68 protein-coding genes (1 of these 68 running past the window's edge) are annotated in these 114,622 nt (G+C 63.0%); 28 read left to right on the top strand and 40 right to left on the bottom strand.

Translation table 11 applies throughout. The features are described from left to right. The 7 genes from ACYVHT_RS08050 to ACYVHT_RS08020 form a co-directional block, all read left to right on the top strand. Positions 1 to 456, top strand: a 456-nt coding sequence (locus tag ACYVHT_RS08050; RefSeq protein WP_460549847.1) for a MaoC family dehydratase, incomplete at its 5' end; no start/stop codon positions are given. Positions 457 to 658: 202 nt separating this feature from the next. Then, on the top strand, positions 659 to 1,963 hold the full coding sequence (gene fucP / locus ACYVHT_RS08045; protein WP_460549845.1) for a sugar MFS transporter: 1,305 nt from the start codon (positions 659 to 661) through the stop codon (positions 1,961 to 1,963). A gap of 141 nt (positions 1,964 to 2,104) precedes the next feature. Beyond that, positions 2,105 to 5,539 (top strand): glycosyl hydrolase family 2 protein, encoded by a 3,435-nt coding sequence (locus ACYVHT_RS08040; RefSeq protein WP_460549843.1) that lies wholly within the window; start codon positions 2,105 to 2,107, stop codon positions 5,537 to 5,539. Between the two features lie 150 nt (positions 5,540 to 5,689). Further along, positions 5,690 to 7,723 (top strand): glycoside hydrolase family 127 protein, encoded by a 2,034-nt coding sequence (locus ACYVHT_RS08035; protein WP_460549841.1) that lies wholly within the window; start codon positions 5,690 to 5,692, stop codon positions 7,721 to 7,723. A gap of 189 nt (positions 7,724 to 7,912) precedes the next feature. Continuing rightward, on the top strand, positions 7,913 to 9,340 hold the full coding sequence (locus ACYVHT_RS08030; protein WP_460549839.1) for a sialate O-acetylesterase family protein: 1,428 nt from the start codon (positions 7,913 to 7,915) through the stop codon (positions 9,338 to 9,340). A gap of 116 nt (positions 9,341 to 9,456) precedes the next feature. Beyond that, complete coding sequence (locus ACYVHT_RS08025; protein WP_460549836.1) at positions 9,457 to 11,817, top strand: DUF5703 domain-containing protein; 2,361 nt, start codon at positions 9,457 to 9,459, stop codon at positions 11,815 to 11,817. Between the two features lie 110 nt (positions 11,818 to 11,927). After that, positions 11,928 to 12,938, top strand: a complete 1,011-nt coding sequence (locus ACYVHT_RS08020) for a hypothetical protein (protein ID WP_460549834.1) — start codon at positions 11,928 to 11,930, stop codon at positions 12,936 to 12,938. A 15-nt stretch (positions 12,939 to 12,953) separates the two neighbouring features. Here ACYVHT_RS08020 and ACYVHT_RS08015 read toward each other — a convergent pair whose 3' ends face one another. From ACYVHT_RS08015 to ACYVHT_RS07925, 19 genes are all read right to left on the bottom strand, one after another. Then, the gene (locus ACYVHT_RS08015; RefSeq protein WP_460549832.1) at positions 12,954 to 14,543 is read right to left on the bottom strand and encodes an SLC5/6 family protein; all 1,590 of its coding nucleotides are present in this window, start codon (positions 14,541 to 14,543) and stop codon (positions 12,954 to 12,956) included. 180 nt (positions 14,544 to 14,723) lie between these two features. Then, complete coding sequence (locus ACYVHT_RS08010; protein ID WP_460549831.1) at positions 14,724 to 15,794, bottom strand: Gfo/Idh/MocA family protein; 1,071 nt, start codon at positions 15,792 to 15,794, stop codon at positions 14,724 to 14,726. A gap of 188 nt (positions 15,795 to 15,982) precedes the next feature. Further along, on the bottom strand, positions 15,983 to 16,651 hold the full coding sequence (locus ACYVHT_RS08005; RefSeq protein WP_460549874.1) for an L-rhamnose mutarotase: 669 nt from the start codon (positions 16,649 to 16,651) through the stop codon (positions 15,983 to 15,985). A gap of 149 nt (positions 16,652 to 16,800) precedes the next feature. Further along, positions 16,801 to 18,939 carry an alpha-L-rhamnosidase-related protein gene (locus ACYVHT_RS08000; protein WP_460549829.1) on the bottom strand — a complete coding sequence of 713 codons (2,139 nt, stop codon included), beginning with the start codon at positions 18,937 to 18,939 and terminating at the stop codon, positions 16,801 to 16,803. A gap of 184 nt (positions 18,940 to 19,123) precedes the next feature. Then, a complete protein-coding gene (locus ACYVHT_RS07995; RefSeq protein WP_460549827.1) occupies positions 19,124 to 20,992 on the bottom strand; it encodes a right-handed parallel beta-helix repeat-containing protein in 1,869 nt (622 codons plus the stop codon). Positions 20,993 to 21,139: 147 nt separating this feature from the next. Then, positions 21,140 to 22,540: an alpha/beta hydrolase family protein gene (locus ACYVHT_RS07990; RefSeq protein WP_460549825.1), complete on the bottom strand. Its 1,401-nt coding sequence runs from the start codon at positions 22,538 to 22,540 to the stop codon at positions 21,140 to 21,142. A 193-nt stretch (positions 22,541 to 22,733) separates the two neighbouring features. Then, complete coding sequence (locus tag ACYVHT_RS07985; protein ID WP_460549823.1) at positions 22,734 to 23,873, bottom strand: sialidase family protein; 1,140 nt, start codon at positions 23,871 to 23,873, stop codon at positions 22,734 to 22,736. A gap of 191 nt (positions 23,874 to 24,064) precedes the next feature. Continuing rightward, positions 24,065 to 26,830: an alpha-L-rhamnosidase gene (locus ACYVHT_RS07980; protein WP_460549821.1), complete on the bottom strand. Its 2,766-nt coding sequence runs from the start codon at positions 26,828 to 26,830 to the stop codon at positions 24,065 to 24,067. Between the two features lie 244 nt (positions 26,831 to 27,074). Further along, positions 27,075 to 28,106 (bottom strand): hypothetical protein, encoded by a 1,032-nt coding sequence (locus tag ACYVHT_RS07975; protein WP_460549819.1) that lies wholly within the window; start codon positions 28,104 to 28,106, stop codon positions 27,075 to 27,077. A 109-nt stretch (positions 28,107 to 28,215) separates the two neighbouring features. After that, positions 28,216 to 29,331, bottom strand: coding sequence for an acyltransferase family protein (locus tag ACYVHT_RS07970; protein WP_460549817.1), 1,116 nt, complete (start codon positions 29,329 to 29,331; stop codon positions 28,216 to 28,218). A gap of 51 nt (positions 29,332 to 29,382) precedes the next feature. Next, entirely contained in the window at positions 29,383 to 29,928 is a 546-nt protein-coding gene (locus ACYVHT_RS07965; protein ID WP_460549815.1) for a hypothetical protein, read from the bottom strand. Between the two features lie 31 nt (positions 29,929 to 29,959). Then, complete coding sequence (locus tag ACYVHT_RS07960) at positions 29,960 to 30,127, bottom strand: hypothetical protein (protein WP_460549813.1); 168 nt, start codon at positions 30,125 to 30,127, stop codon at positions 29,960 to 29,962. A gap of 83 nt (positions 30,128 to 30,210) precedes the next feature. Then, a complete protein-coding gene (locus ACYVHT_RS07955) occupies positions 30,211 to 30,432 on the bottom strand; it encodes a hypothetical protein (RefSeq protein ID WP_460549811.1) in 222 nt (73 codons plus the stop codon). A 157-nt stretch (positions 30,433 to 30,589) separates the two neighbouring features. Continuing rightward, positions 30,590 to 33,406 carry a glycoside hydrolase family 2 protein gene (locus ACYVHT_RS07950; protein ID WP_460549809.1) on the bottom strand — a complete coding sequence of 939 codons (2,817 nt, stop codon included), beginning with the start codon at positions 33,404 to 33,406 and terminating at the stop codon, positions 30,590 to 30,592. Positions 33,407 to 33,615: 209 nt separating this feature from the next. Next, positions 33,616 to 35,469 (bottom strand): sialidase family protein, encoded by a 1,854-nt coding sequence (locus ACYVHT_RS07945; protein WP_460549872.1) that lies wholly within the window; start codon positions 35,467 to 35,469, stop codon positions 33,616 to 33,618. Between the two features lie 128 nt (positions 35,470 to 35,597). Beyond that, complete coding sequence (locus tag ACYVHT_RS07940) at positions 35,598 to 36,566, bottom strand: glycoside hydrolase family 43 protein (protein ID WP_460549807.1); 969 nt, start codon at positions 36,564 to 36,566, stop codon at positions 35,598 to 35,600. A 139-nt stretch (positions 36,567 to 36,705) separates the two neighbouring features. Further along, on the bottom strand, positions 36,706 to 38,094 hold the full coding sequence (locus tag ACYVHT_RS07935; protein ID WP_460549805.1) for a glycoside hydrolase family 140 protein: 1,389 nt from the start codon (positions 38,092 to 38,094) through the stop codon (positions 36,706 to 36,708). Between the two features lie 76 nt (positions 38,095 to 38,170). After that, entirely contained in the window at positions 38,171 to 39,832 is a 1,662-nt protein-coding gene (locus ACYVHT_RS07930) for a pectate lyase family protein (protein WP_460549803.1), read from the bottom strand. Positions 39,833 to 39,926: 94 nt separating this feature from the next. Further along, positions 39,927 to 41,594, bottom strand: coding sequence for a fucose isomerase (locus ACYVHT_RS07925; RefSeq protein WP_460549801.1), 1,668 nt, complete (start codon positions 41,592 to 41,594; stop codon positions 39,927 to 39,929). A gap of 555 nt (positions 41,595 to 42,149) precedes the next feature. Between ACYVHT_RS07925 and ACYVHT_RS07920 the strand changes: the two genes are divergently transcribed. Further along, positions 42,150 to 43,046: an AraC family transcriptional regulator gene (locus ACYVHT_RS07920; RefSeq protein WP_460549799.1), complete on the top strand. Its 897-nt coding sequence runs from the start codon at positions 42,150 to 42,152 to the stop codon at positions 43,044 to 43,046. A 194-nt stretch (positions 43,047 to 43,240) separates the two neighbouring features. On the opposite strand, the gene ACYVHT_RS07915 is transcribed toward ACYVHT_RS07920, so the two are convergent. The 7 genes from ACYVHT_RS07915 to ACYVHT_RS07885 form a co-directional block, all read right to left on the bottom strand. Continuing rightward, positions 43,241 to 44,167, bottom strand: coding sequence for a dihydrodipicolinate synthase family protein (locus tag ACYVHT_RS07915; RefSeq protein ID WP_460549797.1), 927 nt, complete (start codon positions 44,165 to 44,167; stop codon positions 43,241 to 43,243). 51 nt (positions 44,168 to 44,218) lie between these two features. Continuing rightward, entirely contained in the window at positions 44,219 to 45,817 is a 1,599-nt protein-coding gene (locus ACYVHT_RS07910; protein ID WP_460549795.1) for a sodium:solute symporter family protein, read from the bottom strand. A 331-nt stretch (positions 45,818 to 46,148) separates the two neighbouring features. Beyond that, positions 46,149 to 49,685, bottom strand: coding sequence for a malectin domain-containing carbohydrate-binding protein (locus tag ACYVHT_RS07905; RefSeq protein WP_460549793.1), 3,537 nt, complete (start codon positions 49,683 to 49,685; stop codon positions 46,149 to 46,151). A gap of 156 nt (positions 49,686 to 49,841) precedes the next feature. Further along, complete coding sequence (locus ACYVHT_RS07900) at positions 49,842 to 52,640, bottom strand: glycoside hydrolase family 95 protein (RefSeq protein WP_460549791.1); 2,799 nt, start codon at positions 52,638 to 52,640, stop codon at positions 49,842 to 49,844. 212 nt (positions 52,641 to 52,852) lie between these two features. Further along, positions 52,853 to 54,406 carry a glycoside hydrolase family 28 protein gene (locus tag ACYVHT_RS07895; RefSeq protein WP_460549789.1) on the bottom strand — a complete coding sequence of 518 codons (1,554 nt, stop codon included), beginning with the start codon at positions 54,404 to 54,406 and terminating at the stop codon, positions 52,853 to 52,855. 120 nt (positions 54,407 to 54,526) lie between these two features. Next, the gene (locus ACYVHT_RS07890) at positions 54,527 to 56,062 is read right to left on the bottom strand and encodes a glucosidase family protein (protein WP_460549787.1); all 1,536 of its coding nucleotides are present in this window, start codon (positions 56,060 to 56,062) and stop codon (positions 54,527 to 54,529) included. Between the two features lie 121 nt (positions 56,063 to 56,183). Then, a complete protein-coding gene (locus ACYVHT_RS07885; protein WP_460549785.1) occupies positions 56,184 to 58,937 on the bottom strand; it encodes an alpha-d-galacturonidase in 2,754 nt (917 codons plus the stop codon). 532 nt (positions 58,938 to 59,469) lie between these two features. On the opposite strand from ACYVHT_RS07885, the gene ACYVHT_RS07880 reads away from it, so the two are divergent. From ACYVHT_RS07880 to ACYVHT_RS07805, 16 genes are all read left to right on the top strand, one after another. Next, positions 59,470 to 61,101, top strand: a complete 1,632-nt coding sequence (locus tag ACYVHT_RS07880; protein WP_460549783.1) for a pectate lyase family protein — start codon at positions 59,470 to 59,472, stop codon at positions 61,099 to 61,101. Between the two features lie 208 nt (positions 61,102 to 61,309). After that, on the top strand, positions 61,310 to 64,441 hold the full coding sequence (locus ACYVHT_RS07875; protein WP_460549781.1) for a DUF6298 domain-containing protein: 3,132 nt from the start codon (positions 61,310 to 61,312) through the stop codon (positions 64,439 to 64,441). A 131-nt stretch (positions 64,442 to 64,572) separates the two neighbouring features. After that, entirely contained in the window at positions 64,573 to 66,024 is a 1,452-nt protein-coding gene (locus ACYVHT_RS07870) for a sialate O-acetylesterase family protein (RefSeq protein WP_460549780.1), read from the top strand. Between the two features lie 135 nt (positions 66,025 to 66,159). Then, the gene (locus ACYVHT_RS07865) at positions 66,160 to 67,056 is read left to right on the top strand and encodes a sugar phosphate isomerase/epimerase family protein (RefSeq protein WP_460549778.1); all 897 of its coding nucleotides are present in this window, start codon (positions 66,160 to 66,162) and stop codon (positions 67,054 to 67,056) included. Positions 67,057 to 67,136: 80 nt separating this feature from the next. Then, the gene (locus tag ACYVHT_RS07860; protein WP_460549776.1) at positions 67,137 to 68,381 is read left to right on the top strand and encodes a ribulose-bisphosphate carboxylase large subunit family protein; all 1,245 of its coding nucleotides are present in this window, start codon (positions 67,137 to 67,139) and stop codon (positions 68,379 to 68,381) included. A 191-nt stretch (positions 68,382 to 68,572) separates the two neighbouring features. Beyond that, a complete protein-coding gene (locus ACYVHT_RS07855) occupies positions 68,573 to 69,958 on the top strand; it encodes a four-carbon acid sugar kinase family protein (protein WP_460549774.1) in 1,386 nt (461 codons plus the stop codon). Positions 69,959 to 70,072: 114 nt separating this feature from the next. After that, positions 70,073 to 70,735 carry an aspartate/glutamate racemase family protein gene (locus ACYVHT_RS07850; protein ID WP_460549772.1) on the top strand — a complete coding sequence of 221 codons (663 nt, stop codon included), beginning with the start codon at positions 70,073 to 70,075 and terminating at the stop codon, positions 70,733 to 70,735. A 102-nt stretch (positions 70,736 to 70,837) separates the two neighbouring features. After that, on the top strand, positions 70,838 to 72,163 hold the full coding sequence (locus ACYVHT_RS07845) for a bile acid:sodium symporter family protein (protein ID WP_460549770.1): 1,326 nt from the start codon (positions 70,838 to 70,840) through the stop codon (positions 72,161 to 72,163). 284 nt (positions 72,164 to 72,447) lie between these two features. Continuing rightward, on the top strand, positions 72,448 to 73,137 hold the full coding sequence (locus ACYVHT_RS07840) for a DUF3826 domain-containing protein (protein ID WP_460549768.1): 690 nt from the start codon (positions 72,448 to 72,450) through the stop codon (positions 73,135 to 73,137). 40 nt (positions 73,138 to 73,177) lie between these two features. After that, on the top strand, positions 73,178 to 76,429 hold the full coding sequence (locus tag ACYVHT_RS07835; protein WP_460549766.1) for a SusC/RagA family TonB-linked outer membrane protein: 3,252 nt from the start codon (positions 73,178 to 73,180) through the stop codon (positions 76,427 to 76,429). Positions 76,430 to 76,444: 15 nt separating this feature from the next. Continuing rightward, positions 76,445 to 78,319, top strand: coding sequence for a RagB/SusD family nutrient uptake outer membrane protein (locus ACYVHT_RS07830; protein ID WP_460549764.1), 1,875 nt, complete (start codon positions 76,445 to 76,447; stop codon positions 78,317 to 78,319). Between the two features lie 138 nt (positions 78,320 to 78,457). After that, positions 78,458 to 79,222, top strand: a complete 765-nt coding sequence (locus ACYVHT_RS07825) for an SDR family NAD(P)-dependent oxidoreductase (RefSeq protein ID WP_460549762.1) — start codon at positions 78,458 to 78,460, stop codon at positions 79,220 to 79,222. A gap of 168 nt (positions 79,223 to 79,390) precedes the next feature. Further along, entirely contained in the window at positions 79,391 to 80,248 is an 858-nt protein-coding gene (locus ACYVHT_RS07820) for a fumarylacetoacetate hydrolase family protein (RefSeq protein ID WP_460549760.1), read from the top strand. Then, positions 80,235 to 81,065, top strand: a complete 831-nt coding sequence (locus ACYVHT_RS07815; protein ID WP_460549758.1) for an amidohydrolase family protein — start codon at positions 80,235 to 80,237, stop codon at positions 81,063 to 81,065. Before ACYVHT_RS07820 ends, ACYVHT_RS07815 begins: the two co-directional genes overlap by 14 nt. A gap of 12 nt (positions 81,066 to 81,077) precedes the next feature. Further along, entirely contained in the window at positions 81,078 to 81,866 is a 789-nt protein-coding gene (locus ACYVHT_RS07810; RefSeq protein ID WP_460549757.1) for an SDR family oxidoreductase, read from the top strand. A gap of 113 nt (positions 81,867 to 81,979) precedes the next feature. Then, the gene (locus ACYVHT_RS07805; RefSeq protein WP_460549755.1) at positions 81,980 to 82,996 is read left to right on the top strand and encodes a zinc-binding alcohol dehydrogenase family protein; all 1,017 of its coding nucleotides are present in this window, start codon (positions 81,980 to 81,982) and stop codon (positions 82,994 to 82,996) included. Positions 82,997 to 83,007: 11 nt separating this feature from the next. Here ACYVHT_RS07805 and ACYVHT_RS07800 read toward each other — a convergent pair whose 3' ends face one another. The 13 genes from ACYVHT_RS07800 to uxuA all read right to left on the bottom strand — a co-directional run bounded on the left by ACYVHT_RS07800 (position 83,008) and on the right by uxuA (position 107,117). Next, the gene (locus ACYVHT_RS07800; protein WP_460549753.1) at positions 83,008 to 84,567 is read right to left on the bottom strand and encodes a GH39 family glycosyl hydrolase; all 1,560 of its coding nucleotides are present in this window, start codon (positions 84,565 to 84,567) and stop codon (positions 83,008 to 83,010) included. Between the two features lie 117 nt (positions 84,568 to 84,684). Further along, positions 84,685 to 87,225 carry a glycosyl hydrolase 115 family protein gene (locus ACYVHT_RS07795; RefSeq protein WP_460549751.1) on the bottom strand — a complete coding sequence of 847 codons (2,541 nt, stop codon included), beginning with the start codon at positions 87,223 to 87,225 and terminating at the stop codon, positions 84,685 to 84,687. A gap of 148 nt (positions 87,226 to 87,373) precedes the next feature. Next, positions 87,374 to 88,450, bottom strand: coding sequence for an endo-1,4-beta-xylanase (locus tag ACYVHT_RS07790; RefSeq protein WP_460549749.1), 1,077 nt, complete (start codon positions 88,448 to 88,450; stop codon positions 87,374 to 87,376). A gap of 396 nt (positions 88,451 to 88,846) precedes the next feature. Next, on the bottom strand, positions 88,847 to 90,178 hold the full coding sequence (gene xylA / locus ACYVHT_RS07785; RefSeq protein WP_460549747.1) for a xylose isomerase: 1,332 nt from the start codon (positions 90,176 to 90,178) through the stop codon (positions 88,847 to 88,849). Next, entirely contained in the window at positions 90,171 to 91,679 is a 1,509-nt protein-coding gene (locus ACYVHT_RS07780; RefSeq protein ID WP_460549745.1) for a xylulokinase, read from the bottom strand. Before ACYVHT_RS07780 ends, xylA begins: the two co-directional genes overlap by 8 nt. An 8-nt stretch (positions 91,680 to 91,687) precedes the next feature. Then, on the bottom strand, positions 91,688 to 93,862 hold the full coding sequence (locus ACYVHT_RS07775; RefSeq protein WP_460549743.1) for a beta-D-xylosidase: 2,175 nt from the start codon (positions 93,860 to 93,862) through the stop codon (positions 91,688 to 91,690). A 121-nt stretch (positions 93,863 to 93,983) separates the two neighbouring features. After that, positions 93,984 to 95,981, bottom strand: a complete 1,998-nt coding sequence (locus ACYVHT_RS07770) for a sialate O-acetylesterase (protein WP_460549741.1) — start codon at positions 95,979 to 95,981, stop codon at positions 93,984 to 93,986. Position 95,982: 1 nt separating this feature from the next. Then, on the bottom strand, positions 95,983 to 97,599 hold the full coding sequence (locus tag ACYVHT_RS07765; RefSeq protein WP_460549739.1) for a GH35 family beta-galactosidase: 1,617 nt from the start codon (positions 97,597 to 97,599) through the stop codon (positions 95,983 to 95,985). An 84-nt stretch (positions 97,600 to 97,683) separates the two neighbouring features. Next, complete coding sequence (locus ACYVHT_RS07760; protein WP_460549737.1) at positions 97,684 to 99,453, bottom strand: RagB/SusD family nutrient uptake outer membrane protein; 1,770 nt, start codon at positions 99,451 to 99,453, stop codon at positions 97,684 to 97,686. A gap of 133 nt (positions 99,454 to 99,586) precedes the next feature. Further along, positions 99,587 to 102,730 (bottom strand): SusC/RagA family TonB-linked outer membrane protein, encoded by a 3,144-nt coding sequence (locus tag ACYVHT_RS07755; RefSeq protein ID WP_460549735.1) that lies wholly within the window; start codon positions 102,728 to 102,730, stop codon positions 99,587 to 99,589. Between the two features lie 136 nt (positions 102,731 to 102,866). Continuing rightward, positions 102,867 to 103,697, bottom strand: coding sequence for an SDR family NAD(P)-dependent oxidoreductase (locus tag ACYVHT_RS07750; protein ID WP_460549733.1), 831 nt, complete (start codon positions 103,695 to 103,697; stop codon positions 102,867 to 102,869). A 27-nt stretch (positions 103,698 to 103,724) separates the two neighbouring features. After that, entirely contained in the window at positions 103,725 to 105,845 is a 2,121-nt protein-coding gene (locus ACYVHT_RS07745; RefSeq protein WP_460549731.1) for an alpha-glucuronidase family glycosyl hydrolase, read from the bottom strand. 30 nt (positions 105,846 to 105,875) lie between these two features. After that, positions 105,876 to 107,117 (bottom strand): mannonate dehydratase, encoded by a 1,242-nt coding sequence (gene uxuA, locus ACYVHT_RS07740; RefSeq protein WP_460549729.1) that lies wholly within the window; start codon positions 107,115 to 107,117, stop codon positions 105,876 to 105,878. A 324-nt stretch (positions 107,118 to 107,441) separates the two neighbouring features. Between uxuA and ACYVHT_RS07735 the strand changes: the two genes are divergently transcribed. Both ACYVHT_RS07735 and ACYVHT_RS07730 read left to right on the top strand, forming a co-directional pair. Continuing rightward, a complete protein-coding gene (locus ACYVHT_RS07735; RefSeq protein WP_460549727.1) occupies positions 107,442 to 108,620 on the top strand; it encodes a LacI family DNA-binding transcriptional regulator in 1,179 nt (392 codons plus the stop codon). A 199-nt stretch (positions 108,621 to 108,819) separates the two neighbouring features. After that, the gene (locus ACYVHT_RS07730) at positions 108,820 to 110,112 is read left to right on the top strand and encodes a voltage-gated chloride channel family protein (RefSeq protein WP_460549725.1); all 1,293 of its coding nucleotides are present in this window, start codon (positions 108,820 to 108,822) and stop codon (positions 110,110 to 110,112) included. Positions 110,113 to 110,160: 48 nt separating this feature from the next. Here ACYVHT_RS07730 and rhaT read toward each other — a convergent pair whose 3' ends face one another. Further along, entirely contained in the window at positions 110,161 to 111,249 is a 1,089-nt protein-coding gene (gene rhaT / locus ACYVHT_RS07725) for an L-rhamnose/proton symporter RhaT (protein ID WP_460549723.1), read from the bottom strand. A 287-nt stretch (positions 111,250 to 111,536) separates the two neighbouring features. Here rhaT and ACYVHT_RS07720 point away from each other — a divergent pair, with 287 nt between their 5' ends. Both ACYVHT_RS07720 and ACYVHT_RS07715 read left to right on the top strand, forming a co-directional pair. Beyond that, the gene (locus tag ACYVHT_RS07720) at positions 111,537 to 113,645 is read left to right on the top strand and encodes a bifunctional aldolase/short-chain dehydrogenase (RefSeq protein WP_460549721.1); all 2,109 of its coding nucleotides are present in this window, start codon (positions 111,537 to 111,539) and stop codon (positions 113,643 to 113,645) included. Positions 113,646 to 113,943: 298 nt separating this feature from the next. Then, positions 113,944 to 114,622, top strand: the 5' portion of a protein-coding gene (locus ACYVHT_RS07715; RefSeq protein ID WP_460549719.1) for a GntR family transcriptional regulator. 365 nt of this gene lie beyond the right edge of the window; 679 of the gene's 1,044 nt are visible here — the first part of the coding sequence; it begins with the start codon at positions 113,944 to 113,946; its stop codon lies off the right edge, out of view.

The raw sequence follows: 114,622 nt of genomic DNA, 5'->3' as shown, positions 1-114,622 counted from the left end.
AAGCTACTTCTTATGTACTTCAAATCCACCTTTTTCGAAGACTACACCCTCGGCGAAAAGCGCGTCACCCTCGGCCGCACCATCACCGAAACCGACTTTGTGGTGCACGCTGGGCACACGGGCGACTTCTTCCCCCACCACCTCGACGCGGATTGGTGCAAAACCCAGCCCTTCGGCCAGCGCATCGCGCACGGCACCATGATTTTCAGCATCGGCATCGGCCTCACCGCTTCCGAAATCAACCCCGAAGCCTTCTCCAAGGGCTACGACCGGCTGCGCTTCATCAAGCCCGTCTTCATCGGCAACACCATCCATTCCGAAGTCACGATTTCGGAGAAAGCCGGCCACAAAAACCCCGGCTACGGCACCGTAACGGAGCACGTGGAAGTATTCAACGAGCACGGCGAAGTGGTGCTGGCCTGCGACCACCTGCTGGTAGTGAAGCTGCGGGAGTGAGCGGACGCCGGAACCTCACCCCCGGCCCCTCTCCTTAGGGAGAGGGGAGCCTGACGAATCTGAACCACGCATAACCGGTGCCCCCTCTCCGCAGGAGAGGGGGTCAGGGGGTGAGGTTTCGTCAGGCGAAGCGGTAGAGATGCTTCGGCTGCGCTCAGCATGACGTTCTTATTCAGTTACAATCCTTTAAATATCCCACCCAATGGCCCTTGCCCCCAACCCCACCGCGCCCGCGCCCATTGCCGAAGGCAGCGGCGGCAGCCAGCGCTACCTGTTTCCGTTCATCCTGGTTACCTGCGTGTTCTTTCTGTGGGGCATGGCGCACAACCTGGATTCCATCCTGATTCCGCACCTCAAAAAGGCCTGCCAGCTCGATAACCGGCAGTCGACGCTGGTGGATACGGCCGTGTTTCTGGCGTACTTCCTGATGGCCATTCCGGCCGGGATGCTGCTCAAGCGGTTTGGGTATAAGAACAGCATCATCATTGGGTTGGTCACTTTTGCGGCGGGCGCGTTTCTGTTTGTGCCGGCCGCCGGGGCGCGGTCCTACGGGCTGTTTCTCACGGCCTTGTTCATCATCGGCTGTGGGCTGACGACGCTGGAAACGGCGGCCAACCCTTACGCCGCCGTGCTGGGGCCACCCGAGGGCGCCACGAGCCGGCTCAACCTGGCGGCTTCGTTCAATGGCCTGGCGGCGATGGTGGCGCCGGTGGTGGGCACCTGGTTTATTTTGTCGGGCAAGGAATACAGCCCCGCGCAGCTGGCGGCCATGTCGGAAGCCACGCGCGTGGCCTACCTCAACGGCGAGGCGGCGGCGGTGAAGCTGCCCTATATGGTGCTGGGCGGCGTGTTGCTGCTGGTGGCGGCGCTGTTTTACTTCGTGGCGCTGCCCGAAGTGCGCGCCGAGCAGGACGAGCCCAGCACGGGCGGCGGCTTCTTCTCGGTATTGCGGCACCGGCACCTGACCTGGGCCGTGATGGCCCAGTTTTTCTACGTGGGGGCGCAGGTATGCGTCACGAGCTTTTTCATTCGGGCGGCCAAGCAAGGCGGCGGCTTCGATGAGAAGACGGCCGGCTACTACCTGGGGCTGTACGGCTTGCTGTTCACGGTGGGGCGCTTCGTGGGCACGGCGCTGCTCAAGTACGTGCCTTCGCAGCGGCTGCTGAGCATTTACGCGGTTGCGGCCATCGCCTTGTGCGGCGTGGCCATGTTCGGCGACGGCGCATCGGTCATCTACGCGCTGGGGGGGCTGGGCTTCTTCATGTCGATTATGTTCCCCACGATTTTCGCGCTGGGCATCACTGGTCTGGGCGACGACACCAAGCCCGGCTCGTCGTGGCTGGTGATGTCGATTGTGGGCGGGGCCATCATGCCCTACCTCATGGGCACGGTCATCGACCTGCGCGGCGATGTCATTCAGGCCGGTTACGTGGTGCCGCTGGTATGCTTCGTGGTGGTGCTGGCCTTCGGGCTGTACGGGTACCGGGTGCGCGGGCGGCTGGTGTAGATACAGATTGCAAAACGTCATGCCGAGCGCAGCCGAGGCATCTCGCGTGCGGCGGTATCCAATGCCGTTGCAACGATGCGAGCGAGATGCCTCGACTGCGCTCAGCATGACGTTCTAAAAATTCACATTCAAAACCTGTCCATGAAAACCCGCTTGCTCCCTCAGTCGCTCCTGCTGCTTGCGCTGCCGCTTCTCGGCCTGCTGCCGGCCCCAGCGTGCGCCCAGCAAGCGGCCGATTTGGAGTCCGCCTTCAAGAACCCGCCCGAGGCGGCGCGGCCGTGGGTGTTCTGGTACTGGATGAACGGGGCCGTGACCCCGGAAGGCATCACCGCCGACTTGGCGGCCATGAAGGAAGCCGGCATCGGCGGGGCGTACCTGATGCCGATAAAGGACGTGGAGAACCCGCCGGCCATCTCGCCGCCGGCGCGGCAATTGTCGCCGCAGTGGTGGGCGATGGTGAAGCACGCCATGCAGGAAGCCGACCGGCTGGGGCTGAAGCTGGCCATGCACGTGAGCGACGGCTTCGCGCTGGCGGGCGGGCCGTGGATTACGCCCGAGCTGTCGATGCAGCACGTCGTATCGGCCCAAACGCTGGTGACGGGCGGCAAAAAGCTGAGTCTGACGCTGCCCCGGCCGCCGGCGGTGCAGGGCTACTACCGCGACATTGCCGTGTACGCCTACCCCACGCCCATCGGCAGCGGCGTTTCCACAGCTAGCAGCAAACCTCAGATAACCAGCAGCCTGACCGGCGAAAACCTCGACCTGCTAGCGACCCAGGGCAACCGAAAAGGCTTCAAAACCAGCGAGCCGGGCTGGATTCAATACGCGTTCGACCAGCCGTTTACCTGCCGCAGCCTCCGCATCCGCTCCAACGGCTATAACTACCAGGCCAACCGCCTGCTGGTATCCGTGAGCGACGACGGCCGCACCTTCCGGCCCCTCACGCGCCTGCAGCCGCCCCGCAGCGGCTGGCAGGACAGCAGCGCCGTGACCCACGCGCTGCCCGCCACCACGGCCCGGTTTTTCCGCTTCACCTACGACCCTGCCGGCTCGGAGCCGGGCGCGGAGGACTTGGATGCGGCCAAATGGAAGCAGAGCCTGAAAGTGTCGGAAATCCAGCTTTCCGGCGAGGCGCGCATTCACCAGTTCGAGGGCAAAAACGGCGACGTGTGGCGCGTGAGCGAGCGCACTACCACCACGCAACTACCCGACGCGCAATGCGTGCCGCTGGGCCGCGTCGTCAACCTCACCGACCAGCTCGACGGCACCGGCCGCCTGACCTGGACCGCGCCGCCCGGCCGCTGGACCATCCTGCGGATGGGCCACACCAGCACCGGCCAAATCAACACCACCGGCGGCGGCGGGCGCGGGCTGGAATGCGACAAGTTCAACCCCGAAGCCGTTGGCCTGCAATTCGATAAGTGGTTTGGCGAGGCCGTGCGGCAGGGCGGGCCGGAACTGGCGGCGCGGGTGCTCAAGGTGTTCCACGTCGATAGCTGGGAGTGCGGCTCGCAGAACTGGTCGGGGAATTTTGCTACTGAGTTTCGGGCACGGCGCGGCTACGATTTGCTGCCCTACCTGCCGGTGCTGGCGGGCGTGCCGCTGCAAAGCGCCGACGTATCAGAGCGCGTGTTATTCGATGTGCGCCAGACCATTGCGGAGCTGGTGAACGACAAATTCTACGTGACGCTGCGCGACCTGGCGCACGCCAAAGGCTGCACGTTTTCGGCCGAAGCCATTGCGCCCACCATGGTGAGCGACGGCCTGCTGCACTACCAAAACGCCGACGTGCCGATGGGTGAATTCTGGCTCCGCAGCCCCACCCACGACAAGCCCAACGACATGCTCGACGCCATTTCGGGCGCGCACATCTACGGCAAAAACATCGTGCAGGCCGAAGCCTTCACCGAGCTAAAACTGGCCTGGGACGAGCACCCCGGTATGCTCAAGGCCCTGCAGGACCGCAACTACGCGCTGGGCGTCAACCGCCTGGTATATCACGTATTCGTGCACAACCCCTGGCTCGACCGCCGGCCGGGCATGACGCTGAGCGGCATCGGCCTCTTCTTCCAGCGCGACCAAACCTGGTGGAAACCCGGCCGCGCCTGGGTCGATTACGCCCGCCGCTGCCAGGCGCTACTGCAGCTCGGCCGCCCCGTGGTAGATGTGGCGGTGTTCACCGGCGAGGAAACGCCGCGCCGCGCCATCCTGCCCAACCGGCTGGTGCACGACCTGCCCGGCATCGTCGGCCCGCAAGCCGTGGCCGCCGAGCAAAAACGCCTCGCCAACCTCGGCCTGCCCATGCGCGAGCAGCCGGAAAAGGTATCGGCCTCGGCCAACATGGAAACCGCCGATATGCTGGTAGACCCGCTGCACGGCTACCAGTACGACTCCTTCAACAAGGACGCGCTGCTGCGGCTGGCGAAGGTGGAAAACGGCCGCATCGTGCTGCCGGGCGGGGCCAGCTACGGCCTGCTAGTGGTGCCGGGGGCGCGCAAAATGAGCCCCGATAGCACCACGATGTCGCCCGAAGTAGCGCAGAAACTGCAAGAGTTGGCCGAAGATGGAGCCACCATAATTCTTGACCGTAAGCCAAACCGCTCGCCCTCTCTAAGTGGCTACCCAGCGGCAGATGAAGCGGCGCAGCACATGGTAAAATTGCTGTCTGATACAACGATTCTTCGAGAGCATGCGGTCCGACTTTTCTTTGGACCCTACCGCGCCACCACTTTCGCCCCCTTCGGCTTAGCACCGGATGTTTTAGCTAATAATCCCTCCAACGGCCAGCGCGCCAACGGCATTGCCTGGACGCACCGCGCTGATTCGCAGTTCGACATCTACTTCATTTCCAACCAGCTCGACAGCGCCCGCACCATCGACCTGAGCCTGCGCGTGGCCGGCCGCCAGCCGGAGCTGTGGGACGCCGTGACCGGCGAAACCCGCCCGGCCACCGATTGGAAAACCGAAAACGGCCGCACCATCTTGCCGCTTCACCTCGACCGCAACGGCTCCATTTTCGTGGTGTTTCGGCAGCCAACGGCGCAGCCCAGCGCCCACACTGGCCCGAACTGGCGGGAGGCAAAACCCGTGCAAACGCTTAGCGGCGCGTGGCAGGTGCGTTTTGATGAGAAAGCCGGTGGGCCGGCCCAGCCCGTCGATTTTCCGCAGCTGACCGATTGGAGCAAAAACGCTGACGCGGCCATCCGCCACTACTCCGGCACGGCCGAGTACAGCCAAACGTTCAACTGGAAGCCGACGAAGGGTAAGCCGCACCGCATCTACCTCGACCTCGGCCAAATCGCCAACCTGGCCGAAGTACAGCTCAACGGCCAGCCCGTCGGCATTGCCTGGACGGCCCCCTACCGCCTCGACGTCACCGATGCCCTGAAAAAAGGGGACAACCAGCTCCGCATCCGCGTTACCAACACCTGGGCCAACCGCCTCATCGGCGACCAGGCCCTGCCCGCCGACCAGCGCCGGACGTGGACCACCGCGCCGTCGCCTGCCGCTGGCAAGCCGTTGTTGCCGGCCGGCCTGTTGGGGCCGGTGGTTCTTTCTGTTTTATCTGAAAAGTAATTGATTATGAAAAACTTGTTTAGTTACCTGGCATTGGTCACCTCACCCCCCGGCCCCCTCTCCCGCGGAGAGGGGGAGCCTAACGTAAGGGGACGCAACCCGTCGTCTGGCTCCCCCCTCTCCGCGGGAGAGGGGGGCCGGGGGGGTGAGGTGACCCGCCTGGCCCGCGTCCTCACCGCCCTGGCCCTCACCATTGCCGCCCCCGCCTTCGCCCAGCAACGTGCCCTCGTCAACACCACCGCCAGCACCCACGCCAAGCTCAGCAGCGTGGACATGGGCAGCGTGCAATGGACCACCGGCTTCTGGGCCGAGCGGTTCGACGTGTGCCAGAAGTCGATGATTCCGACCATGTGGACGCTCTATCACTCTGACCGGAACCACGCGTACAAGAACTTCGAAATTGCGGCTGGGTTGGAAAAAGGCGAGCACAAGGGCCCGCCGTTTCACGATGGCGACTTTTTTAAGCTGCTGGAAGCGCTGTCAGCATCCTACGCCGTGACGCACGACCCCAAGCTGGATAAGCAGCTGGACGAGGCCATTGCGTTGATTGTAAAGGTGCAGCGACCCGATGGCTACCTCAGCACCCAGAGCACCATCGCGGAGCTGAATAACCCCGGCCAGAAGGCGGCTTTCAAGAATCGGCTGAATTTCGAGACGTATAATCTGGGGCATCTGATGACCGCCGGCTGCGTGCACTACCGCGCCACCGGCAAAACCACGCTGCTCAACGCGGCCAAAAAGGCCACCGATTACCTGTATAATTTCTACAAAACGGCCTCGCCCGAACTGGCGCGCAACGCCATTTGCCCCGCGCACTACATGGGCGTGGTGGAAATGTACCGCACCACCCGCGACCCGCGCTACCTGGAGCTGGCCGAAAGCCTCATCAACATCCGCGGGTTGGCCGCCGACATTGGCACCGACGACAACCAGGACCGGGTGCCGTTCCGCCAGATGCAGAAGGCCGGCGGCCACGCCGTGCGCGCCAACTACCTCTTCGCCGGCGCGGCCGACGTGTACGCCGAAACCGGCGATAAGACCCTGCTAACCACCTTGGACAAGATGTGGGACGACGTGACGCAGCACAAAATGTACGTGACCGGGGCCTGCGGAGCGCTGTACGATGGCGTGTCGCCCGACGGCACGGCCTACAAGCCCGACACGGTGCAGAAAATCCACCAGGCCTACGGCCGCGACTACCAGCTGCCCAACCTCACGGCCCACGGCGAAACCTGCGCCAACATCGGCAACGTGCTCTGGAACTGGCGCATGCTGCAAATAACGGGCGACGCCAAGTACGCCGACGTGATGGAAACCGCCCTCTACAACAGCGTATTATCCGGCATCAGCCTCGATGGGCAGCGCTTTCTGTACACCAATCCGCTGGCGTATTCCACGGCTTTGCCGTTCGCGCAGCGCTGGTCGAAGGAGCGGGTCGACTACATCAGCCTCTCCAACTGCTGCCCGCCCAATATGGTCCGCACCATTTCGGAGGTCAATAATTACTTGTATAATATTTCGGACAAAGGCCTGTGGCTGAACCTCTACGGCGGCAACAACCTCAATACGAAACTCAAAGACGGCTCGCCTCTCAAGCTCACCCAGGAAACCAACTATCCCTGGGATGGCAGCGTGAAAGTGACCCTGCAAACCGCCCCGAAAAAGCCCTTTTCGATGTTTTTCCGGGTGCCCGGCTGGAGCGCAGGCGCGACGCTGCTGGTGAACGGCCAGCCCGTGGCCGTCCCCCTCACGCCCGGCCAGTACGCCGAAATCAACCGCCGCTGGAAAGCCGGCGACAGAGTAGAGCTGCAGCTCCCGATGCCCGCGCAGCTCCTGGAAGCCAACGCCTTGGTGGAAGAAACCCGCAACCAGGTAGCCGTGCGGCGCGGCCCGGTGGTCTACTGCCTAGAAGCCAGCGACCTGCCTGCCGGCAAGCCCCTCACCGGCCTGATTCTGGATGCCAAAACCGTCCTCACGCCCCGCCACACCACCATCGCCGGCTCCGACGTGGTGTGGCTGGAAGGCCAGACCACCTTCGCCGACAATGCGGCCTACGCGGGCCAGCTCTACCACCCACTTTCCAAAGACCAGCCCGCCACCGTGCCCTTCAAGCTGGTGCCGTATTACGCCTGGGGCAACCGCGGCCTGCACGACATGGAAGTGTGGCTACCGGTAAAGAGGTAGGACCTCACCCCCGGCCCCTCTCCTCGGGGAGAGGGGAGCCTGACGAATTGTAGCGCGGACTTTTAGTCCGCGAGTAGTTATTTTTTGACCCATGCGCGGACTAAAAGTCCGCGCTACGCTCGCGCCACCGTAGCTCCCCTCTCCCCAAGGAGAGGGGCGGGGGGTGAGGTAAACCCGCCAGAACGACCAATGAATACGAAAGCCTTTCTTCTCTTCCTCCTCCTCCCCTTCCTCAGCCGCGCCCAGCTGCGCCTGGCCTCGCTGTTCACCGACAACCTGGTGCTGCAACAGCAGGCCGACTGCCCAGTGTGGGGCTGGGCCAAGGCGGGCAGCACCATCAGCGTCAGCCCGAGTTGGGGCAAGCAGAAATACACCGCCCAGGCCGACGCGGCCGGCAAGTGGAAGGTGAAGGTGAAGACGCCCGTCGCCAGCTACACGCCTTACACGCTGAGCATTAGCGGCGACGGCCCGGCCGTGCAGCTCAAAAATGTGCTGGTGGGCGAGGTCTGGCTCTGCGGCGGGCAGTCGAATATGGAGATGCCGATGAAGGGCTTCAAAGGCCAGCCGGTGCTGGGCTCGAACGAGGCTGTTCTGCACTCGAAAAACGACCAGCTGCGGCTCTATACCGTGCCCCGCTCGTCGGTTACGGAGGTGCAGGAGAACAGCAAGCCCTCGCCCTGGCGCGTGGCCGAGCCCGAGGCGGTGAGCAATTTCAGCGCCACGGCCTACTACTTCGGGCGGCTGTTGCAGGAGCAGCTGCAGGTGCCGGTGGGGCTGCTGCATTGCAGCTACAGCGGCTCGTTCATTGAGGCGTGGATGGATGCGGAAACGCTCCGGCAGTTTGCGGGCGTGAAGATTCCGGCCAAGGGCGACACCATCAAGCTGCAGAGCCGCACGGCTACTACGCTGTACAATGGCATGCTACATCCCATTGAGGGCTACGGCATTAAGGGAGCCATCTGGTACCAGGGCGAATCGAACTACGACCGGCCCGACGAGTACGAAAAGCTGTTTGCGGCCATGGTGAAGCAGTGGCGCATGCAGTGGGGCGAGGGCGACTTCCCGTTCTACTACGCCCAGATTGCGCCGTTCGACTACACCCGCACCTCCAAAAACAAGGGCGGCAAATACAATTCGGCCTTCATCCGTGACACCCAGCGCAAGCTGCAGGACCAAGTGCCCAACACCGCCATGGCCGTGCTGCTCGACGTGGGCGAGGAAACCAGCATCCACCCCATGCGCAAGGAGCCGGGCGGCCAGCGCCTGGCCCTGCTGGCCCTGGCCCAGACCTACGGCCGCAAAGGCTTCGGCGCGCTGAGCCCGACCTACGAGTCGTTGACGGTGAAGGACAACACGGCCACCGTGCGCTTCAAGAACAGCCCGATGGGCATGACCAGCTTCGGCCAGGAGCTGACCGGCTTCGAAATCGCTGGAGCCGACCAGAAGTGGTACCCGGCCAAAGCCACCATCGCGGGCAGCGTCATCAACGTCTCGGCCGAGGTGGTGAAGGTGCCGTTGGCGGTGCGCTACGCGTTTCAGGACTTCACGCGAGCCACGCTGTTCAGCAACGAAGGGCTGCCGGTATCGTCGTTCCGCACGGACGATTGGGCGCAATGAGCAGCCGTGGACCTCACGAGACCCCTCCGGGGCCGGCCCCCTCTCCCGCGGAGAGGGGGTGCGTTCAACGATTCCTGCGTCAGGCTCCCCCTCTCCGCGGGAGAGGGGGCCGGGGGGTGAGGTTAATCGTCTGGGCCGCCGCGTTTCTTCTGCCACTAACCAGCAAAGCCCAAACCGAACTCGCCACCAACAACATCACCTGGACCAGTCCCAGCCGCAACGCCGGCGAATCCATGCCCTGCGGCGGCGGCGACATCGGCCTGAACGTGTGGAGTGAAGGTGGCGACATCCTATTTTACATAGCCCGCAGCGGCACCTTTGATGAGAATAACTCCCTGCTAAAGCTGGGCCGCGTGCGCCTGCATCTCACGCCCAACCCGTTCGAGCACGGCACGTTCCAGCAGGAATTGACGCTACAAACCGGCGACGTGACGCTGACCGGCACCGTGGGCAAATCCACGGCCCAGGTGCACATCTGGGTCGAGGTGTTCAAGCCCAATATTCACGTGGAAATCTCAGGCAGCGAGAAGCTGAGCGCCGAGGCCACCTACGAAACCTGGCGCTTCGCCGACCACGCCACCAAGGGCAAGGAAAACAACCAGAACTCCTACAAATGGGCCCCGCAGGGCGACGTGGTTACCCGGCGCGACAGCATGGCTTTTCGTCAGGCTCCCCTCTCCGCGGGAGAGAGGCCGCCCCAAAGGAGTCCCGTGAGGTTTACGAGCGTGGAGTTTTACCACCAAAACCGGCCGCAAACCGTGTTCGACGTGGCGGTGCGGCAGCAGGGTTTGGAAGCGGTGAAAGCGCAGTTGTACAACCCGCTCAAGCAGCTGATTTTCGGCGGCGCGATGCAGGGCCGCAACATGCAGCCGGCCGGCACCACCACCGGCCGGTACCTCAACACGCCCTACCACGGCTGGAAGCTGAAAAGCCGCGCCCCGGCCCGCACGCACGCCCTCACCATAGCGCTGCACACGGCCACCACGCCCGTAGCGAGCCAGTGGCAGCAGCAGTTGCACCAGACGCTGGCCGCCGCGCAGCAAAGCCCCAAGGCTACCCGCCAGCGCACCCTGGCCTGGTGGCGCGACTACTGGCAGCGCAGCTTCATCCACATCCAGCCCGGCCAGGCAGCGGCTAATGCCCCGGAGTGGCAGGCGGGCCGCAACTACCAGATGATGCGCTACATGCTGGGCTGCAACGCTTTCGGCCAGTGGCCCACCAAGTTCAACGGCGGCCTCTTCACCTACGACCCGGTGCTGACGGACTCTACGCTCAAGTTCACGCCCGATTTCCGCAACTGGGGCGGCGGCACCCACACCGCCCAAAACCAGCGCCTCGTGTACTGGCCCATGCTGAAAAACGGCGACTTCGACCTGCTGAAACCGCAATTCGACTTCTACCTACGCCTGCTCAAAAACGCCGAGCTGCGCAGCCAGACCTACTGGCGGCACCCCGGCGCGAGCTTCACCGAGCAGCTCGAAAACTTCGGCCTGCCTAACCCCGCCGAGTATAACTGGAAGCGCCCCGCCGACTTCGACAAAGGCATGGAATACAATGCCTGGCTGGAATACGAGTGGGACACCGTGCTGGAATTCTGCCTGATGATGCTCGAAACTGAGCGCTACGCCGGCCACGACGTGGCCGCCTACCTGCCCTTCGTGGAAAGCTGCGTCGCCTTCTTCGACGAGCATTACCAGTACCTGGCCCGCCAGCGCGGCGCCAAAGCCCTCGACGGCGCCGGCCACCTCGTGCTCTACCCCGGCTCGGGGGCCGAGACGTACAAGATGGCCTACAATTCCACCGCCACCATCACCGGCCTGCGTACCGTGCTCACGCGCCTGCTGGCCCTGCCGCCGCCTTACGGTACCGCCGACCAGCGCCAGCACTGGGCCGCCCAGCTGGGCCGCCTGCCCGCCATCAGCTTCCACCAAAGCCAGGGCCGCCCCACCATCGCGCCCGCCCAAAGCTGGGAGCGCATCAACAACACCGAAAGCCCGCAGCTCTACCCGGTGTTCCCCTGGGGCCGCTACGGCGTGGGCAAACCCGGCCTCGACACCGCCCGCAACACGTATCGGTATGATGCTGACGTGCAGCGCTTCCGCAGCCACGTGGGCTGGAAGCAGCACAACATCTTCGCCGCCCGCCTCGGCCTCACCGACGAAGCCGCCGAGCTGACGGTGAAGAAACTCCAGGACTCCGGCCGCCGCTTCCCCGCCTTCTGGGGGCCGGGCTACGACTGGGCCCCCGACCACAACTGGGGCGGCTCCGGCATGCTGGGCCTCCAGGAAATGCTGCTGCAAACCGACGGCCACAAAATCATCCTACTCCCCGCCTGGCCGAAGCAGTGGGACGTACATTTCAAGCTTCACGCCCCCTACCAAACCACCGTGGAAGGCGTGGTAAAAAACGGAAAACTGGAGCTGCTAAAGGTGCTACCCGAGTCGCGCCGGGCCGATGTGGTAGTCAGCACGAATTAGATTTACTAGCACGCAACATCGGCAGTACGTCATTTCCCATCAATAAATACTGCTTGCGATTCACACATCAAGAGCCATATTTATCAGTCGATTTTATTTCAATTCGCAAAATGTCATCACGCTGCGAAGCTTGTCGAATCAAGCCAGTTGCTTTAGTGGAGCGGCTCAACGAATCGGTTATTCCCTACCGACTTTGCCACGCATGTTATCATCGTCTGCTTCACTATTCTTTACGGCCGTTGGAGTATTTCAATTTGGTGGCGCTACATGGCCATGAATACGAATTGCATGATGACTTTTATGACGACTGCGGAAAAGCCTATGCAGCACAAGAGCCTGTTGAAGAGGATGCAAAACTTGTTTTCCCAGCGCTTTCAACGCTCAGCAACAACGTTAATCGATTAGTTGATTATGCTTTGGTTAAATGGTGGTATCCTCCCTCGGTTACTCCTTACCTTCAATCATTTGAGCCTCTGACCGTACTTCAACAGCTTGATGCCAAAATTGCGCTTAATCCTTTTTTATTGCCGAAGTGCTTGGAAATAGCTGCACATTCCCTGGGACCTCATGCCTATGCCTGGGTTAAATTTCAATTGAATAATTATGAAGGTTTCAACGAGTTGCTTTTTGCCGAGGCGGTAGCTGCTTGCTTTCCTAATCAGGAAGCAGAAAGCTTTGTATTGGGTGCGCTCAATAAGCTTGATGAAAAAGCACTGGCTCAACAGATTACCTGCCTGTGCTATTTTAATGGCAATGGTCCATTGGATTGGATGGAAACCCATTGCCGTAACATCACGGTTGTTTCTTCAAACTACGGTTTTGCAAGCGCTGCCTTGGGCATTACGTGGGACCGTGCAAAACGCTGGCTAATGGCTAGGCGGCCGCTCAGCCTGATTGCGCTTGATGCGCTAGTGAACTGTGGCGCAACCGCCGAAACGGCAAATGCTCCGCTTTGGCTGCGGGAACACCCACCACACTTACACATGCCAGATACCATCGCGGCGATGGATGATATGTTAACTCAGTACCTCGCGCTTGACAGTGTACCACGGACTAAAAATGCGGTTCGTTTCATCAAGGAACATTGGCCCCAAATTCTAAAGCAACAGCAACCGAATTAGTATCAGTACGGCCTGCTAATGTCCATTGAACACCACGTACAGCCCCACCATTACCACGGCCAGCGTGGCCCACAGCAGCCGCACGCGCCGCGTGGGCCGGGCCAGCACGCCGTAATCCACGGCCTGCCGCCGCGCCTGGCCGGCCGGGTCGGTCAGTGAAATCAAAATGGCGGCTAGGAACAGCACTGCGAAAATGCAGAACGACAGCACAAGGTAGTGCGGCCAGAAGCTGTATTTCGCTGACGGCAGCACCCACAGATACACCACACCCACGCCCAAGCTGAAGGCCGAGCCCACAGACAAAATCGCATTGACGGCGCGCTGCGTGGTGCGCCGCCAGAACACCGAGAGCAGGAACACCACGGCCAGCGGCGGCGCGATGAACCCCAGCACCGCCTGGAAAATATCGAACAGATTCAGGCCCTTCACGCTGTCGATGGCCAGCGCCACCACGATGGCGAACCCGCAACCGACCAGGATGGACAGCCGCCCCACGGCCTTGATTTGCTGGTTGCTGGCGTTGGGGTTGATGTTGCGGGCGTACACGTCCATCGTGAACACGGTGCTCAGCGAGTTGAGCGAGGAGCTGATGGTGCCCACCAGCACCGCAATGAGCACCACGATAACCAGGCCCTTCATGCCTGCCGGAAACAGGCTGGTGACCATCGTCATGTAGGCCTCGCTGGGGTCTTTAAGGTGCGGAAACAGCTCGTAGCACAGGATGCCGGTGCCGATGAACAGCGGCAGCGACAGGATTTTGAGCCAGCCGATGAAATTGACGCCCAGCTGGCCCTGCTCCAGGTTGCGGGCCCCGAGCACGGACTGCACCATGGCCTGGTCGGTGCAGAAAAACGCCACCGCCGACACCGGGTAGCCCAGCAGAATGGCGTACCACGGGTACTTCGGGTCGGAGGCCGGGTGCAGCAGGTTCCAGTAGTGGCCGGGCACGCCGTGGTACACCGCGCTTAGCCCACCCACTTTCAGCACCCCAATCACGGTGAGCGTGAGCGACACGGCAATGAGCAGAATCATCTGGAAAACGTTGACCTTGGCAATGGCCTTGAGCCCGCCCGCGAAGGCGAAAAACCCCGCAAACAGCACCAACACAATCACCGACTGCCACATCGGAATCCCCAGAATCTGGCGCACCAGAAAGCCGCCCGCAAACAGGCCCAGCGACAGCCACGAAATCAGGATTTTAATCAGCGCATACCAGGCCAGAATATTCTGCGTCGAGTCGCCGTACTGCCGCCCCATGAAGCCCGGCATGGTGCTCACGTTGGCCGCCAAATAGCGCGGCGCAAACACCACCGCCAGCAAAAACAAAAACACGAAGGCATACCACTCAAAATTCACCGCCACAATGCCCGTGCTGTACCCGATGCTCGCAAACGCCAGCAGCATCGACGGCCCCACGTTGGTGCCCCACATGTTGAACCCGATGCTGGCCCAGCCCAACGACTTGTTGGCCAGAAAGATAGATTCTTCGGGCCGCTGCCGCTGCGAGGCGCTGGCCCGGTAGCCAATAACCACCAGAATAACGACGTAGGCCGCGACAATGGCGTAGTCGAGCGTGGTAAGGTGACCGAGTAGGTTGTTGCCCATGCGAGCGAAGGGTTTTGGGGGTGGGATTTTGATTTAAAAGGGCCGTCATGCTGAGCGGAGCGCAGCGCAGTCGAAGCATCTCGCGTGCAGCAGTAATCAATGCCGTTGCAACGAAGCGGTAGAGTTGCTTCGACTACGCTGCGCTCCGCTCAGCATGACGGCCTTTTTGCTGTTCGTTCTTCAATCAAGCGAAAGCCCGTGCTCGGCCAGAATATCCCGCACTTTCACCGGCTGGCCGGTGCTCAGCGAGCGGTCCATGGCCTGCAGCAGCGCCACCGTGCCGATGCCCTCGCGGATATCCGGATACGCCGCAAAATCCTGCTCGATGGAATCGGCGAAATACTCCAGGTAATTCTGGTATTCGCCGGCGTGGTGGCTCTTGCCCTCGAAGCGGAAATAGTGCTTCAGCTTGTGCTCCCAGGTGATGATGCGCTCCTCGCCAGTGCGGTCGGTGATGGCGTAGCGCAGGTCCATGTAGTCGCCCTGGCTGGCACCCTCGGTGCCGCGCAGGATGCAGCTCATCTCCGAGTCGCGCGTCACGGGCTGCACGGGGCCGGTGTAGCAGCCGCTCACGCGGGCTACGCGGCCATCGGTGCTTTTGAAGATGAAGTGCATGGTATCCTGGTGCTTGAGGCCGCCCTTGGCGCCGTTGCTGCTCAGCATGCCGTAGCCCATCACCTCCTCAATATTAGGCAGATACCAGCGGATAAAATCCACCGGGTGGCTTAGGCCGCCGTAGAGCCATTTGAAGGCATTTTCCAGCGACCAGCCTTTTTCCAGAAACCAGCGGTGGTCGGCGTGGTAGTAGGCTTCGATGGTAATCAGCTCGCCAATAAGGCCGGCCTCGTAATCAGCGCGCTGGCGCTTCATGGGCTCGAAGAACCGCGAGCTTTGACCCACGAACAGCTTTTTACCCGATTCCTCACTCAGCTGAATCAACTCCTGCGCCTTCGCCAAATCGTCAATAAACGGCTTGGTGCAGACCACGTGCTTGCCGGCCCGCAGCGCCTGCGCCACGTGTTCGGCGTGCAGGTGGTCGGGCGTGTAGATGGCCACGGCGTCGATTTCGGGGTCGTCGAGTAGGTCCTGGTACTGCGTGGTGTAGTGGTGGAAGTTGAATTCCTCGGCGCGGTGGCGGCACAGGTCTTCGTTGCGGTCGCAGATGGTTTTAAGCGTCCATTTCGGGCTGTTCAGGGCGGCCGACATGGTGCTGCGGCCTTCGCCGAGGCCGAGGATTCCGAGAGTGAGCATTTTTTGAGTTGTGAATTTTGAGTTTTGAGTTATGAATTGCTAGCAGCAACCGGCTAGCGGCCACTTAAACAAGGCCGTCATGCTGAGCGCAGCGGAGCGGAGTCGAAGCATCTCTACCGCTTCGTTGCAACGGCGTTGATTGCTGCTGCACGCGAGATGCTTCGGCTGCGCTCAGCATGACGTTCTTTCTATTTTTTCACCGGCACTTTCGGCCGTGCTCCAACCGGCTGTAAAAACACCCAAACCTCGCCCGCCTTGGTGCCGGGCAAGCCTTCCTGGTACTGCTTCATCAGCGCATTCCAGTCGTCCACGCGCGGGTTGTTCAGCGAGGTTTTGGGGTTCAATTCATCCAGACTCGCGCCGTGCGGAATGCTGATAACCAGCATCAGCTGCCGTCCCTGCCGAAACACCAGCAGCTGCTGAAAGCTGGCATTACAGAACCCCTGTGCCACTTCCGGCCACTTTTGAAACTGCGTGGCGTGGTGGCTCAGGTATTCCTGCTGCTTTTTCGGGTCGTTGACCAGATTGGCGGTCAGGATGATGTTATTCCACTGCTGGGCCGTGGTTTTATCGGCGCAATAATGCCGGTCAAATTTATAGAATGGCGCATCGTAAAATTTCACTTTCGCGCCGGGATAAATAGCCGCCAGATTCGTTTTTACGGCGCGGATATTCTTCGTTTTTCCGTAGGCAATGAGGTGGTTTTGCCAGCAATAGATTCCGGAATTCGGCACGCCGTACTTTCGACACAACGCGGTTAGATTTTCCGCTGAAACCGCCGCTTTTCCGGGGCCGGTAATTTCGACTACGGACATCTTTTCGCCGGCTTGCGCGCAGGCGGAAATTACCGGCCACACCAGCAGCAAAAGCGCCGCTAAGCAACTGATTGACACGCGGTGTAGAGACGCATACTTGCGTCTCGTCGTTGAACAAAACCGTTTCGACGGCGCGGGCGATGAGACGCAAGTATGCGTCTCTACATCGTGCTCAACTTCTGCGAAATTCCTCATTTGCCGACGGCCTGATAACTCATCATGTACTCGCGCCCCTTCTCCAGCGTCAGCTCATATTGGCCGCTGCCTTTGGCCACAATTTTGCCGCCTTTGCAGCTGGGTTTCGACTTGCTTTGGAAGCGCAGCGTGCCGGTGCCCACGGCTCCTTTCACTTTGATTTCCTTGGCAGTAGCGCGCAACGTGATGTCGCCCTGCGGCGTGGGCACGGTGCCTTCCATCCAGGCCAGGCCACCGAGGTTGGGCACGATTTCGTAGGTGGCGTAGCCGGGCGTGAGGGGCTTCACACCGAGGTAGTACTTGCCGAGTAGGTAAATCGGACTGGCGCCCCAGGCGTGGCAGAGGCTCTTGCCGAAGGGTCGGCCGTACATGGCCAGGTGCTCGGCGCCCTTTTTGGTGGGGTCGTATTCTTCCCAGAAGGAAGTCGCGCCTTCATTCAGCATGCCGCCCCAGTAGGCCTTCATTTCCTTGAGCACGTAGGGCTGCTCGCCCAGCGCGCACAGGGCTTCCAGCTCGTAGAAACGCATGTAGGGCGTCGTGATTTTGGGCACCTGCGGGTTCAGCAGCACCGATTTTTTCACCTGTTGCTCCTGCTCGGGGCTGAAGTAGTCGAAGAAGATGGCGAACATGTTGGCGTAGCGCGTCACGTTGTCGGTGGGCTGGCCGGCTACGCGGCTGTGCACCAGTGCGCCTTTGCCGGCATTCCAGTAGGTGGCGAAAATTTTGGCTTTGAGGTCAGTAGCGAGCTGCTGGTATTTGTGCGCGCCGGCCTGGTCATCGACCAGCTTGGCGCACAACGCCATGCTTTCGAGGCTGCGGCAGAGCAGCAGCTGCTCGAAGCTCACTTCGCCCTTTTTGCTCAGCCCGTCGGCCCAGTCAATGAAAATCCAGTCGCCGGCCAGGCCTTCCATCAGGCCATCCTTATTGCGGCGGCCGAGGCAATAGTCCATCAGGCTCTGCATGCGGGGGTAGAGCTGCTGCACCTGGGCCTTATCGCCGGTGTACTGGTAGGCATCGTACACGCTGATGAACCAGTAGAAGCTGTAGTCCATGATGGTGTTGATGTGGCTGGTCACAGGGTCTTTGCCGCGCAGGGCAAACTGCGTGCGGTTCACGGTCGGCGTGTCGAAATACAGGTAGTAGTTCATCAAATAGCTCTGGTAGGCGTCGCCCGACCACACCCACCGGTCGCGCTTGATGCCGTCGATGAAAAACTCCCGCGTATTGAGGTGCATGGTGTAAGCCGCCACGTCCCAGATTTTATTCAGCTGGTCGTCGGAACAGCGGAACTTGCCCCGCTCCGTCACCGGCGCAAACTCGTAGAGCATCGACACCGAATCGAGGCTCACGCCCGCCTCCGGCCGGATGTTCACGTAGCGAAACGCCTTCGACAGGGTGGTAGTCTGGTCGCCCTTCTGCGGCTGGTTTACGGCCAGGTATTCCAGCGTTTCGCAGGTTTCGGGCGACTGTGCCTCCTCTTTCGATTCGCCGAAATACACCGCCACCTGCCCCTTGCCTTTCACCCCATGCAGCTTAATGTAGCCAAACGTTTCGCGCCCAAAATCGACCAGCATCCCTTGCGGCGTACGCTCCACGCGGGCCGCTCGGCGCACCTGCGTCGGCAGCCGGAAAGCCGAGGGCAACGCCTCGGGCGAGTCAAAATTCCAGGCGCCCGCCTGCAGCCAGGTGGTGCCCGACTGGTCGGAGGTTTTGCCCGAGGCGTCAATCCATTCCTTGTCCTCGTAGGTCACCAGCCACGACGCATCCGAAGCAATGGTTTTGCCGCGCACGAACACAGTGGGCGGCGTGGCCTGGTTGTAGACTTTGATGTTTAGCCGATGCCGGCCGGCCGGCACCGTCAGGCGCGTGGGCGCGCCGGTCAACGGCTTACCGTCGAGCTTCACGTTGTACTGGCCCTCGGCGCGCAGTTCCACTTCTTCGGGCTGCGCGAGGTCGAAGTCCTTATGGAAATCAATGAGGACGTAGTGACTGTCCATCCGCCAGAACACCGGGAAGAACGTACCGCGCTCGGTGCGGCGGTTCTGCATCTGGTTGCCCAGCCAGATTTCGTAGTCGCCGGGATACCAAATCCAGGTGGCTTTCTGGGCGGCGGCGGGGAAAGCGAGGAGAAGCAACAGCAGCGCGGCGGCAACCTGACGGGTCACCTCACCCCCGGCCCCTCTCCCGCGGAGAGGGGAGCCATTCGGCAGCAAGCGCAGAAGTTCGTCAGGCTCCCTCCTCTCCGCAGGAGAGGGGGGCCGGGGGGGTGAGGTTGACGCGAGGGATGCTTCAAGCAAGTAGTTCATTTCCATATATTTTCTATTTTTTCAAATCCTGATACCCCGCTTCCAGCCCCGCCGCCTGCTTTATCGCCTCGCTCACCATTGGCCCGTTGTTTTTCCAGAAGTTGCCCGGCCCGTTGGCATTAGCCAGAAATTTCTCGGCCGGGCACCAGTTGTCCTGCACCGTGATGTTGGACGAGCCCTCGTCGAGGTATAGATAGAACCAGTGGTCAGGGTCGTGCACGTAGGGCGCGCGGCCGATTTCATCGACGCGGTTTTCGCTAATGACCGTGCCCGGCTGGGCCGAGAGCGTGTACACGCCGGCCACGTCGTAGGTGTGCTGGGCGTAGTGGTGGATATAGTTGGCCAGCACCTTATTACCGCGCATGCAGTTGGCCGTTTTGGTCCAGCCCCAGCCCAGGCTGATGCCGGTGTAGGGCACCTGCGCCACTTCGTTGTGCCGGATGGTGGAGCCCCGCACGAAGCCCGCCGCGATGCCCACCGCGCCCCAGTCCTCATTCCCGCAGTCGGTGACGAAGTTGTTTTCCAGCAATTCATTGGTGCAGATTTCCCGCTCGTCTTTCGGGTTGTAGGGCAGGTGCGTTTCCACGCCTTCGTCGGAAAACTTGCCCAGCTGAATGCCATTCACGGCCACGTCGCGGAAGATGCAGCCGGTGATTACATCATCGTGAGTGCCGTTTTGGAAATCGAGCGCCGTGGCGCCCATGTGCAGAAACCGGCAGCGCTCGAAGCGCGTGTGATGTGCCCCCTGCACCTCCACCCCCGCCGGTGGCCGGCCAATCCAGGCCTGGTTTTCGAGGCCGGCCTTGTCGGGTGTGCCGGGCTTGGCCAGCGAGTAGCCATCCAGCAGATACATGCCCGCTTGCAGGGGCACGTGGCCTTTTTCCGAGGGTCGCAGCCACGTGGTGTAGGCAAACGTCAGGCCTTTAAACTGCACGTAGCTCACTGGCTGGTCGAGGGTGCCGGCTACCCGCACCACCGTTTCCAGCGCGGGCGCTACTGCCTGGGCGGTGGCCAGGTTTTCGCCAGGGCGGGGCCAGTAGTACACTTGCCCGCGCGGCGCGTCGTAGAACCACTCGCCGGGCTGGTCGAGCAGCTCCATGGCGTTGGTCAGGTAGAATGCCGAGCTGCCGTTTTTGCCGTTGATGATGGGGCGCGGCCAGGGGTGCTCAAACTGCACTTGGCTTTCGGGCTCCTGAAAGGTTACGCGGGCTTTGTCGCCCTGCACAGTCAGGGTTTTCACGCGCAGCACGTTCACAGCCCACATCTGGTGCAGCACCATTTCCAGCTGGCCGGGCTGCTTGACGCCGCTCAGCGCGGCGGCCGGGATGGTGGTTTCGCGCTTCTCAGTGTCCCAGGTCAGCAGGCGGGGCAGGTTGTCGTTGTTGGGCGTGCGGGCGCGGGTGGCCTTGCGGCCATTCACCCATAGCTGGCGAAAATCCAGCCGCCGGCCGCCAAACAACGGCGCATCGGCTACCCATAACTGGCCTTGCGCGGCCTTGGGCAAGCCAATCGGGGCGGCCGTCAGCTTGCGCCACCCGCGCACCGATACGCCCCCGCTCAGCACCGGCTGCTCGCCCGGCGCGGCTTCAATCAGCGTGGGGCTGGTGGCGGTGCCTGCATCTTCGGGCCGCAGGAAAACAGGCTCGTACAGTTGATATTCTCCCCCACGCACCCAGATGTGCGCGCCGGTTTCCACGCTGGGGTCATGCAGGCGGCGCAAGTCGCGCACCTGGCGCAGGGCAGCGGCAACGGTGGCCAGCGGTTGCGCCTGGGTGCCGGGGTTGCGGTCGGAGCCGGTGGGCGCCACCCAGATGTCGGCGGCGCGGGCGGGCACGGCGGCGAGTAAGTTGAGGGCGAGAAGTGTTAAAAGGCGATAAGCCATGCGGGCGAGAAGTAGCGTGGACTTTGTAGTCCGCGCACGAGCGCAGCGCGTATCGTCAGCTGCACATGAGGGATTTGTTTGGAATTCAACCGGCGCAGGCGTCGATACTCGCTGCGCTCGTGCGCGGACTACAAAGTCCACGCTACATCAGGGCGTCACCGATTTGGCGAAAACCGCTTGCAAGGCGTCGAAGCTATGCAGCGCATTGGCCGGCAGGCCCTCCCCTTTAGGCCCGAAAACCCGTTGCGCCTCTTCCTTCTCCACCGTCACGTGCGACTCGTCCAGCTTGCCGGATTTGTCCTCGGCGGCGGCCAGGTTCAGGCCCAGGTTTTTAGCCAGAAACTCATACATCGCCTGCCGCTTCGAAGGGCCGTAATCGTGCTTTTCCTGGGGCAGGTGCACGTTTTGCACGAGGTCGGGCTTGCCGTAGTAGTCGTAGATTTTCTGCAAATAGGGATAGGCAACTTCGGGCGTCTGGGCGGTCCAGTCGCCGCCGTCGGTGATGGCGAGTTGAGGGCGCGGGGCGGCCATGGCGGCAATTTCGGCGTTGTTGGTGCCGTTGCCGCAGAGGTGCACGGGCTGGCCGCTTTCGCAGGGACAGCCACCGCTATGGTAGGTCGAGAGCATTACTACCGGCACACTCACTTTGATGCGGTCGTCGAGGGCCGTGAGCAGCATCGTCTGGCTGCCGCCGCCCGAGCCCCCGGTGATGGCCACGCGGGTTTTGTCGGCCTCTTTCAGCGACAGCAGGTAGTCCAGCGCCCGCTCGCCGTTGAGGGCCTGCACCGTCATGGCGAGGCTGCGGCGGTGGTCCTCGCCCTTGAATTGGAGCAGCGACTCGCCCCAGGCGAAGAGGTCGTAGCTGTACACCATCGCGCCCATGCGGGCCAGCGTGGCGCAGCGCAATTGGGCGTCGGCCCGGTATCGGCCGTCGCCAAAGTGCCCGTCGGGACTGATGATGACGGGGACTTTGCCCTTGGCTTTGAGCGGTTTGTAAATCGAGCCGGTCATGTAGTAGCCCGGCAGCGTTTCGATGGCCACGTTTTCCACGGTATAACCATCGAATTGCCGCTTGTTGGTAATAATGGGCTTGCTGGTCGGCTTGGCCGGCATGGGTGACAGCCGTAGCGCCGACCACATGCAACTGCGCAGTTCGGCTTTGCGCTTTTCCCAGCTAGCCACGTCGTGGTACTGGCTGGCTAGCTGCGCTAGCTGGGCCGCACCTTCCTCGGGTGTTTTGAGGTGGTATTGGAAGGTCTTGAGCTTGTAGGTTTTATCGCCGGTTTTCGACGCCTGGTAATCGAAGGGGGCCAACACGCTACGCAGCGTTTCGTCCACATCGGGGCGGAAGCGCCACTCGGCGTAGGTCACGTACTTATCCTTCACCATCGCGGCGTCGGGCCTGATTTTCACGCCGTAGCGCTGCTGAATCTCATCGAGCACCGTTTGCAGCGGCAGGCGGTACTGGTCGTCGGAATTTGGTGTTTGAGCCTGCGCGGCGTTAGTTAGCAATAGGGAACCTAGGAGCAGGCGTAAGATTCTAGACATGGGTGGGAATGCTGTTGGTGTTTTGGGTGCAGGGCTAACGGGGGCGCCTCACCCCCTAGCCCCCTCTCCGAAAAGGAGAGGGGGAACTAGCTCTAGTTTTTAGTCTTAGCCTTAGTCCAGCAGTCGTTAGGCACCCCCTCTCCTTTTCGGAGAGGGGGCCGGGGGGTGAGGCGCCCCGTTGAACGAGCCAAGCTCAATCCTTCGTAATCTCCGCCGTGCCTTCCGGCGCTTTGTAGCCTTTCATGGCTGGCCAGATGCCGTTTTCAATCTTCACCAGCTGCATCTTTTTCGGGTCGAGCACGGCGTGCTTGATGCGCTGGCGGCGCCAGGTGTACACGAAATGCACCAGCCCGTCCTTGGTCTGAATCACTGACGGGTACGAGTACTGGCTGATGGGCGAGTCTTCCAGAATGGCCACCGCGTACCACTCTTTGCCATCCTTCGAGACGGCCACATTGAGCGGGGTGCGGGGGCCTTTGGCGAGGGTACCGGGCGGTAGGACGTGGTTGTAGACCAGCAGCTGGCGGCCGTCTTTTAGCGTCACAGCATCAGTGCCGGAGTTGTTGTTGGGCAGGGTGGTTTTGGCCAGCGGCGACCAGGTTTTGCCCTGGTCCGTCGACCATGTTTCCAGAATGGCGCGGTCGCGGCTGCGGCAGAGGGCTTGCAGGCGGCCATCCTTGTGGAATAAAATGCTGGGCTGAATCGCGCCCTGGGTCGCGCCGTTGGGCACGGGCTCGGTCTTGGTCCAGGTCTTGCCAAAATCGGGCGAGGCCTCGAAATGCACCAGCCAGCCGCCGCTGCCCTCGGTGCTGGTGGGCGACAGCAGCGTGCCGTTTTTCAGCAGCACCGGCTTGTTTTTCACCGGCCCGATAAAGCCCTCCGGCAGCGCCCGCGCCGCCGACCACGTCAGGCCATTGTCCGGGGAGGTCCGCATCCAACCCGTCCATTCCGAAGGTTTCGGGCCGATTTTATAATACAGCTGCAACTCGCCGCCCGGCACCTGGTACAGCACCGGGTTCCAGGTGGGGTAGCGTAGGGTTTCGCTCTGCACGCCGTTAGCTACTTCCACGGGGGCGGTCCACTTGCCGTTTTCCTGCCGGCTCACCCAGATGCCCACGTCGGGGTTGCGCTCCTTGGTGCCGCCAAACCACGAAGCCACGAGGCCCTTCGGCGTTTCCACGATGGTGGCGGCGTGGCTCTCGGGGAAGGGCGCTTTTTCGAAGATAAATTCGTCGGTGATGATGCCTTGCTTCCAGGGCGCGGCGGCTTTTTGCGCTACGGCGCAGCTGGTGCTGAGGGCGGTTAAAACGAATGCTATTAGGGTGTTTTTCATACGATTGCAGCTTGCCCGACCGGGTCACCTCACCCCCGGCCCCTCTCCCGCGGAGAGGGGAGCCACGGCGGCGCGGAAGTCACTCAGTTAGTTAAAGACAAAAGCTAGAGTTAGTGAACATTTTTAAATCAGTCATTCCAATCGTCAGGCTCCCCTCTCCGCAGGAGAGGGGCCGGGGGTGAGGTGACCCGTCAGGGCATCTTCGTCACAAACGCATACTCCCCCGACCCAATCTCAAACACCGCCCTATCCCCGTCCATCCGCACGAACTTCACGCCCTCCGCCGACGAAGCCTTTTTCCCGCCTTCCGTCACGTCCTTGGCGTCCTTCGCGGGCAGATACACCAGCGCCTTCACGTTGCCCGGCACCGTGATATTCCAGGTGAAGCGCTTGGCCTCGCGCTGCCAGCTGCTGCGGATTTCGCCATGCACCGATTTATAAGATGCTTTCACCGACGTCAAGCCGTCAATCATTGCCGGCTTCATTTCCAACTGCGAAAAGCCCGGCGCGGCGGCCTTGATGCCGGCCAAATCCTCGTAGTACCAAATCAGCAGGTCGCCGAGCAGCATCACGTGGTTTTGGGAGTTCATGGCGGGGTCGGCGGTGTTGCCGTTCCAGAGCTCCCAGATGGTGGTGGCGCCGTTGGCGGCCATGTAGCCCCAGCTCGGGTAGTCGCGGTTGGTGGCTAGTTTGTAGGCAATGTCGGGGCGGCCCTCGGCGGTGAGGCCGCGCATGAGCCACTGCGTGCCGATAACGCCGGTGCTGATGTGGCCCGTGTTTTCGACTAGGATTTTCTGCGTGATGTTCTGGAAAACCTTGCCGCGCTCGGCGTCCGGCGTCAGGCCGTAGGCCAGGGGTAGCAAGTTGGCCGTCACGGTGTTGTTGCTGTACTGGGCAGTTTGGGCGTTCAGGAATTTCTGGTTGAACGCGTCCTTGATTTTGGCTCCCAGGGCGGCGTATTCCTGCGCATCGGCGGGCTTGCCGAGCACGGTGGCGAAGCGCTGCATCAGCGTGAGCATGTGGTAGTAAGTGCTGGTGGCAATGACCTCGCCGCTGGTGTTGCGGGCGGGGTCTTGCGAGTGAATCAGCTTGGCCGATTCGGGCGGCACGCACCAGTCGCCGTACTTGTCTTTGGTGACAATGTTATTGTCGGTCATGTAGTTGGCGCGCATGTAGGCCAGCCAACGGCGCATCGAGTCGTAGTGCCTGGCGATGGGCTGCGCGTCGCCGAATTGCTGGTAGAGCATGTCGGCGATGGTGAGGTAGGTGCCGGGCCAGGTCACGTTGTCGCCGTAGTAGCGCCAGAAGGCGGGGGCCACGTCGGGGATGCTGCCGTCGGCTTTTTGGGCCTGCGCGATGTCGTCCAGCCACTTGGCATACAGGCGCGAATTATCAAATACGAAGCTCTCGCCGTAGGCCCCGGTGGTGCGGTCGCCGAGCCAGGGCTGCCGCTCGTTGCGCTGCGGGCAGTCGATGGGCATGCCCTTGTAGTTGCTCCGAATGCCCCAGTAGGCGTTGCGGTAAATCTGGTTGATGGTGGCGTTGGAAGTCACAAACTCGCCGGTCGTGGCCATGTCGTCGTACACCACACGCCCGTCGAAATCGGCCAGCGTGGGCGTACCGGGGTAGCCACTGATTTCGACGTACCGGAAGCCGTGGAAAACGAAGGTCGGCTCCCAGGTTTCGCGCCCGCCGCCGCGCAGCGTGTACACGTCGGTCACGCGGGCATCGCGCAGGTTGGCCACGTACAGCTCGCCGCTGGCTTGCAGGGTTTCGGCAAAGCGCAGCGTGATTTTGTCGCCCCGCCGGCCGGTGGCGCGCAGCCGCAGCCAGCCAGCCAGGTTCTGGCCCATGTCGAGGATGAACTTGCCGCCGCCCAGGGGCTTGAGGGCCACCGGCTTCAGGGTTTCCATCACCTTCATGTTCTCGTTCATCTGGGCCTCGTAGGCGCCGCCGGGCTCCTGCACCAGCTCGGTTTTCAGCCAGTTTTTGGCGTCGAAGCCAGCCGTGGCCCAGCCCGGCATTTCCTTGGTGGCGTCGTATTCCTCGCCGTCGTACTCGTTGTTGGTGCGGATGGGGCCGTCGGCGGTGGCCTGCCAGGTTTCGTCGGTTTTGATGACCTCGTGGCTGCCGTCGGCGTAGGTCACGTCCAGCTGCATCAGCAGCTTAGGGTAGCCGAAGGTCTTGATTTTGTACGGCTTATAGTTTTGTCGCATGGCGTAGAAGCGGCCGTTGCCGAGCACCGCGCCCACGGCGTTGGCCCCCGGCCGCAGCAGCGCCGTCACGTCGAAGGTGTTGTACTTCACGCCCTGGGTGTAGTCGGTGGGGCCGGGCGCGAGCACCTGGTCGCCCACGCGCTGCCCGTTCAGGTACAGCTCGTACAGCCCCAGCCCGATGATGGAGGCCGTGGCCTGCGTCACCACTTTGGCGGCGGTAAACTCCTTGCGGAAATACCGCGCCGACAGCCGCGCGTGCGACTCCTCCTTGTCCCAGGCAAAGGCGTGGTCGAGGCCAATCCAGCGGCCTTTCCAGTCGAGGTAGTTCAGCAACCCCATGCTCCAGCGGGCCGGCGCGCTCCACCCCGATTCGCCCTGGTTGGTCCACGTCCGCACCTTCCAGTAGCAGCGGGTGCGGCTGCGCAGCGGCGCGCCCCCGTAGGCCACCAGCCCCGACTGCCCGCCGCCGACCTTGCCCGAGTTCCACAAGTCGCCCTCGTCGGCGGCCAGCTTCTCGGGCGTCGAGGCCACCAGCAGCTGATAGGCCGTTTGCGTCAGGCCGCGCGCCGGGCTGCTCAGCTCCCAGCTCAGGCGCGGGGCGGTGGCGTCGATGCCCTCCGGATTAGTCAGCAATTCGCAGCGCAGGTGCGCCAGCTGCACGGCGGCCGGTGCCGCAGGCCGGCCCGAAGCCGGGCCCACCAGCAGTAGCAGCAGGGAAAAAAGCAGGTGTTTTCGGTTCATAGTCAGGGCCTTCCCCCTCCGGCTCCCGCGCCGGCTGCGCGAGAAAACCCGCCGCTTGGCAGGCCTGGGCCGTGGGGGTTGCGCGGGGCGCATTTGGCACCCCAAAGTCCGACTTTTTTGCTTCCCTTTATTCTAGGATGTTAGCACGAATCTTCACGATTTGCGCAAGGTGGCGGGAGGATGGTGGAATGGGGGTGTGGTAGGAATTAGCTTTCTATCAAGACAACAATACACCAGGTTCTATTCACTCTGTAGACTCAGGCTTAATTACTTTGGGCTTGGCTTTAACATTTGATAAATTGAATGTTCCAGAAACAAAAAAATAATTAGGGTCTTTGGAGCCGGCCCCAATAATATTATACCCAATATTTAAGGCTTGAGCGAATTCGTATCGAGCATCTTTTTTGATAGAACCATTGCTATTTCGGTCAAATTCTCTAAACCTCTTGCCTATGAAGCTCAGAATTATACCTGCATTATGCAAATCTTCGCCACTGGTCAAAAGGCAATAATAATATGGAACAAAAGCAAATGGCAGTCTATCATTATCACTACCGCTTATCATAAACACGGGGGTAGCTACCGACAGTCTAAGATTCTGAGTAGGCTCAACTGGTGATATATAGCCCTCATTTGTTCCATTAGCAGCAATATTATCATCAAAATAAAACGAATTTGCTCTTTTCTGATATGAAGTTAATTTATCAGTCACAATTGAATTTTGGTACAGTCCTGAAAAAGAAATAGCAAACGTTGTACCCTTGAAGAAAGTAAAATTACCTTTAATTCCAGGACTTATTCTATTAGTTTTTCTTTCATAAAAAGATTTAGTTGTAGTATTATAATAATTAAAATTCTGGTACTCTGCAAAAGCCGATATAGAATAAGTTTTATACGTTCCAGATTTTATTGAAGGGCACATCAACGAATCAAAGCCCCATGATAAACCCAATTCCAAAGCAGGGGAAACGTTGGTTTTGGAATCAAATAACAGTGTAGACTTAGAATTATTAACAACATTTGCCTTAACAAAAAGCAGCTTTGACTTCGCCATAGTATACACCTTATCATTATTATCATCAATAACGTAATAAAGCTTTTTGTAGAAACGTCTTAAAGGAACTGAAACACCAATATTGTTGGAGGATATTTGAGATTGAATCTTAACTTGAGGGACACCAAAAATATAATTACCCTTTGGGTCATTTACAATCTCTTGACCTTGTGATTTAAAAACAACAAAAACAAGGAGCGCGAATAAGAAAAAGATTTTCATTTTGACTTAAGATGATTTTAGTAGAGTAATACAGTTTTGGTTGCAAATCACACTAAAATCTTTCGTGCATACGTCAGTGCTAGCACTTAATTTTAGCACCCGTTAAATATCATTTCGCTAACACCCTCTTCTTCAACCACTCCCGCACCGGCTCATCGTACCATTTCAAGCAAGCGTAGGCAATGGCAACGGCGGCCAGAAAGACCAGCGCCGCCACGGGCCAGCCGTCGCGCAAGGGCACTTTGTGCGTCGCGACCCAGGCCGTGTAGGTGTAGATGAGCGGATAGTGCGTGATGTAAATCGGATACGAAATATCGCCCAGGAAGCGGCACAGCCGTTGGGCCGGGGCCGAGCGCACCGCCCCGCTGGCCCCCAGGAAGATGATGCCGGGGAAGACGAGCAGGATGCTGAGCGCATCGTAGAGCCCATTTTGCCACGGGTGCGCGGGGCTGCCGATGCGGGGCATGGCCAGCACCCCCACCACCAGCAGGCTGCTCCACCCAAAGGCATTGGTAATGCGACGCAGCCGGGCCAGTCGAAACAGCAGCAGCCCCGCAAAAAACGGGTACATCATGCGGGCAAAGCCGATGTGCAGCTGCTCCGGCTCCAGCGACCAGCCGCCAATGACATCGCCCTGGGGGCTGGTGACGGCCAGGTGCAGCAGCGCCCCCGCCGCCAGCACCACCAGCCCGGCCAGCACCACGTTGGAGAAGCGGCGCACCACCTTGGCGTACAAGACGTTGGCCACATACTCGAAAAACAGCGACCAGCCCGGCCCGTTGAGCGGATAGGTTTCGTGCCAGCCCCGAATGTCGAGGGCGGGCGGCACCGGCACCATCAGGCAGCCCAGCAGCAGCACGAGCAGCACCAGCCACCCCGGCGTGGTGGCAATGGCGGGGAACAGGCTACCCGCCTGGAAGTAATAAAGCCCCGCTCCAATCAGCATTCCCAGCACCACCATGGGTTGCAGCCGCACCAGCCGCCGCTTGAAGAAACCGCCCACCGTGAGGCGGCCCCACCGGTCGTCGTAGGCGTAGCCAATCACAAACCCCGACAGCAAAAAGAAGAAATCCACCGCCAGGTAGCCGTGGTTAATCACTTGGTCGAGGTGGCTGGTAGCGTGGGCCTCGCACAGGTGAAAGGCCACGACCACCAGGGCCGCCACGCCCCGCAGGCCATCGAGGATGGGGTAATGGGGCTTGGTGGGTAGCGGGGCGGGTGGCATGCAGGGTGGGAAGGAGCTTTATATCTGACAAATAAATCAATAAAACTGCTCTTACCCCGCCACGTCTACAACTTCATAAAACTTGATATTATCTATCAATAATTGGTCTATTTCATCCTTTGAATAGAAATCAAATTTTGGTTGCCAAGTAAATCCGTGATTTGAAGGTAATAAAAAAGCTGGCACGAATCCTTTGTCTGTCTGTACAATCAGCCCTAAAGTTGACTTATTCAATCCTGTTTCATAATTATACAGTCTTTCGAGTGGAATCAACTTGTTTTCAGGAAATAATTCCACCACGTTGATATATTGAATGCTATGTACATTACAATCGGAGCAAATAATTTTATACCAATATTTATGAGCATTATTTTCAAAAATGAGCCGTGTACCACATTCACTAAATTCACAATAAAATATTTCATCGTACTTATAATCCGAGCCTGTCGGTGAAGCATCTAGACACTCCAGCTTAAAAGAAGCAAGAGGCGTGTTAAAATAAAAAGCATTGATATCCCATACAATTTCTATAGTTCGAAGCCCAACCAAATTCTTTATCAGTTGCATCTGCTTGTCATCCAGCGTTAAATCATTCATAAATAGTGACACATTATTCTAAAATGGATTATTATTTATCATTATCTTCTCTTTTTTTTACAGCCAGATTGTGCTTTAAAAGATTTATAAATTCCTCAAAATCTGCATACACTCTATCCCGCTCTGCTTCAGTGAGTGTATTAGGCTGAATATCCGACTTTAACGCCTCGAAGCTTGTGTATTTGGTTAGCTTTTCCATGAGGGTGCGACTTTAGGTTACACCTGATGTGATATACACGTAAAATTAACCTATATAAATATTAGATTTTAGTCAATGGTTTCTTAAAGCAGCTCAGTGCTTCGGTTAGAAACCCTGGAATTACGGATAGCAGCTATTAATTCTTCGGCCGTTTCTTCGCCTTGGTAGGCCCCAAAAAGTAAATTCAAGCGTTTGAAATTCTCATAGCCGGCTTCCAACTCTTCGCGTTTTGCAGTGCCGCGTGGGCCGTAATATTCGTACTTGAACTCGCTCAGGGTAGTTACGCTGCTTTTTTTCGTGCTCATAACGGTTCGGCGTTTAAGGCTGTGGCTAAAGTGACGAAGCTACAAAAGTTACGCAGTAGCGCAGCTTTTGTAGCTTCAAGGTACACCACAACGAAGCGGTAGAGATGCTTCGACTTCGCTCAGCATGACCGCCTAAAGGCAATTTGCCGCTTCCCTCCTACCGTTTCCCAGCCGTCGGAGCTGGTGCATTATCCCCCGAGAAATCGAAGTACAGCGTGATTTCCTTGGCGTAGGACGGGTCTTTGCTGTAGTCGTAGTACATGTTGGTTTTACCCATGGGGCCCATGTTTTCGGCTTTTTGCGACTTGGTGCCGATGGGCGTGATGCCGTGCATGAACGAGAGGTTGCCGCTGGGGAAGGCCGGGGCCGTGTTGTAGGGCTTGGCCGCGAAGCGGGGCGTGAAGAGGCGCAGGTACACGTCTTCCTGGTCGCAGAGGATTGTGAGGGGCTGGCCGGTGGTTTGGAGCGTGAGCCAGTAGAAGTTGGAGTAATAGCCCTTGAACTCGGGGTAAAGCGGGCTCTTGGTGCCGTCGGGCTCGCCGGTGCTGGTGTTGTTGTAGGCCTTGGTCCAGACGCCGAGGTTGGTGCCTTTCATGCGGTCTTTCCAGACGCGGTAGGGGCCGTCGCCGCGCCACTGGATGCCTTTTACCTCCTGCTCGGGGTAGTTGAAGCTGAGGCCGGCGAGGGCGAAATCATAGTCTTTGGGGAAGTACTTGGCCGTCATGCGGACCCAGCCGGAGGGGTACACCGTCCATTGCAGCGACTGGTAGCGGCTGGCTTTGCCAAACTTCGCGTCAATCACCACATTGGCGCCGTCCTGGTGCTGGGTGAGGCCTTCGAAGGCAGCTTCGCCCTCGGCCAGCACGGGGCCGTTGGTGAGCGGGATGAGGCCTTTGGCGTTGCGCACCTGGCGCAGCAGGCCGGTTTTGCGGCTGAACGTGAGCGTGACGCCGTGGGCGCTGGCGGTGTAAAGCGAGTCGGTTTCGGTGAGGCTGGCGGTGCCGGAACCGGTGGTAACGGCCAGCCGCTGGGCCACCTGCGCGGGGCGGGTAATGGGCCAGCTCCAAGTGTAGATTTCGCGACCGGTGGGGTCGGTGGCGGTTACGTAGAGCACATCGGCCTGTTGCCAGTCGGCGGGCAAACTCAGCTTGAGCGGGCCGAATTCGGTGGGCGCGATGCTGGGCGCGGCGATGGTGCCGGTGCGCGTGGTGGGCGTGGCGCTGCTGCCGGGCGTGGGTAATTGCGCCAGTTTCCAGGTGAATTTGCAGGCGCTCAGGTTGGTGTAGGTGAAGCGGTTCTGGATGCGGAAAGTGCCATCGAAGGCGGGCGTGATTTCGCGGCGCTCGAAGAACACGGGACTCCATACTTCCTTGATGGTGAAGAAGCTGCCTTCCTTCTCGCGGTAGGGGCCGACGATGCCATCGGGGCCGTGGTCGCCGTCGGTGTCGAGGATGCCGCCTTTGTCGGTGCGGACCACGGCAGCGTCGGAGAAGTCCCAGAGGAAGCCGCCGGCCGAGAGTGGCTCGCGCCACATCTGCTCCCAGTAGTCTTCGAGGCCCGCGCCGTGGCCGCCGTCGTAGAGGCCGTGCAGGAATTCAGTCGGGAACACCACGTTGTGGCCGTGCAGGTGGGTGCCGTTGCCGTAGTCGTAGTTGATGTAGTGCTGGGTATCGGTGCCTCGAAATACCTGCCAGGCGTGCACCACGGGGCGTTTTTGCAGGTCGAGGCGGTCGAGCACGGGGTCGAGGTCGAAGTTGTGGCCGCCCTCGTTGCCGTTTATCCAGCCGATAATGCTGGGGTGGGTTTCGTCCTTGGTCACCATTTCCTCGCTGAGCTTGGTGCCGGTGGGCGTGTTGTAGGTCGCGTGCCAGCCGGCCAGCTCATCAAATACGAAAAGGCCCAACGAGTCGCAGGCTTCCAGAAAATGGTCGTCGGGCGGGTAGTGCGACATGCGCACGGCGTTCATGTTCATGTCCTTCATCAGGTTCACGTCCATCACGCTCAGCGCCGGGCTGGTAGCGCGCCCCGAGCTGGGCCAAAACGAGTGCCGGTTCACGCCCTTGAACTTGATTTTCACGCCGTTGACGTAGTAGCCCTCGCGCTCGCGCAGCTCCACGGTGCGGAAGCCGAAGCGCTGGTTGAGGGTGTGCACCGTTTGGCCGCCCTTGCGCAGCGTGAGGGCCAGGCGGTAGCGGTTAGGTGTTTCGGGCGTCCAGAGCTGGGGATTTGATACAGTGGTTTGCAGGCGCGTGGGCGCATTGCCCGCCGTTACCGGGGCGCGAAACTCCCCTCCTACTTTTTGCCCCGTCAATGTGTAGAGTTGGCCCACGACTTCATCAGCGGCAGCACCGCCCGCGTACACGTCGGCTTTAAAGCTGCCATCGGCCCGCGCATCGAGTGCTACGCGGCTGATGTGCGCGGCCGGCAGGGCCTCCAGAAATACCGGCCGGAAGATGCCGCCGAAAATCCAGAAGTCGCCGCGCCGCTCGGCGTCGTTCACCGATTCGTTGGCCGAGTGCTTGCTGACTTTAGCTTCGAGCAGGTTGGTTTTGCCGTATTTCAGCAGCTTCGAGATGTCGTATTTGAAGCGGTAGTAGGAGCCCTGATGCGTGGGGCCGGCGGGCTGGCCGTTGATTTTAACTTCGGTATCGGTCATCGCGCCATCGAACACGATGTTTACGACCTTGCCCTGCCAGTTGGCCGGCACTTTGAACTGGTACTTGTAGAGGCCGCTTTCCTTGCCGCGTGCGGTGTCTTTGTTATGCCCGTAGTTGTACTTGCCGAAACCCTGCAGCTCCCAGTTGGAGGGCACCGGGATGGTGGTCCATTTGCCCGAGTTGCGGCCGGCCGTGCAGTAGAACTGCCACTTCACGGTGTGGTCTTTGTCGGGGCCGGAGAGCAGTTGGGTTTCCGTGCGCTGGGCGTGAGCGCTGAAGGACAGGAGCGCGAGAAGGAAAAGGAGAAGTTTGGGCATGTCGTTCGGGCGGGTCACCTCACCCCCCGGCCCCCTCTCCTTGGGGAGAGGGGGAGCCACGGCGGCGCGGGTGTAGCGCGGACTTTTAGTCCGCGCGTGGTGCGTTTAGGTTGGGCAACTCGCGGACTGAAAGTCCGCGCTACAATTCGTTAGGCTCCCCTCTCCGCGGGAGAGGGGCCGGCCCCAAAGGGGTCCCGTGAGGTGACCCATCAGGGCGTTTCCACTGCCAACGTTTTCAAGGACTTCAGGTAAAACACCGCTTCCGGCACGCTGCCGCCGGCATCCGGCAGGTCGTATTCCTGGTCGGCGGGTGTGTCGGGCGTGGGGAAGTGGCGGGCCTCGCCGGTGCGGAATAGGATGCGCTCGAAGGCTGCCACCGGGGCGTAGAAGATGAAGGAGCTGGCTTTGCCACCGTTCACGGCCACGGTGCAGGTGCGGTTGGGCGCGTCGAGAGTCACCTTTAAAGCGCAAGGCTGGCCGGCGGCGTATTTGGTGATGTTCTTGAAGCGGGAGCCGGCTTTGTAGCGCAGCACGCCCGTCGAGTCGAAGGTGAGCTGTACGGCGGGCGAGCCTTTGGCATCCTGAAACTCGATTTGCAGCTCGCCGTGGTTGTTTTGGGCGGGAATTACCGCGAATTCGGCCGTCATGTTTTTGGCTTCGGGAATGATGCGCTCGGCCTTGGCATAGTCGAACTTATCGGCGTCTTTAAAGACGAGGCCCTTGGTGCCATCGGGCAGCTGGCCGATTTCGACGGGGGCCTGCACCAGGCTGTAGGTGTTCCAGCTGGCCAGCTCCTGGCCGGCGGGCAACGCGGCGAAGTCGTCGTTGGCGGGTGCGGTGGCGGTGGCGCGCACGGGCACGGGCACGGAGGCAATCCAGAGGTCCTCCTTGTTCACGCTGTAGGTCACCCAGAGGTTTTTATCGGGTGGCACGCCGTCGCCCTCCTGGATGCCGCGCACGTACTGCGGGCCGTAGCTTTTGTAGGCGCCGCCGTAGCGCATGGGCGTGATTTCGCCGTGCACCAGCAGAAGGTCGGTGTAGTCGAGGCCGTCCTGGCTGGTGGAAATGGCCAGCGGCCACCGGAATTCGGAGGGGTTGTACACCGTGGCGTAGCGGCCGTCGGTGGTGCGCTGGCCCCATATTTTGGCGTTGCTGTTCACGAAATGCGGCGCCCGAATGACCGGGTTAGGCCAGGTTTTGCCGCCGTCGGGGCTGATGGTGGTGAGGGCGTGCTTCCAGAGGCCCACCACGCGTTGCCCGTCGGGCAAGTGGTAGTAGCTGAAGGCTTTGTAATCCTTCTGAATCGGAATCAGCGGGTCGGTGCGGTCCTGCTCCTCCACCATCTGCTGCATCATCAGCGGGTTGGCCAGGATTTCTTCGCAGGCCGCCACGAAGCCCTTGTCCTTGCTGGTGGTGTAGAAGGGGTAGGTCGATTTCGACTTGTCCCACGACGCGTTGTTCCGCAGGAAGTAAATCGGGCCAAACTTGCCGCCCGGCAGCACCTCGCGCACCACCCGGCCGATGCCGTGGCCGTCGTTCGGGTCATCGTGCGGCTCAATGACAATACCATAGTAGCCGAGGGTGAGCAGCCGGCCCTTTTTCGAGGTGTAGAAGCCGATGCGCTGGTGCATCACGGCGTACAAATCCTTAGCGACTTTGCCGGGGTGGCCTTCCTTGGTGGTGCCGTCGGGGATTTTATAAGGCGGGAAAATGACCGTGGGATTGGTCCAGGCCTTGCCGTCCTTTGAGGTCATCAGCAGGGTGCGGCCGGGCGGCTCGTGCTCGCCCACCGGGTTGCTGAGGTATTGCAGGTAGAACTGGTCGTGCCAGTAGGCCAGCATCGGGGCGTGGTTGTAGGTCCAGCCCTCGCCGTTGGCGGCGGTGGGGTGCTGGCGGTTGGCGCGCAGCACTTGGAGGCAGTGCGTGCCGATGGCCGGCCGCAGCTGGCCGTGGTGGTAGTCCACGTTGCTGAGCGTGGTGCCGGAATAGTGAACGGTTTCGGGCGCGGTCTGGGCGTGAGCTAGGATGGGGAGGAGCGCAACGACCCAGACGGCGCACCTCACCCCCCGGCCCCCTCTCCCGTGGAGAGGGGGTGCGTTCAACGATTCCCACGTCTGGCTCCCCCTCTCCGCGGGAGAGGGGGCAGGGGGGTGAGGTTGACGGCTGCGCTGTTGAATATCAAGTAGCTTACTCATAATTTCCCGGTAGCTGAGGTCGCGCCCGGCGCCCCGGCCGGCGCGGTTTGCAACAGATTCTTGAGCGTCTTGCGGGGCACCGTGAAGATGGTGCCGTGCTTGTGGCCGGCCGGCACGCGCACTTGGTCCGACACATCGGTGAAGGTCCGGAAATCGGAGGTTTTGGCCGCGCCGTACTTCTTCTCGCGGTAGGCGTCGTAGTAAATCAGCCACTGATTGTGCGGCAGCCGGGCCACGCTGGGGCCTTCGGTGAAGTTGGCGGTAAAGGGCTCCGATACCTTCAGAAACGGCCCGGTGGCGGTGGGGCCGAACGCCACCTTGATGTCGCGCTCGGGGCGGGTGTTGTCCTTCAGCACCAGCACGTAGTCGTCTACGCCGCGCCGGATTACTTCTGAGTCGATGGCGCTGAAGCCGGGGTCGAGATAGAGTTTGGTGGCTGAAAACTTCTGGAAGTCTTTGGTCGTGGTGTAGTAGAGGCGGTGGTTGTTGTCCTCGTCCTCCACGCCTTTGGGGAAGCGCAGCGGGATGGTGCTGGCCCACACGACGAGGAATTGCTGGGTGGGCGGGTCGTAGAAGATTTCGGGCGCCCACACGTTCACCGTAGCGGGCTCGTGGCTCATCACGTCGATAAACCGTTGGTCCGACCAGTGAATCAGGTCTTTCGAGCTGGCGTAGCCGAAGCCCTTATCGCCCTTCCAGCCGCAGGTCCAGACGAGGTGGTAGGTGCCATCCGGCCCCTGCGCGATGCTGGGGTCGCGCATGATTTTGCTCGGCCCCACCTGCGGCGTCAGAAACGACTTGCCCATGTCCTGCCATTTATAGCCGTCGTAGCTGTAGAGGAAGTGCAGGCCATCGGTGGCCGGCTCGCGGAAGGACGTGAACATGTAGGCCTCCTTCGCGCAGGAAGTCAGGAGCGCGGCGGCGAGCAGCGGGGCCAGGCGGCGAAGAAGGGTAGGTTTGCGCATTGGAAAGAGAAACACCTGAACGTCATGCTGAGCTTGTCGAAGCATCTCTACCGCTTCGTTGGAGCGGCATTGAGTACGCTTCGCGGTAGAGATGCTTCGACAGGCTCAGCATGACTGCCTTTTTCTGGACGATTGAAGCCTACACCGAATCCAGCACCAGCACCCAGTCGTTGCCGTTTTGCGGCTCGCCGGGCGGGTTGAACTCGTGGGTGCCTTTGTTCGGGAAAGAGCCGATGGCGGTGGTTTTGCCATCGCGCGGGCTGAACCAGGAGGCCTTGACTTTCGCGCCGGCAATTTTGCCCAGCTGCACCGGAATATTCCGGCCGTTGTAGGTGTAGATGAAGGCGTACTTCTGGCCCCGCGTGGCCAGCAGGCGGTTGTACTGCTCCCCCGCCGCGCCGGCAATAAGCGACTGGTCGGGCACGCGCTCGAAGTAGGGCCGCGAGAGCATCAGCTGCTTCAAATACTGCATTTGAGCTGAGCCCGGCGCATTTAAGGCCGACGACCACAACTCCTTCGACCCATAGGCGCTGCCCTTGTCGAAGCTGCTGTGCATCTGCATCACGGAGTTCTGCCCGTAGGTGTAGCCAAACGCACCCGCAAACACCGACCAGTAGCCGTAGCGGCGCACGTCGGCATCGGTCCAGCGGGGCTGGGTGATGTCGTGCAGGCCCTGCGGGATGCCCTCGTACGACGGCTCACCGTCGAGGCTGGGCTTGGCGGGTTTCAGGGCGTAATCGGCCTGCTGGTAGCGCCAGTTATCGGGGCCGTAGTGGTTCTTTTCCTTGCGCGACGTATCCTGCGAATAGCGCTGGTGGCCCGACTGGTACATGTTGAAATCCAGCCAGCTGGCCTGGTGAAACCAGTCCGACGACTGCGTGCGGCCGCGCGGGTGGTAGGTTTCGAGGTGGTTCGGGTCCACGGCTTTCAGCGTGGCGCCGATGGTGTTCCAGACTTTCAGCGAATCGGAGCCGGCAATGTCGCCGCCGTTCAGCCAGATGATGTTCGGGCGGTTTTTATACCGCTCGGCCAGGAAGGTGGCGTAGGTTTTGGCCTGCGCCTGGTTCACCTTACCGTTCTTCACATTGGTGCCCCACACGGGCACCATGCCCATGTAGAGACCCTTTTTGGCCGCCAGGTCCACGATGTAGTCCACGTGGTCCCAGTAGTCGTACTGGGCGGCGTCGGTGGGGTTGGCACCGGGCGTGAGCAGTGGTTTGGCCACGTTGGCGTGCACCAGAGCCGAGTCGCCGTACACGTTGGCGATGGGCACCTGGTGCAGCACCATCACCTGAATCACGTTGAAGCCTTTTTTGCGGCGGTCTTCGAGGTAAGTTTCGGCTTCCTCGCGTTTGAGCTTGCTGAACAGCAGCCAGCCGGTATCGCCCAGCCAGAAAAACGGTTTGCCGCTCCCCGTCATCAGGAAGCGGCCGTTGGGCGACACTTTGAGCGGGCCGGTGGGCTCGGCCGCCGGCGCAAATGCAGCGAGGGTTAGCAGCAGGAGGAGAAAACGCGCTTTGGAAATCATGTGGGAAATGTAGCGCGGACTTTCAGTCCGCGCGTGGGTAGCGTTCAACTCGCGGACTAAAAGTCCGCGCTACAGCCTACGACTTGGCTTTGCCGGCATTGGGCCGCACGTTTTGCAGCGGCACCACGCTATTGAGGTATTCCTCGATGTTGGCGTAGCCGTCCTTATCGCGGTCCTGGGTGGCGTCGGCGGCGTTTTTGGGGTTGAGGCCGTGGGCGGTTTCCCACTTGTCGGGCAGGCCGTCGTTGTCGGCATCGGCGTAGGGCGTGCCTTTGTAGTCGGGGTAGCCGCCCACCTGCGCGGGGTCGGTGATGATGCCGTTTTTATAGGAATCTTCGGGCAGGCGGCGCTTGATGTAGGGGCTCTTGACGGTGGATTGCGCGTTTTTGGCGTAGGTGATTTTGCCGGTCCGCACCTCTTCCACGATGCGGGCGTCCACGGCGTCGCGGCGCGGCAGGGTGCAGCCGGCGTTGGCCAGCACGTACTGGTAGGCCTCCGGGGCGGGCAGCACGGTATTCATGTTGGGCAGCGTGAAGGGCTTTTCGGTCCGGATTTCGGCCACGGTTTTGGCGGCGTCGGGGGTGCCTTCCACCTGCACGCCGCCGGCCCAGTTGTCCTGCGTCACCTTCTCATTGCCGGCCACCACGTTGCCGGCCACGTAGGCTTTGCCGAACAGGTTTTTGGCGTCCTTGTCGCGGCCCGACTCGGGCTTGAGGATGCGGTAGCTGATGGGCTCGCCGGCCGGCGTGATGGGGCCGGGCTTGTAGTAGTTGTTCACGAAGTTGTACTCCGAGTGGTTGTCGCCGCCGTCGGCCGAGCGGTTCCACCAGTTGAACACCACGTTGTTGGCAAAGTTGAAATCGCCGTACATGCCCACCGAGGGGTTGCGGGCAATGTTATTGGCCCACAGGTTGCGGGTAAACAGGCTGTTCAGCCCGCCAATGGTGCTGCCAAACGCGTGGTTGTAGGTATCCAGTCCCTCCGAAAAAATCGAGTTCTGAATGGTCACGTTCACCGTGGGCAGCTTGTCGGCCTTGCCGGTTTCGAGGTTGTGGTACACGTGGCGGTAGATGGACATGTTCTCATCCAGTCCCCAGCTGGCCGACACGTGGTCGATGCAGATGTTGCCCACCGGGTTGCCGCCCAGCCCGTCGTCGCGCCGGGCCACGTCCGTCGCGCCGCGCCGAAAGCGCACGTAGCGCACCACCACGTCGTGCGTGTTTATCCAAATCGACTCGCCGGCCACGCAAATGCCGTCGCCGGGGGCCGTCTGGCCCGCGATGGTGACGTAAGGGGCGCGAATAATAATGGGCGTTTGCAGGCGAATGATGCCCGCCACGTTGAACACGATGATGCGCGCCCCGCCCTGCTCCAGCGCCTCGCGCAGGGTGCCGGGGCCGCGGTCGGCCAGGCTCTTTACCACGTACACCTTGCCGCCCTGCCCGCCGAAAACGTGCGCCCCGCCCCCTTCCGCGCCCGGAAACGCCAGGCGCTTCGACTGCGGCAAATCCGACGGCTTGGCCGCCCACGGAATGTAGGGCTTGCCGGCCTTGGCTTCGGCTTCGATGATGGGCTGCGCCTTCTGCCAGGCGGCATCCGAGCGTTTCTCTTCCTCGGCCAGCGCGGCGTCGGCTTTGGCCTGCACCTCCGGCGGGATGGTGGGGTACTGTGCACGAGCCGCCTGGGCAACGCACGCCGAAGCGAAGAGGATGGAAAGGATGGCGCGGCGGTGGGTCATTGTTGGGGGGTGGGGTTTGTTAAAACGTCATGCTGAGCATTCCGCGCATCAGGCGGTGACGCAGCATGACGTTGTTTCCATATTCAATTGTCGCTTAACTCGGCACCGCCACCTGCGCCGACTGCTCCTTTTCCACACTATTGGTCAGGCCCTTCACATCGCCGCAGAAATGCACTTCCACACCGATTTCGGCCAGCGCGGCGGCCTTGATGCGGCAGAGCTGGTGGGCTTTGGCTGCGTAGGGAGCGTAAACGACCTGGATGTGGTTGGCCTTGTGGCGGGCCATCATCTGGTCGCGGCTCACGCCGCAGAGCACGGCGTGCATGATGGGCCATTCGGGGGTGGTTTCCTGCCAGCGGCGTTGGGTTTCGGCGGCGGGCAGGGCCACGGCTTCGCCCACGCCGAGGTCGCAGTGCAGCTTGCCGTCCATCACGTACACGCGGCTCCAGACGATGGAGCCGGGGCGGCTCACCCCCTTCACGCTGCCGCCGCCGAGGCGGAAATACATGGCCGGCTGCCGCTCGCTGCTGGTGCCGGCGTAGCCGTCCACGAAATGCGCGGGTGGGGCCGCGCCCGAAATCAGGAACACCCACACAAACTCGTCGCCGTCGCCGGTGTCGAAGCTCTGGCCCCAGCGCAGGTCATGCAGCGTGGTTTCGCCGCTCAGGCCCAGCTCGTTCCAGAGGCGGTAGGTGAGCAGGGCGTCGAGGCCGGCGCACTCGTCCACTTCGTTGAAGTGGGGCAGCGCCTGGCCGGCGTACAGTTCCTCGCCGGTTTTGGCGAAGACGGGCGGGCGGTCCGTGTTATTCAGGAGTCCTTCGGCCAAGTCGCTGGCCACGGTGAGGTCCTTGAGGCCCTGCTGGTACTGGATGCCGATGGTATCGCAGCCAAACTCGGCGGCGATGCGCACGGCGGCGATGTACATCTTGCACTGCTCCAGCGTCTGGGCTTTGGTGAGCTGGGTGGCCTCGTCGGTGCCCCAGCTGAACTTCATGCCGCGGGCCAGCAGCCAGGTGAGCACGGCCTGGGCTTCGGCCTCGGTCACGTCGCGCATGGCGGCGTAGAGGCTGGCCTGGCTCAGGCGCTCCTTAAATACGCCGGTGGCGTGCAGCAGCTCGTCGGGCACAATGGCGTTGTACATGCCCATGCAGCCCTCGTCGAACACGCCCATGATGGCCTTGTGCTCGCGGAACTTCCGGCCAAAGGTGCGGCCGGCGTGCTCCTCGGTGGCCGGCAGGCTGGCCTCGGCGAAGGATTTGACGTGGCGCTCGTCCTGGGTGATGTGGCCGTGCTCCAGCCATTGCGTCAGGCCCTTCTCAAAGAAAGCATCCGTAAAATCCTCGCTCCAGAGCGTGCTGTAGGCCACGCCGGCTTTGGTGAGGCAGCCGTTGAGGTTCAACATGCCCACCAGGCCGGGCCACTGCCCGCTCCAGTTGGCCACCGTGAGGATGGCCCCCCGGTGCGTGGTGAGGCCGGCCAGCACGTGGTGCGAGTACTGCCACACGCTTTCGGCCACGATGAGCGGCTGCTCGGGGTGGAGGTGCCGGAAAACCTCCATGCCCATCTTCTGCGAATCGAGAAAGCCGTGCTGCTTTTCGGGGTCGTAGGCGTGGGCGCGCTTCACCGTCCAGCCCAGCTTGTGGAGGGCGGCGGCGAGCTGGGCTTCCATGGCTTCCTGGGCCGGCCAGCAGTTTTGGTTGGCGGCCAGGCGCAGGTCGCCGCTGGCGAGGAGGAGCACTTCGTTGGTAGGGAATGAGGCCACGGGCTGTAAGGGTGAAAAGTGGAGCCGAAGCCGCAGCGCACGGCCAGAAAAGGCTCGATGGGCACGCTGGGCCGGGCAGGAAAATCCGGGTTGAGTGGGTAGGCAAATTTGCCAGCATATTCGCCCGCAAGCCTCCGGCTTTTTGCCTACTTAGTGTAGGATATTACCATGCGGGCAAGCCAGCCGGCCCAATGCCATTTGCCAAACGCGTAGCCAAAAGCAGGTACTCACCCCGTACCAAAGCAGCCGTTTTTTGCGTCGATTACGGCATTAGAACGCCTGAGCAGGCAGGTACAGGAGAGTTCGGCTTTCGGAGCGTTATAGCTTAGTGACTACTTACTGACCGATTTTATCCATTATCAGTGAGTTTCAGGCTGCTCTGAGCCCAGGATAATATCCTAGAGAAGCCTGCGCCACCCGTCTTTTTGCTGCTTTGAACTCCTTTTTGCCGATTCGCCTTTCCGCTTCTCTACACAATCGATTTCGTAATCAGGCGGCGCGTTAGCCCCGCGCCCTGCGCCAGCCCTCCTAATTCCCACCACATTTTCACTCCTCATGAAAGCGCATTTCCACAAAGTCCCGGTCGCCCCGCAGAGCTCGTTCAGCATTCGCCACGACGTGAAATCGTATTTCGGCACCACCTGGCACTACCACCCCGAGCTGGAGCTGGTTTACACCATTAAGGGGGAAGGCGTGCGGCTCATCGGCGACAATATCGACAATTTTTCGGCGGGCGAGATGGTGCTCGTGGGGGCCAATCTGCCGCACGTGTGGCGCTGCAACGAGGAGTATTTCCAGGGCAACCCGGAGAAGCAGGTCGAGGCCATCGTCATCCAGTTTCTGCCCGAGTGCCTGGGCCGCTACCTCTTCGGCCTGCCCGAGGCCTACCTCATCCCCAAGCTGTTTGAGAAGGCCAAAAGCGGCCTGCTCATCACCGGCAAGGCCAAGGCCAAGCTCGCACCCCTCATGCGCCAGGCCGTCAACGCCACGGATTTGGACCGCATCATCATCTTCCTCTCCATCCTGAAGGTGCTCTCCGAAACGTCGGAGATTCAAACCATCGCCTCGGAGCACCACGCCTTTAAGCAGAGCAACGAATCGGACGTGCAGCGCATCAACAAGGTCTGCAACTACACGCTGTCGAACTACAAAAAGGAAATCACGCTCGATGAAATTGCGTCCATCAGCAACCTGAGCGTCACCTCGTTCTGCCGCTATTTCAAGCTGATTACGAAGAAGACCTACTACGATTTCCTAATTGAAATACGCATCAGCCAGGCCTGCCGGCAGCTGATTGAGGACAAGCTGCCGACGGAGGTGGTATGCTTTGAATGCGGCTTCAACAACGTGTCGAACTTCTACCGCCACTTCAAGAAAATCACGAAGATGACGCCGCTGGAATACAAGAAAAAGTACCTGCACAACCACAAGGAGCTGGCGATGGCCGCGTAAGCCTGCCGCCTGACGTCAACCTCACCCCCTGACCCCCTCTCCAAAAAAGAGGGGGCACCGGATTTGAGCAAACGATAATAAAAGAGCCTTTTGCATCAGCAGAAGGCTCTTTCTATTGTGGGTAATAGTACTGATGCATTACCGGTGCCCCCTCTTTTTTGGAGAGGGGGTCAGGTTGACGTGAGGCAGTAGACCTACGCCACCAACTCCAGGCCGCGGCTCAGGGTGCTGTAGTCGCCATAGAGCGCCTCCACGCCGGCCCGCACAGTGCCGTTAAAATTGCCCACTTTGCGGCGCGTGAAGGTGGAAATATCCACGCCGCGCTGCTTGAGCGAGTATTTGGCCACGGTGGGGTACACGTCGTGCATCACGCCCATGTTCTTGATGAAAAACGCCTGCACATCTGCCACTTCGCGCTGCAGCAGGGGGTTGTCGTAATTGTTGCACAGCCACACAATGAGCTCGGGGAAGAAATTGCCCTGGATGCAGGAAAGCCCCGCCGCACCGGCCCGCAGCGACTCCACGGCGTGGCCCATGTAGGCATCGTAGAGGCCAAATTGGTGGCCGGCGGTGGCGGCCAGCTTGGCCCGAATCTGGTCGATGTCGAGGCAGGTGTCTTTGTGGTAGGTGACGCGACCGGTGGCCACGAACTGGCCCAGTTGCTCGGCGGTGAGCACGCGCTTGTAAGGCTCGGGGCACTCGTAGAAGCCCAGCGGCACGCCGCTGGTCCAGTCCAGCAGGCGATGGAACCGCTCGTTGAACACGGCATCGGACTCCTCCGGGGCAGCCAGCAGGCCGGTGATGACGATGACGGCTTCGGTGCCGGCTTCGTACACCTGCTTCACGAAGTCGGCCTGCTCGTTGAGCGGGCCGGCGAAGGTGCCGGTGGCCACCACGGGCACGGCCCCGCCCGCCACGTCCACGATGTGGCGGATGCTTTGCAGGCGCTCCTCGGTGCTCAGCTCGAACATCTCGCTGGAAAGGCAGTTGGCGAACAGGCCGGCCGCGCCCGCGTTCAAGTACATCTCAGTGAGGCGGGTAAGGGCCGGATAATCAATTTGCCCATCGTTTTGGAAGGGCGTGAGCATAACGGGGATAAATCCCTTGGATGCGTTTTTCATAAGGCTAATGGCTTGGGCGGGTGGGCCGCCAAGGGGGTAAAAGTGGGCCGGCTAATGGACGGACTGGGTTAGTTCTTGTTCGGGGGCCACGGGCTCGGCGCGGCCCTGGCGGAAGCGGGTGAGCAGCAGCCCCACCAGGAAAATGGTGAGCGTGCCCACCACAATCACCATGCTCTGGTGCAGGGGGTTGCGGAAGGCGGCGAAGGCCGCGGGCAGCTTCGGCGAGAGCGTGAGCCAGACGATGACCAGCACGCCGATGATGGTGGCGGTGAGGGCCTCGGCATTGCGCGTCTGGCGGCTGATGATGCCGAGCAGGAACAGGCCCAGCATGCCGGCCGCGAAGATGCCCGAGAGCTGCCACCACACGTCGAGCACGCTTTTCACGCCAATCATGGCGATGCCCACGCCCATGCCCAGCAGCCCCACCACCACCGTGCCGATGTGCAGGCTGCGCATGGTCTGCTTCACGTTGAGGTTGGGCTTGAAATAGCGCTGGTAGATGTCGACGGTGAAGACGGTGGCCGACGAATTCATGCCCGAGCTGATGGTGCTCATGGCCGCCGACAGGATGGCCGAAATGATGAGGCCGATGAAGCCGGGCGGGATTTTCGTGACCATGAAGTGCGGCATCACCTTGTCGCCGTAGTCGGCGGGCTGGAGCTGGGCGGCGGCCTGGGCAATCTGGGCGGCGGTGGCAGTGAGGGGCAGCTTTTCGGCGGCGGCTTTCAGCTTCACGGCCTCAATCAGCTCGGGATGTACCTGGTAGTAGGCAAACAGCGCCGAGCCGATAACGAAGAACAGCAGCGAAGCCGGCACGTAAATCCACACGCACAGCCAGATGGATTTCGCCGCCTGCCTGGCCGACGTGGCCGTGTGGTAGCGCTGCACGTAGTTCTGGTCGACCCCGAAGTTGTTGAGGTTGATAAAGAAACCATAAAGCAGCACCACCCAGAAGGTGGACGTGGTGAAATCGGGCGAGAAACCGCCTAGGCTGAACTTGTGCTGCTCCTGTCCGATGGCCACGATGTGCGCCAAACCGCCCGGCATGTTGGTCACAATCAGGTACAGAATGAGCAGCGCGCCGAAGGTCTTGACCACGCCCTGCACCACCTCGGTCCAGATAACCGCCTCGATGCCGCCCAGCACCGTGTACACGATGATGCAGCTGCCGGTGACGAGCATAATCAGCTCCATCGAAAACCCGGTGAGGGCCTGCAGCGTGAGCGCCACCCCAAAGAAAATGGAGCCGATGCGCGCCAGCTGCGTGAGCAGGAAGCAGGCCACCGCATACGTGCGCGCCCAGCTCCCGAACCGGTGCTCCAGGTGCGTGTAGGCCGATATTTCGCCCGTGCTGCGGTAGAACGGCACGAAGTAGCGCGTGGCCACCCAGGCCGCCAGCGGCATCGAAATACTGAAGACAAAGGCGTTCCAGTTGGTACCGAATGCCTTGCCCGGCACGCCCAGAAACGTATTGCTACTCAGGAAAGTAGCGTAGATGGACATGCCAATGGCCCAGCCCGGAATCAGACCCGAGGCGCTGGAATACTGCTCGGCGCTGTCGTTTTTTCGGGAAAACCAGGCACCCGCGCCCACCATAGCCACCAGGTACAGCGCGATGATAATCAGGTCAAGAACTCGCAAATTGCTCATGTGGCCAACTTACCAAATTGCTGCGACATCGGGCGGAAAACGGCGCCTGTCGTACCAGTAGCAAATTTAGTTTCGGGCGGGGCCGGGCGGGTGTAGCTTGTTAGCTTCCTTTTGTAACATCTTGGCTAGGGCGTGCCAACGTCGCCCCGCGTCAACCTCACCCCCGGCCCCTCTCCCGCGGAGAGGGGAGCCACGGCGGCGCGGTTAGCAGCGCGGACTTTTAGTCCAGGAGAGAGTAATATGATAGATTCGCGGACTAAAAGTCCGCGCTACAAGTCATCAGGCTCCCCTCTCCGCGGGAGAGGGGCCGGGGGTGAGGTTTCAGCAGCGCCTACTGCACATCCAGCCCCGACACGCTCAGGCCCGCCGCATCGATGGCCGCTAGTTTGATGCGGTAGCTGCCGGCGTTTATCATGCCGCCGGTGGAGGTGGTGAGGTAGTTCCATTTGCCGGGCTTGGAGGGCACCAGCTCCACGGTTTCGGTTTTGAGAATGGTGCCATCGGCCAGGGCCACGGTGAGGCGGGCGCTGAGGGGGCGCGCGCCCTGGTTGGCGTAGCGGAAAGTGAGCGAGTAGGTGTCGGCCACGCCGGTCTGGATGGTCCACTCGATGGCGCTGCCGGCGGGCTCGCGGAAGGTGAGGCTTTCCTTGGTGTTCACGATTTCCTTCACGAGGCCGGGGCCGAGTAGGCGGGCGGTGGCGGGCTTGTAGCCGGTGACGGGCTTGAGGTCGTAGGCCGGCTCGATGGAGCTGGTGCGGTTCACGGCCACGAGGTAGGCGGCACGGCTGGGGGGCAGCGGCACGGTAGCATTCGCGGCAAAACGCTTGCGGAACACGCGGAACGAACGGCCGCCCGCCTCATCCGTTTCGAGGGTGGTTTTGGTGTCTTCGTATTCTTTGAGCCAGGCCGGCAGGGTGGCCGGTTTGGAGTCGACGGCGATGTACACGTCGGCCGCCGTCGTGACGGTGATGGTGCCGCCGGCTGAGCCCGCTTGGCCGGGTCCGCGCAGCCATTCGGCCCCAAACAGCGCCGAGGGCAGGGTGCTGAATGTGGTCGGCGCATCGGTATACACCTGGTCGCCGGTGTCGAGCCAGGTTTGGGCCGACCATGGGCTGGTCGGGGTGGCAGATTTTAGATTGGCAATTACCGGCTGGGGCGCGGGGGCCGGCCGGGCGCTGGCATCGGCGGTGGCAATGGCGATGGCGGAAATCAGGGCCTGGCCGGAAGCTATTTGCGGGAAGGAAACGACGAGTTGGCCGCCGGTCACGCGGGCCTGCACGGTCTTTTTCAGGGCATGGTCGTGGCCGGCTTCTTTCCAGATATCGAGGTTGGGGAGCACAGTTGCACCGTTGATGGCCACGTCGAACAGTCGCCAGCCGGTGCAGTCGAGGCCGCCGCCGGTGCCCAGCCAGGGCTCGGCGAAATACAGCTCGATGCGGTACTCGCCATCGGGCACGGGAAAGGCGTAGCGCAGCTTCTCGCGGCCGTAGCGGAAGCTTTGGAACAGCGGCCAGTCGCGGGTGCCGGCGATGGGGTCGAACGTGCGGCGCTGGCTGGCGAAAAAGGGCGCGATGCCGGGAAAATCCTGCGTCCACGACTCGGAGCCCCAGGTTTTCGGGTCGGTGCGGGGCTGGTCGGCCTGCCAGGTTTGGCCGGATTCATCACGGTAGGCCGGGCCGCCGCAGTTCACGCGATAGAGGTAGTTCAGGCCCGGCTGGGGCTGGGTGATGGGCGGCGCATCGGCCAGGAATTTATCGAAATGCGGGGCTTTCGGCAGGTGGTGCAGGACGATGTAATCGGTGGCCACGGCCCGGCCGGCCACGTAGCCCACGGCATAGAGCACGTTGTAGTTGATATCCACGCCATCCCACTGAAAGTGCGTGCCGATGCCGCCGGCGCGGGTTTTGCGGCCCAGCGAGGCGGCGTTTACGTCGTTGAAAAGCTCTACTTCGTCGCAGTTGGAGTAGACGGTGATGCTGTCTTGGCGGCCGGGCGCGAGCCAGCGGTCGGGCCAGGTGTGGGAGGCGAGGTACACCATCGGCTCTTTGTCCCTGGTCGCGTAGTTGGCGCGGAACATGTAGAACGCGTCGGTGGGCTCTTCCCAGGGCGTGAGCAGGCCCTTGTAGTTCACGGGGCCCACGCGGTCGAGCTCGCGCAGGCCCTCGCCGCCCTGCACCCGGCCGGGGTTGTCGTGCGAGGTCAGGAGCCAGAAAAAGTGGCCGGCGGTCTGGTCTTTGGCGGCTTCGGCGAGGCGCACTTTCAGCTCCATGAGCTGGGCGAAACGGTCTTCGCTGAATGGGCCACCGTTGAGCACGGGCGGGCCGGACTGGTGCAAATCCAGGGTGCGCCAGGCGCCGTATTCGCCCACCAGCACCTGGCGGGCCAGGTCGGCGCCGTATTGGGCGGGGTCGCCGCCGTAGGTGCCGGTCCAGTTCTGAGGCACGTCCCAGTCGGTGCCCTGGCCGCCGTTGCAGGTCGTGATTTTGCGCTCACGGGAGGCCGTGGGGTCGAGCTTTCGGATGAGGGCGCTGCACTCGCGGGCGAAATCGGCCGGGAGCGTGCTTTCGTTTTCGAGGCCCCAGAGCACCACCGAGGGGCTGTTACGGCGCTCCTTCACCCAGTCGGTGAGGAGGGTTTTGAAGTTCTGGCGGAAGGCCGGCGTGTCGTACCAGATGTGGGCGGCCAGCTGCGGCCACCACAGCACACCCAGCGAGTCCCAATTGGCCTGGTAGCGCAGGTTGTGCGGCTGGTGGGCATCGCGGAAGGCATTGAAGCCGGCGGCTTTCACCAGCTGCACGCGGGTCCGAATCTGCGCGTCGCTGAAGGCGTGGCTCTGGCCCAGCAGGTGCTCGTACTCGGCAATGCCGTTGATGAAAACCGGCTTCCCATTCAGCAAAAACTGCTTCTGGCTGGCCGCCGCCCGGCCAATCGGCCAGCTCACCCAGCGGATACCGTAGGGTGTTTCCAGTTCATCGAGTAGCTTGCCCCTGGCGCTGATTCTGGTGACGAGCCGATACAAATACGGGTCGGCCAGCGACCACAGGTGCGGCAGCTTCAGCTCCGGCAGCTGCTGGCGAAGCTGCGTGCCCGCGCCCGCCGCCAGCTTCTGCCGGGTGCTGGTGGCGGCCACAGTCCTCCCCTGCCGGTCCAGCAACTGGCTGGTGAGGGTGAGCGTTTGAGGCTTGTCGCCGTAATTTTTCAGCTCGGTTTCCACGTTCAGCCGGGCGGCCTGGGCCGACACCGTGGAATCGGCCCAGACGTGCACGCCGAAGGGCTCGACGCGCACCGGATTGGTGATGATGAGCGACACCGGGCGGAAAATGCCCATCGGCTGGGAGCCTTCCGAGAAGCCGCGCTCCTCGGAGCAGCCGCCGCACACCCAGGGCAAATCCTGAATGTTGGCGGGGTGGTCGGCGCGTACGGCCAGCACGTTGGGCCGGCCGGCGGGGCTGAGGGCGGCCGTGACGTCGAGCGTGAACGTGGTGCGGCCGCCGGTGTGGTAGCCTACTTTTTGGCCATTCAGCCAGACGGTGGCGTAGGAGCCCACGCCTTCGAAAAACAGGAAGTAGCGGGCGGCTTTCGGCGCGGCGGGCGTGGGGAAGGTTTTGCGGTACCAGGCGTAGCCGTGGCGGTTGCCGTGACGCTGGCGGCGGTAGCCTTCGTAGGCGTCCCAGTTGTGGGGCACGGCCACGGTCTGCCAGGTTTGGTCGTTGAAATCGGCGCGCTCGAAGTTGGGGTGGGCCTGGGGGTTTTGGTCGTCGGCGGTGCTGCGCCAGTTTTCGAGCAGGGGGATGGTGGTGCGCGGGGCTTGGGCGTGGGCGGTGAGGGTGAGGAGGACGAGGAGGATTTTGACTGCCTGACGGGTCACCTCACCCCCTAGCCCCCTCTCCTGCGGAGAGGGGGAACCAGCTCTAGTTTTTAGTTTTCTAAATAAGAATCTTATTCGCATTGCCATTACTTTTCTAGGGCTAGAAACTAGTCCCCCCTCTCCGCGGGAGAGGGGGCTAGGGGGTGAGGTGACCCGTCAGCGCAGCTCCCCCGTCAGCTTATACACCTGCCCCACCTTCGTCGGAAACCGCACTTCCTTGCCCCCATACCGCACCACGCACTCCCGGCCGGCTTCCGACTGGACCTCCAGTTCCGAGAGTTTCCCCCGCTCCCACCGCAGCGCCACCACGAAACCGCCGCGGGCGCGCAGGCCGCGCACGCTGCCGGTGGCCCAGGCGGCGGGCAGGGCGGGCAGCACATCCAGCGCGCCGGCTTGGCTTTGCAGCAGCATTTCGGCCATGCCGGCCGCGCCGCCGAAGTTGCCGTCAATCTGGAAGGGCGGGTGGGCGTCGAACATATTGTGGTAGACGCCGCCCTGCTCGGCGCCGGTGCCGTTTTCGGCGGGCGAGAGCAGCTTTTCGAGGATGCGCAGGGCGTGGTTGCCGTCTCTAAACCGGGCCCAGAGGTTGACCTTCCAGGCCAGGCTCCAGCCGGTGCCGTCGTCGCCGCGCAGCAGCAGCGACTTCCGGGCCGCCCGCGTTAGGGCCGCCGTGGTGTCGCCGCTGATATCGGTGCCGGGAAACACGCCCCAGAGGTGCGAAACGTGGCGGTGCGTGTCGGTGGGGTCGTCTTTGTCTTCGAGCCACTCCTGCAACTGGCCGTGCTTGCCGATTTGGTTCGGGGCCAGCTGGCGGGCTTTTTCGGCTAATTCCTGCTGCAAATCGGCGTCCACACCCAGGGTTTGGGCGGCGGCGCTGGTTGTCTTGAACAGCTCGCGGATAAGCTGGTGGTCCATGGTGGGGCCGGCCACCAGACCGCCGTGCTCCGGCGAGTTGGAGGGTGTGCTGATGAGCCAGCCGGTGCGCGGGTCCTTTACCAAAAAAGCGGCGTAGAACCGGGCGGCCTCCTTGAGCACCGGGTACTGCCGGCGCAGGAAATCCCGGTCCTGCGTGAACTGGTAGTGCTCCCAGATGGGCAGGCAAAGCCACGCCGCGCCCGTCACCCAGATGCCGTGGTTGGCGGCGTTGATGGGCGCGGTGCCGGCCCAGATATCGGTGTTGTGGTGCAGCACCCAGCCGGGGGCGTTGTAGTTGGTTTGGGCGGTGGTGCGGCCGGTTTGGGCCAGCTCGTCGATGAAGCTAAACAGCGGCGCGGTGCAGGCCGCCAGGTTCAGCTCCTCGGCCGGCCAGTAGTTCATTTCCAGGTTGATGTTGGTGGTGAACTTGCTGCCCCACGACGGCGTCAGCGACTCGTTCCAGAGCCCCTGCAGGTTGGCCGGCGGCCCGCCCGCCCGCGACGATGAAATCAGCAGATACCGCCCGAACTGCAGGTACAGCGCCAGCAGCGCCGGGTCGGCGGCGGGGCTGAACTGGCGAATGCGCTCGTCGGTGGGCAGCTGCTCGTTTTTGGTGTGGCCGAGGTCGATGGCGAAGGGGTCGAACAGCTTCTGGTAATCGCGAACGTGCTCGGCCCTGAGGGTGGCGTACGACTGCTTCGACACCTTATCCAGCGCCAGTTTCGCCAGTTGCTCGGGCTGCCCCGATACGTCCTGGTAGCTCTTGAAATTGGTCGCGGCCGTGAGAAACAGCGTGGCCTGCGTGGCGTTGGCCACCTGAATCTGGTCGTTTTTTACCGTCACCTGCCCGTCGGAAACGATGCGCAGGTAGCTCACGCCGCGCAGCACGCCGTCGCGCACCTGCACCGCCAGGGCCAGCGTGTGGTCGTCGACGCGGTAGGTTTTGCGCTGGTCGTGCACGCTGCCGAGGCGGGCCGTGAACCCAAGCTTGCCCTTGCCCCCCGCGCTCAACTGGCTGATAATGGCCTGCCTGGGGTTGCTGGCGAAATATTCGCGGGTGAACGACACGCCGCCGGATTTGTACGCGGTGCGCGCCACGGCCTCACCAATATCGAGGCTGCGCTGGTAGTCCGTGGCTTTGCCCGCGGCCGGCGCAAAATCCAGCCGCACATCGCCAAACGGCTGGTACGACGCCTGGTAGCTGGGGGCCAGCGGCGGGTGGGCATCCTGCACCCAGTATTGCCAGCTGGCCGCCAGCGCCACGCCGGTTTCGGGCGCGGCACCTTCGGGGTAGGCCACGAAAACGGGCTGCTTTTCCTTCACCCCAATCAGCCCGCCCTTGTCGAAGTAGTTAATTACCTGAATTATTACCTCGTTGCGGCCCGGCCGGAGCGCGGCGGCCGGCACCCGGTAGCGCCGCTTCTTGCTGATGCCCTCATCCGTCCCAATCTGCTGGCCGTTCACGTAGGTCACGTCCACGTCGCGGATGCGGCCGAGGCTCAGCGTCAGGCCTTTGCCGGCCCAGGCGGCGGGCAGGTCGAAGCTGGTTTTAAACCACACCGCACCGTCCAGTCCTTCGAGGCCGGCGGCTTCCCAGCCGTTGGGCGTGGGGATGGCCAGCGGTTTCCAGCCCGGCTGGGCCAGGGCCCGGGCCACGCTCACGGCCCGGATTTTCCGGAGCCAGGCGGCTTTTTCGGCGTCGTAGGTTTCCTCGTGGTCCTTCAGGCCCATGAAGTGCTGCTCGGCCAGCGCCTCGGCTTCGGCCTGCTTGCCCTCGGCCAGCAGCTGGCGGATTTGGGGCAGGTACTGCGCGGCGCCGGGGCGGGCGTAGGCCCGCGGGCGGCCGGTCCAGAGCGTGGCCTCGTTGAACTGAATGTGCTCCTGCCCCACCCCGCCGTACACCATGCCGCCCAGCCGCCCGTTGCCGATGGGCAGCGCATCGGTCCACTTCGCAGCCGGCTGGGCGTAGCGGAGCGTGAGCGGCGTCTGGGCGGCGGCGGAGAGGCAGGCGAGCAGGAGGAAAAAGACGAGGCGCGGCATTCGTTCGGGTGGGTCACCTCACCCCCCGGCCCCCTCTCCTTGGGGAGAGGGGGAGCCGAGGTGGCGCAGGATGTAGCGCGGACTTTTAGTCCGCGCATGAGTTAGTTCATTGGTTCATTCAAGTCGCGGACTAAAAGTCCGCGCTACAATCGTCAGCCCCCCCCCCTCTCCGCAGGAGAGGGGGCCGGCCCCCAAGGCGTCCCGTGAGGTGACTACGGCCCCACCACCCGCTCCTTCACCTCGGCATCTTGGCTCACGGGGGTTTTCACGTATTTCAGGTTGTTGTTTTGCAGGCCGATGCTGCGCGTGTTGGCCCCTTTCAGGGTCAGAAACGTTTCGGTGCCGGCGGCCGGGAAACAGTTATACACGAAGGCATCGACGGTGTTATTCAGCTCCAGCAGCGACGTGCCGGCCACCGGGCGGGCGCTGCGGATGCCGTCGAGCCAGATTTGCTGCACGTTTTCGGTGCGCACGGCCGGGCCGGTGGCCGCATTGATGAGCACGTTGTGGAAGGCAATGTCGCGGGCTTCTTTCACGGTAAAACCGAACTGCGCGTCGAAGTTGCAGTCGCTGAACGTGATGTTTTCGATGGGCATTTCCGAGAGGCCGTTCAGGAAACCGGCCTGCTTGCCCTCGGCGGTGATGTTGCTGAAATGGATGTTGCGGAAGCGCGGCGTGCGCTCCGACACCGGCTCGGGCGTCGATTTGGCGTACTGCATGTCCAGCACAATCATCTGCTCGCGGATGTTCTTCATCACGATGTTATCGACGCGAATATCCTCCACCACCGCGCCCCGGCCCCGGGCCGTTTTGATGCGGATGCCCCGGTCCGTGCCATCGAACACACAGTTCGAAATCACGATTTTCTTCACCCCGCCCGACATCTCCGAGCCAATTACCACGCCGCCGTGCCCGCTCAGCATCGTGCAGTTGGTGATGGTGTAGTTTTCGGCCGGCACGTTCATTTTGCGCCCCGCCTCGTCCTTGCCCGATTTGATGGTGATGCAGTCGTCGCCCACGCTGATGTGGCAGTTCGAAATGTGCACGTAGCGGCACGACTCGGGGTTGATGCCGTCGGTATTCGGCGACTTCGGGTTGTTGATGGTGACGCTCGTCACAGTCACGTTTTCGCAGAATTCGGGGTTCACCGTCCAGAACGGCGAGTTGCGAATGGTGATGCCTTCAATCAGCACATTCTTGCAATACATGGGCTGAATGAACGGCGGGCGCAGAAACGCGCGGTCGAGCACGCCGCCCGGCTCGTTGGGGCGGGTGATGTTGGCGTTGAGTTGCCGGAACTCCTTCTGCCACTTCGACTCGTTGGCCGTGCGCGACTTGCCCTCCGCGAAGTCCCACCACTTCTTGCCCTGCCCGTCGATGATGCCCCGGCCGCGAATGGTGATGTTTTCGGCCTTGTACGCATAGAATAGCGGCGAGAAATTGGTCACGTCCGTGCCCTCGTAGCGCGACGGCACCATGGGCAGGTAGTCGTCGAAATTGTTGCTGAAGTAGAGGATGGCGCCCGCGCTTATCTCAATGGTAATGTTACTCTTGAGGTGGATGGGGCCGGTGAGGTAGCGCCCGGCCGGGAAGTAGATGGTGCCGCCGCCCACCTTGCTGGCCGCCTCAATGGCCTTGGCAATGCCGGCGGTGGAGAGCTTCGTGCTGTCGTTTTTCGCGCCGTATTTCAGCACGTTGTAGTAGTCCTGGGCGCGGGCGGCCGACAGGGTGAGGAGCAGGAGAAATGCGGAGAGGAAGTGTTTCATATGAGTCGGTTCGAACGATGTAGAGACGCGACACTTCGCGTCTCGGCGTCTGCGCCATGTGCGTGTCATTCACGGAGGTTGTTCAACGAGGAGACGCGAAGTGTCGCGTCTCTACACCGTTCAGCCGGGCAGTTTAGCTGTCACCCGTTTCAATCCGCTGGCGTGGGCGATTTCCTTGCCATCGGCAAAAATGCGCAGGCCCTGGCCCCGGCCGTACTTCTGGCCGGTTTTGTCCCAAACCACGGACAGCATCCGGCCGTGGTAGCGCACCTGGTCGAGGGCGAAATAGTCCCACTGGCCGGCGGGCACCAGTGGGAAAACTTCCACCACGTCATCAGGCCGCGGCTTGAGGCCGACGAGGCCGGTGATGACCAAATCGGCGAAGCCGGAGTGGTTGTAGTAGCTGCTGCGCGGGTTGTCGCCTTTCAGCCACTCGCCGGTTTTTTCATCCTGGTATTCACCCAGGTAAGGCTGGCCGTTTTTCTGGTGTGAAAGGGCGTATTTGCGCAGCTCGTCGTAGTAAACCTGCGCGCTCATGCCGTCGTGGTGCTTGTAGTCGGTGAGCAGGTTGGCGAGGCCTTTCAGGGTTTGGGTGGTGGCGTAGGGCCACACCGCGCCGTCCCACTCGCAGCCGTGGCCGGAGCCGTGGGTGCGAAAACCGGGGGCCCGCCGCTCGGCCGTGGTGAGGCCCCAGGGCGCCTTGAAGCCGCCTTCGTCGGTCAGCTGTTCCCACTGCCTGGCATAGGTGGCCTTGTCGGGCGGCAGCGAGAAATACCAGGGAATGTAGCCCAGCTCCTCCCGCGCTTCGCAGAGGCCGCCCTTCTCGTACTGCACCTTGAAAAAGCTGGCTTTCGGGTCCCAGAGGGTTTTTAGCACGTCGGCGCGCAGCTGCCTGGCTTTCAGCGTGTACTTGCGTTCGAGGCTGTCGTTTTTTGTCAGCTTGGCCATGGCGGCCAGCGCTTTGGCGTTGCCGTACATGTAGCTGTTGATGGTGGGACGCACGTTCTTTTCCTTGCGCCCGCCGCTGATGGATTCCTCCATCGCATCCTTCACGTCGTACTGCCAGAACATACCGCCGGGCAGCTTCCGCTCCTTCTCCCACTGCCGGTAGTCGGCGTTGAGCAGGGGCAGCATTTCCTGCACAAAGGCCTTATCGTCATTCACTTCGTACAGGCTATACACCGCATCGGGCAGCCAGCTGCTGAAGCTGTGGAGCTTGGCGTTCACCTGCGGCTGCTTGGCCGTCAGCCAGAAGCGGGTGTACTGGTCGATGTACTGCGGGTCGTGCAGCCAGCGGCCTTCGTTGAGGTGGTGCCCCAAGGCGCTGCTGATGGTGTTGTAGGGCCCGGCGTGCTTCATCGGCGTGATAAACTCCGTGAACACGTAGCCGTCGGGCGTCTGCTTCAGGTGCTTGCGGAAGGTCCACCAGCGGTAGTAATAGGCTTCCTGAATGGCCGAATCGGGGCACTCGAACAGCGGCACCTGCTGGGCCAGCCAGTCGGCCGCCTGGGCGTTGGGCACGAGGTTGATGACGTCCTCCTTGTCCAGCTCGTTGAAGCGGGCCACGCTGGCGCGCAGGTGGGCGGGCGTGAGCACTTGGGCAGTAGCCGGGAGGGTGCTGAACAGGCCGAGGAAGAGAAGGTGGGCAGGTTTCATGAAGAGAGTTTTCACGCAGTGTCTCGGGGTGTTAAACGCAGGGTTCCGCAGTGTTTTTTCCGGGTAGCACACTGCGAGACACTGCGCTTTCACACCCCGAGACACTGCGTGAAATAAAATCTTACTCAAACAACCAATCCAGCTCGCCCACCTTGCGCACGCCCTCGCCCAGCCCCGCATCATAAACCGGCACGGGCTGGCTGGCATCCACAAACCCGAGAATCAGACAGGCGCCCCGCGCCAGGTTCAGCGTGTGCGTGCCGGCTTTGAAGGAATAGGTGTGCACGTTCACCGCCGGCATGCCGGCGATGGCCAGGGCATTGGAAATCTTGCTGTCGGCCTGGCCGTAGTCGTTGGCGCTGGCATCGACTTCGAGCGTGGGCGTTTGCAGGAAACGGGGGCTTTTCTGGTTGAAATACCCGACCAGCACCTGCACCGGCTTCTTGGTCGAAAACCGGATTTCGGTGCCCTGCGCCACCTGCTGCGCCCGGCTGAATTGCACGCCTTCCAGCCCCGCCAGCTCCGGCGCAAAGGCCGTCATGACGGCGGCCGTATCGGCGAACACCGACTGGCCCGCCGCTACCCAAAGCGGCTTCGGCTGCTTGCTCAGCACCACCACCGGCGCGTTGCGCAGCACCTCGATTTTTTGGGTGGCGACGCCGCTTTTCGCGGCTTTCAGCGAGTCGATATGATGCTGGAAATTGGTTAGCTCTTTTTGATAAACCGGCAGCATTTCCGCCCAGGTTTTGTAGGTGCCGTCCACGCCGCGCATCGGGATTTTGCGCTGCGCGGTTTGCATGCTGTTGGCGTAGAGGTAGCTGTCTTTGGTGAGGTCGACCAGCTTTTGCCAGTGGGCCACGCTGCTTTGCAGCAGTGGCACGGCGGCGGTCAGGTCCTGCACGTTGTGCGAGTACTTGTAGCGCAGCACCTGCAGGGCGGCGCGCGCCTTTTCGGCGTAGAAATTCGCCAGCTCATCCTGGCAGTACATGTCGTTTTTGATGCGGGCAAACTCGGCCTGATTCTGCCTGATGGCGGGGGCCGCCTGCTCGATGGCCGCCACGGCCTGCCGGCCGTGGGCCACCACCTCATCGGCCACCTGCGGCGGGGTTTCGCCGGTGTGCTTCTCCCCCTTCGCCTCCTTCTCGGCGTAGTCGATAATCATCTCACCCTCCGGCGATTCCGATTCATAAAGCAGCGTAAACAGGCCGTAGCGCTTGGGGTCGATGAGCTGGTTCATGAGCATGCCCAGCGTGAGCGTCTGGCGGTTGCCGTCGGTGATGCCATAGCGGCGCAGCAGCTTGGGCTCGATTTCGCCGGCCTGCTCGTAGGCCGTCAGAATCTGCTGGCCGGTCCGGGCATCGGCCCCGAATTTCCGGCCGATTTCCTGGCCCCAGTAGGCTATTTCGGCCGGGCGGGGGCGGTTGGCGTGCCAGGCGTAGCGGGCCCAGGCCTGGTACCAGAGCCAGTCGCGGTCTACTTCGAGCTGGCGGCCGGGCACGTTGTCGGCGGTGTAGGGCCAGTCCCAGTAGGAGGCCTGCGGGTAGAGGTGCAGGCCGTTGGCTCCGTAGGCGCTGTGCATGGCCAGCACGCACTTCTGGATAAAATCGGCCGAGCCGTAGCGGAACGGCTCCAGGTTCGACATCAGGTGCACGTTCTCAATCTGCACCGTTCCAATGGCGCTGAGCTTGCGGTGCAGCTCGGCCCAGGTGCCGCGCGGGGTGTAGGTGGTCAGGGCCTCGCCGTTGTACTTGGCCATCGTGTAGAGGTTCTGGTAGATGGGCAGGGCCTCCTTCATGACGCGGGGCGCGTCGGTGTCGTGGGCGCGCAGCACGATGGGCGGCTGCTCGGTCTTGCCCAGGGCTTTCAGGCCGTCCTGCACGCCGGGAATGATGGTTTTCGTGAACCAGTCCACGTCGTCCTGCCCGGCGCTTTCCATGGCCTCGCCCAGCGTGATGAGCAGGCCCACGTTGGGGTATTTCTCGACGAAGGCGGCGATGGATTTGCGCGTGTAATCCGCAATGAGCGGCACGATGGGCCGGGCGCGGTCCTGGGTTTTGATGTTGTGATGCTCGGCGAAGGGCTTGGAAACGATGATGTTGTAGAACATCTGAATCACCCAGATGCCGCGCTTGTCGGCCTCCTCGGTCAGGAAGCGGTACAGCTCCTCGTTCTTCTTGAAGGTAGCGTCGTCCACCTCCACGGCGTAGGGATAGTCCTTGAGGCGCACCAACGAGGCGAAAGGGTGGCCGTTCCAGAGGTAGAGCGAGTTGTAGCGGTTGGCCGCCATCATGTCGAGGTACTTAATCCAGAGCGCCTTATCGTAGAGCCAGGGAAAGGTTTCGGGCGTGTAGGGGTACTCGTACACCGTGCGGCCGGGCAGGTAGTAGGGCTTCTGCACGCCGATGCAGGTGCCGCGCAGCACCATTTCGGGCTGGTCGGTGAGGTGCAGGTTGTCCCCGATTTTGCCCTGCTTTCTCACCTGCTCGGCCAGCTCCAGGCAGCCGTAGAGGGCGCCCGAGTTGTCGGTGCCGCTGATGAGCACGGCGTCGTTTTGGGCGGAATTGATGGTGAAGCCTTCCTTGCCGGGTTTAGCTTCGGCGGCGGCTGGCGCGGCGGCGACGGCCTGCTGCATCAGCGCATCGGCGGCGCGGCCTACCACAATCAGCCCCTTGGTTTTGGGCAGCTTATCCACCGGCTGAACCTGCACCTGGTAGCCGGCCGTGCGCAGCGCGGCGGCCAGCTGAGCCGCGCCGTATTGCAGGCGGGCGTGGGCGTTTCTGGGAAGGACGATGGTGCGGGATTGGGCGGCGGTGCGCCGTTCCAATGGATTGGCAGCGGAGGCCGGCCGGGCCGCGCCCAGCAGCAGGCCAACCACTAATAAGGCCCGGTAAACAAGTTGATTCCAGCGGCTTTGGCGCGCTGGCAATCCATTGACAGAAGAAGCGAAATGGACGTATGGCATCAGGTCAAAATTATCGGGTGTGCGCGCTGGTTCTGTGTATCATGTTCGCCGGCTGTTATAGCATGTTGCCATCGCAAAAACGGCTTTTACACAATCGATAAATTAGCAGTACAGGCGGCCTCATCAGCCGCGTCGCTTTGGGCAAGTGAGGTGTCACAAACTACAAGGCCTGGGCCCGGCTTATTTAGCAGGCAGGCCGCCGCAATGGCCAATGGCTTCTTTATTTTCCTGTTTTGCTGAATAATCGGCGAATTGCGGCGGGTGAGCGCAGTCACAGCGCATGGCCCGAATGAAGGGCGGGTGAGCGTTTACTTAGTTAAACCGCATTGCCGGTTGCCACGGCAGGAGGGAATGATAACATCCTACACAGGGTCGAGAAAATGGTATAGGTGATGGCGGTTTTTGTCCTGTTATTTCGTTGCATCCAAACTCCCCCACCCCGCTTATGAACAAACCAGTTGCTTCCCTCTGCGCCCTCGGCCTCTTTTTTTCGACGCAGTATGCGGCCCATGCCCAGTATCCGAAGATTCCGCAGGACGTGCAGAAGGCCAGCGAGGCCATGATGAAGGACGCTTACCGGCAGTCTGAAATTGCCTGGAACAAGGCCTACCCCATCATTCAGAAGGAGCAGCGCGAGGGCAAGCCCTACATTCCGTGGGCCGCCCGGCCGATTGATTTGCCGCAGGCCAGTATCCCGGCATTTCCGGGTGCGGAGGGCGGCGGGGCCTACACGTTTGGCGGGCGCGGCGGGCGCGTGATTGTGGTGACCAGCCTGGCCGACAGCGGCCCCGGCAGCCTGCGCGAGGCCTGCGAGCAGGGCGGCGCGCGCATTATTGTATTCAACGTGGCGGGCATCATCCGCCTCAAAACGCCGCTCATGATTCGGGCGCCCTACATCACCATTGAGGGCCAGAGCGCGCCCGGCGACGGCATTTGCGTGGCCGGCGAATCGGTGTGGCTGAACACGCACGACGTACTGATTCGCTTCATGCGCTTCCGTCGGGGCGAGACGAATGTGGGCCGGCGCGACGATTCCATCGGTGGCAACCCGGTGGGCAACATTATGATTGACCACGTATCGGCCTCGTGGGGCCTGGATGAGAACATGTCGATGTACCGCCACATGTACAACGACAGCACCGGCATTCCGGAGCAGAAGCTGGGCACGGTGAACATCACTATCCAGAACTCCATCTTCTCGGAGGCGCTCGACACCTGGAACCACGCCTTCGGCAGCACGCTGGGCGGCGAGAACTGTACGTTCATGCGCAACCTGTGGGCCGACAACGCCGGCCGCAACCCGTCCATCGGCTGGAATGGGGTGTTCAACTTCGCTAACAACGTGATGTTTAACTGGGTGCACCGCTCCACCGACGGCGGCGACTACCGCGCCCTCTACAACATCATCAACAACTACTACAAGCCCGGCCCCTCCACGCCGAAGGATACCAACATCGGCCACCGCATTCTGAAGCCCGAATCGGGCCGCAGCAAGCTGAAGTACCAGGTGTACGGCCGGGCCTACGTGGCCGGCAACATCGTAGAAGGATTCCCCGACGTGACCAAGGACAACTGGAACGGCGGCGTGCAGGTGGAAGAGCAGCCCAACGCCGGCAAGTACCAGGCCGACATGAAGGTGGACAAGCCCCTGCCGATGCCGGAAATGACCATCATCCCGGCCGAAAAAGCCTACACCTACGTGCTGGAAAACGCCGGGGCCATCCTGCCCAAGCGCGACCCCGTGGATACCCGCGTGATTGAGCAGGTGCGCACCGGCAAGATTGAGTACATCAAGAACGTGAAGCTGCCCACCACGCAGTTTGAGCACCGCCGCCTGCCCATCGATTCCTACAAGCAGGGCATCATCACCGACCCCGTGCAGGTGGGCGGCTACCCCGAGTACAAGGGCAAGCCCTACGCCGACGCCGACAAGGACGGCCTGCCCGACGACTACGAAAAGAAGAACGGCCTCGACCCGAAAAACGCGGCCGATGCCGCTGCGATTGCGAAAAACGGCTATTCGAACATCGAGAACTACCTCAATGGCCTGGTGGCATTGAGCACGGTGAAGCCGTAGCCCCTCACCCCCGGTCCCTCTCCTGCGGAGAGGGGAGCCGGACGATTCCTGTAGCACATGCTTTAGCTTGTGCAGCGTTGAACAGCATTGCAAACGGGCACAAGCTAAAGCATGTGCTACATCCCGCGCCGCCGTGGCTCCCCTCTCCCGCAGGAGAGGGGCCGGGGGTGAGGCTACTCCGTTGAACAGCCGCCATATCTTTCCACCCGTGCCCCACCCGCTCCGCCCCTTCCTGTTTCTGCTGCTGCTAGGCTTTCCGGCCGCCGCGCAGAAGCAGCCCAAGCCGCTGCCGCCGCCCTCGGCCATCGAGTACAAAGATGGCAAGCTGGCTTATGCGCCGGATTCGCTGGGCAACCGGGTGCCGGACTTTTCCTACTGCGGCTACCGGGGCGGCGACGCGGCCATTCCCACGGCTGCCATTAAGGTGACGGTGCCGGTGCGGGCGGGCGACGCCACGGCGCGGATTCAGTCGGCGCTGGACTACGTGGGCGGCCTGCCGCCGGGCAAGGACGGCCTGCGCGGCGCGGTGCTGCTGGACAAGGGAACCTATGAAGTGGCGGGGCGGCTGCTTATCAGAACCTCGGGCGTGGTGCTGCGCGGCAGCGGCATGGCCGACGGCGGCACCACCGTGCTGGGCACCGGCTTCGGCCGCGAGCACCTCATTACGGTGCAGGGCCGCGCCGACCGCCAGGTGGAAGCCGCCCAGGCCATCACCGATAAATACGTGCCGGTGAATGCCCGCACGGTGCGCGTGGCCAACCCCCGCGCCTTCAAAGTGGGCGACCATGTGCTGGTGCGCCGCCCCTGCACCGCCGCCTGGATTAAGAAGCTGGAAATGGAAACGTTTGGCGGCGGCGTGTCGGCGCTGGGCTGGAAGCCGGGCCAGCGCGAAATCAGCTGGGACCGGCAGGTGGTGGCCGTGAATGCCACCGGCCTGACGCTGGACGTGCCCCTCACCACAGCCCTCGACCAGACCTACGGCGGCGGCACCGTGGCCCGCTACACCTGGTCCGGCCGCCTTAGCGAAGTGGGCATCGAAAACCTGCGCCTCGAATCAACCTTCGACGCCGCCAATGCCAAGGACGAGGCCCACCGCTGGATGGCCATCGTGCTCGATAACGTGCAGGATGCCTGGGTGCGGCAGGTCGCGTTCCGGCACTTCGCGGGCTCGGCGGTGCTGGGGCAGGCCACCGCCCGGCGCGTGACGGTGGAAGACTGCAAATCGACGGAACCCATCTCCGAAATCGGCAACGAGCGGCGCAATACCTTCTACACCCTGGGCCAGCAGATGCTGTTTCAGCGGCTGTACGCGGCAAATGGCTACCACGATTTTGCCGTGGGCTTCTGCGCGCCCGGCCCCAACGCCTTCGTGCAGTGCGAGGCCGAAAACGCGCTCAGCTTCAGCGGCGGCATCGACAGCTGGGCTTCGGGCGTGCTGTTCGACATCATCAAGGAGTACGGCCAGGCCCTGCGCTTCGGCAACCGCGAGCAGGACGGGCAGGGCGCCGGCTGGGCCGTGGCCAACAGCGTGCTCTGGCAGTGCACCGCCGCCCGCGTGGACTGCTACCGCCCGCCCACGGCCCAGAACTGGGCCTTCGGCACCTGGGCGCAGTTCGGCGGCAACGGCTTCTGGGACCAATCCAACGAAAACATCAACCCGCGCAGCCTCTACTACGCCCAGCTGCAGGAGCGGCTGGGCGAGGCGGCCAAAGCCCGCGCCATTCTGCTGCCGGTGCCCACCGAGGCATCCAGCAGCCCCAAAGTGGCCGTGGCCCAGGAGCTGACGCGCCTCTCGGTGAACCCCGCTCCTACCGTGCTGGCATTTGTGGATGCGGCGCCTGCGCGCCAACCGATTCCGACCCAGAACGCGGCCCCGGCCATCGACAAAATCGGGGTGAAAACGCCCGCCGCGCCCGCCAGCGCCCCGGCCCTGCGGCTGGCCCACGGCGTGCTGCTGCGCGGCGAGGCCCTCGTGCTGGGCCGCAGCCAGGAAGTGCCCTGGTGGAACGGCAGCGCCCGCCCCTACGGCCTGCCCCAGGCCAAGCCCCACGCCACGCGCTTCGTGCCGGGCCAGACCGGGCGCGGCCTCACCGACGACCTCGGCCAGATGACCGACTCGCTGCGGGCCGACAACATCGTGGCCCTCAGCCACAACTACGGCCTGTGGTACGAGCGCCGCCGCGACGACCACGAGCGCATCCGCCGGATGGATGGCGAGGTGTGGGCGCCGTTCTACGAACTGCCTTTTGCCCGCAGCGGGCAGGGCCAGGCCTGGGACGGCCTCAGCAAATACGACCTCACGAAGTATAACAAGTGGTACTGGAGCCGCCTGGGGCAATTTGTGGACCTGGCCGACCAGAAAAGCCTGGTGCTGCTCAACCACCATTATTTCCAGCACAACATCATCGAGGCCGGCGCGCACTACGCCGACTTCCCCTGGCGGCCGGTCAACAACATCAACAACACTGGCTTCCCGGAGCCCGCGCCCTACGCCGGCGATAAGCGCATTTTCATGGCCGAGCAGTTCTACGACGTGACCGATGCCACGCGCCGGCCGCTGCACCGCGCCTACATCCGCCAGAACCTCAACAATTTCGTGGGCAAGTCGGGCGTCATTCATTTGATTGGGGCCGAGTTTACGGGGCCGCTGGCCTTCGTGCAGTTCTGGCTCGACACCATTCAGGAGTGGGAGGCCGAAACCGGGCAGCACCCGCTCATCGCCCTCAGCACCACCAAGGACGTGCAGGACGCCATTCTGGCCGACCCCGCCCGCGCTAAAGTGGTCGATGTCATCGACATCAACTACTGGCACTACCAGTTCAACGGCAGCGCCTACGCCCCGGCCGGCGGCCAGAACCTGGCCCCGCGCCAGCACGCCCGCCTCACGCCGCCCAAGCGCAGCTCGTTCGAGCAGGTGTACCGGGCCGTGCGCGAGTACCGCCAGCAGTTCCCCGACAAAGCCGTGCTCTACTCGGCCGACGGGGCCGACGCCTTCGGCTGGGCCACGCTGCTGGCCGGCGGCTCGATGGCCAGCGTGCCCCGCGTGGCCGACGCCCGCTTCGCCGCCGCCGTGGCTGATATGTCGCCGGTAGAACTCCCCGGCAAGCCCGCCGACCAGTGGGCCATCGGCGACAACAAAACCGGCCTGCTGCTGTACCGCGACGGTTCTTCGCCGCTGAAAGTTGATTTATCGGCCCTGAAAGGCACGTTCATCGTGCGCCGCATCAACCCCAAAACGGGCGCAGTGGCAGCTTCGAAGGAAACGGTGAAAGGCGGGCAAGTGGTGACGCTGGCCAGTGCGGGCAGCGGGGCGGAGGTTATTTGGCTGGCGAAGAAATGAGGAATTATCTGCCATATGCTCCCTTACGGGTCACCTCACCCCCCGGCCCCCTCTCCTGCGGAGAGGGGGAGCCAGACGCGAGAATCGTTGAACGCTCCCCCTCTCCGCGGGAGAGGGGGCCGGGGGGTGAGGTGACCCGTAAAGGCTCGTTTGCCGCCATTTGGCTGACCATTGCATGCCTGATTTGCGCACTCAGCCCCGCCCGCGCCACCATCGTCCTGCCGCGCATCCTTGGGCACCACATGGTGCTGCAGCGCGAGAAGCCGGTGGCCATCTGGGGAATAGCGGCGCCGGGCGAGGCCGTGACCGTGCAGTTTGCCGGGCAGAGCCCGCGCGCCGTGGCTGATGCCGCCGGCCACTGGCAGGTGCTGCTGAAGCCGCTCACGGCGGCGGCCACGCCGGCGGAGCTGGTGATTTCGGGCACGAATGTTATCCGGCTGCAGGACGTGCTGGTGGGCGAAGTCTGGCTCTGCTCGGGGCAGTCGAACATGGAGTACACCATGCGCAAAAACAGCAAGGTGACGCGCCCCGACGTGCCCGGCCCCAACCCCGTGGACGAGCTGAACTACGCCCACAACCCCGCCATCCGCATTTTCCTGGTCAATCGCAAGACGCTGCCCCGGCCCGATTCGCTGCACCGCGACTGGGCCGTGGCCGAAGACTCGGCCCTGCGCTCGTTCTCGGCCGCCGCTTATTTCTTCGCCAAGGAGCTGCATAAGCGCCTCCACGTGCCAGTGGGGATGATTTCGTCGGCCGTGCCCGGCAGCCGCATCGAGCCCTGGGTTTCGGAAGCCGCGTTTGCGCAGGACCCGGCTTTTGCTGGTAAAAAAATCGATGGCGACCCCGGCAAATTCTGGGAGCCGATGATTCGGCCGCTGGTGCCGCTCACGCTGCGCGGCTTCCTGTGGTATCAGGGCGAAAGCAACTGCTTTTTGGCCGAAACGACGACTTACACCCAGAAAATGCGCACGCTCATCAGCAGCTGGCGCCGCGCCTGGGGCGACCAAAACCTGCCGTTTTACTACGTGTCGCTGGCCCCGTTCAAGTATTCGGATACCCACGACAAAGTGGTGCTGACCCGCGAAACGCTGCCCCGCATGCGCGAGGCGCAGGCGGCGGTGCTGCCGCTGGTGCCGCACACCGCCATGATTGAAACCACCGACCTGGCCAATACCGAGGGCGGCATTCACCCCGGCTTCAAGTGGGAAATCGGGCGGCGGCTGGCCCTGCTGGCCCTGGCGAATACCTACAAGGTGCCCGGCGTGGTGGCCGAAGGGCCGGTTTTCCGCAGCCTGAAAGTGAAAGGCAGCGTGGCTACGGTATCATTTGCTTCGGCTGCGCCACTCATCAGTAAAGACGGCAAAGCACTGACGGACTTCACCATTGCCGGGGCCGATGGCGTGTTTGTGCCGGCCCAGGCCCGCATCAAGGGCACGCAGGTACTGGTGTCGGCTCCCAATGTAAAAAAGCCCACCGCCGTGCGCTTCGGCTGGGATGAAGTGGCGCAACCCAACCTGTTTTCGGCGGCGGGATTACCGGCCCGACCGTTTCGGACCGACCAGACGGAAAACCTCACCCCCTGACCCCCTCTCCTGCGGAGAGGGGGCACCGGCTTTGCCCTCGCGAACTCAATCATTGACACCAAACCCGACTTCACGAACCGGTGCCCCCTCTCCGCAGGAGAGGGGGTCAGGGGGTGAGGTTTCCGCTAGAACATCATGTCGCTCAACCGCCGCGATTTCCTGAAAGCCAGCTCGCTTCTGACGGGCGGCCTGCTCCTGCCCGGCTGGGCCAGCGCCCTCGCGCCCGCCAAAAAGAAGCTGACCTACAAAATCGCCGTGGTCGATTTGATGATTCTGAAGCGGCAGAAGCTGGGCGCGCTGCAGCTCACCAAGGACATCGGGGCCGACGGCGTGGAGGTGGACATGGGCGGCCTCGGCCAGCGCGACACCTTCGACAACCAGCTCGCCAACCCCGAAATCCGTCAGCAGTTCATCGACAAGGCCCGGGAGCTGAACCTCGAAATCTGCTCGCTGGCCATGACGGGCTTCTACGCCCAGTCCTTCGCCACGCGCCCCACCTACCAGCGCATGGTGCAGGACTGCATCGACACGATGAAGGCCCTCAACGTGAAGGTGGCCTTTCTGCCCCTTGGCACGCAGGGCGACCTGCGCAAAAACCCCGCGCTGCGCCCCGCCATTGTGGAGCGCCTGAAAGTGGTGGGCGAAATGGCCCGCAAAGCCGACGTCATCATCGGCATCGAAACCGCCTTGGATGCCGCCGGCGAGGTGCAGCTGCTCCACGACATTGGCTCGAAGCACGTCCAGATTTACTTCAACTTCTCAAACCCGCTGAAAGAAGGCCGCGACCTGCACCAGGAGTTGAAGATTCTGGGCGGCAAGCGCATCTGCCAGATGCACGCCACCGACGAGGACGGCGTGTGGCTGCAGAACAACACCCGCCTCGACATGAAGAAGGTGAAGCAGACGCTGGCCGACATCAACTGGCAGGGCTGGCTGGTGATTGAACGCTCCCGCGACGCCGCCGACCCACGCAACGTGAAGAAAAATTTCGGGGCTAACGCCGCTTATCTGAAATCGATTTTTCAGGGTTGATGTAGCGCGGACTTTTAGTCCGCGAATCTGAACGTCAGCCAACTATTCCACTCGCGGACTAAAAGTCCGCGCTACACTCAATGGAACGCATTACCGCTACCTACTACATCGAAACCCCTTTTGACCCTGCCGCCGCTGCTGCCGTGCTGGCGGGCGAGCAGTCGTCGGGCACGTTCGTGGCCGTGCCGGGCGAAACGGCCGAGCTCAAGCAGCGCTTCGCCGCCCGCGTGGAGTCGGTGGAAGTGCTGGACACGGTGCGCGAGCCAGCCATTCCGGGCGCGACGAGTGCCACCGGCACCTACCAGCGGGCGCGGGTGCGGGTGTCGTGGTCGGTGGAAAACTTCGGGTACAACCTGCCGCTGCTGGTATCCACGCTGCAGGGCAACCTGTACGAAATCCGGCAGTTTACGGGGCTGAAGCTGATGGACATCGACGTGCCGGCCTCGTACGCGGCGCACTTTGCCGGGCCGGCCTTCGGCGTGGCGGGCTGCCGGGCGCTGACGGGCGTGCAGGGCCGGCCGCTCATCGGCACCATCATCAAGCCCAGCATCGGCCTCACGCCCGAGCAGACCGCCGGGCTGGTGGGCACGCTGGCCGAGGCGGGCATCGACTTCGTGAAAGACGACGAGCTGCAGATGGCCGCCGCCAACTCCCCGTTCGAGGCCCGCGTCGATGCCGTGATGGCCGTCATCAACCGCCACGCCGACCGCACCGGCAAAAAGGTGATGTACGCCTTCAACATCAGCGGGGAAATCGACGAGATGCTGCGCCGCTACGAGTACGTGGTGCGCGCCGGCGGCACCTGCGCCATGGTGAGCATCAACAGCGTGGGGCTGGCGGGCACCCGCAAAATCTGCGACCAGCGGGCGCTGGCCATCCACGGGCACCGCAACGGCTGGGGTATGCTCACGCGCTACCCGCTGCTGGGCATCGACTTCCGCGCCTACCAGAAGCTCTGGCGGCTGGCTGGGGTGGACCAGCTGCACGTCAACGGCATCCAGAACAAGTTCTGGGAATCCGACGACAGCGTGGTGGCCTCCATCGAAGCCTGCCAGACGCCGCTGCTGGGCGGCTATTCGGTGCTGCCGGTGGTGTCGTCGGGCCAATGGGGCGGGCAGGCGTTCGAAACCTACCGCCGCACCCGCACCACCGATTTGCTCTACATGGCCGGCGGCGGCATTCTGGCCCATCCCCTGGGCCCGGCGGCCGGCGTGCAGGCGCTCCACCAAGCCTGGCAGGGCGCGGTGGACGGCCGCAGCCTGGCCGAAACTGCCGCGCAGCACCCGGAATTTGCGGCGGCGGTGGAGAAGTTTGGGGAAAAGTAAAATCAACGCTTCAACGGTCGTGCTGAGCGCAGTCGAAGCAGCTCTACCGCTTCGTCCGGCTCCCCTCTCTTTTGGCTTCGCGCACTAAGCGAACCGGGGCCGGGGGTGAGGTTTCTCGTCAGGCGAAGCGGTAGAGATGCTTCGACTGCGCTCAGCATGACAACGAACTACTGCCAGCTAAACAGCTCTCAATGAACAACCTGCTCCTGGCCTACTACGGCGACGACTTCACCGGCAGCACCGACGCGCTCGAATTCCTGAGCCGGGCCGGGGCGCGCACGGCCCTGTTCATTGCGCCGCCCACGCCGGCCCAGCTCGCCGCCTACCCCGGCCTGGATGCCATTGGCGTGGCCGGCCTCACCCGCGCCATGCCGCCGGCGGCCATGCAGGCCGTTTTGGCGCCGGCCTTTGCCGCACTGCGGGCGCTGGGGCCGCGCCACGTGCATTATAAGGTGTGCTCCACGTTCGATTCCTCGCCCACCATCGGCAGCATCGGGCGGGCGCTGGAGGTGGGCCGGGCTGTGTTTCCGAATGCCTTCGTGCCGCTGCTGGTGGCCGCGCCGCAGCTGGGCCGCTACTGCGCCTTCGGCAACCTGTTTGCGCGGCTGGGCATCGGCAGCGGCGGCGGCATCTTCCGCCTCGACCGGCATCCGTCGATGCGCCAGCACCCCACCACCCCCGCCGACGAAAGCGACCTGCGCCGCCACCTCGCCCGCCAGACCAGCCTGAAAACCGGCCTGCTGGATATTCTGCAAATCACCCGCCCACTGGCCGAAATGCAGGCCGCGCTGGATGCTCAAGCAAACGCCGGCGCCGAAGTCATCCTGTTCGACGCGCTTTATGAGGAGCAGCTGCTGGGCATCGGCGCGGCCATCGACAGCTACGCCACCGCTTCCGTGCCGCTGTTTTCGGTCGGCTCATCGGGCGTGGAAATGGCGCTGGGGCAATTCTGGGCGGAAAACAACACCTTAACCCCGGTGGCCGAATGGCCCAACCCCGGCCGGGCCGCGCCGCTGCTGGTGGTGTCGGGCAGCTGCTCGCCCGTCACGGCCGGGCAAATTGCCTGGGCCCGCGCCAATGGCTTTGCGGAGGTGGTGCTCGATGCGCAACGGCTAGCCGCTGAAGAATCCGAAGCCGCTGCCGACGCAATGCTGCTTTCCTGCCAGCAGCAAGCCACGGACTTTATCCAGCAAAACCAAAGCGTCATCGTCCACACCGACGGCGGCGCGGCGGGCGGCACGCAAAGCCTCCCGGCCGAAAAGCTGGGCACGGCCCTGGGCCGCCTGGCCCGTGCGGTGGTGCGCCACACCGGCGTGCGCCGCGTGGTAGTGGCCGGCGGCGACACCTCCAGCTACGCCGCCCGCGCCATGGGCATCGAAGCCGTGACCATGCTGGCGCCCCTCTACCCCGGCGCGCCGCTGTGCCGCGCCACCGCCCCCGGCTCCCCGCTCGATGGGCTTGAAGTCAACTTCAAAGGCGGCCAGGTAGGCGCCCCGGACTATTTTGGCGCGCTGCTGGAAGGTCGCCTGCCGGGTCACCTCACCCCCGGCCCCTCTCCTGCGGAGAGGGGAGCCTGACGATTTTATAAAACGTCTTCGTCAGGTGCATAGCCGGTTCCCCCTCTCCGCAGGAGAGGGGGTCAGGGGGTGAGGTGACCCACCCGCGCATAACCACTCAAAACCCCATCCACTATGAAACCCAAAACCCTCGCCCTCATCCACACTTCCGCCACGCTGGTGCCCGTGTTCCAGCAGCTATGCGCCGAGCACCTGCCCGGCGTGCAGGTTTTCAATATCGTCGATGACAGCCTGGTGCGCACCATCACCCGCGAGGGCGCGCTGACGCCCGCCGTGGCCCGCCGCGTGGTGGGCTACGTGACCTCGGCCGAAGCCGGCGGGGCCGATTACGTGCTGGTCACCTGCTCGTCCATCGGCGCGGCGGTGGAGCAGGCGGCCGGCCTCTCGGGCGTGCCCGTGCTGCGCGTCGACCAGCCCATGGCCGACCAGGCCGTGCAAACCGGCCGGCGCATCGGCGTCATCGCCACGCTGCCCACCACCCTTGGCCCCACCGCCGACCTGGTGCAGCGCCGCGCTGCCCTGGCCGGCCGCGAAATCGAGCTGACCTCCGTGCTCTGCGAAGGCGCTTTCGAAGCCCTCATGAGTGGCGACGGCGCCAAGCACGACGCCATCGTGGCGGCGGCACTCAAGGAGCTGGTGACGCAAGTTGAGGTCATTGTGCTGGCCCAGGCCAGCATGGCGCGGGTGGTGGATGCGCTGGATGCCGCTGACCGCCGGGTGCCCATTCTGGCCAGCCCGGGCATTGCCGTCCGGCACCTGGCGGCGGAGCTGGCGTAGCTCCCGCTGGCTCCCCTTGTAGCACATGCTTCGGCTTGTGCGGCGTTGCACAAAATTTCTCACGGGCACAAGCTGAAGCATGTGCTACCTGAATCAACCCCGATGAACCGACTCTTCCAGCTTTGCCTCGTGATATGCGCCCTGGCGCTGGCCGTCCTGTTAGTAGGTATCAGCCGGCACGAGGCGGCGCTGTGGCAGCCGGCGGCGGTGCTGGCCGTGGTGAGCCTGGCGCTGGGGCTGAAAGCCTTGCCCCTGCTGCGCAGCTACCAGTATACGGCCTGGATAATCGTGGCGGTGGTGGCCGCTATGGTGTACCCCGGCGCGTTTAAGCAGTGGGGCGGCGTGGACTTGCGCAACAAGTGGCTGATTCTGGCGGTGGTGCAGCTGGTGATGTTTGGGATGGGCATTCAGATGAGCATCCGGGATTTCTCGGGGCTGGCCAGCACCGGCAAGGGCGTCCTCATTGGTTTGCTGTGCCACTTTTCGGTGATGCCGCTCATGGGTTTGCTCCTGACGAAGGTGTTTCACTTCGAGCCCGAGATTGCCGCCGGCATCATCCTCATCGGCTCCTGCTCCAGCGGGCTGGCCTCGAACGTGATGGTGTACCTGGCCCGCGCCAACATGGTGTTGTCCGTCGTCATCACGGCCATGGCCACGCTGGCGGCGCCGTTTCTCACTCCTTTATTATTAAAGCTGCTGGCCGGCACCCTCATCGAGGTGAAGTTTGTGAGCATGATGATGGAAATCATCAAAATCGTGCTGGTGCCCATCATGGCCGCGCTGCTGCACGACTACCTTAAGACGGCCGCGCCGCAGGGCCGGCGCACGGTGGGCCTGCTGGCCGGCAGCGGGGTGCTGTGGCTGGCGGCACTGCCGCTGGGCTTGTGGGGTTTCTTCGCAAACGCCCGGCCCGGCCCCGAGCTGCTGCAGATGCTGGAAATCTTCAGTTTTCTGGTGGCGGCGCTGGTGGTGGGCGTACTCTACCATCAGCTGGCAGCCAAACTGCCCCGCATCGATGAGCTAATGCCCTACCTGTCGATGTGCGGCATTATCTACTTCACGGCCGTGACCACGGCGGCCGGGCACGACAACCTGCTGCGGGTAGGCTTTCTGCTGTTTCTGGCTTCGGTGCTGCACAACGGGGCGGGCTATTTCTTCGGCTACTGGCTGAGCCGGCTGTTTGGGCTCGATGTGAATTCGGCCCGCACGGTGGCCTTCGAAGTGGGCTTGCAGAACGGCGGCATGGCTTCGGGGCTGGCCGGCAGCATGGGCAAGCTGGGCACGGTGGGCCTGCCGGCAGCGGTGTTCAGCCCGTGGATGAATATCTCGGGCTCCATTCTGGCCAACTACTGGCGCAAACGGCCGGTGATGATGTCCTCACCTACCCCACAAACCCTATATAGCACGGCCGCTTTGCCCGAGGGCTAGTGCTGGATTATATCTTCTGACGCGGCTGGCTGGCTGGCCTCCGGGAACGATTGCGCGGCTTTTTTTGGGCTTTTCGGCACCTTTTAGCCCGCGGCATGGTCTCTCACCTGGAAGAGCAAAAGGCCATTTACGCTAGCGAAAGGGCACTTTTGGCGGTGATTAGCGATGGAGTTAATGAGAACTTCACACTCATGATAATATCGTACAATAAGTTAGTTAAAACCGACACATTCCCCCTCTTTAGCGTGGATAACTTGCTGCTCTTCTGAAGCTATTCACAAATCATGAATTACATAGCGCGAAGCCTGTTTCTGGCAGGTTTTCTTTCGGCAACTTCCCTGCTTCACGCCTCGGCGCAGGTCTCCAATGCGCCCGAAACCAAAGAGGCCGCCTACACCCGCACCATCACGGAGCGGGCCGCCAAAATTGTGGGTAAAATCGATGGCCTGAAGGCCAAGGACTCGGTGCAGGTGCGCGATGTGATTGCCGACCAGTACCGCGCCCTCAACGACATCTACGAGCAGCAGAAAACCCGCAGGGCCGCCCTCAAAGCCCAGCCCCAAACGGATGCCACCAAGGCCGAGCTGGCCCGGGTGGAAACCGAAACCACGGCCGCCATCGATAAGCTGCACCCGCAGTTTCTCAAGAAGCTGAGCCGCCGCCTCACCCCGGCCCAGGTAGAGCAGGTGAAGGACGGCATGACCTACGGCGTGCTGCCCATCACGATGACGGCCTACAACGACATGCTGCCCAACCTGACCGGAGCCCAGCGCGCCCAGATGCTGGCCTGGCTGACGGAAGCCCGCGAGCACGCCATGGACGGCGGCACCTCGGAGCAGAAGCACGCCTGGTTTGGCAAGTACAAGGGCCGCATCAACAACTACCTCTCGGCCGCCGGCATCGACATGAACCAGGCCGGCAAGGACTGGCAGGCCCGCATCGCGGCCCGCAAGGCGGCCGAAGCTTCTCATTAAATCACCTCACCTATTCCCCAGTTTAACCCACCAAACTGTTATGGCCCATTCCTTACCCAAATCATTGCCGCTCTCGGCGGTGGTCCCCAAACGGCTAGCCTGCGCGCTGCTTGTTGGCGGCACCTTGCTGGGAGCCCCTCCGGTTCACGCTGCCGCCACCCCTCCCGTTCGCACTTCGCCCAAGGGCGTGAAAGTGGGGTTCACGGGCCTGGTGAAAGACTCGAAAGGCAACCCGCTGCCGGGCGTGACGGTGCTCATCAAGGGCACCAAAACCGGCACCAGCTCGGGCGCCGACGGCACCTTCCACTTCAACCTGCCCACGGGCAATGAAATCCTGATTTTCAGCTTCATTGGCTTCAAGACGCAAGAGGTGGCCGTGAATGGCCGGAGCACCCTCGAAATCAAGCTTGAGGACGACAACGCCGCGCTGGAAGAAGTAGTAGTGGTGGGCTACGGCACGCAGACCCGGGCCAGCCTGACCGGCGCCGTGGCCACGGTCGATATGAAGGCCGTTGAGGAGTTGCCGGTGGGCAGCCTCTCCACGGCCATTGCCGGGCAGCTGCCGGGCGTGGGCGTGAGCGGGGGCACGGCTCGCCCCGGCGATAAAGGCGCCATTACGGTGCGGAACCCCGTGACGCTGGCCAAGGACGGCAGCGCCACGCTGCGCCCGCTCTACGTGATTGACAACGTGGTGCGCTCGGAAGATGACTTCAACCTGCTGGACCAGTCGGAGGTAGAAGCCATTTCGGTGCTGAAAGATGCCGCCGCCGCCATCTACGGGGCCCGCTCGAACCAGGGCGTAGTGGTGGTGCTCACCAAGCGCGGCAAGGCCGGCCCGGCCCGCTTCACCTACAGCGGCTCGGCCGGTGTGTCGGACGCGGTGCGCCTGCCCACCATGATGAGCGGCGTGGACCAGGCCAATTTCATCAACGACTACAACATTTACCGTGGCACGGCGGCCACCACCCCCGCCGTCCTCTACGCGCCGGACGAGCTGGCGTACTTTGCCAACAACAGCACTGACTGGCTGCGCACGGCGTGGAAGCCGTCGCTGGTAACCCGCAACGCCCTGAACGTGAGCGGCGGCGGCGAGCGGGCCACGTACTTTGCCAGCGTGACCTACAACCGCCAGGACGGCAACTTCGACAAAATCCTTTCCGACAAGTGGACGTTCCGGGCCAGCACCGACGTGAACGTGGCCAAGGGCCTGAAAGCGGGCCTCTCGCTGAGCGGCGACATCTTTAAGCGCAGCACCTATTACTTCAAGCAGGGCTCGGAGAGCGTGGAAAACGACATGCGCTCGCTGATGTTGACGCCGCAGTTCATGCCCTTTTACATCAACGGGGTGCCCAACTACACCTCGCCCGGCGTCAGCAACACGAACACCATCGACGCCACCAACTTCTTCGAGGTGCAGAAGTCGAACAACTACACCTCGCAGAACAACACCGGCCTGAACCTGACGGCCAACGTGGAGTACGAACTTCCGTTTTTGAAGGGCCTGAAGGCGCGGGTGCTCTACGCCCGCACCCTCGACAATGCCATGGGCAAGCAATTCGGCACCAGCTACCAGGTGACGGAATTTAAGGGCCTGGGCACCAACAAGCACATTCCGGGCGGCGACGTGCTGCAGCAGCGCACCCTCAAAAACGGCGACATCATTCGGGTGACGCCGGGCTACACGGACACGTACCAGCTCAACGGCTACCTGAACTACGAGCAGCAGTTTGGCAAGCACTACGTGTCGGCCCTGGCCTTCTTCGAGCAGTCCGAAACCAACGCCGACCTATCGGAAGCCTATCGCACGAGCGTGGTGCCGGGCGGCCTCGATAACATGCGCTTTGCCACGGGCGACTACTACTCCGGCGAAACGGCCTCGCAAACGGGCATCCTCTCCTACGCCGGCCGCATCAACTACAACTACGCCAGCAAGTACCTCCTCGAGCTGGCCGTGCGCTACGACGGCTCCACGGCCTTTGCGCCGGAGTACCGCTGGGGCCTGTTTCCGTCGCTGTCGGCGGGCTGGGTGATTTCGGAAGAAAACTTCTTCCCCAAAACCCCGGCCGTGACCTTCCTGAAGCTGCGCGGCTCGTTTGGCCTGCTGGGCGGCGACGGCACCAAGCCCTACACCTGGCTGGAAAGCTACCAGTTCCAGACGGGCAAGGGCGCGGTGTTTGGCGGCGACGCCCCCCGCACCCTCGTCATCACGCCCAACAATGCGATGGCCAACCGGCGCGTGCGCTGGGACAACAACGAGAAGTATAACGCGGGCATCGACGCCCGCTTCCTGAACGACCGGCTGTCGTTCACAGCCGATGGGTTCTACGACCACCGCTACAACCTGCTCACCAACATCACGTCGTCGGTGCCGCTGCTGGTGGGGGCCACGCTGCCGTCGGAAAACTTCGCCACGGTGGACGCCTTCGGCACCGAGGTGTCGCTGGGCTACGGCGACAAAATCAACAACGACCTGGCGTACCGGGTGAACACCTTCTTTACCTGGAGCGACAACAAGCAGATTAAAGTGGACGTGGACCCGGGCAAAATCGGGCAGTATGACGACCCCACCGGCAAATCGAGCGACCAGGGCATCCTGGGCTACAAGTACCTGGGCATGTTCCGCACGCAGGCCGACGTGGACAAATTCTTCAGCGAAAACCCCCAGCTCGACCGCAACACCTACTCCTTTGGCGAGCCGGCCAAACCCGGCATGCTGTACTACCAAGACATCCGCGGCCCCAAGGATGCCAACGGCAACTACACTGCCCCCGACGGCAAAGTGACGGAAGTGGACGTGATGTACCTGACTCCGAAGGCCAGCAACCACTACAGCATCGGGGTGAACCCAAGCGTCAGCTACAAGGGCCTGAGCCTGCAGGTGACCATGGGCGTGTCGTGGGGCGGCCAGGACATGGTGGAAGGCTCGGCCCGCAACAGCGTTAGCTCTTCCTTGCCCATCACCCAAAACCGGCCCGCGTTCTGGGCCGACCACTGGACCCCGGACAACCCCAACGCCGCGTTCCCGGCCCCCGCTACATTCAACAGCTACAACCGCAACTCGGAGTTCTGGTTCCGCAGCTCCACCACGGCCGGCATGCGCAACGCCACCATTTCCTACAACTTCCCCACCGCCCTCGTGAGCCGCGCCAGCCTCAGCAGCGTGAAGGTATTCTTCGTGGCCGTCAACCCCCTCAACTTTTACAATCCCTACAGCTACAAAGTGTACGGGGGGGCCTTCGACGCATACCCCACGCTCCGCTCGCTGTCGCTGGGCCTGAATGTCGGCTTCTAAATTCCCACTGAACTCATGAAAATTACCCGCATTGCTACGCTGCTCGCGCTTTCGGCCTCGGTGCTGACCGTGGCGGGCTGCAAAGACGTCCTCGACAAGACCGACCTGTCGTCCGCCAGCGAAGCGCTGGCTTACCAGAACGAGCAGATTGCCTTCCTCAACCTGAGCTACATCTACGACCAGAACCTGCCCACCTGGTTCGGCCAGAGCGGCACCGGCATTGGAGCCACCAACCCCAGCATCCTGTCCGAAGAAGCTGCCGGCGACAGCCCCTACCTGCAGGGCACGGTGCAGATAAACACCGTGACGGACTTTGGCACCAACCTCGCCGCCGCTTCCAACGCCAACTACACGAAAATCCGGACCATCAACATGTTCATCCGGTCCATTAGCAAGTCGCCCATTCCGGCGCAGCCGCGCAATGCCCTCAAGGGCGAGGCGCTGTTCTTCCGGGCCTGGCGCTACTTCGACCTGGTGCGCGTGTACGGCGGGGTGCCGCTGGTGCTGGTGCCGCAGGACGCCGTGGGCGAGGATGCCCGCGCCGCAGCCTACCTGCCGCGCAACACCACCACCGAGTGCTTCAACCAGATTACTGCCGACCTCGACTCGGCCATTGCCTACCTGCCGGGCAAGTATTCGGGCAGCAGCAACTGGGGCCGCATCACCAGCGGCGCGGCAGCGGCCTTCAAGGCCCGGGCCTTAATCACCGCCGCCAGCCCGCAGTTCAATCCCACCGATGATGCTACGAAGTGGCAGAAAGCCTACGCCGCCAGCCAGCAGGCCACGGCCCTGCTGAGCGCCAACGGCTTTGGCCTCTTTACCTCGGCGGGTGCCAATTCCTACTCCCAGCTGTGGTTTACGGAAGCTAATAACCCGGAGGCCGTGATGGTGACGGGCTACAACACCGTAGCCAACGGCACCCAGCCCGCCAAAAACAACTCCTACGACAACAGCACCCGGCCCTCCTATACCGGCACCGGCGGCGGTTCCAACCGCCCCACCTGGGATTTGGTGAAGGCCTTCCCGATGCTCGACGGCAAAAAGCCGGGCGAATCGACTCGCTACCCGTACACGGTGCAGCAATTCTACAAAAACCGCGACCCCCGGTTCGCCCAGACCATTGCCTTCAATGGCGCCACCTGGCCGCTGAACGGCAACAACAGCTACAAAATCTGGACCTACCTGCGGGTGAGCGGCACCACCGCGACCAGCGTGGAACCGGTGCCTGCCAGCGCCACACCCACCAGCTTCTACCTGCGCAAGGCCATCAACCCCACGGCCCCGGCCAACTCGGTGAACATCGTGGGCACCGACTGGATTGAGATTCGCTATGCCGAGGTGCTGCTGAACCTGGCCGAAGCCGCCTGCGGCGTGGGCAACATCAACGAGGCCTACACCCAGCTCAAAGCCATCCGGCAACGGGCAGGCATCGAGGCCGGAACCGATGGCAACTACGGCCTGCAGGCCGGCATGAGCCGGACGCAAATGTTCGACGCCATTCTGTATGAGCGGCAGATTGAGCTGGCCTTCGAGGGCAAGCGCTTCTGGGACCTGCGGCGCTGGAAGAAGCTGGAAAGCACGCTCAACGGCAAGCGCCGGGAAGGCCTCATCATTACGCTGAAAACCACCGGCGTACCCGCTGACTTCGCCACTACCCGCGACAACCTCGACCTCGACCTCGTGTACACCAACTATTTCACGCTCACCACCACGCCTACCTCCAACGTGCCGACGGTGAGAGTGCTGGACTCGAATTCGAGCTTCCCCAACGGCATTGCCTGGAAGCCGGAGTACTACTACTTCGCCCTGCCCCAGCAGGCCATCGACAACAACCCCAAGCTGGCCCAGACCAACGGCTGGCCCGGCGGAAGTTTCGACCCGGTGCGGTAAGCTTAACTAGCTGACCAACATTACTTACCATTAGCACAATGCGCCGCTGCTCAGCCTGAGCGGCGGCGCATTGTTATGTAGAGGGCGGCCGGCCACGGGCCGGCGCCCCCTTCCACCTATCCTTTCGCTCCTTTTTGCATGTTTAGTTTAATCGGAAAGACTGCCGTGATTACCGGCGGCGGCAGCGGCATCGGCCGGGCCATTGCGCTGTTGTTTGCCAGGCAAGGTGCCGCCGTGCACATCATCGAATTGAACGCCGAGGCCGGCCGGCAAACGGTGGCCGAGATTGAGCAGGCCGGCGGGCAGGCCCGGGTGCACGCCGCCGATGTAAGCCAGCAGGCCGCCGTGGTGGCCACGTTCCAGGCCATTGGGCGGGTCGATGTGCTGGTGAACAATGCCGGCATTGCCCACGTCGGCAACGTGGAAACGACTTCGGAGGCCGATTTCGACCGCGTGTACCAGGTGAACGTGAAGGGGGCCTACAACTGCCTGTTTGCCGCCGTGCCGCTGATGAAGGCGCAGGGCGGCGGCGCCATCGTAAACATGGCCTCCATTGCCTCGCACGTGGGCCTGACGGACCGGCTGGCCTACTCCATGAGCAAGGGCGCGGTGTTCGCCATGACGCTGTCGGTAGCGCGCGACTACCTGAGCGCCAACATCCGCTGCAACAGCATCTCGCCGGCCCGCGTGCACACGCCGTTTGTGGATGGCTTCATTGCCAAAAACTACGCCGGCCGCGAGGGCGAAATCTTCGAGAAGCTCTCGCAGAGCCAGCCCATCGGCCGCATGGGCCAGCCCGACGAAGTGGCCGCGCTGGCGCTCTACCTGGCCTCGGATGAGGCCGGCTTCGTGACCGGCTGCGACTACCCGCTGGACGGCGGCTTCATCAAGCTGAACACGTAAGCCCGCGGCAGTGGCCGCGGTGCAGGACACCACAGGAACGTCGGGCAGCAACAGGCACGGCATCTTTACGGCACCGGCCGCGCGGCTGAAACCACGAGGCGGCGGCGCATCTTCGGCGGCGCGCCGCCGGGCCGTTCCGGCACGTTCAACTTTCTTTCCCATTCCCCTATGAAACTCATCCGCTACGGCCAGCCCGGCCAGGAAAAACCCGGCGTCATCATCAACGACCGCAGGTACGACGTCTCGGCTTTTGGCGAGGACTACAACGAAGCCTTTTTCGCCACCGACGGCATTCAGCGGCTGGCCGATTTTCTGCAGACCGCCGAAAGCCGCCTCGCGCCCATTGCCGACGGCGAGCGGCTGGGCCCGCCGGTGGCCCGGCCCTCCAAAATCCTGTGCATCGGCCTGAACTACGCCGACCACGCCCGCGAAACCGGGGCCACGCCCCCGCCCGAGCCGGTGCTGTTCATGAAATCGACCACGGCCTACGTGGGGCCTTTCGATGACCTGGTGATTCCCAAAAACTCCACCAAAACCGACTGGGAAGTGGAGCTGGCCGTGGTCATCGGCAAAAAAGCCTCCTACGTGGAAGAGGCCGAGGCCCACGAGTACATTGCCGGCTACGCGCTGCACAACGACGTGTCGGAGCGCGAGTTCCAGCTGGAGCGCAGCGGTACCTGGGACAAGGGCAAGGGCTGCGACACCTTCGCCCCCGTCGGCCCCTTCCTGGCCACGCCCGACGAGCTGGGCGACATCGACAACCTGCGCCTCTGGCTGAGCGTGAACAGCCAGCTGATGCAGGACGGCAACACGTCGAACCTGATTTTCAAGATTCCTTTCCTCATTTCCTACCTCAGCCAGTTCATGACGCTGCTGCCCGGCGACATCATCTCGACGGGTACGCCCGCCGGCGTGGGCCTGGGCATGAAGCCCCCCGTGTACCTGCAGCCCGGCGACGTGGTGGAGCTGGGCATTGATGGCCTCGGCACCTCGCGCCAAACCGTGAAAGCGTATGCCCGGAATTGACGCGCACCAGCATTTCTGGCAATTCGACCCCGTGCGCGATGCTTGGATAACCGCTGACATGGCGGCCATCCGGCGCGACTTTCTGCCCCAGGATTTAGCGCCCATCCTGCAACGGCACGGCCTCGCGGGCTGCGTGGCCGTGCAGGCCAGCCAGAGCGAGGCCGAAACCGACTGGCTGCTGCAGCTGGCTGCACAGCACGCCTTCATCAAAGGCGTGGTGGGCTGGGTCGATTTGCAGGCCGAAAACATTGGCGAGCGGCTGGCTTACTACAGCCAGTTTGAGAAGCTGAAAGGCTTCCGGCACGTGCTGCAGGGCGAAGCTGACCGGGCGCTGATGCTGCGGCCGGAGTTCCGGCGCGGCCTGGCTGCCCTCTATCAGCACGGCTTCACCTACGACCTGCTGGTGCTGCCCGACCAGCTGGGCTACGCGGCCGAGCTGGCGGCGGCGTTTCCAAGCCAGCCGTTCGTGCTCGACCACCTGGCCAAGCCGCTCATCAAAGCCGGCGAGCTGGAGCCCTGGCGGCGCGACCTTCAGGCCCTGGCCGCGCACGAAAACGTGTGCTGCAAAGTGTCGGGCATGGTCACGGAGGCCGACTGGCAGCACTGGCAGCCAGCGGATTTCCGGCCCTACCTCGACGTGGTTTTTGAGGCCTTCGGGCCCGGCCGCGTGATGTTCGGCTCCGACTGGCCGGTGTGCAACGTGGCCGGCGGCTACGGCCGCATGCACGCGCTGGTGGCCGATTACGTCGCCCGGCTTTCGCCCAGCGAACAGGCCCTTTTTTGGGGCGACAATGCCACGGCTTTTTACCAGTTATAACCGTTCAAATTCATGGATTTACAGCTTCAGGACAAAGTCATCATCGTTACGGGCGGGGCCAAGGGCATCGGCGAGGGCATTGCGCAGGTGCTGGCCCGGGAGGGCGCCATTCCGGTCATCATCGGCCGCAACGCGGCCGATAACCAGCAGGCCGTGGCGGGCATTGAGGCGGCCGGCGGCCGGGCTTGGCAGGTAGCCGCCGAGCTGGCCGAGCCCGCAGCCTGTGCCGCCGCCGTGCAGGCCGTGGCAGCGCACTTCGGCCGCATCGACGGCCTGGTGAACAATGCCGGCGTGAACGACGGCGTGGGCCTGGAAAACGGCGACTACGCCGGCTTCATGGCCAGCCTGCACCGCAACGTGGTGCACTACTACCTCATGGCCCACCACGCCCTGCCCGAGCTGAAAAAGGCCAAAGGCGCCATCGTCAACATTACTTCCAAAACCGCCGAAACCGGCCAGGGCAACACCTCCGCCTACGCCGCGGCCAACGGCGGCCGCAACGCCCTCACCCGCGAGTGGGCCGTGGAGCTGCTCAAATACGGCATCCGCGTGAATGCCGTGATGGTGGCCGAATGCTGGACACCCGCCTACGAAACCTGGATTAAAACCCTGCCCAACCCGGAGGAGAAGCTGCGCGAAATCACCAGCAAAATCCCGCTGGAAAACCGCATGACTACGGCCGAAGAAATTGCCAACACCACGGCCTTCCTGCTCTCCGGCCGCAGCAGCCACACCACCGGCCAGATTCTGCACATCGACGGCGGCTACGTCCACCTCGACCGCGCGCTGGCCAATGCCTGATGTGGGATTATGAATTAGAAATTATGAATTACGAATTGCCAACATGCCCTTCCTGATTCAGACAGCTAATTCGTAATTCATAATTTCTAATTCATAATTCATAATTCAAGATAGTGAACACCCTCGTCTGCACCGAGCCCGGTCAGTTTGATTACGAAACCCGCCCCGCGCCCACGCCCGCGCCGGGCCAGGCGCTGCTGCGCATCCGGCGCATCGGCATCTGCGGCACCGATTTGCACGCGTTTCAGGGCACCCAGCCGTTTTTCAACTACCCGCGCGTGCTGGGGCACGAGCTGGCCGCCGAGCTGGTGGATGCCGGCGGCGCTTCCGGCTTCGTGCCGGGCGAGGCCGTCACGTTCATCCCCTACTACAACTGCGGGCACTGCGTGGCCTGCCGCGCCGGCAAGCCCAACTGCTGCACCCACATACAGGTGTGCGGCGTGCACGTGGATGGCGGCATGGCCGAATACCTGGCCGTGCGCACCGACCTGCTGCTGCACGGCGAGGGCCTGAGCTACGACGAACTGGCGCTGGTGGAGCCCCTGGCCATTGGTGCGCACGGCGTGCGCCGGGCCGGCGTGCAGCCGGGCGAGTTCGTGCTGGTTATCGGGGCCGGGCCCATCGGGCTGGGCATCATGGAGTTTGCGCGCATTGCGGGCGGCCACGTCATTGCCCTCGACATCAACGAGCAGCGGCTGGCGTTTTGCCAGGAAAAGCTGGGCGTGGCCCACACCATCAACGCGCTGGCGCCCGACGTGCCGGAGCAGCTGGCCGCCATTACGCACGGCGACATGCCCACGGTGGTGATTGACGCCACGGGCAGCCAGAAGGCCATCCTGGGCGCTTTTCAGTACCTGGCGCACGGCGGCCGGTTTGTGCTGGTGGGCCTGCAGAAGGGCGAAATCAGCTTCTCGCACCCCGAGTTTCACAAGCGCGAAGCCACGCTCATGAGCAGCCGCAACGCCACCCGCCAGGACTTCGAGCACGTCATCCGTTCCATGAAGCAGGGCTTCGTGAAGCCGACCACCTACATCACGCACCGCGTGCGCTTCGACGCGGTGAAAACCGAGTTCGAGCAGTGGCTGGACCCGGCCAATGGCGTCATTAAGGCAATGGTGGAGCTGGGGTAGGCCACGGCCCGCTACAGCTTCCGCAGCTTCAGCAGCACCACGTCGTTTTCGCTCAGCCTCACATCCAGCGTCAGGCCTTTCGCCTCCGCTATCAGCGGCTTGCTGAGCAAGGGGGCATCGGTGGTGAACTGCTGTAAATCCGTCACCTGCTGGCGCGAAAGCTGCGCGGGGCGGCCCATGTTGAGGTAAGCGGAATAGGCGTCGTTCCGGCCGTAGCCCGTGCGGTAGGTTTCGGTGATGTAGCGGCCGGGCGGCAGGCCGTGCAGCGCCAGCCGCACGGGCGCGGCGGCCGGGGCCGGGTGTTGTTTCACGAAGTACACCTGGTCGTCCTGCGCGCCCTGGGGCGGGGCGGTGAAGTTCCAGAGCAGCACCTGCACGTTGCCGGCCGCATCGGTGGTGGCCCAGGAAGCGGCGTCGGCGTTCTGCAATTCCTGCGGGCCGAGCTCATGCAGGTACTTATAGGCGAAGTAGGCCGGCTTCCGAATGCCTTGCAGGTTCAGCAGCCCGAAGCCGCCGTGGAAGGGCGTGAGCGGCGGGCCGGGCTCCTCGAAGATGTCCGAAAACGTCCAGTACGACATCGAGGTGGCCGTTTTTTCGGTTTGCCGAAGGGTATTGAGAATGTAGGCGGCGCTTTCGTAGGAGTCGTGCACCGGGTCGTGGGGCGAGTACGACGTGCTCCATTCGGTCATGTGCAGCTCAGCTTCGGGAAAGGCCGAAGCGGTGATTTTGGCACGCACGGCCGCCGTGTTGCGGGCAATGCCGTTGGGGTTGCCCAGGTGCTGCATGTTCTGGCCGAACTCGTCGAGCCCTCCCCCGTTCACGCCGTAGTCGTGCGTGCTGATGAAGTCCAGCGGCACCTTACTGGCGGCGCAGTAGGCCAGGGTTTCGTCAATCCAGCCGGTGCCCGACGAGGCCGGCCCGCCCACCCGGTAGCTGACCGATACGCTTTTCACGGCCCGCGCCGTGCTGGCGTAGAGCTGGAAATAATCGGCCTGCGTGCCCGAGAAAAAAGCTGGGTAATTCGGCTCGTTCCATACCTCGAAATACCAGCTTTCGACTTCCTTCCGGCCATACCGCTCTTCCCAATGCTTCACCAGCGCCGTGATAAGCGCCTCCCACTTCGGGTAAGATTTCGGCGGCGACACATTGGCCTTCCACCAAAACACCGTTTTGTCTGCACTTTTCAGCGCCGAGGGCATAAACGACAGCTCTACAAACGGCCGGACGTGAATGCTGAGCAGGAAATCATACAGCTTGTCGATGTACTGCCAGTTGTATACGGCCTGGCCCCTGCGGTCTTCGGTGTACACGCCCATGTCATCGTGCAGCAGGCCGTGGAAGCGCAGGTAGCGGAAGCCGCACTCCTTTTGCGTGCGGGCCAGCTGCTGCTGCCAGTCGGCGCGCAGGCCTTCGTTGGCCCGGCCCGCTCCCACGCACAAGTCGAACGACCTGTTCAGCGGGCCTTTTCGCTTCGTTACATCGAGGCTGATGACGCGCGGCGAAGCGGCAGGCACCTGGGCAGAGGCACGCACGCCGGCAAAAGCAAGGAATAGCAGCAGGTATTTTCTCATCGCAACAGCGGGCAGTAGCACGGCAGGCCGCGCGCAGCAAAGCATTTCGCGGGCCGTGGCAAGTGGATTTATCATCATGAGCGAGATGCTTCGCACGGCCTAGTGGCTTCTTCGGCGCTAACGGCTCCCTAAGCTGCCCTTTCCCGCAGCCTGCGGCCGGGCTGTCTGCATATTTTCGGGCGGCCCCAGGTAGCTGGCGGGCAGCTCGCCCTGGCTCACCACCAGCTTCTCCAGCACCACGCCGGGGTCCACGCGCCAGAACCTGAGCGTGTGCGCGCCGGCCGCCGCCACCTGGTGCTGCGAGGTTTTAATGATGATGTTTTCGGCCACGGCTTTCTCCCAGGGGCGGTTGCCGTTGTCAGGGTTGAGGCCGGTGTGCAGGTTGATGAGCTGCGGGGCTTCGTCATCGAGCGACACGGCGTAGCGCAGGCCGGTGGTATTGGTGAAGTCGAGCGTGGGCGCGAGGTAGGCCTGCACCGTCACCGGCCCCGGCCGGGGTAGCATGATGCGGTACTCCAGGTGCGGGCTGCGGCCGCCCGGCGCTGCCGTGGGCGCGGCCGTGGTGGGAAAAGCAGTGACGGCCCCCAACGTGCGGCCCAGGTCGGGCAGGCGCTGCCAGGTGACCGGGCCGGCGCTGACGGCCTGCGTGTAGTGCTCGGCTTCGATGGAAACGTAGGAGCCGCTTTCGGGCTGGCGGGCTGCCGGGGCCGCGCCGGCCACCGCATCGGCGGGCAGCGTCACCACCTCGGGCATCTTATCGGCGCGCTCGTCGTGCCAGGCGGTGTAGCCGATGTGCATCTGGTCCATCATGTGGTTCCATTTGCCGCCCGCTATGTTGTTGTAGCGCTTCGAGATTTCGGCATCTTTGGCAAACAACGCCTTGGCTTTTTCGGCCAGGGCGTTGGTATTGGGCTGGTTGGTTTTGGCCGCCTCGCGGTTCAGGGCCACGGTGTAGTACAGCTCGTTGAGGTTGGCGCAGGCCAGCACCGGGTGCAGCACCAGCTCAAAAAAGGCGTCGCGGTCGGCGGCCGGCAATTGCTGGCTGATGGTTTCGGCGCGAGTCAGGAGCTGGTGGTAGTCGGCCACCACGCTGGCCCACTCGCCGGTGGCCAGGCTGTAGGTATTGGCATCCAGCAGCTCGGGCTTGCGGCGGGCGTTGTACTTGGCGTACCGGGCCAGAATGTCAGCAATTTCAGCCGCGTGCTTAGGGCCGAACTGCTGGCTGGCCCAGTGCTGCCCGTAGGCCGTGAGGCCGGTGGCCGGGATGGCATCGGGGTTCCAGGCGTAGTCGAGGAAGAAGCTGATGGGGTATTCCATGGGCTTGAGGTCGCCCACGTTCACAATCCAGATTTTATCGACGCCGTGCGTGTAAGCCAGGTGCATCTGCTCCCAGATGCGCGGCAGCGGGTTCGTGTTCAGCCATTTGTAGTTGCGCGGGCCGCCCACGTAGTCGAAGTGGTAGTAGATGCCGTAGCCGCCCCGGCGGGGCTGGTCGCCCGGTTTGGGCAGCTTGCGCAGGTTGCCCCAGTTGTCGTCGCAGAGCAGCAGGGTCACGTCGTCGGGCACGCGCATGCCCTTGTCGTAATACTCCTGCACTTCCTTGTAGAGGGCCCACAGCTGGGGCGTCTGGTCGGCGGGCTTGTGGGTTTCTTCGGCAATGATTTTGCGCTGGTCGGCCACGATGCGTTCGAGCAGGGCGGTGTTGCTTTCGCGGCTCATGGGCTCGTCGCCGTCGCCGCGCATGCCCACGGTCACGATGTTTTCGCGGGTGCCCATGCGCCGCATGCCGCCGCGCCAGAAGCGCCGCAGCGTGGTGTCGTTGGTCTGGTAGTTCCAGGCTTTGCCGGCCCCGAAGGCCTTCCACTCCTCGTGGGCCCGCGTCAGGGGCTCGTGGTGCGAGGTGCCCATTACGATGCCGTACATGTCGGCCAGCTCGGGGCTGAGCGGGTCGTCCACGTTGAACATATTGCCCCACATGGCCGGCCACAGGTAGTTGCCCTTGAGCCGCAGAATCAGCTCGAACATGTGGCTGTACATCTTCGAGTTGACGCCCCCGAACTTCTCCCTGCTCCAGCCCGACAGCGCCGGCGCCTCATCGTTGATGAAAATGCCCCGGTACTTCACCTTGGGCTCGCCCAGCGAGTGCCGGGTGGCAGGAATGAGCAGAGTAGTTTGCGGCTTCACCGGCACATCGGCCCACCAGTACCACGGCGACACGCCAATCTGCTGCGAGAGGTCGTAGATGCCGTAAATCGTGCCGCGCTTGTCGCTCCCGGCAATGACCAGGGCACGGGCCACGCCGGGCAGCGGGTTTTCCACCACCTGCCGCACGAAGGTTTCCCACCGGCCCGCCACGGCCGATGCATCCAGCTTCTGCTGCTGCACCAGCGCATCGATGAGCGGGCTTTTGCCGAGGGTGCCGATGAGGACGACTTCTCTACCGGCCGGCCTATCAGTGCTGAAAGCTGGTTCCACTTTCGTCACGCGCTGCACGTCGGCCTGCAGGTCTTTGGCGGCCCGCAGTACGCCGGGCCAGTCGCTGGCGCTGGCGTAGATGGGGGCGGTGCGGCCGTTGGCGGCCAGGGGGAAATCGACAGCAGCTTTGGTTTGGGCCTGCACGCTGAAATTGACCAATAGTAACGTCAACAGCAATGGCATCCAAAGCGGTAGAAATTTCATTGTTTTCATGGCTGGGCTGTAGAGACGCAACACTTCGCGTCTCGTCGTTGAACGATTCTGATTTTGCAAAAGCCCTGACGCCGAGACGCGAAGTGTCGCGTCTCTACAACGTTCCAGCGCGATTACACTAGAACTTCACCACTTCATAAAACGCCTTTTTCGGCTTCAGCTGCTGGTCGAACAGCAGCGGGTAGTTCTTGCGGCCGGCCACGGGGTAGGTGTCCAGCCAGGTGTATTTGTCGGAGATATTCCAGAAGGTGACGCCCGTGACGACGTTTTTGTAGTCGCGGAATACCTTGAAAACCATGCGGTACTTCTCAGCCTGCGCCTCCTGCATGGCAGGCGTGTAAGCGTCCGACTCATCGGGTCGCCTGGCGCGGCGCTCCTTCTCCCAGGGGTATACCGACACGTCAAGCTCTGTTATCTGCACCTTCAAACCCAGCGCGGCAAACCGCTCGATGGTGGCGCGCAGCTCCGGCTCCGAGGGCTCCTGCAGCGACCAGTGGGCTTGCAGGCCTACGCCGTCGATGGGCACCTTGGCGTCTTTCAGCTTCTTGAGCAGGCGGTACACCCGCTCGCGCTTTTCGGGGCGCTCGGTGTTGTAGTCGTTGTAGAAAAGCACGGCCTTGGGGTCGGCCGCGTGGGCGTAGCGGAAGGCTTCGGCAATGAAGTCCTCGCCACAGATTTTCAGCCAGTCCGAGTTGCGCAGAAACTCCTGCGGGTTGTCGGCAATGGCCTCGTTCACCACGTCCCAGGCGTAGATTTTGCCCTTGTAGCGCTTCACCACCGTGTCGATGTGGTCGTGCAGGCGTTTCAGCAGCACTTCCTTGCTCACGGTTGTGCCGTCGGCATTTTTGAACAGCCATCGGGGCGTTTGCTCGTGCCAACACAGGTTGTGGCCGCGCACCCGCAGCTTATTGGCCTGGGCGAAGTTCACGATGGCGTCGGCGTCGTCCCAGAAATAGCGGTTTTCCTCCGGGTGAATGGGGCCCATCTTCATGGCATTCTCCGGCGTGAGGCTGTTGAACTGCTGCAGAATCAGGGCTGCTTCCGGCCCTTTCAGCGCCGACGGCCCCACGGCCACGCCAACGGGGAAATAGTCCTTGTAATAGTCCTTAAGGCCCTTTTCGGGCGGCGGACTTTGGCTGCCGGCCAGGGCGGCGCTGGCCAGAAGCAGCGCAGCAAGGGGTAGCCTGAGTTTCATCGTTGCGGGGGTTATGAGTTGTGGAATAAGCAGGTGAAGAGGCGTTCCGGCCGGCTGCCCACTGGACCACGCCGCCCGCTCCCGGCCCACTCACCAACGAGCCCGGAGCTTTCCCGAAACGCCTCCGCAAAACGGCCGCCTGTTGCAGCAGGCGGCCATTTTCACCGTCTTATCAAATAGAAAAAACTTCCCCGGCCGGCCGCCTCACTGTTCCCACCATTCAGCGGCCGGCCGGTTCCGTTTTTTTGTTGGCTGGTTGCGCGCGCGCCCGGTACCTCACCCCCGGCCCCTCTCCCGCGGAGAGGGGAGCCTGACGACTCCGCCGGGAGCGGCTCCGGCGCCCTGTCTCTTGTGCAGCTGAGGCCGGAGGGATAGGCTTGGGCTTGCGCTTTGCAGCTAGATGTACTGGTTAATAATGGCTTCCAGCCACTCCTGCTTGCCGCTGCGGGGCGTGGGCTCGCCCGATTTGTGGGCGATGGTGCGCAGGTCTTCCAGCGTCAGCTGGCCGGCGGCAAAGGCCTTGCCCTCACCCGAATCGAATGAGGCGTAGCGCTCGGTGCGGAATTTCTGGTAGGGCGACTTGGTCAGGATGGCATCGGCCGTGACCAGAGCGCGGGCGAAGGTGTCCATGCCGGCAATGTGGGCGATGAAGATGTCTTCCAAATCAGTCGAGTTGCGGCGGGTTTTGGCGTCGAAGTTGATGCCGCCCTGGGTGATGCCGCCCGCTTCGAGGATGATGAGCATCGACTCGGTCAGCTCGTTCAGGTTGTTGGGGAACTGGTCGGTGTCCCAGCCGTTCTGGTAGTCGCCGCGGTTGGCGTCCATACTGCCGAGCATGCCGGCGTCGGCGGCCACCTGCAGCTCGTGCTGGAAGGTGTGGCCGGCCAGCGTGGCGTGGTTCACCTCCAGGTTCAGCTGGAAGTCGTCCTGCAGGCCGTGCTCTTTCAGGAAGCCGATGACGGTGGCGGCATCGAAGTCGTACTGGTGCTTGGTGGGCTCGGCCGGCTTGGGCTCGATGAAAAACTTGCCCTGGAAGCCCTGCTGGCGGGCGTAGTCGCGGGCCATGGTCAGGAAGCGGGCCATGTGGGCCTGCTCGCGCTTCATGTCGGTGTTGAGCAGGGTCATGTAGCCCTCGCGGCCGCCCCAGAACACGTAGTTCTCGCCGCCCAGCGCGATGGTCGCATCGATGGCGTTTTTCACCTGCGTGCCGGCGTGGGCCACCACCTGGAAGTCGGGGTTGGTGCTGGCGCCGTTCATGTAGCGCGGGTTCGAAAACACGTTGGCCGTGCCCCAGAGCAGCTTCACGCCGCTTTCGGCCTGGTGCTGCTTGAGGTAGTCCACGATGGTGCTCAGGTTGCGCTCGTACTCGGCCAGCGAGGCGCCCTCGTCCACCAGGTCGATGTCGTGGAAGCAGTAGTAGGGCGTGCCGAGCTTGGTGAAGAACTCAAACGCGGCGTCGGCCTTGTCCTTGGCGCGGCCGATAATTTCGTGGTGCGCGTCCCAGGCAAAGTTCTTGGTGCCGGGGCCGAACGGGTCGCCGCCGGTGCCCACAAACGTGTGCCAGTAGGCCGTGGCGAAGCGCAGGTACTCCTTCATGGTTTTGCCAGCAACCACGCGGTTTTCATCGTACCACTTAAACGCGAGCGGATTGTCCGACTCGCGGCCTTCATACTTAATGGTGTCGATGCCGGTAAAAAATTCAGTCTTCGAGAGCGTGTTGCTAGACATGAGATAGGGTGTTTGGTTGGGGAACAAATTGGGATAAAGCGTCTTGCCAGCGGGCATAGGCCGTCTGGTATTGGTTGCGGAGTGCCTCGGCGGGCTCCACGGTAAGGATACGCTCGAGGCCACCGAAGGCTTCGGCCGCACTGGCGTATACGCCGGTGCCGATGCCCGCGCCGCGCGCCGCGCCCTGGGCCGCGTCGGTGTCGTAGAGCTCCAGGGTCACGTCGCCGGCGTTCACGAAGGCCTCGCGGAATACCGGGCTCAGGAACATATTGGCGTTGCCGGCGCGCACGGTCCGCACCTGCACGCCCATCTGCCGCATGATGTTCATGCCGTAAATCAGGGCGAATACGATGCCTTCCTGGGCGGCGCGCAGCAGGTGCGCCTGCGAGTGAATGTTGAAGTTGAGGCCGTGCAGCTCGGCATCGGTGGGGCGGTTTTCGAGGATGCGCTCGGCGCCGTTACCGAAGGGCAGGAACACCAGGCCCTCGGCGCCCACGGGCGCGGTGGCGGCGCGGCGGTTCATCTCGTCGTAGGGCATTTCGCCCACAATTTTGCGCAGCCAGCTATTGAGGATGCCCGTGCCGTTCATGCACATGAGCACGCCGTTGCGGGGCTGCCCGGCCGTGTGGTTGACGTGCACGAAGGCGTTCACGCGCGAAGCCGGGTCCGAAGCCGGCGCGTCCGTAATGCCGTACACCACGCCCGACGTACCGGCCGTGGCCGCAATTTCGCCGGGGTTCAGCACGTTGAGGGAGAAGGCGTTGTTGGGCTGGTCGCCGGCGCGGTAGCTGATGGGCGTGCCGGCCGCGAGGCCCAGCTCCCGCGCGGCCTCGGCGCTCAGTTGGCCCTGCACCGCGAAGGTTTCCACCACTTCGGGCAGCAGGTCGGCGCTGAGGCCGTAGTAGTCGAGCAGCTCCTGCGCGATGGCCTGGTTTTTAAAGTTCCAGAACACGCCTTCCGACAGGCCCGACACGGTGGTCTGCAGCTGGCCGGTCATCTTAAAGGCGATGTAGTCGCCGGGCAGCTGGATTTTGTGGATTTGCGCGTAAATCTCCGGCTCGTTTTCCCGCACCCACTTCAGCTTGGAGGCGGTGAAGTTGCCGGGCGAGTTCAGGAAGTTTTCGAGGCAGTACTCCTCGCCCAACTCGGCAAAAGCCTGGTTGCCGAGGTCCACGGCGCGGCTGTCGCACCAGATGATGGCCGGGCGCAGCACCTCGCCGTCGTGGCCGATGAGCACGAGGCCGTGCATCTGGTAGGTGATGCCGATGCCGGCCACCCGGTCGGTATCGAAGCCGTACGACGTTTTGAGCTGAGCAGTGGCGTTCACGCATTCCTGCCACCAGCGCTCGGGGCGCTGCTCGGCCCAGTCGGCCCGGGGCACGCTGATTTCCATCTCCTGCCGGGGCGAGATGGCCGCGGCCACGGCCTTGCCGGTGGCAATGTCGAGCAGGGAGACTTTGATAGAAGAGCTACCGATGTCGTAGCCGAGGAGGTATTTCATAGCGAAGGTTATTTAACGGTAAGAACAGCCGAGGCCGCCGGGCTGGCGCCCAGCGCCACGCTGCGGGCCCCGGGCAGCGCGCCGCCCACCCACACCGTGACCGGGCCGGTGGCGGCCACTGAATTGCCCTGGGCATTCACCAGCGCCAGCATTTCCGGCGTGAGCGTGAATTTGACGGTGGTGCTGGCGCCCGGCGCGAGCCTGATGCGCCGGAAGTTTTTCAGCGCGAAAAGGGGAATCTGGGTTCCGGCCCTGGCCGCGTGGGTTACGTAGAGCTGCACCACTTCCTCGCCTTCCACCTTGCCGGAGTTGGTGACGGTAGCGGTGACTTCGACGGGCTTGTTTTTGGCAATTCTGGTGCTGGCCAGCTTCAGGCTGGGGTAGGTGAATCTGGCGTAGCTCAGGCCGTAGCCGAAGGGGTACATGGGCTCGGCGGCGAGGTAGCGATAGGTGCGGCCGGCCATGTGGTAGTCTTCGTAGGCGGGCAGCTGGGCGAGGGATTTGGGGAAGGTGATGGGCAGCTTGCCGGAGGGCGACACCTTGCCGAACACCACGTCGGCCACGGCGTTGCCGCCTTCCTCGCCGGGGTACCAGGCCAGCACCACGGCATCGCAGAGCTCGTGCACTTCGGACAGGTTCATGGGGCTGCCGCCGGTGATGATGGCCACGATGGGCTTGTCGTTCTTCTCGCGCAGCTTTTTCAGGAAATCAATCTGGTTTTGGGGCAGGTTGTAGTCGAGCCGGTCGCCGAACGTGGGCGAGGCAATGGACTCGCCCTCCTCCCCTTCCAACAGCCCGGTGATGCCCAACACCACGAAGGTAGCATCGGAGGCGCGCGAGCTGCTGCTCACCCAGTCGATGCCGTTGGCATTGGGCCGGTCGAGCAGGGCGCCCTGGCGGTACTGCACCTGGCTGCCGGGCTGCACGCCACCCACGATGCCTTCGAGGAAGGTTTTCATCTCGGGGTTTACGCCGTAGTAGTTGCCCAGCAGGGCATCGAGGTTGGCGGCGTTGGGGCCGCACACGAAGTATTTGGGCAGGTCGTTGCGCAGGGGCAGCACGCCGTTGTTTTTCAGCAGCACGATGGACTTTTGGGCGGCTTCGCGGGCCAGGGCGCGGTGCGCGGCGCTGTTGATGACGTCGGGGCCGAGCTTGTCGTAGGGGCTGCTGCCCGCCGGGTCGAGCAGGCCCAGCTTGAACTTGGTGCGCAGCAGGATGGCCAGCGAGCTGTCCATTTTGGCCTCGGTGGTGAGGCCTTTTTTCACGGCTTCGGGCAGTGCCGGGTACACGCTGCCGCAGTTCAGGTTCACGCCACGGTCGAGGGCCAGGGCGGCGGCCTCGGCGGGCGTTTTCACCACTTTGTGGCCCTGGTAAAAATCGACCAGCGCCCAGCAGTCGCTCACCACGTGGCCTTTGAAGGCCCACTGCTTGCGCAGCACGTCCTGCAGCAGGTAGTGGTTGCCGCAGCAGGGCTCGCCGCTGGTGCGGTTGTAGGCGCACATCACGGCCTCCACCTTGGCATCGACCAGCAGGTGAAACGCCGGCAGGTAGGTTTCCCACAAATCCTGGGGCGTAGGCTCGGCGTTGAACTCGTGGCGCAGGCGCTCGGGGCCGCTGTGCACGGCGTAGTGCTTGGCGCAGGCGGCCGTTTTGAGGTAGAGCGGGTCGTCGCCCTGCAGGCCCTGCACGAAGGCCACACCCAGGCGGCCGGTGAGGGTGGGGTCTTCGCCGTAGGTTTCCTGGCCCCGGCCCCAGCGCGGGTCGCGGAAAATGTTGATGTTGGGCGTCCAGAACGTGAGGCCGCTGTACTGCATGCGGTAGCCCTTGGCCGCCGCCACGTTGTAGGAGGCGCGGGCTTCGTCGGAAATGGCGGTGGCCACGCGCTTCGCAAGGTCGTCGTCAAAGGTCGCGCCTAGTCCAATGGCCTGCGGGAAAACGGTGGCCGCGCCAGCCCGGCCCACGCCGTGCAGGGCCTCGTTCCACCAGTTGTAGGCGGGGATGTTCAGCCGCTCGATGGCCTTGCTGTTGTACATCATCTGGTCGGCCTTCTCCTCAATGGTCAGCCTGGAGATGAGGTCGTTGACGCGGGCGTTGAGGGGTTGGGCGGGGTCGCGGAAGACGGGCGTGGTCTGGGCGGTGGCGGTGCGGGCCAGGAGTGCGAGCAGGCCAACGATTAACCTCACCCCCCGGCCCCCTCTCCTGTGGAGAGGGGGAGCCAGACGACTGCCTATCCCGTTCGCACATGGCCGGTTCCCCCTCTCCATGGGAGAGGGGGTCAGGGGGTGAGGTTGACGTGGAGGTCGGTTAGAGCGCATCGGCAGCAGTCGTGAAAGTGGAAGCCGGCAGGCCTTCCTTGTTGTAGAGATTCGCGCTTTCGGGGTTGTCGGCCCAGGCGTAGCGCACGGTCACGGGCCTGGTCACCGCATCGCTCCAGACCACTACTTTATTGCCCTCAATCTTCGCCTGGGCCCACACGAATTTCTTGTCCGGCCCGGCGATGGCGAAGCCCGTCAGCGGGCCGCCGCCCTTCGCCACTAGGCCGCTGCCGACGCTCGTGAAGCTCAGCGTCGCCTTGTTGCCGGCGGTTTGCATGGACTGGTAGAGCGGGCCGGAAGCTACCAGCTTGCTTTCGCCGTAGGCCACTTTTTCGGCGGCCAGGGCCAGGCGGTGGCCGGGCGTCTGCTTGTCGAGGGGGTGAATGTCGTTCCACTCGCCCACGTCGAGCAGCACGGCCATGCCGGTGTAGGGCAGCGCCAGCCCGCGCCGCTGAATGTCGCGAACCTGGGCCCAGCCGCTTTCCGACGGCTCCTTGCGTACGGCCATGAAATTCGGCAGCTGCGCGTAGATGAAAGGCAATTCGGGCCGCCGGAACTGCTGGCGCCAGTCGGCAATCATGCCGTTGAACAACGCCTGATAATCAGCCGTCCGACCCGCATTCGACTCGCCCTGGTACCACAGCACGCCCTTGATGGCGTAGGGCAGCACCGGCGCAATCATACCATTAAACAGGCCGCCGGGCTGGTACTGAAACGTGGTCGAGCCCGGTGTGGGCGAGGCGGTGGTGCCCAGCTGATACTGCCAGGGCCCACGCAAATCCAGCGCCTGGCCACCGGCCGTGAGTTCGTATTTTTTGTCCTTCGTGAAGCCGCCGCGCCCGCCGTTGCTGATGAGGCGCACGGTGATGACGTTCCGGCCCGGCTTCAATATCTCGGGCCCGAAATCGTACTTGCGGGGCGGGTACTGGTAGCCGGTGGTGCCCACCAGCCGGCCGTTGATGTAGGTCGAGTCGGCATCAACCAACGTGCCCAGCTCCAGGCGGGCGGGCTTGCCGGTCATGTCGGCGGGCACCTCTACTTCCTTGCGAAACCACACCACGCCATTCACCTGGCCCAGCTCGCCATCGGCCCAGTAGCCGGGCACCGGCATGGTTTTCCAGCCGGCGGCGGCGTAGGCGGGCGCGTACCAGGGCGTCTGGCCGGGCGCTTCGCCTTTATCATTCTGGTGCAGCTGGCGGTACCAGCTGCCGATGGCGGCCTGCTCCTTCTGCCTGATGCCGGCCACGGCGGCGCTGTCGCGGTAGGGCGCTGCCTGCTGCTCGTACTTCGGGAACTGCTTCAGCGCGTCGGCGCTCAGCCAGGCTTCGGCCGGCGAGCCACCCACGGCGTCTTTGATGATGCCAACCGGCACCTGGTACCTGGCGTTGATTTCCCTGGCGAAGAAGTAGGCCACGGCCGAAAACTTCAGCACCGTTTGCGGGTCGGCCGCAATCCACTGGCCGCCGAGCACGTCGGCTTTGGGGCCGGTGAAAGCGTAGCTCATGGGCACTTCGTATTGGCGGATGCGCGGGTTGGCGGCCTGGGCGATGACGTCGGGGTACTTGTCGCGCAGGCGGCTCATGGGCGTTTCCATGTTCGACTGGCCCGAGCACAGCCACACGTCGCCCACCAGAATATCCTTCACCGCCAGCTGGTTGCTGGCCTTGATGCTCATCTCAAACGGCCCGCCGGCTTTCAGGCGGGGCAGCTTCACGGCCCACTGGCCGTCGGGCCCGGTGGTGGCCGGGTAGGTGTTGCCCAGGAAGCTTACCGCCACGGCCTCGCCCGGCCGGGCCCAGCCCCAGACGCGCACGTCGGCATCGCGCTGCAGCACCATGCCGTCGCTCACCAGACGCGGCAGGCGCACCTGGGCCACAGCGGCGGCGGTGGGAGCCAGCAGGCCACTGGCCAGGGCCAGCAACCAGCCCCGCCGCCTAAGTTGCGCCGGCCACGACGGGCGCACGTTGAAAGGAAGGACGCTGAGCATTTTAGTAAGTGTAGAGCTTGACGTGCTGGATGCTGTACTCATTGCCGGCCACGCGAACGTGGCGGCCCTGGTGGTCCTGGTCGCCGTTCATGCGGCGGCCGGGCAGCCACTTTTCGTCCTCGAAATGGCCTTCGTCCACGCTCAGGTAGCCGGCGCGCCTGCCTTTGGCGAGGGGTTCGTTGGTGAGGACGAGGCCGGTGCCCACCACGTAGAACTCATCGGGGGCCACGGCAATGATGAGGCCGCCGCCGGGGCTCCACTCGGCCTTTTTCGAGCCCATCGACCAGCCCAATGAATACTCATGTTTGGCGGTGAAGCGGTAGTCGCCCAGCGTGAACGTGCGGGCGGCCGAGTCTTTTTGCAGCAGAAAGCCGCGCACCTGGCCGGCGGGCTGGTATTTGGTTATCAGAAAGCTCACCTGCTCCAGCAGCTCGTAGGCTTTGCCGATGGGCGGCGATTTGAGGGTGTCGCTGCCTTCGATGGCGAAGGGCGAAAACGACAGGCAGTTGTAGTGCCCGAAGGCGAACAGCGCCTTGGCATCAACGCCGTCTTCAAAGCGGATTTCGGGGATGAACAGCGGGTTTCCGCCGCGCGTGTAGAGGTCGCACCAGTGCTCGAAGTTGGGGTTGTAGAAGTCGGGCGCGAGCAGGTCGATGTCCGGCGCGGCGGCCAGCCACACGTCCATCACGTGCGGGAGCGGGCCGGCGCTGGGGTACTTGCCGGGCGCTACGCCGGGGCGGTTGAGGGCGGCGTTCACGTACATCGGCAAGGGGTACACGGCTTTGCCGGCGGCGGCTACGGCATTGGTATAGGTGGCGAAATGCCAGGCCATAAACAGTTCGTCAGTGGCTAAGCTTTGGCCGAATACTTCTGCCCAGGTGCCTTTGGTTCTGGCTCCCTGGCGCTGCCAGACGGCGGCAAATTCGGGTTTCAGGCGCTTCTTTTCGCGCTGCAGGTAGCTGAGCAGCGGCGCGGGTACCTGCTGTTTGAAAGCAGCATTGGCCTGCGCGTCGTAGCTGCGGGCGGTGGGCAGCATGCCGATTTCATTCTCGACCTGCACCGTGATGACGGTGTGCTGCTGCCCATCGGTGGCCTTGAGGTGCTGCATGAGCTGCACGAAGGCTTTTTTATCCGCGTCGAGGTTGCGCGGGTCGAAGGGCGTCAGGATTTCCTGCGGCACGCCGTGGTCGTCTTCGGCGCGCGGAAAGCGCTTGGCATCGGTTTTCACCCAGGCCGGGGCGTAGCACGACATGCTGTTTTTCCAGGCCCCAAACCAGAGCAGCACCAGCTTCAGGTTGTTTTTGCGGGCGTCGCGCAGCAGGTCGTCCACCAGCGTGAAGTCGAACCGGCCTTCCTGCGGCTCCATCAGCTCCCAGTACACCGGCGCGATGACCGTGTTCAGGTGCATGGCCTTCAGCCTGGGCCAGAAGCGCTGCATATACGCCGTGCTCGAAGCCGTGGAATTGCCCAGCTCGCCGCCCAGCACCAGAAACGGCTTGCCATCGACGAGCAGCTGGGTGCCCGGGCCGGCTTTCACCAGGTGGGGCAGGGTGCTTTGGGCGGGCGCACGCAGCCCGCTCAGGCACAACAGGCAAAGAAGTAGCAGCTTGTTTATCAAAACGCAACAGTTGATTTTTATACGCAGGCCGGTTAGCCAATAGCAGCGGCCGGACCAGCCGGTCCGGCCGCTGCCTGAGCGGGGCTAGTACCCGGGGTTCTGGGTGATTTTGCCGCTGGTGCGGTCAATCTCGGTCTGCGGAATCGGCCGCAGCACGTGGAAATCCCGGATGTTGATGGCGGCGTTGGAGCCGTAGTTGCCGCCGGCCGTGAAGCCGGTGCCCGCCGCGCGCGACACCAGCGCCGGCGAGTAGGCGGTGTTCCGCACCCGCGGCAGCAGCTGGCCGGTGCGCTTCAGGTCGTACCAGCGGGTGTATTCGCCGCAAAGCTCGCGGGCGCGCTCATCCAGAATAAAGTTGAGGTTGACCTGGGCGCTGGTGATTTCCATGGCCGTGGTGCGGCCGGCGGCGGCGGCGCGGCGGCGCACCACGTTGAGGTAATCGCGGGCCTGGGTGGTGTTGTTCAGATAGAAATAGGCCTCAGCCGCAATCAGATAGGTTTCGGCCAGGCGGTACACGATGTTGGGTCGCGTCGAGAAGCCGTTCACCGACGTGCGGGCCCGGCTGTCGAACTTGTTCATCGTCGGGAAATATTCCGTGGTGTACTGGTTGGGCTGCACCACCACGTAGGGCGCGGGCTGGCGGGCAGCAATCTGGGCCAGGCGGGCCGCCGACAGCTGCCGGCCGGGGTACCACACCGACGTATCGCCGGTCATGGCCCGGCTGCTGCCGGCATTGGCCCCGGGCGAGTTCACGCGGTACACCGTGGTGAACCACTTGTTGTAGCGCGTATCGGTGGTGCGCAGGGCCGCGTCTGTTTCCAGGGCGGTGCCGCTGGCATCGCGCAGGATGTACGCGTTTTCGAGGAAGTACGTGGGCACGTGGCGGGCGAAGGGCCGGCCGTTGTTCACGTCGCGGGCCATGTTCGGCATCTTGTCGTAGCGGCTGCGGTACTGGAAGCCCATCACGTTTTCGCCCCCGAAGGTGAAGCCGTCGATGCGGTTGAAGGTGGCATCGCCGCTGAACTGGGCGTTCATGATGACTTCCTTGCCGTTCTCGTTGCCTTCGGCAAACACCGTGGCGGGGTCGGCTTCCAGGCCCAGGCCGTAGCGGCCCTGGTTGTCGATGAGCTCGCGGGAATACTGCGCGGCCAGGGCGTAGTCGGCCGCCGCGCCGGCCGGAATGGCCGTGGCGCGGGTCAGGTACACCTTCGAGAGCAGGTGCAGGGCGGTGGCGCGCGTCACGCGGCCGGGCTGGGCCGGGCGGTCGGCAATGGCGGCCATCGACTCGGTCAGGTCTTTGATAATCTGCGTGTAAACATCCGCCAGCGGAGCCCGCTTAATGTCCGTCGTGGGCGAGTCCACGAAGTTGAGCATGAGCGGCACGTCGCCGAAATCCTGCACCAGAATAAAGTAATACTGGGCCCGCAGCAGCTTGGCTTCGGCCAGCAGCTGCGTGAGGCGGGCCGGGGCAATGCCGCTGGCGGCCGGGCCGTACTTCAATACGCCGTTGGCGTTGTTAATCTGCTGGTAGCATACGGTCCAGATAAACGAGTGCGAGCCGTCGTTCACGGGCGTCAGGGCGTTGTTGTCGTAGTCGCTCAGGCCGCTGCTGGCCGAGATGCCGGTCGTCCACAGGTCGGTGCCGGCTTCGGTGGTGAAGGTGCCCGAGTCGTTGCCGTAAATCTGGCGCAGGCCCGAGTACACGCCGGTCACGCCGGCCTCCACGCCCTGCGGCGTTTGCAGGAAAGCCGGCGTGAGCACCGACTGCGGGTTTTCGTCCAGGAAGTTCTTATTGCAGCTCGTCGCCGACAGCAGGACGGCCGTGCTCAGCGTAGCTATTACAATCTTTTTCATATCAGTGAAGCGCGGGGCGCTGAAAAAACAATGGGTGAATGGGTAAATGGGTAGATGGGTGAATGGGTGATGTCGGCGAATGCGTAAAAGCGGCTAAGCCAGCCTTCACGCATTCGCCCATTCACCCATTGACTTAAAAGCCCAGGTTGACGCCCACGATGAAGGAGCGGGTCACGGGGTAGTTGCTGCCGCCCTGGAAGGAGATGTTGGCCGCCGTGGTGCCCTGCGACGAGTCGAAGCGCGACGAGTACGACAGCGCATCGGGGTCGATGGCCTTGTTGCGCTGGAAGTACTTGTCGGCCGCCCAGATGTAGGGATTCTGCACCTGCACGTAGATGCGGGCCGAGCTCATGAAGGCCGACTTGGCCCAGGCCGCCGGAATGGTGTAGCCCAGGTCGATGCTGCGCACTTTGATGAACGTGCCGCTGTGGTAGCCCAGCGTCGAACCGTAGGTGGGCCACTCGTTGGGGCGGGTGCTCTGGTCGGGCTGCGGGTACTCGTTGCTGGGGTTGGTGGGCGTCCAGTAGTCGAAGTTCAGCTGGTTGCGGCGGCCGGTGTTGGTGGCGTAGTAGCTGGGGCCGAAGGAGTACGGGTCCACCACGGTAGCGCCCACGCGGGTGAGGGCCACAATGGTCATGTCGAAGCCTTTGAACTTGAAGCGGTTGGTGAGGCCGGCCTCAAACTTGGGCTGGCGCGAGCCAATCACCTGGCGGTCGCTGGCGTCAATCTTGCCGTCGTTGTTCACGTCTTCCACCTTAATCTGGCCCGGCTTCGAGCCGTACTTGCGCGCCAGGTCGGCCTCCGAGGTCTGCCAGATGCCGAGCTTCTTGTAGTCGTAAATCACGTAGAGCGGCTGGCCGATGAAGCGCTGGTTGCCCACGTCGTCGCGCGGGGTGCCGTCGGGGTTGTACGAGTTCAGGTCGAGCACTTTCTCGCGGTTCACGGTGAAGTTCCAGTCGGTGCTCCACTCAAAGCCGCCGGGGTTGGCCGAGCGCACGTTGGCCGTGGTCAGCGACAGCTCGATGCCGCGGTTCTGGGTCTGGCCGGCGTTAATCAGCACCTGGCTGTAGCCGCTGGTGGTGGGCAGGGCGTAGGGCAGCAGCAGGTCAGAAGTGCGCTGCTGGTACACCTCCACGCTACCCGTAATGCGGTTGTCGAGGAAGCCGAAGTCCAGGCCCACGTTGGTGGTGGTGGTGTATTCCCAGCCCAGGTCGGGGTTCGGAATGGTGCCCGGCACCACGCCCACCGCGCCGGTGCTGCCGTAGTTGTAGGCGCCCTGGCCGATGCCGGTCAGCAGCAGGCCCTGGGTCTGGTAGGGGTTGATGGCGGTGCTGCCCACGCGGCCCAGGCTGGCGCGCAGCTTCAGCACGCTCAGCCAGTCCTGGCCTTTCAGGAAGTTCTCGTTGGCAATGTTCCAGGCCACGGCGGCCGAGGGAAACAGCTTGGTTTTGTTGCCGGCCGCCAGGCGCGACGACCGGTCGATGCGCGCCGTGAGCGTGGCCGAATAGCGGTTATCGAACGAGTAGTTGATGCGGCCCATGTACGACTCCAGCGCCCAGTCGACGGGCTGCGTGGAGTTGTTCACGCCGGTGGGCGTGCCCGCGCCCAGGTTGGTGTTGAGCTGGTAGTTGGCCAGCGTGTTCTGCACCGCGCCCCGGAAGCCGTCGGTGTGGAAGGTCTGCCGGCTGTAGAGGGCCGTTACGCCCAGGTCGTGCTTTTCGGCAAACGTGCGGTTGTAGGTCAGGATATTCTCTGCCAACAGGTTATAAGAGATGGCCGAAGCACTGGCGGCCGCGTTCACGCCCCCCCCCTGCTGCGGGGTGATGGAGCCGTAGAAGCTGTCGTCGGCCTGGCTGCGGCCATCGAGGCCCACGTTGAGGCGGTAGTCCAGCCCGGGCAGAATGTTCACCTGCCCATACAGGCTGTTGAAGGTGCGCAGGCGGCGGCGGCGGTCCAGGTGGGCATCCGGCACGTACAGCGTCAGCGGGTTCGAGCCGGCGTTGTCGCCGTTGGGGTAGAGCACCAGCTGCCCGTCGGGCCCGTAGGCCGAGGCCAGGGGGCTGGTGGTGATAATCTGGTTCAGCACGTTCACGTTCGGGTCCTTCTCGTCGGTGAAGGTGTTGAGGCTGTTCACCCCGATTTTCACCCGCCCCCCGATTTTCTGGTCGAGGGTGCCCCGCACCGAGTAGCGCTCGAAGCGCTGCACCGGCACAATGCCGGTTTCGTCGTAGTAGCCCAGCGAGGCCGAGTACTGCGTGTTGTCGGTGCCGCCGCTCACGCCCAGGGTGTGGTTCTGGATGTGGCCTTTTTGCAGCAGCAGGCTCTGGTAGTCGGTGGTGTTGCCGGCGGCGTAGTTGGCGCGCTCGTCGGTGGTCAGGAAGGTGGGCGAAGCGGGGTCGTAGGTGCCGTTGGCCGAGCCGGCCCGGTAGGCTTCGAGCTTGTAGTTGTAGTACTGCTGGCCGTTCTGAATGTCGAACTTGCCGTAGGCCTGCTTCATGCCGTAGTAGCCGCTGTAGGTGGCCCGGGCCGCGCCGCTCTTGCCGCGCTTCGTGGTGATGAGGATAACGCCGTTGGCCCCGCGCGCCCCGTAAATGGCGGTCGAGGAGGCGTCTTTCAGCACCTCCACGCCCGTCAGGTCGTCGGGGTTCAGGTCGTTGATGCTGCCGTCGTAGGGCACGCCATCCACCACGAGCAGCGGGTCGTTGGAGCCCGACAGCGAGCGGTTGCCCCGGATGCGGATGGTGGGCGTCTGGCCCGGCGAGGTGCCGTTGCTCGAAATGTTGATGCCCGCCGCCCGGCCCTGCAGGGCCTGGGCCACGTTGGCCACCGGCACGTCGCGCAGCGCCTGCTCATCCACCGACGAGATGGCGCCCGTCACCTGGCTTTTCTTCTGGGTGCCGTAGCCCACCACCTGAATTTCGCTCAGCGACTGCGCTTCCGTAGTCAGGGTGGCATTCACATTGCCCGAAGCGCCTACCGGCACTTCCTTCTTTTCATAACCAATCGAGCTGATGACCAGCGTGGTGCTGCCCGCCGGCACGCTCAGCGAATACTCGCCCGCCGCGTTGGTGGTGGCCCCGATGGTGGTGCCTTTCACGATGACGGTTACCCCCGGCAACGTCTCGCCCGATTCGGACTTGATGGTGCCCGATACGGTGCGGCCGGCCTGCGCCCAGGCTGCGCCGGGAAGCATGGCGCCCAATAGCAGCGCCGCCCCCAGGCTGGGAATCCAGCGCCGTTCCCGGCGTGGCGCAATGACAGATAAATGTGCTTGCATGGTTATGAGTGGGTTTTGAGTGGTGGGTATGTAGTTAGTGGTTAGTGTTTAAGGATTAATGGCTGGTAGTGAATGGGCCTGCTCGCGCGGGAGGAAAGCTCATTAATTCATTGGCCGTTAATCATTAATCATTAAATCAGAAGCCGATGGAGTTGCCGCCGTCCACGGGCAGCGAGGCCCCGGTGATGTAGCGGGCGGCATCGGAGGCCAGGAAAACGGCCGCGTTGCCGATGTCTTCGGGCTGGCCGAACTTGCCCATGGGCGTGCGGCGCATGGCGCGGTCGCGGCGGTCGGGGTCGGAGTTCATGGCCGTGCGGCTCATGGCCGTTTCGATGAAGCCCGGCGCAATGGCATTCACCCGCACGCCGTGGCCCGAAAACTCGGAGGCCAGCACCTTCACCATGCCCTCCACCGCCGACTTGGAGGCCGCGTAGGCCACCACGCGGTCGATGCCGTAGTAGGCCGCCATCGAGGAAATCATCAGAATCACGCCCTGCTGGCGGGCCACCATGCGGCTGGCGCAGGCGCGGGTGAGGGCAAACACCGAGTGCAGGTTGGTGTGCAGAATGCGGTTGAAATCCTCGTCGGTTACTTCCAGGGCGGGTTTTTTGAGGTTGATGCCGGCGTTGTTCACCAGAATGTCGAGCGGGCCGTGGGTGGCTTCCACTTCGGCCACCAGGGCGTCGATGGCCGACAAATCGGTCACGTCGTTCACCACGTACTGCACCGCTTCGCCGATGGACGCGGCCGCCTCGCGCAGCACCGCCTCGCGCCGCCCCGTGATGATGACCGTGGCCCCGGCCTCGGCCATGCACTGCGCAATGGCCAGCCCGATGCCCGTGCCGCCGCCGGTTATCAGCGCCAGCTTGCCATCGAGCGTGAACGCATCGGCGTGCCGCTGCTGGGCTTCGGTAATAACGGCTTCGGCGTGGCCGTTCTGGCCGTTGGAGGAGGAGTGGTTTTTCATATCAAGAGCAGGTTTTGCAGAGCTGACTTATTTGAGCTGGTAGAGGTCGACCAGGGTTTTGACGTCGGCCAGGGTGCGCGTGGGCGGCACAAACGGGGCCGGAATGGGCTGCCTGGCGTGCGTCTGGAAGTAGAGCACGCAGGCATCGCGCCACCACAGGGCCTCGCGTCGCTGGATGGCGAGCCGGGCGGCCACGTCGGCGTGCAGGGCGGGGTCCACGGCGGGCCGGGCGGCAGCCCACTGCTGCTGCATCCAGGTCACGGAATCGGCGCCGGTGTAGTAGCGGGTCACCAGCTCGTGCCAGAGGGTGCGGCCGGTGCTGAGCGGCTGCTGCCAGCCCACGTGGTGGAACCAGAGCAGGTAGTTGAGCGGGCAGGTGTTGGCGTCGCCCCACTGCGTCTGCACGCCGGGCGAGTAGAGGCTGAGGGCGTTGGAACCCGTGGCGGTGCGGTCGAACCCCAGCCCTTCCGCGTCGGCTTTGTGGTAGTACACGGCGGTCCAGTCGGGGCGGCCGGCCTCGGCCAGCCAGGGCTCGGGCCCGTAGTGAATGTTCTGGCCCATGATGTGGTGCAGGCCCAGCGGCGTGGTGTAGCGCACGTAGATGTCGCGCGACTTGTCCATCATATTCACGATGGTGGCCACGGCCTGGCGCTCGCGGGTCAGCGTCATCCTGGTCCACTCCGTGGCAATGGCCTTCGACGTCAGCGTGTAGTCCCAGGCCAGGCGGCCGAAGGCGTACCAGTTGGCCTGGCCCATGGGGTGGCCGGTCCAGTTGCGGTCGGAGCCGATGTTGGCCACGCCCGCGATGCCGCTGAGGCGGTGCTGGTCGAGGCTGCCGTCCACCACCCGGGCCACCGTCGAGCCGGGGCCTTTCACCTGCGTGTCCGAGTCGAGGCATTCTTTGAACAGCGGCGCCAGGTACACCAGGTGCGAAGCGAAGCCGAGGTACTCCTGCGTAATCTGCACCTCCAGCACCAGCGGCGTTTTGGGCATGGCCCCAAACAGCGGGTGGAAGGGCTCGCGGGCCTGAAAATCAATCGGGCCGTTCTTCACCTGCACCAGCACCCTGGGCGAAAACTGCCCGTCGAGCGGCTTAAACTCCTCGTAAGCCTGCTTGAACCGGTCGGCGCTGCCGGCCTTGTACACGAAGGCGCGCCACATCACAATGCCGTCGTGGGTGCCCAGGGCGGCGGCCAGCATGTTGGCGCCGTCGGCGTGGGTGCGGCCGTAGTCCTGCGGGCCGGGCTCCCCTTCCGAGTTGGCCTTCACCAGAAAGCCGCCGAAATCCGGAATCTCCTGGTAAATCTCCCCGGTCTTGGCGGCCCACCATTTTTTTACGTCCGCATCGAGCGGGTCGGAGGTTTTCAGGCCGCCAATCACCTTCGGCGCCGCCCAGAACACCGACAGGTACACCCGGATGCCATAAGGCCGCAGCACGCCCGCCAGCGCCTTCACCTTCTGGAGGTATTCGGCCGTGAGGTAGCGGGCGCTGGCATTCACGTTGTTGATGGCCACGCCATTGATGCCAATCGAGGCATTGGCGCGGGCGTAGTCGGTGTAGCGCGGGTCGAGGCGCTGGGGCAATTCATACCACTTCCAGATGCTGGAGCCCGCGTAACCGCGCTCCACCGTGCCGTTGGGGTTGTCCCAGTGGTTGAGCAGGCGGTACTGAATGCGCGGGCTGCTGCTCAGGTTCAGCGCCGCAACGGATTGGCCGGTTTGCAGGTGCCGCAGCAGCGCAAACACGCCGTAGAGCACGCCCGCCCCGCTCCTGCCCGTCACCACAAGGTTGCGGCCCCGCGTCGAAATGCGGTAGCCCTCCCGGCTATCGGAGCTACCGGAAACGTTTGCAGATGGGTCTATCGAAAGCAGAATGCCCCGCTTAGTACCGCCCTCCGCTTTCGCCACTACCGGCACCGGCTGGCCCAGCAGGCCCTGCAAGCCGCGCTGCAGCTCGGCAGCCGCCGTTTTCAGTACCGCATCGGCGCCATTGCTGGCAATGAACTGCGCGGCGGCGCGGTACTGCGCCCGCTGGCCGGCATCGGCCACCAGGTCGTACTTCAGCCACAGGCGGTAGCCGTCGTCGGCCCGGCAGAGGGGCACGGCGCCAACGAATACCAGCAAAAGCAGCAGTGACCGGAGGAACATTGGGGGGGTGGGAATTTTGGGGGAGGACGGTTAGGCGTAGAATAGGGCTTCGCGGCGGGTGGGCGGCGCGGCATCGGCCGCCAGGCTTCGGCGAATGCCGTATTCCAGGCCGCGCAGCTCGGCCAGCCCGCGCAGGCGGCCGATGGCCGAGTAGCCGGGGTACGTTTTCTTGTTGAGGTCGTCGAGCATCTGGTGGCCGTGGTCGGGGCGCATGGGAATGGCGGTTTCGCCCGCGCCGCTGGCGGCGCGGCGCTGCTCTTCCAGCACCAGCTCGCGCACCACGGCGTACATGTCCACGTCGCCCTCCAGGTGGTCGGCTTCGTGGAAGTTACGCGGGTTTTCCTCGCGCTTGGTGGCCCGCAGATGGATGAAGTGAATGCGCGAAGCAAACTGCCGGGCCAGGGCGGCCAGGTCGTTATCGGCCCGCACGCCCAGCGAGCCCGTGCAGAACGTGAGGCCGTTGGCCGGCACGTCGCAGGCCGCAAACAGGGCCGCCAGGTCGTCGGCGGTGCTCACCACGCGGGGCAGGCCCAGCAGCGGATAGGGCGGGTCGTCGGGATGGATGCAGAGGCCGATGCCCAGCTCCTCGGCCACCGGCGCCACCTCGCCGATGAAGTAATGCAGGTTGGCGCGTAAGGTGGCGGCATCAATCGCGGCGTACTCATTGAGCAGGTTCTGGAAGCCGGCCAGCTCAAACGCCTCTTCCGAGCCGGGCAGGCCCAGCAACACGGTATCCGTGAGCGTGGCAATTTCCTCGGCGCTCATTTGCGCAAACTGCTGGCGGGCCGCTTCTGCCACGGCCACGTCGTAGTCGGCGGCCGCGCCCGGGCGCTTGAGAATGCAGAGGTCGAACACCGCGAAGTCCTGCCACACGAAGCGCAGCGCCCGCGAGCCGTCCGGCATTTCGTAGCGGATGCTGGTGCGCGACCAGTCCAGCACGGGCATAAAGTTGTAGCACACCGTGCGAATGCCGCAGGCCGCCAGGTTGCGCAGCGACGTCTTGTAGTTCGCGATATAAAGCTCACGCGCGGGCAGGCCTTTTTTAATGGCTTCGTGCACCGGCAGGCTCTCTACCACGGCCCAGTGCAGGGGCGTGTGGGTGGCATTGTCGGCGGCAATCAGCTGCTGGCGGGCCTGGATATCACCCACCGGCCACACCTCCCCCACGGGCAGCTGGTGCAGCGCCGTCACCACGCCCGCACACCCGGCCTGACGAATATCGAACAGCGAAACCGGGTCTTGAGGCCCGAACCAGCGCATGGCATGCAACATCTGATGTTGGTCGAAAAATGCAATTTGTACTCAACCTATACCAAACTACCCGTTCCAATACCGTAAATGCGGTTGATAGGTCGTTTAGCGAACTTGCTATCGAATGTATAGCCAAATCCACCGAATTGATTCAGGCAAAATCGGCCAAATTTGAAAGAAATCGCAACAAAACTATCGGCATCGTTTCCGGAAACGATGCCGATAGAAAACTTTTTGATTTAACACCGTAAAAATTTTTTTCTCCTTTATCTTTGAGTGAGTCCTCACATCAAAAGCATCGAAACAGCTGATTAGGGGCTATTTTATAAATTAAATCCTATTTCAATGGCAACCTGCGTTAAGTGCAAGCTTTCGGACTCGGTGTTGAAGGCGGGGTTTGTGCGGGGGCGGCAGCGCTACCTGTGCAAGTCCTGCGACTACCACTTCACCGAGGAGAAAACCGGCCCCATCCCGGACCGCCGCCGCACCCAAACCACCATTGGCGATGTGGCCAAGGCCGTGGGCGTGGCTTCGTCCACGGTATCGCGGGCGCTCAACGGGCACACCGACATCAGCCCCGTCACCCGCCAGGCCATTCTTGATGCCGCCCGCCAGCTCGACTACCAGCCCAACCTGCTGGCCCAAAGCCTCAAAAGCCGCGAAACCCACACCCTGGGCGTACTGATTCCGGACCTGGAGCGGCCGTTTTTTGCCACGGCGGTGAGCGGCATTCAGGCCGTGGCCACGGAGGCGGGCTACCGGGTAATGATTTGCCAGTCGAAGGAGTCGTACCGCACCGAGGTGAGCAACGTGCAGGCCCTGGTAGCCAGCCAGGTCGATGGCCTGCTCATCTGCCATTCCCGCGAAACCGAAAACTTCGACCACGTAAAGCCCAGCGCCTGCCGGGGCATTCCGGTGGTGCATTTCGACCGCGTGAGCAACGAGGTGGACAGCGCCAAGGTCATTCTGGACGACTGGAACGGGGCTTTTAATGTAACGGAGCACCTCATTCAGCAGGGTGCCCGGCGCATTGCCATCCTGGCCGGGCCCGAGTCGCTGCTCATCAGCCGCAACCGCCTGGCGGGCTACCAGCACGCGCTGAAGCGCTACGGGTTTGCCCTGCGCCCGGAATACGAGGTGCACATCGAGTTTCAGCCCGTCGAGGCGGAGGCAGCCCTCGATGCCTGGCTGGCCCTGCCCGAGCCGCCCGACGCCATTTTCGCCATCAACTACACCAATGCGTTCGACCTGCTGGTGGCCCTGAAAAAGCGCGGCCTGCGTGTGCCGCGCGACATGGCCGTGGTAGGTTTTGGCGATGAGTTTATGGCCGCCATGATTGAGCCGGGCCTCACCACCGTTGACCTGCATCCCTACCGCATTGGCCAGCAGGCGGCCCGCCTGTTTCTGGAGCAGGTGCAGCAGAAGGAGAATTTTCAGCCGCGCACGTTCGTGATTTCCGGCGACCTGATTATCCGGCAGTCGTCGTTGAAAGGCGAAGGCGACCTGTTTCGCCTGAGTATTTAGAGAGCCACTGGCCTGGCTCCTGAAGCGGCGGGCTATTGGCATGGCCCCGTGCCGGGGCTGCCGCTATCTTTGCCCGGGCCTGGTGCCCGGCGGTGCAGTGTGCCCCGGCGCCCGCTTGCTGTCTCTTTGCTGGTGCCCGAGCCACAGCTGCCGCTTGTGGGCCAATGGCATACTGCTGCCGGTTTAATCTTCTTCGCCCGTGGCAATTCGACGCCCCCGCCCTCATCTGCTCCGCTCGGCGCTGGCTGTTGCAGCCCCCGCCCCCGCTTTGTTCCTGCTGCGCTGGCTGCTGATTTGCAGCCTGGTGGGCGGGCTGGCGGGCACGGCCTCGGCGGGCTTTCTGGTGGCGCTGGACTGGGCGACCAGCTGGCGCGAAGCCCATGCCTGGATTATCTGGCTGCTGCCCCTGGGCGGTTTTATCATCGGCGCCAGCTACCATTACTGGGGCGAAAGCGTGGTGAAGGGCAATAACCTGCTGCTGGAGGAAATTCACTCGCCGCGCAATACCGTGCCGCTGCGCATGGCGCCGCTGGTGCTGTTCGGCACCCTGGCCACGCACCTGTTCGGCGGCTCGGCGGGCCGCGAGGGCACGGCCGTGCAAATGGGCGGCACCCTCGCCGACCAGCTCACGCGCTGGCTGGGCCTGCGCCCGCCCGACCGCCGGATTCTGCTTATTGCCGGCATCAGCGCGGGCTTTGCCTCGGTGTTCGGGACGCCGCTGGCGGGGGCCGTGTTCGGGCTGGAAGTGCTGCTCATTGGCTCGCTGCGCTACGACGCCATCGTGCCCAGCTTTCTGGCCGCCGCCATTGCCGACCTCGTGACGCGGGCCTGGGGCGTGGGGCACACGCACTACCCGCAGCTGGCCGCGCCGCCCGTTGCGCCGGTACCGCTGCTGCTGGCGGTGGGCGCGGGCGTGCTGTTCGGGCTCACGGCGCGGGGGTTTGCCAGGCTCACACACGCCGTAGCGCATCAGTTCCGGCGCATTGCCTACCCGCCGCTGCGGCCCGTGGTGGGCGGCGCGCTGGTGGCGCTGGCCGTGGCCGCGCTGGGCACCACCCGGTACATCGGGTTGGGCATTCCCACCATCGTGGCTGCGTTTCAGGCCCCGCTCCCATCCCAGGATTTCGCCCTGAAGCTGGTCCTGACGGCCCTCACGCTGGGCTGCGGCTTCAAAGGCGGCGAGGTGACGCCGCTGTTTTTCATTGGCGCGGCGCTGGGCTCGGCCCTGGCGCTGGTGCTGCCGCTGCCGGTGGCGCTGCTGGCGGGCATGGGCTTCGTGGCCGTGTTTGCGGGCGCGGCCAACACGCCGCTGGCCTGCACGCTGATGGGCATGGAGCTGTTTGGCGCGTCGGCGGGCGTGTACCTGGGGCTGGCCTGCGTGGCGGCCTACCTATTTTCGGGGCACTCGGGCATTTACAGCGCCCAGGCGATTGGGGAGGCCAAGCATTCGCGCTTTGACCGGGCACAGGGCCGACAGGTTGATGAAATCTAGGTAAAAGCCTGTCATCCTTCGCGGTGCTCAGGATGACAGGCTTGCTCGTTATCGCGGAGCCTCTACCAGCGCCGTGTCCTCTGCTGCGGCCTTGTGCTCGGGCGAGCCCAGGTAATTGCCGTAGCCCACCACCACGGTGGAGAGCACCACGGCAATGATGCCCAGCGTGACCGTGCGCATGGTGGTGCGGTTGGCCCCGCGCCACTCGTGCAGCACGAGGCCCCACATGCTGCTGAAGGCAATGATGAAGGCCATGTGCAGCGTCCAGCCCGAGAAGCGGTAAGCCCCCATCTTGCTGTCGCCCATGCCGTAGAAGAAGAACTGGAAGTACCACGTGGTGCCGGCCAGCGCGCAAAAAATGATGTTGCGCAGCGCCGGGTACGAGGGGTTCAGATAGTCGGTGTAAGTCTTGTTCTTGAGGTTGAGGTAGATGCACCAGATGGCGTTGGTGGTGAGGCCGCCGGCCAGGATGATGACCAGAATGGCGTTATTCACAAACAGCGGATTGGTGCCGTTGGCCTCGGCCAGCTTGGCAATGGGCTGCCCGGCCGTGAGGCCGAACGAGAAGCAGGCGCTCATGATGCCCGAGAATACGGCCACCATCAGGCCCTTTTTCAGGTCGAATTCGGCAATGGATTCCTGCTTCTGCTCCTGGGTCAGGGTCTTTTCCTTCAGCAAACCGGCCCGGCCGCAAATCAGAATGCCCAGCACGCACACGCCCAGCCCCAGCACAATGTAGCGGCCCGAAGCCGTGCCCAGCAGCTCGCCCATCTTGCCCTCGTAGATGGGCGGCACCAGCGTGCCAAACACCGCGCACAGCCCCAGCGTGACGGCCATGCCCAGCGACAAGCCCAGATACCGCATGGCCAGCCCGAAGGTGAGCCCGCCCGTGCCCCACAGGATGCCCCAGAAATAGGCCCACGCAATGGTCGAGTTATCCGCCTGGTGCAGCACGTCGAACAGGTGCGGCACGGTGAGGTAGCCCAGCACCCACGGCGCCACCAGCCAGCTCACGATGCCGCCCACCAGCCAGTAGCTTTCCCAGGCCCAGCCGCTCACCTTCTTATAAGGCAGGTAAAAACTGCCGGAGGCAAAGCCGCCCAGCGCATGAAGGATAACTCCCCAGATTACAGCCATAGCAATGTTGATTTTGAGCAAAGCTGCCCGGTAAGTGAGTGCAAACCCTCCTGTGCTCTCCTGAACGCGAAAGTAGCGCGGACCTGGCAGTCCGCGACCTCAGCAAAACCCGAATGGCGCGGGGGCACGGCCGGCCAGGTCCGCGCTGCTTTCGGCTACACACAACCTTAACAACTTTTTACGAGCGAAGCAGGAGAGTGCAGGATGTGACCGGCCTGCCACTCCGGCACCTTTGTAGCAAGCAAAATCAATCCTGTTTTCTGGTTAACAGCAACCGAAACCCCATCATGGAAAAAACCCTCACTTTCCAGCACGTCAGCTACCTCTGGGACGAAGCCAAAGCCGCCGAGCTGGCCGGCGATGAAGTAGCCCTTTTCCTCTACCGCTCCAACCTGCTCGGCGCCGACCTGCGCCTGACCAACTACGCCGGCGGCAACACCTCCTGCAAAATTCAGGAAACCAACCCTGTGACCGGCGAAGCCGCCGAAGTAATGTGGGTGAAAGGCTCCGGTGGCGACATCGGCACCCTGACCCGCTCGGGCTGCGCCAACCTCTACGTAGAAAAGCTGCACCAGCTGAAAAACCGCTACCGCGGCCTGGAGTTCGAAGATGAGATGGTGGGCCTGTTCGAGTACTGCCTCTTCGACCCCAAGTGCGCCACGCCCAGCATCGATACCCCGCTGCACGGCCTGCTGCCCTTCAAGCACATCGACCACCTGCACCCCGACGCCCTGATTGCCATCGCGGCCAGCAAGGACGGCGAGCAAATTATGCACGAAATCTGGGGCGACACCATGGGCTGGCTGCCCTGGCAGAAGCCGGGCTTCGACCTCGGTTTGCAGCTCGAAAAAATTGTGGCCGAAAACCCCGGCCTGCGCGGCGTCATCCTCGGCGGCCACGGCCTGTTTACCTGGGGCGACACGTCGTACGAGTCGTACCTCAACACCCTGGAGGTGATTGAGCAGGCCGCTACCTACCTCGAAGCCAACTACGGCAAGAAAGCCCCGGTTTTCGGCGGGGTGAAGCGTGAGCAGCCCCTCGACGCCGCCGGCCGCCGCGCCGCCGCCGCCGCCGTGATGCCCGTGCTGCGCGGCCTGGCCAGCAGCCAGCGCCGCATGCTGGGCCACTACACCGACGATGCCCGCGTGCTCGAATTCGTGAACTCGCACGACCTCGCCCGCCTCGCCGCCAAAGGCACCTCCTGCCCCGACCACTTCCTGCGCACCAAAATTCGCCCGCTCGTGCTCGACGCCGACGTAATGAACGGTGACGCGGCCAGCGTAAAAACCTACCTGGAAGCACAGTTCGAAGCCTACCGCGCCGACTACGCCGCTTACTACGAGCGCAGCAAGCACCCGAACTCGCCCGCCATGCGCGACGCCAACCCGGTTATCATTTTGTGGCCCGGCGTGGGCTTGTTCTCCTTCTCGAAAGACAAGCAGACCGCCCGCGTAGCCGCCGAGTTCTACACCAACGCCATCAACGTGATGCGCGGCGCCGAAGCCGTGAGCACCTACCAGGGCCTGCCCGAGCAGGAAGCCTTCAACATCGAATACTGGCTGCTGGAAGAAGCCAAGCTGCAGCGCATGGCCCCGCCCAAAGCCCTCTCGGGCAAGGTGGCCTACGTGACGGGCGGCACCGGCGGCATCGGCAAAGCCATCTGCGAGGAGCTGCTGAAGTTCGGCGCCTGCGTGGTGGCCGTCGACCGTGACCGGCTGGAAGAAACCCAGGCCGACCTGCGCAAGCAATTCGGCAAGGACAGCACCATCACCGCGCCCATCGAAGTGACCAGCGCCGAGAGCATTGCCGAGTCGCTACGCGCCGGCATTCTGCAGTTCGGCGGCGTCGACATCATCGTGAACTGCGCCGGCCTCTCGATTTCGAAGCCGCTGGCCGACACCACGCAGGCCGACTGGGACATCCTGAACGACGTGCTCGTGAAGGGCCAGTTCCTGGTGAGCCAAGCCGCCGTGACCATCCTGCGCCAGCAGGCCCTGGGCGGTGATATCGTGAACATTGCCAGCAAAAACGGCCTCGTGGCCGGCCCCAACAACGTGGCCTACGGCACGGCCAAAGCCGCGCAGCTGCACATGAGCCGCCTGCTGGCCGCCGAATTGGGCGGCGACAAAATCCGCGTCAACACCGTGAACCCGGATGCCGTGCTGCGCGGCTCCAAAATCTGGGAAGGCGACTGGGCCGCCGGCCGCGCCAAGGCCTACGGCATCTCGGTGGAAGAGCTGCCCGCGCACTACGCCAAGCGCACGCTGCTGGGCGAGGAGCTGCTCTCCGAAGACATCGCCAAAGCCGTGCGCGTGTTCGTGGATGGCTCGCTGAGCAAATCGACCGGCAACGTGCTGAACGTGGACGGTGGCGTGGCCATGGCCTTCGTGCGCTAATCGTCGGGTTTGACGGTTTCAGCAGTTAATTGAACGTCATGCTGAGCGCAGTCGAAGCATTGCTGCCGCAATAGTAAGTAATTACTTGCGCGGCAGGAATGCTTCGACTGCGCTCGGCATGACGTTCTGTTTTCAGCGGGATTTTGCGGGCCAGTCACCTATCTATCCCGCACCTATCCGCTGGCATTGCGGAAAAAGCTACATTTGGGTAACGCTCCGCGTTTTTTTCATCTCCCACCTTCTTCTTTGCGCTGCTGAATTTCGCCGCTTCCATCCGGGTTATCTCTCGTAGAAAAGCATGAAATCACACGACTCGCCCACCACCTCCGGGATGTACCAACTTCAACTGAAACCGCTCGATAAAACCCCGAAGTACAAGCAGATTGTGCAGTCGGTCATCATGGACATCGAGCGTGGCGTGCTGAAAAACGGCGACCACCTGCCCAGCATCAGCGAGCTGAGCGTGGAGCACTACCTGGCCCGCGATACCGTGGAAAAGGCCTACCGCGAGCTGCGCGAGCGGGGTTTCATTACCTCGGTGCAGGGCAAGGGATACTACGTGGAAGCCAGCGACACCTCGAAACTGAAGATTCTGCTGGTCTTCAACAAGCTCAGCTCCTACAAAAAGGAAATCTACTACGCCTTCCTCGAAACCCTCGGCGACCGCGCCACCGTCGACCTGCAGATTCACCACTACAACGTGAACCTGTTTCAGGAAATCATCGAGAAAAATCTCGGCAAGTACAACTACTACGTGGTGATGCCGCACTTCACCCTGGACACGCCCAAGGAGCAGTCGCGCGCCATCCTCAATACCATTCCCAGCCAGGAGCTGGTGCTGCTCGATAAGGACATTCCGGAGCTGACCCACGACTGCCTGCGCGTGTTTCAGGATTTCGACAAGGACATTTTCAACGCCCTGGAAAGCTCCGAGGACCTGCTCGAAAAATACTCCCGCCTGGTGCTGGTGCTGCCCT

The organism is Hymenobacter daeguensis (assembly GCF_054780555.1).
Note: the sequence above shows the minus strand (reverse complement) of the source record. Positions and strands in the feature narration are given on the sequence as shown.

Excerpts from the sequence above, each read along its gene's own strand:
- ACYVHT_RS07750 (WP_460549733.1), bottom strand. The coding sequence starts at position 103,697 with ATGAAAAACCACTCCTCCTCCAACGGCCAGAACGGCCACGCCGAAGCC.
- ACYVHT_RS07835 (WP_460549766.1), top strand. The coding sequence starts at position 73,178 with ATGGCCCATTCCTTACCCAAATCATTGCCGCTCTCGGCGGTGGTCCCC.
- ACYVHT_RS07810 (WP_460549757.1), top strand. The coding sequence starts at position 81,078 with ATGGATTTACAGCTTCAGGACAAAGTCATCATCGTTACGGGCGGGGCC.
- ACYVHT_RS07820 (WP_460549760.1), top strand. The coding sequence starts at position 79,391 with ATGAAACTCATCCGCTACGGCCAGCCCGGCCAGGAAAAACCCGGCGTC.
- ACYVHT_RS07930 (WP_460549803.1), bottom strand. The coding sequence starts at position 39,832 with ATGACCCACCGCCGCGCCATCCTTTCCATCCTCTTCGCTTCGGCGTGC.
- ACYVHT_RS07940 (WP_460549807.1), bottom strand. The coding sequence starts at position 36,566 with ATGCGCAAACCTACCCTTCTTCGCCGCCTGGCCCCGCTGCTCGCCGCC.
- uxuA (WP_460549729.1), bottom strand. The coding sequence starts at position 107,117 with ATGTTGCATGCCATGCGCTGGTTCGGGCCTCAAGACCCGGTTTCGCTG.
- ACYVHT_RS07855 (WP_460549774.1), top strand. The coding sequence starts at position 68,573 with ATGAACAACCTGCTCCTGGCCTACTACGGCGACGACTTCACCGGCAGC.
- ACYVHT_RS07920 (WP_460549799.1), top strand. The coding sequence starts at position 42,150 with ATGAAAGCGCATTTCCACAAAGTCCCGGTCGCCCCGCAGAGCTCGTTC.
- ACYVHT_RS07880 (WP_460549783.1), top strand. The coding sequence starts at position 59,470 with ATGAACAAACCAGTTGCTTCCCTCTGCGCCCTCGGCCTCTTTTTTTCG.
- ACYVHT_RS08020 (WP_460549834.1), top strand. The coding sequence starts at position 11,928 with ATGTCATCACGCTGCGAAGCTTGTCGAATCAAGCCAGTTGCTTTAGTG.
- ACYVHT_RS07760 (WP_460549737.1), bottom strand. The coding sequence starts at position 99,453 with ATGAAAAAGATTGTAATAGCTACGCTGAGCACGGCCGTCCTGCTGTCG.
- ACYVHT_RS07795 (WP_460549751.1), bottom strand. The coding sequence starts at position 87,225 with ATGCCATTGCTGTTGACGTTACTATTGGTCAATTTCAGCGTGCAGGCC.
- ACYVHT_RS07745 (WP_460549731.1), bottom strand. The coding sequence starts at position 105,845 with ATGTTCCTCCGGTCACTGCTGCTTTTGCTGGTATTCGTTGGCGCCGTG.
- ACYVHT_RS07815 (WP_460549758.1), top strand. The coding sequence starts at position 80,235 with ATGCCCGGAATTGACGCGCACCAGCATTTCTGGCAATTCGACCCCGTG.
- rhaT (WP_460549723.1), bottom strand. The coding sequence starts at position 111,249 with ATGGCTGTAATCTGGGGAGTTATCCTTCATGCGCTGGGCGGCTTTGCC.
- ACYVHT_RS07825 (WP_460549762.1), top strand. The coding sequence starts at position 78,458 with ATGTTTAGTTTAATCGGAAAGACTGCCGTGATTACCGGCGGCGGCAGC.
- ACYVHT_RS08040 (WP_460549843.1), top strand. The coding sequence starts at position 2,105 with ATGAAAACCCGCTTGCTCCCTCAGTCGCTCCTGCTGCTTGCGCTGCCG.
- ACYVHT_RS07960 (WP_460549813.1), bottom strand. The coding sequence starts at position 30,127 with ATGGAAAAGCTAACCAAATACACAAGCTTCGAGGCGTTAAAGTCGGAT.
- ACYVHT_RS07800 (WP_460549753.1), bottom strand. The coding sequence starts at position 84,567 with ATGAGAAAATACCTGCTGCTATTCCTTGCTTTTGCCGGCGTGCGTGCC.
- ACYVHT_RS07755 (WP_460549735.1), bottom strand. The coding sequence starts at position 102,730 with ATGCAAGCACATTTATCTGTCATTGCGCCACGCCGGGAACGGCGCTGG.
- ACYVHT_RS07830 (WP_460549764.1), top strand. The coding sequence starts at position 76,445 with ATGAAAATTACCCGCATTGCTACGCTGCTCGCGCTTTCGGCCTCGGTG.
- ACYVHT_RS07975 (WP_460549819.1), bottom strand. The coding sequence starts at position 28,106 with ATGAAAATCTTTTTCTTATTCGCGCTCCTTGTTTTTGTTGTTTTTAAA.
- ACYVHT_RS08010 (WP_460549831.1), bottom strand. The coding sequence starts at position 15,794 with ATGCTCACTCTCGGAATCCTCGGCCTCGGCGAAGGCCGCAGCACCATG.
- ACYVHT_RS07985 (WP_460549823.1), bottom strand. The coding sequence starts at position 23,873 with ATGAAAAACACCCTAATAGCATTCGTTTTAACCGCCCTCAGCACCAGC.
- ACYVHT_RS07900 (WP_460549791.1), bottom strand. The coding sequence starts at position 52,640 with ATGCCGCGCCTCGTCTTTTTCCTCCTGCTCGCCTGCCTCTCCGCCGCC.
- ACYVHT_RS07790 (WP_460549749.1), bottom strand. The coding sequence starts at position 88,450 with ATGAAACTCAGGCTACCCCTTGCTGCGCTGCTTCTGGCCAGCGCCGCC.
- ACYVHT_RS07965 (WP_460549815.1), bottom strand. The coding sequence starts at position 29,928 with ATGAATGATTTAACGCTGGATGACAAGCAGATGCAACTGATAAAGAAT.
- ACYVHT_RS07955 (WP_460549811.1), bottom strand. The coding sequence starts at position 30,432 with ATGAGCACGAAAAAAAGCAGCGTAACTACCCTGAGCGAGTTCAAGTAC.
- ACYVHT_RS07860 (WP_460549776.1), top strand. The coding sequence starts at position 67,137 with ATGGAACGCATTACCGCTACCTACTACATCGAAACCCCTTTTGACCCT.
- ACYVHT_RS07950 (WP_460549809.1), bottom strand. The coding sequence starts at position 33,406 with ATGCCCAAACTTCTCCTTTTCCTTCTCGCGCTCCTGTCCTTCAGCGCT.
- ACYVHT_RS07850 (WP_460549772.1), top strand. The coding sequence starts at position 70,073 with ATGAAACCCAAAACCCTCGCCCTCATCCACACTTCCGCCACGCTGGTG.
- ACYVHT_RS07970 (WP_460549817.1), bottom strand. The coding sequence starts at position 29,331 with ATGCCACCCGCCCCGCTACCCACCAAGCCCCATTACCCCATCCTCGAT.
- ACYVHT_RS08030 (WP_460549839.1), top strand. The coding sequence starts at position 7,913 with ATGAATACGAAAGCCTTTCTTCTCTTCCTCCTCCTCCCCTTCCTCAGC.
- ACYVHT_RS07735 (WP_460549727.1), top strand. The coding sequence starts at position 107,442 with ATGGCAACCTGCGTTAAGTGCAAGCTTTCGGACTCGGTGTTGAAGGCG.
- xylA (WP_460549747.1), bottom strand. The coding sequence starts at position 90,178 with ATGTCTAGCAACACGCTCTCGAAGACTGAATTTTTTACCGGCATCGAC.
- ACYVHT_RS07995 (WP_460549827.1), bottom strand. The coding sequence starts at position 20,992 with ATGGCTTATCGCCTTTTAACACTTCTCGCCCTCAACTTACTCGCCGCC.
- ACYVHT_RS07780 (WP_460549745.1), bottom strand. The coding sequence starts at position 91,679 with ATGAAATACCTCCTCGGCTACGACATCGGTAGCTCTTCTATCAAAGTC.
- ACYVHT_RS07770 (WP_460549741.1), bottom strand. The coding sequence starts at position 95,981 with ATGCTCAGCGTCCTTCCTTTCAACGTGCGCCCGTCGTGGCCGGCGCAA.
- ACYVHT_RS07990 (WP_460549825.1), bottom strand. The coding sequence starts at position 22,540 with ATGTCTAGAATCTTACGCCTGCTCCTAGGTTCCCTATTGCTAACTAAC.
- ACYVHT_RS07720 (WP_460549721.1), top strand. The coding sequence starts at position 111,537 with ATGGAAAAAACCCTCACTTTCCAGCACGTCAGCTACCTCTGGGACGAA.
- ACYVHT_RS07980 (WP_460549821.1), bottom strand. The coding sequence starts at position 26,830 with ATGAACCGAAAACACCTGCTTTTTTCCCTGCTGCTACTGCTGGTGGGC.
- ACYVHT_RS07840 (WP_460549768.1), top strand. The coding sequence starts at position 72,448 with ATGAATTACATAGCGCGAAGCCTGTTTCTGGCAGGTTTTCTTTCGGCA.
- ACYVHT_RS07865 (WP_460549778.1), top strand. The coding sequence starts at position 66,160 with ATGTCGCTCAACCGCCGCGATTTCCTGAAAGCCAGCTCGCTTCTGACG.
- ACYVHT_RS07915 (WP_460549797.1), bottom strand. The coding sequence starts at position 44,167 with ATGAAAAACGCATCCAAGGGATTTATCCCCGTTATGCTCACGCCCTTC.
- ACYVHT_RS07845 (WP_460549770.1), top strand. The coding sequence starts at position 70,838 with ATGAACCGACTCTTCCAGCTTTGCCTCGTGATATGCGCCCTGGCGCTG.
- fucP (WP_460549845.1), top strand. The coding sequence starts at position 659 with ATGGCCCTTGCCCCCAACCCCACCGCGCCCGCGCCCATTGCCGAAGGC.
- ACYVHT_RS07910 (WP_460549795.1), bottom strand. The coding sequence starts at position 45,817 with ATGAGCAATTTGCGAGTTCTTGACCTGATTATCATCGCGCTGTACCTG.
- ACYVHT_RS07890 (WP_460549787.1), bottom strand. The coding sequence starts at position 56,062 with ATGAAACCTGCCCACCTTCTCTTCCTCGGCCTGTTCAGCACCCTCCCG.
- ACYVHT_RS07935 (WP_460549805.1), bottom strand. The coding sequence starts at position 38,094 with ATGATTTCCAAAGCGCGTTTTCTCCTCCTGCTGCTAACCCTCGCTGCA.
- ACYVHT_RS08015 (WP_460549832.1), bottom strand. The coding sequence starts at position 14,543 with ATGGGCAACAACCTACTCGGTCACCTTACCACGCTCGACTACGCCATT.
- ACYVHT_RS07895 (WP_460549789.1), bottom strand. The coding sequence starts at position 54,406 with ATGAAACACTTCCTCTCCGCATTTCTCCTGCTCCTCACCCTGTCGGCC.